Source organism: Auraticoccus cholistanensis (assembly GCF_009742705.1).
GTDB lineage: Bacteria > Actinomycetota > Actinomycetes > Propionibacteriales > Propionibacteriaceae > Auraticoccus > Auraticoccus cholistanensis.
Genome location: NZ_WPCU01000010.1, coordinates 420,391 through 533,635, shown reverse-complemented (window position 1 = coordinate 533,635; position 113,245 = coordinate 420,391). Strand labels below are relative to the sequence as shown.

General features: G+C 74.2%; 93 protein-coding genes, 3 tRNA genes, 1 other RNA gene and 2 pseudogenes. 45 read left to right on the top strand and 54 right to left on the bottom strand.

Translation table 11 applies throughout. The features are described 5' to 3' along the window. A partial coding sequence (locus GC722_RS19040) for a hypothetical protein (protein WP_331714960.1) occupies positions 1 to 11,874 on the bottom strand: 11,874 nt, incomplete at its 3' end. Between the two features lie 166 nt (positions 11,875 to 12,040). Between GC722_RS19040 and dnaG the strand changes: the two genes are divergently transcribed. After that, entirely contained in the window at positions 12,041 to 13,954 is a 1,914-nt protein-coding gene (dnaG, locus tag GC722_RS15980; protein ID WP_331714959.1) for a DNA primase, read from the top strand. Positions 13,955 to 14,096: 142 nt separating this feature from the next. On the opposite strand, the gene GC722_RS15975 is transcribed toward dnaG, so the two are convergent. From GC722_RS15975 to GC722_RS15965, 3 genes are all read right to left on the bottom strand, one after another. Continuing rightward, a complete protein-coding gene (locus tag GC722_RS15975; RefSeq protein WP_156611734.1) occupies positions 14,097 to 15,482 on the bottom strand; it encodes an HNH endonuclease signature motif containing protein in 1,386 nt (461 codons plus the stop codon). 90 nt (positions 15,483 to 15,572) lie between these two features. Continuing rightward, on the bottom strand, positions 15,573 to 16,892 hold the full coding sequence (locus tag GC722_RS15970; RefSeq protein ID WP_156611732.1) for a HAMP domain-containing sensor histidine kinase: 1,320 nt from the start codon (positions 16,890 to 16,892) through the stop codon (positions 15,573 to 15,575). A 1-nt stretch (position 16,893) separates the two neighbouring features. Next, a complete protein-coding gene (locus GC722_RS15965) occupies positions 16,894 to 17,583 on the bottom strand; it encodes a response regulator transcription factor (protein WP_156611730.1) in 690 nt (229 codons plus the stop codon). 134 nt (positions 17,584 to 17,717) lie between these two features. Between GC722_RS15965 and GC722_RS15960 the strand changes: the two genes are divergently transcribed. After that, positions 17,718 to 18,359 (top strand): hypothetical protein, encoded by a 642-nt coding sequence (locus tag GC722_RS15960; RefSeq protein ID WP_156611728.1) that lies wholly within the window; start codon positions 17,718 to 17,720, stop codon positions 18,357 to 18,359. Between the two features lie 35 nt (positions 18,360 to 18,394). Here GC722_RS15960 and GC722_RS19390 read toward each other — a convergent pair whose 3' ends face one another. Genes GC722_RS19390 through GC722_RS15930 form a run of 6 tightly spaced genes read right to left on the bottom strand, consistent with a single transcriptional unit; the run spans position 18,395 to position 26,139 of the window. Then, on the bottom strand, positions 18,395 to 19,543 hold the full coding sequence (locus GC722_RS19390; protein WP_156611727.1) for a phosphotransferase family protein: 1,149 nt from the start codon (positions 19,541 to 19,543) through the stop codon (positions 18,395 to 18,397). After that, positions 19,540 to 20,790: an aminoglycoside phosphotransferase family protein gene (locus tag GC722_RS15950; RefSeq protein ID WP_156611724.1), complete on the bottom strand. Its 1,251-nt coding sequence runs from the start codon at positions 20,788 to 20,790 to the stop codon at positions 19,540 to 19,542. The genes GC722_RS19390 and GC722_RS15950 overlap by 4 nt, the downstream gene beginning before the upstream one ends. Beyond that, positions 20,780 to 22,555 carry an ABC transporter ATP-binding protein gene (locus tag GC722_RS15945; RefSeq protein ID WP_197430211.1) on the bottom strand — a complete coding sequence of 592 codons (1,776 nt, stop codon included), beginning with the start codon at positions 22,553 to 22,555 and terminating at the stop codon, positions 20,780 to 20,782. Before GC722_RS15945 ends, GC722_RS15950 begins: the two co-directional genes overlap by 11 nt. Further along, positions 22,552 to 23,697: a glycosyltransferase family 4 protein gene (locus tag GC722_RS15940; RefSeq protein WP_156611720.1), complete on the bottom strand. Its 1,146-nt coding sequence runs from the start codon at positions 23,695 to 23,697 to the stop codon at positions 22,552 to 22,554. The genes GC722_RS15945 and GC722_RS15940 overlap by 4 nt, the downstream gene beginning before the upstream one ends. Further along, entirely contained in the window at positions 23,694 to 24,968 is a 1,275-nt protein-coding gene (locus tag GC722_RS15935) for a glycosyltransferase family 4 protein (protein WP_331714958.1), read from the bottom strand. Before GC722_RS15935 ends, GC722_RS15940 begins: the two co-directional genes overlap by 4 nt. Next, the gene (locus GC722_RS15930; protein WP_156611718.1) at positions 24,958 to 26,139 is read right to left on the bottom strand and encodes a glycosyltransferase family protein; all 1,182 of its coding nucleotides are present in this window, start codon (positions 26,137 to 26,139) and stop codon (positions 24,958 to 24,960) included. The genes GC722_RS15935 and GC722_RS15930 overlap by 11 nt, the downstream gene beginning before the upstream one ends. Before the next feature lie 196 nt (positions 26,140 to 26,335). Here GC722_RS15930 and GC722_RS15925 point away from each other — a divergent pair, with 196 nt between their 5' ends. Further along, entirely contained in the window at positions 26,336 to 27,208 is an 873-nt protein-coding gene (locus GC722_RS15925; RefSeq protein ID WP_197430275.1) for a sigma-70 family RNA polymerase sigma factor, read from the top strand. A 49-nt stretch (positions 27,209 to 27,257) separates the two neighbouring features. Here GC722_RS15925 and GC722_RS15920 read toward each other — a convergent pair. From GC722_RS15920 to GC722_RS15910, 3 genes are all read right to left on the bottom strand, one after another. Continuing rightward, a tRNA-Asn gene (locus tag GC722_RS15920) sits at positions 27,258 to 27,333 on the bottom strand. A gap of 30 nt (positions 27,334 to 27,363) precedes the next feature. Next, on the bottom strand, positions 27,364 to 27,891 hold the full coding sequence (locus GC722_RS15915; protein WP_156611714.1) for a hypothetical protein: 528 nt from the start codon (positions 27,889 to 27,891) through the stop codon (positions 27,364 to 27,366). 25 nt (positions 27,892 to 27,916) lie between these two features. Continuing rightward, on the bottom strand, positions 27,917 to 29,386 hold the full coding sequence (locus GC722_RS15910; RefSeq protein WP_156611712.1) for an alpha,alpha-trehalose-phosphate synthase (UDP-forming): 1,470 nt from the start codon (positions 29,384 to 29,386) through the stop codon (positions 27,917 to 27,919). A 67-nt stretch (positions 29,387 to 29,453) separates the two neighbouring features. Between GC722_RS15910 and otsB the strand changes: the two genes are divergently transcribed. The 5 genes from otsB (at position 29,454) to GC722_RS15885 (ending at position 33,294) form a co-directional block, all read left to right on the top strand. After that, entirely contained in the window at positions 29,454 to 30,305 is an 852-nt protein-coding gene (gene otsB / locus GC722_RS15905) for a trehalose-phosphatase (protein WP_156611710.1), read from the top strand. A gap of 54 nt (positions 30,306 to 30,359) precedes the next feature. Then, positions 30,360 to 30,433: transfer RNA gene (locus GC722_RS15900), tRNA-Ile, on the top strand. Between the two features lie 149 nt (positions 30,434 to 30,582). Continuing rightward, a complete protein-coding gene (locus GC722_RS15895) occupies positions 30,583 to 32,472 on the top strand; it encodes a chorismate-binding protein (RefSeq protein WP_197430210.1) in 1,890 nt (629 codons plus the stop codon). Beyond that, entirely contained in the window at positions 32,411 to 32,725 is a 315-nt protein-coding gene (locus tag GC722_RS15890; RefSeq protein WP_156611707.1) for a DUF1330 domain-containing protein, read from the top strand. Before GC722_RS15895 ends, GC722_RS15890 begins: the two co-directional genes overlap by 62 nt. Positions 32,726 to 32,727: 2 nt before the next feature. After that, the gene (locus GC722_RS15885; RefSeq protein ID WP_156611706.1) at positions 32,728 to 33,294 is read left to right on the top strand and encodes a protein-L-isoaspartate O-methyltransferase family protein; all 567 of its coding nucleotides are present in this window, start codon (positions 32,728 to 32,730) and stop codon (positions 33,292 to 33,294) included. A 3-nt stretch (positions 33,295 to 33,297) separates the two neighbouring features. Here GC722_RS15885 and GC722_RS15880 read toward each other — a convergent pair whose 3' ends face one another. The 3 genes from GC722_RS15880 to GC722_RS19035 are packed head-to-tail and all read right to left on the bottom strand — an operon-like array spanning position 33,298 to position 36,366. Then, a complete protein-coding gene (locus GC722_RS15880) occupies positions 33,298 to 34,542 on the bottom strand; it encodes a glycosyltransferase 87 family protein (protein ID WP_156611704.1) in 1,245 nt (414 codons plus the stop codon). A 43-nt stretch (positions 34,543 to 34,585) separates the two neighbouring features. Next, the gene (locus GC722_RS15875; protein WP_156611701.1) at positions 34,586 to 35,389 is read right to left on the bottom strand and encodes an HAD-IIB family hydrolase; all 804 of its coding nucleotides are present in this window, start codon (positions 35,387 to 35,389) and stop codon (positions 34,586 to 34,588) included. Beyond that, the gene (locus GC722_RS19035; protein WP_156611699.1) at positions 35,386 to 36,366 is read right to left on the bottom strand and encodes a hypothetical protein; all 981 of its coding nucleotides are present in this window, start codon (positions 36,364 to 36,366) and stop codon (positions 35,386 to 35,388) included. Before GC722_RS19035 ends, GC722_RS15875 begins: the two co-directional genes overlap by 4 nt. 180 nt (positions 36,367 to 36,546) lie before the next feature. On the opposite strand from GC722_RS19035, the gene GC722_RS15865 reads away from it, so the two are divergent. From GC722_RS15865 to GC722_RS15845, 5 genes are all read left to right on the top strand, one after another. Then, the gene (locus GC722_RS15865) at positions 36,547 to 37,596 is read left to right on the top strand and encodes an AAA family ATPase (RefSeq protein ID WP_331714957.1); all 1,050 of its coding nucleotides are present in this window, start codon (positions 36,547 to 36,549) and stop codon (positions 37,594 to 37,596) included. A gap of 119 nt (positions 37,597 to 37,715) precedes the next feature. Beyond that, the gene (locus GC722_RS15860; RefSeq protein ID WP_156612126.1) at positions 37,716 to 38,717 is read left to right on the top strand and encodes a DUF58 domain-containing protein; all 1,002 of its coding nucleotides are present in this window, start codon (positions 37,716 to 37,718) and stop codon (positions 38,715 to 38,717) included. Further along, positions 38,714 to 39,682, top strand: coding sequence for a VWA domain-containing protein (locus GC722_RS15855; protein ID WP_331714956.1), 969 nt, complete (start codon positions 38,714 to 38,716; stop codon positions 39,680 to 39,682). Before GC722_RS15860 ends, GC722_RS15855 begins: the two co-directional genes overlap by 4 nt. Then, entirely contained in the window at positions 39,673 to 40,626 is a 954-nt protein-coding gene (locus tag GC722_RS15850) for a VWA domain-containing protein (RefSeq protein ID WP_331714955.1), read from the top strand. The genes GC722_RS15855 and GC722_RS15850 overlap by 10 nt, the downstream gene beginning before the upstream one ends. After that, positions 40,617 to 41,369 carry a YggS family pyridoxal phosphate-dependent enzyme gene (locus tag GC722_RS15845; protein WP_331714954.1) on the top strand — a complete coding sequence of 251 codons (753 nt, stop codon included), beginning with the start codon at positions 40,617 to 40,619 and terminating at the stop codon, positions 41,367 to 41,369. Before GC722_RS15850 ends, GC722_RS15845 begins: the two co-directional genes overlap by 10 nt. A gap of 13 nt (positions 41,370 to 41,382) precedes the next feature. Here GC722_RS15845 and GC722_RS15840 read toward each other — a convergent pair whose 3' ends face one another. After that, on the bottom strand, positions 41,383 to 42,102 hold the full coding sequence (locus tag GC722_RS15840) for an AAA family ATPase (RefSeq protein ID WP_156611697.1): 720 nt from the start codon (positions 42,100 to 42,102) through the stop codon (positions 41,383 to 41,385). Positions 42,103 to 42,248: 146 nt separating this feature from the next. On the opposite strand from GC722_RS15840, the gene GC722_RS15835 reads away from it, so the two are divergent. Then, entirely contained in the window at positions 42,249 to 42,746 is a 498-nt protein-coding gene (locus GC722_RS15835; protein WP_156611695.1) for a DUF3145 domain-containing protein, read from the top strand. Between the two features lie 170 nt (positions 42,747 to 42,916). After that, positions 42,917 to 43,579 (top strand): 4a-hydroxytetrahydrobiopterin dehydratase, encoded by a 663-nt coding sequence (locus GC722_RS15830; RefSeq protein ID WP_156611693.1) that lies wholly within the window; start codon positions 42,917 to 42,919, stop codon positions 43,577 to 43,579. Between the two features lie 128 nt (positions 43,580 to 43,707). Here the strand turns inward: GC722_RS15830 and GC722_RS15825 are convergent, their stop codons facing one another. The 8 genes from GC722_RS15825 to GC722_RS15790 all read right to left on the bottom strand — a co-directional run bounded on the left by GC722_RS15825 (position 43,708) and on the right by GC722_RS15790 (position 51,882). Continuing rightward, positions 43,708 to 44,463, bottom strand: coding sequence for a phosphotransferase (locus GC722_RS15825; protein ID WP_197430209.1), 756 nt, complete (start codon positions 44,461 to 44,463; stop codon positions 43,708 to 43,710). Positions 44,464 to 44,513: 50 nt separating this feature from the next. After that, entirely contained in the window at positions 44,514 to 45,941 is a 1,428-nt protein-coding gene (locus tag GC722_RS15820; protein ID WP_156611688.1) for an acyl-CoA carboxylase subunit beta, read from the bottom strand. Next, on the bottom strand, positions 45,938 to 47,239 hold the full coding sequence (locus tag GC722_RS15815; RefSeq protein WP_156611686.1) for a beta-ketoacyl-[acyl-carrier-protein] synthase family protein: 1,302 nt from the start codon (positions 47,237 to 47,239) through the stop codon (positions 45,938 to 45,940). Before GC722_RS15815 ends, GC722_RS15820 begins: the two co-directional genes overlap by 4 nt. 98 nt (positions 47,240 to 47,337) lie before the next feature. Continuing rightward, on the bottom strand, positions 47,338 to 47,583 hold the full coding sequence (locus GC722_RS15810) for an acyl carrier protein (protein ID WP_269449894.1): 246 nt from the start codon (positions 47,581 to 47,583) through the stop codon (positions 47,338 to 47,340). A 161-nt stretch (positions 47,584 to 47,744) separates the two neighbouring features. Further along, entirely contained in the window at positions 47,745 to 48,767 is a 1,023-nt protein-coding gene (locus tag GC722_RS15805; protein WP_331714953.1) for a beta-ketoacyl-ACP synthase III, read from the bottom strand. Continuing rightward, positions 48,764 to 49,981, bottom strand: coding sequence for an acyltransferase domain-containing protein (locus GC722_RS15800; protein WP_331714952.1), 1,218 nt, complete (start codon positions 49,979 to 49,981; stop codon positions 48,764 to 48,766). The genes GC722_RS15805 and GC722_RS15800 overlap by 4 nt, the downstream gene beginning before the upstream one ends. Before the next feature lie 91 nt (positions 49,982 to 50,072). Continuing rightward, the gene (locus tag GC722_RS15795; protein WP_331714951.1) at positions 50,073 to 50,549 is read right to left on the bottom strand and encodes an MSMEG_6728 family protein; all 477 of its coding nucleotides are present in this window, start codon (positions 50,547 to 50,549) and stop codon (positions 50,073 to 50,075) included. A 136-nt stretch (positions 50,550 to 50,685) separates the two neighbouring features. Further along, the gene (locus GC722_RS15790; protein ID WP_156611681.1) at positions 50,686 to 51,882 is read right to left on the bottom strand and encodes a PucR family transcriptional regulator; all 1,197 of its coding nucleotides are present in this window, start codon (positions 51,880 to 51,882) and stop codon (positions 50,686 to 50,688) included. A gap of 80 nt (positions 51,883 to 51,962) precedes the next feature. Here GC722_RS15790 and GC722_RS15785 point away from each other — a divergent pair, with 80 nt between their 5' ends. The 3 genes from GC722_RS15785 to GC722_RS15775 are packed head-to-tail and all read left to right on the top strand — an operon-like array spanning position 51,963 to position 54,876. After that, positions 51,963 to 52,643, top strand: coding sequence for a Pr6Pr family membrane protein (locus GC722_RS15785; protein ID WP_156611678.1), 681 nt, complete (start codon positions 51,963 to 51,965; stop codon positions 52,641 to 52,643). Position 52,644: 1 nt separating this feature from the next. Beyond that, positions 52,645 to 53,655 carry a PHP domain-containing protein gene (locus GC722_RS15780; protein ID WP_156611676.1) on the top strand — a complete coding sequence of 337 codons (1,011 nt, stop codon included), beginning with the start codon at positions 52,645 to 52,647 and terminating at the stop codon, positions 53,653 to 53,655. 60 nt (positions 53,656 to 53,715) lie between these two features. Then, the gene (locus GC722_RS15775) at positions 53,716 to 54,876 is read left to right on the top strand and encodes a hypothetical protein (protein WP_156611674.1); all 1,161 of its coding nucleotides are present in this window, start codon (positions 53,716 to 53,718) and stop codon (positions 54,874 to 54,876) included. On the opposite strand, the gene GC722_RS15770 is transcribed toward GC722_RS15775, so the two are convergent. Genes GC722_RS15770 through aceE form a run of 3 tightly spaced genes read right to left on the bottom strand, consistent with a single transcriptional unit; the run spans position 54,873 to position 60,822 of the window. After that, entirely contained in the window at positions 54,873 to 57,056 is a 2,184-nt protein-coding gene (locus GC722_RS15770; protein ID WP_156611672.1) for a hypothetical protein, read from the bottom strand. The two genes, GC722_RS15775 and GC722_RS15770, sit on opposite strands and share 4 nt — an antisense overlap. Before the next feature lie 38 nt (positions 57,057 to 57,094). Continuing rightward, positions 57,095 to 58,069 (bottom strand): GNAT family N-acetyltransferase, encoded by a 975-nt coding sequence (locus GC722_RS19385; RefSeq protein WP_456298121.1) that lies wholly within the window; start codon positions 58,067 to 58,069, stop codon positions 57,095 to 57,097. Further along, the gene (gene aceE / locus GC722_RS15760) at positions 58,066 to 60,822 is read right to left on the bottom strand and encodes a pyruvate dehydrogenase (acetyl-transferring), homodimeric type (protein WP_156611668.1); all 2,757 of its coding nucleotides are present in this window, start codon (positions 60,820 to 60,822) and stop codon (positions 58,066 to 58,068) included. Before aceE ends, GC722_RS19385 begins: the two co-directional genes overlap by 4 nt. 232 nt (positions 60,823 to 61,054) lie before the next feature. On the opposite strand from aceE, the gene GC722_RS18640 reads away from it, so the two are divergent. Beyond that, on the top strand, positions 61,055 to 61,486 hold the full coding sequence (locus tag GC722_RS18640; protein ID WP_408609323.1) for a DUF3052 domain-containing protein: 432 nt from the start codon (positions 61,055 to 61,057) through the stop codon (positions 61,484 to 61,486). A 55-nt stretch (positions 61,487 to 61,541) separates the two neighbouring features. Further along, positions 61,542 to 61,976: pseudogene (locus tag GC722_RS15750) on the top strand (redoxin domain-containing protein); the annotation flags it as partial. Positions 61,977 to 62,030: 54 nt separating this feature from the next. Here the strand turns inward: GC722_RS15750 and GC722_RS15745 are convergent. From GC722_RS15745 to GC722_RS15730, 4 genes are all read right to left on the bottom strand, one after another. Continuing rightward, positions 62,031 to 62,924, bottom strand: coding sequence for a restriction endonuclease (locus GC722_RS15745; protein ID WP_156611661.1), 894 nt, complete (start codon positions 62,922 to 62,924; stop codon positions 62,031 to 62,033). A 93-nt stretch (positions 62,925 to 63,017) separates the two neighbouring features. Further along, positions 63,018 to 64,493, bottom strand: coding sequence for an amino acid permease (locus tag GC722_RS15740; protein ID WP_156611659.1), 1,476 nt, complete (start codon positions 64,491 to 64,493; stop codon positions 63,018 to 63,020). 37 nt (positions 64,494 to 64,530) lie between these two features. Beyond that, positions 64,531 to 64,995: a GatB/YqeY domain-containing protein gene (locus tag GC722_RS15735; protein WP_331714950.1), complete on the bottom strand. Its 465-nt coding sequence runs from the start codon at positions 64,993 to 64,995 to the stop codon at positions 64,531 to 64,533. Between the two features lie 46 nt (positions 64,996 to 65,041). Further along, entirely contained in the window at positions 65,042 to 66,481 is a 1,440-nt protein-coding gene (locus GC722_RS15730) for an MFS transporter (RefSeq protein ID WP_197430206.1), read from the bottom strand. Positions 66,482 to 66,673: 192 nt separating this feature from the next. On the opposite strand from GC722_RS15730, the gene GC722_RS15725 reads away from it, so the two are divergent. Beyond that, positions 66,674 to 68,023, top strand: a complete 1,350-nt coding sequence (locus GC722_RS15725) for a M14 family zinc carboxypeptidase (RefSeq protein ID WP_156611657.1) — start codon at positions 66,674 to 66,676, stop codon at positions 68,021 to 68,023. Between the two features lie 143 nt (positions 68,024 to 68,166). Here GC722_RS15725 and GC722_RS15720 read toward each other — a convergent pair. After that, positions 68,167 to 68,240 (bottom strand) — tRNA-Val (locus tag GC722_RS15720). Continuing rightward, positions 68,231 to 69,292, bottom strand: coding sequence for an ROK family protein (locus GC722_RS15715; RefSeq protein WP_331714949.1), 1,062 nt, complete (start codon positions 69,290 to 69,292; stop codon positions 68,231 to 68,233). Before GC722_RS15715 ends, GC722_RS15720 begins: the two co-directional genes overlap by 10 nt. Before the next feature lie 63 nt (positions 69,293 to 69,355). On the opposite strand from GC722_RS15715, the gene prfB reads away from it, so the two are divergent. The 5 genes from prfB to smpB all read left to right on the top strand — a co-directional run bounded on the left by prfB (position 69,356) and on the right by smpB (position 74,376). Then, on the top strand, positions 69,356 to 70,468 hold the full coding sequence (gene prfB, locus GC722_RS15710) for a peptide chain release factor 2 (RefSeq protein ID WP_331714948.1): 1,113 nt from the start codon (positions 69,356 to 69,358) through the stop codon (positions 70,466 to 70,468). 172 nt (positions 70,469 to 70,640) lie between these two features. Then, positions 70,641 to 71,327 carry a cell division ATP-binding protein FtsE gene (gene ftsE, locus GC722_RS15705; RefSeq protein ID WP_331714947.1) on the top strand — a complete coding sequence of 229 codons (687 nt, stop codon included), beginning with the start codon at positions 70,641 to 70,643 and terminating at the stop codon, positions 71,325 to 71,327. A gap of 51 nt (positions 71,328 to 71,378) precedes the next feature. Then, positions 71,379 to 72,278, top strand: coding sequence for a permease-like cell division protein FtsX (gene ftsX, locus GC722_RS15700; RefSeq protein WP_156611655.1), 900 nt, complete (start codon positions 71,379 to 71,381; stop codon positions 72,276 to 72,278). A gap of 138 nt (positions 72,279 to 72,416) precedes the next feature. Beyond that, positions 72,417 to 73,718: a peptidoglycan DD-metalloendopeptidase family protein gene (locus GC722_RS15695; protein WP_156611653.1), complete on the top strand. Its 1,302-nt coding sequence runs from the start codon at positions 72,417 to 72,419 to the stop codon at positions 73,716 to 73,718. A 160-nt stretch (positions 73,719 to 73,878) separates the two neighbouring features. After that, positions 73,879 to 74,376: an SsrA-binding protein SmpB gene (gene smpB / locus GC722_RS15690; protein WP_156611651.1), complete on the top strand. Its 498-nt coding sequence runs from the start codon at positions 73,879 to 73,881 to the stop codon at positions 74,374 to 74,376. A gap of 13 nt (positions 74,377 to 74,389) precedes the next feature. Here smpB and GC722_RS15685 read toward each other — a convergent pair. Both GC722_RS15685 and GC722_RS15680 read right to left on the bottom strand, forming a co-directional pair. Continuing rightward, positions 74,390 to 75,348: pseudogene (locus GC722_RS15685) on the bottom strand (IS481 family transposase). A 160-nt stretch (positions 75,349 to 75,508) separates the two neighbouring features. Then, positions 75,509 to 75,883 (bottom strand): FKBP-type peptidyl-prolyl cis-trans isomerase, encoded by a 375-nt coding sequence (locus GC722_RS15680; protein ID WP_156611650.1) that lies wholly within the window; start codon positions 75,881 to 75,883, stop codon positions 75,509 to 75,511. A gap of 101 nt (positions 75,884 to 75,984) precedes the next feature. Between GC722_RS15680 and GC722_RS15675 the strand changes: the two genes are divergently transcribed. Then, a complete protein-coding gene (locus tag GC722_RS15675; protein WP_197430205.1) occupies positions 75,985 to 76,596 on the top strand; it encodes a DUF1707 and DUF4870 domain-containing protein in 612 nt (203 codons plus the stop codon). 15 nt (positions 76,597 to 76,611) lie between these two features. Here GC722_RS15675 and GC722_RS15670 read toward each other — a convergent pair whose 3' ends face one another. Further along, positions 76,612 to 78,405, bottom strand: coding sequence for a fibronectin type III domain-containing protein (locus tag GC722_RS15670; protein WP_197430204.1), 1,794 nt, complete (start codon positions 78,403 to 78,405; stop codon positions 76,612 to 76,614). 212 nt (positions 78,406 to 78,617) lie between these two features. On the opposite strand from GC722_RS15670, the gene ssrA reads away from it, so the two are divergent. Beyond that, positions 78,618 to 78,987, top strand: a transfer-messenger RNA (tmRNA) gene (gene ssrA, locus GC722_RS15665). Between the two features lie 97 nt (positions 78,988 to 79,084). Here ssrA and GC722_RS15660 read toward each other — a convergent pair. Further along, positions 79,085 to 79,252, bottom strand: a complete 168-nt coding sequence (locus tag GC722_RS15660; protein WP_156611645.1) for a zinc ribbon-containing protein — start codon at positions 79,250 to 79,252, stop codon at positions 79,085 to 79,087. Further along, a complete protein-coding gene (locus tag GC722_RS15655; protein ID WP_156611643.1) occupies positions 79,252 to 79,533 on the bottom strand; it encodes a hypothetical protein in 282 nt (93 codons plus the stop codon). Before GC722_RS15655 ends, GC722_RS15660 begins: the two co-directional genes overlap by 1 nt. Before the next feature lie 164 nt (positions 79,534 to 79,697). Between GC722_RS15655 and GC722_RS15650 the strand changes: the two genes are divergently transcribed. From GC722_RS15650 to GC722_RS15640, 3 genes are read left to right on the top strand one after another with little or no spacing between them, the layout of a single operon-like run. Further along, positions 79,698 to 81,122, top strand: a complete 1,425-nt coding sequence (locus tag GC722_RS15650) for a Gfo/Idh/MocA family protein (protein WP_331714946.1) — start codon at positions 79,698 to 79,700, stop codon at positions 81,120 to 81,122. Continuing rightward, the gene (locus tag GC722_RS15645; RefSeq protein ID WP_156611641.1) at positions 81,119 to 82,123 is read left to right on the top strand and encodes an NEW3 domain-containing protein; all 1,005 of its coding nucleotides are present in this window, start codon (positions 81,119 to 81,121) and stop codon (positions 82,121 to 82,123) included. Before GC722_RS15650 ends, GC722_RS15645 begins: the two co-directional genes overlap by 4 nt. 57 nt (positions 82,124 to 82,180) lie before the next feature. Further along, positions 82,181 to 82,381, top strand: a complete 201-nt coding sequence (locus GC722_RS15640; protein ID WP_156611639.1) for an antitoxin — start codon at positions 82,181 to 82,183, stop codon at positions 82,379 to 82,381. Between the two features lie 76 nt (positions 82,382 to 82,457). Here the strand turns inward: GC722_RS15640 and nrdF are convergent, their stop codons facing one another. The 4 genes from nrdF to nrdH form a co-directional block, all read right to left on the bottom strand. After that, positions 82,458 to 83,432, bottom strand: a complete 975-nt coding sequence (gene nrdF, locus GC722_RS15635) for a class 1b ribonucleoside-diphosphate reductase subunit beta (protein ID WP_331714945.1) — start codon at positions 83,430 to 83,432, stop codon at positions 82,458 to 82,460. A 102-nt stretch (positions 83,433 to 83,534) separates the two neighbouring features. Beyond that, a complete protein-coding gene (gene nrdE / locus GC722_RS15630) occupies positions 83,535 to 85,682 on the bottom strand; it encodes a class 1b ribonucleoside-diphosphate reductase subunit alpha (RefSeq protein ID WP_156611637.1) in 2,148 nt (715 codons plus the stop codon). Then, the gene (gene nrdI, locus GC722_RS15625; RefSeq protein WP_331714944.1) at positions 85,682 to 86,164 is read right to left on the bottom strand and encodes a class Ib ribonucleoside-diphosphate reductase assembly flavoprotein NrdI; all 483 of its coding nucleotides are present in this window, start codon (positions 86,162 to 86,164) and stop codon (positions 85,682 to 85,684) included. Before nrdI ends, nrdE begins: the two co-directional genes overlap by 1 nt. Positions 86,165 to 86,168: 4 nt before the next feature. Beyond that, entirely contained in the window at positions 86,169 to 86,405 is a 237-nt protein-coding gene (gene nrdH, locus GC722_RS15620) for a glutaredoxin-like protein NrdH (RefSeq protein WP_156611635.1), read from the bottom strand. A 276-nt stretch (positions 86,406 to 86,681) separates the two neighbouring features. Here nrdH and GC722_RS15615 point away from each other — a divergent pair, with 276 nt between their 5' ends. Further along, positions 86,682 to 87,893, top strand: coding sequence for a TolB-like translocation protein (locus GC722_RS15615; protein WP_156611633.1), 1,212 nt, complete (start codon positions 86,682 to 86,684; stop codon positions 87,891 to 87,893). Between the two features lie 22 nt (positions 87,894 to 87,915). On the opposite strand, the gene GC722_RS15610 is transcribed toward GC722_RS15615, so the two are convergent. Then, complete coding sequence (locus GC722_RS15610; RefSeq protein WP_331714943.1) at positions 87,916 to 88,896, bottom strand: pirin family protein; 981 nt, start codon at positions 88,894 to 88,896, stop codon at positions 87,916 to 87,918. A 74-nt stretch (positions 88,897 to 88,970) separates the two neighbouring features. On the opposite strand from GC722_RS15610, the gene folP reads away from it, so the two are divergent. The 7 genes from folP to GC722_RS15575 all read left to right on the top strand — a co-directional run bounded on the left by folP (position 88,971) and on the right by GC722_RS15575 (position 95,821). Beyond that, positions 88,971 to 89,873, top strand: coding sequence for a dihydropteroate synthase (gene folP, locus GC722_RS15605; RefSeq protein ID WP_331714942.1), 903 nt, complete (start codon positions 88,971 to 88,973; stop codon positions 89,871 to 89,873). A 49-nt stretch (positions 89,874 to 89,922) separates the two neighbouring features. Next, positions 89,923 to 90,564 (top strand): Pr6Pr family membrane protein, encoded by a 642-nt coding sequence (locus tag GC722_RS15600; RefSeq protein WP_156611632.1) that lies wholly within the window; start codon positions 89,923 to 89,925, stop codon positions 90,562 to 90,564. Between the two features lie 67 nt (positions 90,565 to 90,631). Further along, entirely contained in the window at positions 90,632 to 92,071 is a 1,440-nt protein-coding gene (locus GC722_RS15595) for an NAD-dependent malic enzyme (RefSeq protein ID WP_331714941.1), read from the top strand. A gap of 9 nt (positions 92,072 to 92,080) precedes the next feature. Continuing rightward, positions 92,081 to 92,644 carry a YqgE/AlgH family protein gene (locus GC722_RS15590; RefSeq protein ID WP_331714940.1) on the top strand — a complete coding sequence of 188 codons (564 nt, stop codon included), beginning with the start codon at positions 92,081 to 92,083 and terminating at the stop codon, positions 92,642 to 92,644. Between the two features lie 89 nt (positions 92,645 to 92,733). After that, positions 92,734 to 93,510 (top strand): hypothetical protein, encoded by a 777-nt coding sequence (locus GC722_RS15585; protein WP_156611630.1) that lies wholly within the window; start codon positions 92,734 to 92,736, stop codon positions 93,508 to 93,510. Between the two features lie 26 nt (positions 93,511 to 93,536). Continuing rightward, positions 93,537 to 94,832 (top strand): hypothetical protein, encoded by a 1,296-nt coding sequence (locus GC722_RS17900; protein WP_197430203.1) that lies wholly within the window; start codon positions 93,537 to 93,539, stop codon positions 94,830 to 94,832. Positions 94,833 to 94,849: 17 nt separating this feature from the next. Continuing rightward, positions 94,850 to 95,821, top strand: coding sequence for a hypothetical protein (locus GC722_RS15575; RefSeq protein WP_156611625.1), 972 nt, complete (start codon positions 94,850 to 94,852; stop codon positions 95,819 to 95,821). A 27-nt stretch (positions 95,822 to 95,848) separates the two neighbouring features. Here the strand turns inward: GC722_RS15575 and GC722_RS15570 are convergent, their stop codons facing one another. The 5 genes from GC722_RS15570 to GC722_RS17890 form a co-directional block, all read right to left on the bottom strand. Next, complete coding sequence (locus tag GC722_RS15570) at positions 95,849 to 97,141, bottom strand: DUF58 domain-containing protein (RefSeq protein ID WP_331714939.1); 1,293 nt, start codon at positions 97,139 to 97,141, stop codon at positions 95,849 to 95,851. A gap of 31 nt (positions 97,142 to 97,172) precedes the next feature. Further along, the gene (locus tag GC722_RS15565; protein ID WP_197430202.1) at positions 97,173 to 98,144 is read right to left on the bottom strand and encodes an AAA family ATPase; all 972 of its coding nucleotides are present in this window, start codon (positions 98,142 to 98,144) and stop codon (positions 97,173 to 97,175) included. Between the two features lie 88 nt (positions 98,145 to 98,232). Then, positions 98,233 to 99,342 carry a DUF4350 domain-containing protein gene (locus GC722_RS15560; protein ID WP_156611621.1) on the bottom strand — a complete coding sequence of 370 codons (1,110 nt, stop codon included), beginning with the start codon at positions 99,340 to 99,342 and terminating at the stop codon, positions 98,233 to 98,235. Continuing rightward, on the bottom strand, positions 99,339 to 100,031 hold the full coding sequence (locus tag GC722_RS19380; RefSeq protein ID WP_197430201.1) for a DUF4129 domain-containing protein: 693 nt from the start codon (positions 100,029 to 100,031) through the stop codon (positions 99,339 to 99,341). Before GC722_RS19380 ends, GC722_RS15560 begins: the two co-directional genes overlap by 4 nt. Further along, positions 100,028 to 101,101, bottom strand: coding sequence for a hypothetical protein (locus GC722_RS17890; RefSeq protein ID WP_197430200.1), 1,074 nt, complete (start codon positions 101,099 to 101,101; stop codon positions 100,028 to 100,030). Before GC722_RS17890 ends, GC722_RS19380 begins: the two co-directional genes overlap by 4 nt. 137 nt (positions 101,102 to 101,238) lie before the next feature. Between GC722_RS17890 and mtrA the strand changes: the two genes are divergently transcribed. From mtrA to GC722_RS15535, 4 genes are all read left to right on the top strand, one after another. Next, a complete protein-coding gene (gene mtrA / locus GC722_RS15550; RefSeq protein ID WP_331714938.1) occupies positions 101,239 to 101,955 on the top strand; it encodes an MtrAB system response regulator MtrA in 717 nt (238 codons plus the stop codon). Further along, positions 101,933 to 103,600: an MtrAB system histidine kinase MtrB gene (gene mtrB, locus GC722_RS15545; RefSeq protein WP_331714937.1), complete on the top strand. Its 1,668-nt coding sequence runs from the start codon at positions 101,933 to 101,935 to the stop codon at positions 103,598 to 103,600. Before mtrA ends, mtrB begins: the two co-directional genes overlap by 23 nt. Next, entirely contained in the window at positions 103,597 to 105,354 is a 1,758-nt protein-coding gene (locus GC722_RS15540) for a GerMN domain-containing protein (protein ID WP_156611617.1), read from the top strand. Before mtrB ends, GC722_RS15540 begins: the two co-directional genes overlap by 4 nt. A 67-nt stretch (positions 105,355 to 105,421) precedes the next feature. Beyond that, entirely contained in the window at positions 105,422 to 106,114 is a 693-nt protein-coding gene (locus GC722_RS15535; protein ID WP_197430199.1) for a ComF family protein, read from the top strand. Here GC722_RS15535 and GC722_RS15530 read toward each other — a convergent pair. Genes GC722_RS15530 through GC722_RS15520 form a run of 3 tightly spaced genes read right to left on the bottom strand, consistent with a single transcriptional unit; the run spans position 106,034 to position 109,509 of the window. Further along, a complete protein-coding gene (locus GC722_RS15530) occupies positions 106,034 to 107,782 on the bottom strand; it encodes a [protein-PII] uridylyltransferase family protein (RefSeq protein ID WP_156611615.1) in 1,749 nt (582 codons plus the stop codon). The genes GC722_RS15535 and GC722_RS15530 overlap by 81 nt on opposite strands. 9 nt (positions 107,783 to 107,791) lie before the next feature. Next, on the bottom strand, positions 107,792 to 108,130 hold the full coding sequence (locus tag GC722_RS15525; protein ID WP_156611612.1) for a P-II family nitrogen regulator: 339 nt from the start codon (positions 108,128 to 108,130) through the stop codon (positions 107,792 to 107,794). Further along, positions 108,127 to 109,509 (bottom strand): ammonium transporter, encoded by a 1,383-nt coding sequence (locus tag GC722_RS15520; protein ID WP_197430198.1) that lies wholly within the window; start codon positions 109,507 to 109,509, stop codon positions 108,127 to 108,129. The genes GC722_RS15525 and GC722_RS15520 overlap by 4 nt, the downstream gene beginning before the upstream one ends. 323 nt (positions 109,510 to 109,832) lie before the next feature. Here GC722_RS15520 and hpf point away from each other — a divergent pair, with 323 nt between their 5' ends. After that, the gene (gene hpf / locus GC722_RS15515) at positions 109,833 to 110,450 is read left to right on the top strand and encodes a ribosome hibernation-promoting factor, HPF/YfiA family (RefSeq protein ID WP_331714936.1); all 618 of its coding nucleotides are present in this window, start codon (positions 109,833 to 109,835) and stop codon (positions 110,448 to 110,450) included. A gap of 41 nt (positions 110,451 to 110,491) precedes the next feature. On the opposite strand, the gene GC722_RS15510 is transcribed toward hpf, so the two are convergent. After that, entirely contained in the window at positions 110,492 to 110,983 is a 492-nt protein-coding gene (locus GC722_RS15510; RefSeq protein WP_156611607.1) for a methylated-DNA--[protein]-cysteine S-methyltransferase, read from the bottom strand. 57 nt (positions 110,984 to 111,040) lie between these two features. Next, the gene (locus GC722_RS19375; RefSeq protein ID WP_331714935.1) at positions 111,041 to 111,934 is read right to left on the bottom strand and encodes an NYN domain-containing protein; all 894 of its coding nucleotides are present in this window, start codon (positions 111,932 to 111,934) and stop codon (positions 111,041 to 111,043) included. Between the two features lie 56 nt (positions 111,935 to 111,990). On the opposite strand from GC722_RS19375, the gene GC722_RS15500 reads away from it, so the two are divergent. After that, entirely contained in the window at positions 111,991 to 113,220 is a 1,230-nt protein-coding gene (locus tag GC722_RS15500) for a winged helix-turn-helix domain-containing protein (protein WP_331714934.1), read from the top strand. The last annotated feature ends 25 nt before the right edge of the window (positions 113,221 to 113,245 follow it).

The following is a 113,245-nucleotide window of genomic DNA, read 5'->3' as shown; positions in this document are numbered from 1 at the left end:
GGTGGCGCCGGTGCCGGTGATCGAGACCAGGGTGACGCCGGGGGGCAGCACCTCCGAGAGGGTGGTGCCGCGGGCCAGGGCCGGCCCGTCGTTGCGGACCGTGAGCTCCCAGCGCACCTCGGTGCCGGGCACGGCGACCTCGGACAGCGGGGTGGTGGCCACCGACAGGTCGGCCTGCGCGGCGGCGTCGCCGGTCACGGTGCCGGTGTCGTCGGTCGGGTCCGGGTCGTCGGTGGAGGCGGCGACCGTGGCGGCGTTGGTGAACGTGGTCGGCGCGTAGTCGGCCGGGACGTCGACGTCGACGGTGATGACCACCGGGTCGGCGTCGGGGGCGAGGTCGCCGAGGGCGCAGGCCACGGTGCCGTCGGTGACGGTGCAGTCGGCGCCCTCGACGGCGGTGACCTCGAGGGCCGGGTCGACCGGGTCGGTGACGGTGACGTCGCGGGCCACCGAGGGGCCGGCGTTGTCGACGGTGAGGGTGAAGGTGGCCGGCTCACCCGGGGACAGGGTCCCGGGGTCGACGGTCTTGACCAGCGACAGGTCGGCCGAGCCGACCACCGCGACGGTGCTCGGGGCCACGTTGTCGGTGTCGTCGGGGTCGAGCGTGGTGGCGGCGACGCTGGCGGTGCTGGTCACCGTCGGCTCGTCGTAGTCGGCCTCGACCGCGGCCACCACCGTGATGGTGCGGCTGTCGCCGGGGGCGAGGTCACCAAGGGCGCAGCTGCCGGTGGTGGCGTCGCAGGTGGCGCCGGTGCCGTCGAGGGAGACCAGCGTGACGCCGGCGGGGACGACGTCGGTCAGGGTGACGCCGCGGGCCAGCGCCGGTCCGGTGTTGCTGACCACGACCGTCCAGGTGACCTGGCTGCCGGGCACCGCCGCCCCGGAGACCGGGGTGTTGGTGACGGTCAGGTCGGCCCGCGGGGCGGCGTCGCCGGACACGGTGCCGGTGTTGTCGCCAGCGTCGGGGTCGGCCGTGGCGGCGGAGACCACCGCGCTGTTGGAGAAGGTGTCGGTCGCGTGGTCGGCCGGGACGTCGACGTCGATGGTGACGACGACCGGCTCGGCGTCGGGGGCCAGGTCACCGAGGTCGCAGCTGACGACGCCGGCGTCGCTCACCGTGCACTCCGCGTCGGCCCCGCTCACCTCGGTGCCGGTGACCTCGAGGTCGGGGTCGACGGGGTCGACGACGCGGACGTCGCGGGCGAGCGAGGGGCCGGCGTTGTCGACGGTGAGGGTGAAGGTGGCCGGCTCGCCGGGGGACAGCACCTCGGGGTCGACGGTCTTGACCAGCGACAGGTCGGCCGAGGCGGCCGAGCCGAGGGTGCTGGAGGCGACGTCGTCGGCGGGGACCGGGTCGGGGGTGGTCGAGGTGACCGAGACGGTGCTGGTCACCGTCGGGGCCTGGTAGCCCTCGTCGACCTCCGCCACCACGGTGAGGGTGCGGGTGCCGCCCGGCTCGAGGTCGCCGAGGGTGCACAGGCCGGTGGCGGTGTCGCACTCGACGCCGTCACCGGTGGCCGAGACCAGGCTGACCCCGGCGGGCAGCAGCTGCTGCAGGGTCACGCCGCGGGCCAGCGCCGGCCCGTCGTTGCTGACCACCACCTCCCAGGTGGCCCGGGTGCCGGGGACGGCCGCGCCGGAGACGGGCGTGTTGGTCACCGAGAGGTCGGCGAGCGGGGCCGCCGGGCCGGAGACGGTGCCCGTGTTGTCGCCGGGCTCCGGGTCCGTGGTGACCGAGGTGACCGTCGCGGAGTTGGAGAAGGTGTCGGTCGAGTAGTCGGCGGGGACGTCGACCACGACCGTGATGACCACCGGCGGAGCGTCCGGGGCCACGTCGCCGAGGTCGCAGGTGACCACGCCGGCGTCGCTGGTCGTGCACTCCGCACCGGTCACCGAGGTGACGTCCAGGGCGGGGTCGACCGGATCGGTGACGGTGACGTCGCGGGCCACCGAGGGACCGGCGTTGTCCACGGTGAGGGTGAAGGTGGCCGGCTCGCCGGGGGACAGGGTGCCGGGGTCGACGGTCTTGACCAGCGACAGGTCGGCCGAGGTGGCGACCGGCCCGGCGACGGTGGAGGAGTTGTCGACCTCGTCCGGGTCGGTGGTCCCAGAGTCGACGGTGGCGGTGTTGCTGAAGGTCGCCGCCGCGTAGTCGGCCGGGACGTCCACGCCCACCTCGACCACGACCGGGGTGCCGTCGGCGGGCAGGTCGCCCAGCGCGCAGCTGATGAGACCGTCGACGGTGGTGCAGGCGTCGGCGGGGCCGGACACCCCGGTGACGACCAGGGCCGGGTCGACGGCGTCGGTGAGGGTGACCTGACGGGCGGTGGAGGGTCCGTCGTTGGCCACGGTCAGGGTGAAGGTGGTCGGCTGGCCCGCCACCGGGACCACCGGGTCGACGGTCTTGGTGACCGACACGTCGGCGGAACCGGTCAGGGTGGTCACCTGGGTGTCGCTGTTGTCCGCGGTGTCGACCTCGGCGGTGGCGGAGGTGACCACGGCGGTGTTGCTCACCGTGCCGGTGGCGTCGGGGGCGACGGTGCCGACGAGGGTGACCGTGAACGGCGACGCCCCGGGGGCGAGGTCGCCGACGGTGCAGCTGACCAGGTTCCCGGTGACGGTGCAGCCGCTGCCCTCGTCCTCGACCTGGACGCCGGTGACCGAGGCGGGGACGGCGTCGGTGAGCTGGACCGCGCGGGCGGTGGAGGGTCCGTCGTTGCCGACCTCGAGGGTCCAGCGGATGGTCTCCCCCGGGGTGCCGCGGTCGGGTCCGGTCTTGGTGACGGCGAGGTCGGCCTTCGTCGTCACCACGCTGGTGAAGCTGTCGGCGTTGTCGTCCTGGTCGGCGTCGGGGGTGGTCGAGGTGACCGAGGCGGTGTTGGTCAGCTCGGTGCCGGTGAAGCCGCGGTCCACGGTCGCGGTGACCGTGATCTCGGTCGAGGCACCGGGGTCGAGGGTGCCCACGGTGCAGGACACGCCGTCGTCGGTGCTGCAGTCCACCGCGTCGGGGGCGTCCACGGCGACGTCGGTGAGGCCGTCGGCCAGCGGGTCGAGGAGGACCACGTCACGGGCCACCGAGGGGCCGGCGTTGCCCACGGTCAGCGTCCAGCTGATCTGCTCCCCGGCCACGACCGTGGTGTCCTCCGTCTCCTTCGTGACCGACACCCCCGCCGCGGTGAGCACGGTCGTGGAGGAGGTCACCTCGTCGTCGCCGGGGTTGGGGTCGGTGGTCGTGGTGGTGACCAGGGCCTGGTTCGCCAGCGAGTCGGCAGTCACGTCGGCCGGCAGCTGGCCGGTCGCGGTGATGACCACGGCGGCCTCCCGGCCGGGGCGCAGGTCGTCGAGGGAGCAGACGAGCCCGTCGCACTCGACGCCGCCCGGACCGGTGAGGGTGAGACCGGTGACACCGCCGGGGGCCACGTCGGTGAGCTCGACGTCGCGGGCGGTCGAGGGTCCGGCGTTGGACACGGTGATGGTCCAGGACACCTCGCCCCCGGCGGTGAAGGAGCCGGTGGTGGCCTGCTTGGAGACGTTGAGGTCCGCGCGGGCGACGACCTCGGTGTCGACGGAGTCGGTGCGGCCGTCGGGGCTGCCGTCGTCGGAGGCGGAGTCGTCGGTGGGGGAGGTGGCGGTGGCGGTGTTGGTGAGAGTGCCGGTGGCGTAGCCCGCCGGCAGACCGCCCACGACCGCGAGGTCGATGGTGGCCTCGGTGCCCGGGGCCAGGGCGCCGAGCTCGCAGCGGACGGTGTCACCGTCGCGGACGCAGGTGCCCAGGGTGCTGAGCACGCTGACCTCGCCGAGGCCGGAGGGGAGCTCGTCGGTGACGACGACGCCCTCGGCCGAGGACGGGCCGTCGTTGCGGACGGTCACCTGCCAGCCGAGCGCCTCGCCGGCGGTGACGCTCTCGGGTCCGGTCTTGGTGACGGTCAGGTCCGCCTGGCGGGCCACCGGCGAGCTGAGGGTGGTGGTGTCGTTGCCGGCGGCCGGGTCGGGGGTGGCGGTGGCGACGGTGGCGGTGGTGGAGAGACGGGTGCCGGTGAAGCTGCTGACCAGGGTCACCGGGAGCCGCACCTGGACCGAGTCCCCGGCCGCGATCGTGCCCAGGGCGCAGTCGACCTCGTCCCCGGCCACGGTGCAGCTGCCCTGGTCGGCGTCCGGGTCACCGGTCAGGACCAGCCCTGCCGGGAGCACGTCGCGCAGGGTCACCAGCCGGGCGTCGGAGGGGCCGTCGTTGCGGACGGTGACCAGGTAGCTGCCGCTGCGTCCGGCGGTGAACGTCGTGGGGTCGGCGGAGACCGTGACGGCGACGTCGGCGGAGGTCGCGACGGCGGACTCCGCCACGGAGGTGTCGTCGGTGGAGTCGGCGTCGGGGGTGCCGGAGGTCACCGTCGCGGTCGTGCTGATCGTGGTCGCGGTGGAGGAGGCCGGGAGGGTGGCCCGGACCCGGACCTGCACCGAGGTGCCGCTGGGCAGGTCGCCCAGCTGGCAGGTGACGGTGCTGTCGTCGACGTCGCACTCCTGGTCCCCGGCGGTGGCGGTGACGCCGGTCAGGCCGGCGGGGAGCAGGTGCGTCAGCTGGACGGCGGTGGCGTCGGAGGGGCCGTCGTTGGTGACGGTGACCACCCACTCGACCTCCTCACCGGCGACCACGACGTCCGGGCCGTCGTTGACCACCGAGAGCTCCGCGTCGGCATCCGGGTGGACGGTGACCGAGGTGGTGTCGCTGCCCGCCTGGGGGTCGGAGGTGTCTGCGCCGACGGCCCCGAGGTTGGTCAGGTCGCCGGTCGAGCCGGCGTCCAGGGCGCCGGTGACGGTGGCCACGGCGGTCGCGCCGTCGGCCAGCGGACCGTCCAGGGTGCAGGTGGCGACCTGGCCCTCGACGGTGCAGGTGCCGCCGGGCAGGGTGGCTCCGGTCGGGGTGATCTCGTCGGGGAGGGTGTCGGTGAGCACGACCCCGGTGGCCTGCGAGGGGCCGTCGTTGGTGGCGACCACCTCGAAGGTGATGGCCTCGCCGGCCACGGCGTCGCCGACCAGGCGCTTGGCGACCCGTAGGTCGGCGCTGGTCACCACGTCGGTGGTGCTGGGCGCGTTGTTGTCGTCCGGCACCGGGTCGGTGGTGGTGCTGCGGACGGTGGCCAGGGTGGTCGCGACGTCTCCGGTGTAGTCCGCACCGAGCAGCGCCGAGACGGTCACCACGGCGGAGGACCCGGCCCCGAGGTCACCGAGCTCGCAGAGGACGTCGGTGTCGGAGAGCACCAGGCAGGGCACCCCGTCGACGGTGGCGGTGACGCCGGTGAGGCCGGCGCCGAGGACGTCGGTGAGGGACACCGCACGGGCGGTGGACGGTCCGACGTTGCGGACCTCGACCAGCCAGGACACCCGCTCACCGGCGGTGAAGGTGGGGGTGGCGGCGGTGTTGGTGATCCGGAGGTCGGCCGCGCTGGTGACCGCGGTGGTGGTGGTGCTGGTGTTGTTGGCCGTGACCGGGTCGGTGGTGCTGCCGCGGACGGCAGCGGTGGCCGAGACCTGCGCGGCGGTGGTGTCGGCCTCGACCACGCCGGTCACGGTGACGGTGACCCTCTCGCCGGCGGGCAGGGTGCCGAGCGGGCAGCTCACGGTGGTGCCCTGCACCACGCAGTCCTGGCCGTCGAGGGTGGCGCGCAGTGAGCCGACGGCGTCGGAGGTCACCTCGGTGACCAGGATGCCGCGGGCGTCGGAGGGGCCGTTGTTGGTGACCTGGAGGTCCCAGCTGATCGGGGCACCGGCCACCACGGTGGCGGGGGCCTGCTGGACGACGACCAGGTCGGCCGAGGTGGTCACGGCGGTGGAGACAGTGGTGGTGTCGTCGGAGCGGTCGGGGTCCTCGGTGTCGGACTGGACCGAGGCGCGGTTGGTCAGGTCGGCGGCGGTGAGGTCCGCGGTCACCGTGCCGGTGACGGTCACGGTGGCGGTGGCGCCGTCGGCGAGCGAGGCGACGGTGCAGGTCACCTCCGAGCCGTCCAGCTCGCACCCGCCCAGCCCCGGGTCGGTCAGGGTCGCCGTGGCGGCGGTGAAGCCGGCGGGCAGGGTGTCGGTGATGGTGACGCCCCGGGCGGTGGAGGGCCCGGCGTTGGTGGTGACCACGGTGTAGGTGAGCGGGCTGCCCGCGGTGGCGGTGGCCGGGTCGGCGGTCTTGGTGACGCCGAGGTCGGCGGCGGCGGTGACCGGGGAGGTGGCGGTGTCGGAGTTGTCGGCCGGGTCGGCGTCGTCCACCTCGGAGTCCACGGTGGCGGTGTTGCTCAGCTCCGCACCGGTGAAGCCGGGGTCGAGCGCCCCGACCAGGGTGACGGCGAGGCTGTCCTGGGAGGCGACGGTGCCGAGGGAGCAGCTGATCTCCCCGGCCGTAACCGTGCACGCGCCGCGGGGGGTCTGGGCCTCGGTGAACGTCACGCCGGCGGGGGCGGTGTCGACCAGGGTGACGCCGGTGGCGTCGGAGGGTCCGGCGTTGGCCACCGTGACCTGCCAGCGGACGTCCTCACCGGCCACGGGCGCCTCGAGCAGGCTCTTGTCGGCCGACAGGTCCGCGGAGGCGCCGACGGTGGAGGTGACGGTGGCCGGGGCGGGGGTCGGGTCGGGGTTGGCCGAGGTTGCGGCTGCGGTGTTGGTCAGCGCGGTCCCCGGCGCGGTGGCCGAGGGCACGGCCACGGTGACGGTGGCCGTCAGGGGGTCGGCTCCCACGGCGAGGGCCGACCAGGTGCAGACCACGGTGCCGCGGACGGGGGAGCAGTCGCCGCCGCCGGCGGCGGTGGCTGAGACGTAGGTGACCCCGGCGGGGAGCGTGTCGACCAGGCGCACGTCGCGGGTGGAGGAGGGGCCGGCGTTGGTCACCGACAGGGCGTAGGTGACCTGGCCGCCGGCGACCACCGCCCCGGAGGTGACGGTCTTGCTGACCCCGAGGTCGCTGCGCCCGCCCACCACGCTGGTCTGCTCGTCGGTGTCGTCGTCGGCGTCGGGGTCGGGCGTGGCCGTGCTCACCGAGGCGCTGTTGGTCAGGGTGCGTCCGGCCAGGTCGGCGCCCAGGTCCACCTCGAGCAGCACGGTGAGGATCTCGCCGGGGGCCATGGTGCCCAGCTCGCAGGTGACGGTCCGGCCGTCGGCGGAGCAGTCCCCGGCGCCGTCGGCGGTGCGGAGGCTGGTGCCCTCGGGCAGCTGGTCGGTGACCACCACGCGCCTCGCGTCGGAGGGGCCGTTGTTGGTCACGGTCAGCTGGTAGCGCTGGCCCTCACCCGCGGTCGGCTCGGTCAGGCTGGCCGCCTTGACCAGGCTGACGTCGGCGCTGGTGGCGACGGTGGTGCTGGCCTCGTCGGTGCGGTCGTCCGGGGTCTGGTCCGGGGTGGGCGAGGTGACCTCGGCGCGGTTGGCGAGCTCGGTGCCGTCGGTGAGCGAGCTGGCGACCAGGGCGCTGAAGCTGACCGTGGTGGAGGCGCCGGCCGGGAGGTCGGCCAGCGAGCAGCTGATGCTGGTGGAGGTGGAGGCCGAGCAGTCAGCGGCCCCGCCGTCCAGACCGGGCAGCACGGTGAGGCCCGCGGGCAGCGGGTCGGTGATCTCCAGGTCGACGGCGTCGGAGGGGCCGGCGTTGACCACGGTGAGGGTGTAGGGGGTGGAGGTGCCGGCGACGACGCTGTCGGAGCCGACGGCCTTGATCATCCGCAGGTCGGCGGACTGGACGACCGGGGCGCTCACCGAGGCCGAGGTGTCGCCGGGTTCGGGGTCGGTGGTGCCGGAGGTCAGGGAGGCGGTGTTGGTGAGGCTGCCGGTGGCGGCCGGGTCCACCAGGACCTGGACCATCACCGACGCCTGCGCGCCGGCGGCGAGCCGGTCCACGTCGCAGGTGACGCTCTGGCCGTCCACCGCGCAGGTCCCCAGGGTGGAGGAGACCGACTGCAGGAGCAGCCCGGCGGGGAGGTCGTCGGTGAGGACCAGGCCGACGGCGTCCGACGGGCCGTCGTTGTCCAGGGTCAGCTCGTACATCGCCGGCGCCCCGGCCACCAGCGTGTCGGGGGTGACGTCCTTGGCCAGGCCGACGTCGGCCCGGGTCACCACCTCCAGCTCGGAGGTGGACTCGTCGTTCGCGGGGTTGGGGTCGGTGGCGCTGGAGCCGATGAAGGCGCTGCCGGGGATGCTGCCTTCGGGGGTGCCGCTGGGCACCCGGGCCTGGAGCGGCACGGTGGTGTCCGCACCGGCGGCCAGGGTGCCGAGCGCGCAGCGCACCGTCTCCCCGATCACCTCGCAGGCGCCGCCGCTGGAGCCGGGGACGGGGACGAGCCCCGGCGGCACCTGCCCGGTGACGATGGTGTTGCGGGCCACCGAGGGCCCGGCGTTGGTGATCCGCAGCTGGTAGGTCGCCACCTCACCGGCGGCGACCGGACCGGCGGGCGGGGACAGCACCACGCCCAGGTCGGCCTGGGTGAGCACCGTGGTGCTCGAGGTGGAGCTGTTGTTGGACGCCGTGGGGTCGCCCGGGGTCTCCGCGGTCACCGAGGCGGTGTTGGAGCTGGCGCCCAGGGCGGTGCTGGCCACCGCGCCGGTGATCTCGACGGTGACGACCTCGTCGTCGTCGACCGAGGGCAGCGCGCAGCTGACGCGGCCGGCCGTGACGGTGCAGGGGCTGCCGTCGCTGGCGGTCGCGCCGGTGAAGGTGACCCCGGTCGGGGCGGTGTCGGTGACGACCACGCCCTGCGCGGTCGAGGGGCCGGTGTTGGTGACGCGCAGCGTGTAGGTGACCGGACGCCCGGCCACCAGCGGGGTGGGGGAGGTGGTCTTGGTCAGGGACAGGTCGGCGCTGGCACCGGTGGTGGAGGTGAAGGAGGCCTCGTTGTTGGCGGCGCTCGGGTCGGGGCTGGTGGCGCTGACGGTGGCGTCGTTGCTGATGCCACCGACGGGGAGGGACGGGTCGGTGTCGACGACCACGGTGCGGGTGACGGTCTGGCCCACGTCCAGGCTGCCGACCGGGCAGGTCACCTCCTGCCCGGACGCGGTGCAGTCCGCGCTGCTGCGGAAGGTGGTGCCGGCGGGCAGGACGTCGCTGATGGTGACGCCGGTGGCCCGCGACGGGCCGTTGTTGCCGACGGTGAGGGTGTAGGTGAGCGCCTCCCCGGCCACGACCGGGTTCGGGGTGGCGGTCTTGGTCAGGAAGACGTCGGCGCTGACGGTCACCTGCGCGGTGCCGGTGGCCGAGTCGTTGCCGGTGTTGCCCTGCGGGGTGGACGTGGTCACCGAGGCGGTGTTGGCCAGCGGGCCGGCCGCGCGGGCGGGGGAGACGTCGCCCACCAGCTGGACCGTGGCGCTGGCTCCCGGACCGATCCGGCCCAGCTCGCAGCGGAGGTTGCCGTCGGTGAGGGTGCAGGTGCCCTGGCTGGCGTTGGCCCCGGTGACGGTGTAGCCCGCCACGGCCGGGTCGGTGAGGACCACGCCGTTGGCGTCGCTGGGCCCGGAGTTGGTGACGACCACGGTGAAGCGGGCCCGCGAACCGGCGGCGACGGAGGCCGCCGACGGCGTCTTGGTCAGGCTCAGCTCGGCCCGCTGGGTGACCGACGTGGTGGCCGTGGCGGTGTTGTTGGCGGGGACCGGGTCGCTCGTGCTCGAGGAGGCGGTGGCGGTGTTCAGCACCGAGCCGGTGGGCGCTCCGGCGTCGAGGCGTCCCACCACGGTGACGGTGCGGGTGGCGCCGGGGGCGAGGTCGCCGAAGGTGCAGGTGACCTGGTTGTTGGCGTTGGTGCAGGTGCCCCCGTCGGAGGCGGTGGCGCGGACGAAGGTGGCGCCGTCGGGCAGCAGGTCGGTGAGGGAGGCGCCGAGGGCGGACGAGGGCCCGTTGTTGGTCAGGGTGGCGGTCCAGGTCACCTCCTCACCGGCGGACGCGTTGGTCGGGCCGCTGACGGTGGCGGCCACGTCGGCTGACCGCGTGACCGTGGTAGACACGGTGGTGCTGTTGTTCGCGGGCACGTCGTCGCCGGTGGTGGTCGTCACGGAGGCGCGGTTGACCAGGGTGCCGACGGCCGCGCCGGGGGCGACCTCGACCACCACCGGGATGGTGACGGTGGCGCCGGGGGCCAGGGTGCCGAGCTGGCAGGTGACGGTGCCGCCGCTCTGGCCGCAGGTGCCGGTGGAGGGGTCGGCCGAGACGAAGGTGGTGCCGGCCGGAAGGGTGTCGGTGACCACGGTGCTCGCGGCGGCGTTCGGGCCGTTGTTGGTGACGGTGAGGTTGTAGCTGACCCGGCCGCCGGCGTCCTGGGTGGGCGGGGTGGAGGTGCTGGTGATGCCGACGTCGGCGATCTGGCCCACGGGGGTGCTCACGGTGTTGCCGGTGAAGGTGTGGTCCTGGCCCAGCGTGACGGCGCGGTAGTCCAGCAGCGCGGTGTTGGCCAGCGTGGTGCCGGCGGCGGCGCGGTCCACGGTCACCCGGAAGCGGAACGTGCTGGTGGTCCCGGGGGCGATGGTGCCGCCGGCCGTGGCCGTGGCGCCGGTGCCCACCCGCACCCGGACGGTGCGGGCCGCGGCGTCGTACTCGGCCTGGTCGTCCCCGGCGGCGTCGGTCTTGGGGCCGGTGCCCGTGCCCGCGGTGACGACGAGGCTGCCCGGCACGTACGTGGCGCCGGCGGGGAGCGCGTCGCGCACCACCGAGCTGGCGGCGGCGTCGCCTCCGGTGTTGGAGAAGCTGACGGTGTACTCCAGGGTGTCACCGGCCTGGGCGGTGCTGCTGCCGCTGAGGTTGACCACCGACTTGGTCACCTCGGGGAAGCGCGGGGAGTAGAGGTCGATCGCGGTGGTGATGACACCGGGGTAGTAGAAGTCTCCGGTGGTGGTGGCCTGCAGGGTCGTCGAGGTCTGGTTGTTCGCGAGCAACCCGCTGGCGCTGCTCGTGCCCATGTCGACGCCGAGGTTGTTGAGGTGGCTGGGGTTGCGGGTGGTCACCGTGGAGCCCAGGTTCGTGATGCGGGAGGTGAAGTAGTTGTTCGCCGGGCGGGCGGCGTCGGAGAGGGTGGCGCCGTTGAAGCGCAGGGCGTCCCCGGTGCTGCCCTGGTCGCCCTCCCAGGCCACGAAGCCGACCGAGGCGTTGACCGTGCCGCTGGCCGGGGTGCGGAACCCCGAGACGGGGATGTCCACGGTGGAGTTGGCGGTGCTGGAGGTGGTGACGTCGGCGAAGCCCTGGAAGATCGTGAGGTTGCGCAGCGGCAGCGAGGGGTTGCGGTAGGCGACCACCAGCGACCAGCCGGCGTAGCGGTCCTGGCCGGTGGCGGCGCGGATGTTGCCCACCCAGTAGGTGCCCGAGCCGGCGGCCTGCACCTGGGAGGTGACGTCGACCGCGGCCTGGTAGACGCCGGCGTCGGTGGTGGTCAGGCCGGTGGGTGCGTACACCTGGTCCGCCGGTGCGGTGAGGGTCGTGTAGGCGGCCTGGCCGGGGGTGCGGAAGCCGACCTGGGCGATGTTGCCGTTGGCGGCGACCCCGCCGGTGCCGGCCTGCTGGCGGCCGCTCCAGACCAGGCGGGCGTGCAGGACCGTGGAACCGGCGGGCAGGGCCAGCTCGCTGGAGGTGGAGTTGGTGGTGGCGGCGACGTTGTCGGTGTCGAGGAAGGCCATGGTGTGGCCGTTGTTGGTGTTCAGCGCGGCGGTGGAGGCGGTGCCGTTGCGGGCGGCGGCGCACTCGATGCCACCGGTGGGGCAGCTCATCTGGGCGTTGCCCACGATGGTGATCGTGCCGTTCTCATTGCTCTGGTACACCGCGCTGAACGGGTTGCGGACCGCCGCCGGTGCGGGCGCGACGGGGGAGAGGACCAGAGCGAGGCTCGCGGTGAGCAGGGTGCACACCAGCAGCACGAGGGGACGACGCAGCGACACGGTGGTCCTTCAGCTCGCGGCGTCCCCTGAAACCCGTCTACGACGGTCGCCGGAGGGCAGGCTAGATTGCGGGCCGGTCGAGCGGCAAGATCTCCCGGCGTGTCGCTGGACGAGGGGCCGGCGGACGTGGTTATGGGGGTGCGGGGCGGGTCGTAGACTCCGCTGCGTGGCGGGGAGGATCAACGACGAGGACGTGGCGGAGGTCCGCAGCAGGGCCCGGATCGACGAGGTCGTCGGCTCCCACGTCGCCCTCCGCAACGCCGGCAGCGGCTCGCTCAAGGGGCTGTGCCCCTTCCACGACGAGAAGACGCCCAGCTTCCAGGTGACGCCGGCGCGGGGGTTCTACTACTGCTTCGGCTGCGGCGAGGGCGGTGACGTGATCACCTTCGTGCAGAAGGTGGACAACCTGTCCTTCGCCGAGGCGGTGCAGCAGCTCGCCGACCGGGTGGGGGTGCAGCTGCGCTGGACCGACGGCGACGGCCCCGGCCACGCCCCCGGCCTGCGGCTGCGGCTGCTGGCGGCGAACAAGGCCGCCGAGGAGTTCTACGCCGAGCAGCTGATGGGTCCCGAGGCTGTCGTCGGGCGGCGGTTCCTGTCCGAGCGGGGCTTCGACCGGGCCGCCGCCGAGCGCTTCGGGGTCGGCTACGCGCCCCGGGCCGGACGCGCGCTCGGCCAGCACCTCAAGGCGCGCGGGTTCACCGAGGCCGAGCTGGTGCGCGCCGGGCTGGTGCGCGAGCGCGGCGGCTTCGACTTCTTCCAGGGACGGCTGCTGTGGCCGATCCGCGACGCCGGGTCGCAGGTGCTGGGGTTCGGGGCGCGGCGGCTGCACGACGACGACCGGATGCCGGCCAAGTACCTCAACACCCCCGAGTCGCCGGTCTACAAGAAGTCCTCGGTGCTGTACGGGCTGGACCTGGCCCGGACTCAGATCGGCAAGAAGGGTCAGGCGGTGGTGGTCGAGGGCTACACCGACGTGATGGCCGCCCACCTGTCCGGGGTGGACACCGCGGTCGCCTCCTGCGGAACCGCCTTCGGCGACGACCACGCCCGGACGCTGCAGCGGCTGATGGGTCACTCCGACGCGTTCTCCGGCGAGGTCGTGTTCACCTTCGACGGCGACGCCGCCGGCCAGGCCGCGGCGCTGAAGGTGTTCAGCGGCGACCAGAACTTCATCTCCCAGACCTACGTGGCCGTCGAGCCGTCGGGGCTGGATCCCTGCGACCTGCGGCTGCAGCACGGCGAGGCCGCGGTCCGCGAGCTGGTGGCCCGGCGGGTGCCGCTGTACCGGTTCGTGATGGGGAACGTGCTGTCCCAGTACGACCTGGACCGTGCCGACGGCCGGTTGCGGGCGCTGCGGGCGGCGGCCCCCCTGGTGTCCAGCATCCGCGACACCTCGCTGGTGGCCGGCTACGCCCGCGAGCTGGCCGGGATGCTCGGCATGGACGTGGAGGAGGTGCGCGCCGAGCTGGCGCGGGCCCAGCGGCGCGGCGACCCGCGCGGTGGTGAGGTGCGCGGTGGCGACCGGCGGGCCCGGGGTGAGCAGGCCGAGCGCGAGCCGGAGCCGGATGCGGAGGCGCCGCGGACCCGCCCCCAGGGCACCCCGGTGCCGCTGGCGGACGACCCCCGGCTGGACGTGGAGCGCGAGACCTGCCAGCTCATCGTGCAGCGCCCCGACCTCTTCGACGCCACCCTCGGCGGCCTCGTGCCCGAGCACTTCACGCACCCCGCCTACGCCGGCCTGGTGCGGGCCATGCACACCGCGCTGGCCGCCGACGGCTCGGCCGACTGGGTCTCCGACGTGCGCGACGCCACCGAGGACCCGGTGGTGCAGCAGCTGGCGGTGGCGCTGGCGGTGGAGCCGCTGCGCCGCCCCGACCCCGACCAGTCCTACGCCGACGTCCACGTGGCCCGGATCCAGCTGCTGGCGGTCACCCGGCAGATCACCGACCTCAAGTCGCGGCTGCAGCGCACCAACCCGGTGGAGCAGACCACCCGCTACAACCAGATGTTCACGACGCTGCTCGGCCTGGAGGCCAGCCGCAAGGAGCTCCAGGTCCGCAGCATCGGCGCCCGGGACTGATCCCGTCGGGCGGGCGCCGCGAACTCACCACCAGCGGGGGGCAGCATCGCCCAGTCCGTGGCGTGGGAGTCGGCGATGCAGGGGCGCGGTTCACCCGAGCGGCATCGGCGCGCGCGGCTGTGCCGGCCGGCCGGGACGGACCTCACCCGGTGGGTGGACGAGCTCTGTCCGGAGGTCGGCTGGGCTCAGGCGGAGGTGCACCCGGTGGCGACGCGCTGTCGCTGGTGCCGTCGGGACCGCGGGTGAAGTGCAGCCCGTGGGGGCTGGCCCACAGGTACTTCCCGGGTGCGGTGCGTCGGTAGCGCCAGCCGTGCAAGGTCTTGAGCCGGTGGTGGCGTCGGCACAGCGGGGCGAGGTTGTCGGTGGCGGTCGGTCCGCCGGCGGCGAAGGGCACGATGTGGTCCGCGTCGGTCGACCACGCCGGCTCCCCGTCCGCCCGGTGGGTGCGTCGTGGGTGGGGGTGGGCGGGTCGGCTGCACCAGGGGAAGACGCAGGTCCGGTCGCGCAGGGCGATGTGCTCCCGGATCCGCTCGGGCACCTCGTACCCCGCCACGGTGACCGTCTCGTTGAGGTCGACGACCGGTCGGACGGTGATCCGGGTCCCGGGGCGTCCGCACCAGTCGCGGATCTGCCCGGCGGTGACCGGGGTGCCGGTGTTGCCCACCCACCCCGGGGCGGTGCCTGACGCGAGGGACTCCGCCGGCAGGTGGAGGTAGAGCGTCACGGGCACCCGCGGTCGGGGCGCCGGGGCAGCCTCAGCCGTCTGGCTGTCGGACGTCGTGGCGAGGTCGAGGGCGGGTTGGTGGCGGGCCAGCTCACCGACGGCCATCGAGCGGCGCACGTCCAACGAGGCCTGGCAGCCAGCGTCGGCGAGGGCGCGGGCGCCGTCGGTGACGGCGGCGTCGAGGTCGAGGGCGTCGGGCAGGTCAAGCCAACCGCTCACCTCGGCGAGGCCGGAGCTCGACCCGTCGCGGTCGTGGTGGATGTCGAACCGGCGGCCGTCGGCGGCGGCCAGGCGCTGCTGTTCGGCCTCGGCGGGCATGAACCGCAGGGTCGCGGCGGTGATGAGCCGGTCGAGCTGGGCGGGGCCGATCCGGCCGGCCACGGCGGCGACCTGGGCGTCGACGAACCGGGCCGCCTCGACGGTGAGGCTCATGGTCCGGGCGGCGACCCGGCGGGCCTGCCACGCCGCCACCCCACCGCGGTGGACGAGCGACCAGAGACGGGGGAGCCGGTGCCGCAGCTCGAGCGCCTGCCCGACCAGCGCGCTGCCGGCGTCGGTGGAGCAGCGCAGCGCTGCGGCGAGCTCGGCCACGCAGGCACCGTCCACGGCCGGGGTCCCGGGACCAGCCAGCGGCACCCCGGTGGGACGGCCCTGCCAGGTGGCCTCAGCGACGTCCTCGACCGGCGGGTGCAGATCCGCCCACTCCGCGGCACGGCGCAGGACGGCCGCGGCGGCGGCGTCCTCGGCGGCACGGTCGGCGCGCAGCTCGGCCAGCACGGTGGCGGCGTCCCTGCTGGTCGACATGCTCCGAATCTACGGCGCGGGACCGACAGTTTTCGCCACGGTGTTCGAATCTGTGGACAGCTTCTCGAGACGTAGTGGGACGCCCGGGCCTCAGACCTCGGGCCGGGCGGGCGGCAGCCGCAGCCGGATCATCGCCCCGCCGCCGGGCCGGCTGCCGACCTCCACCTCGCCACCGGCCCCGACGACCACCCGGTGCACGATGGACAGACCCAGACCGGTGGACCCGCCACCCGACACCCCTCGCTCCAGCGCCACCTCGGGAGAGGGGATGCCCGGCCCCTCGTCGGCGACGGTCAGCCGGACCAGGTCGTCCTCGGCCACCGCGCGCGAGAGGGCGACGTGCAGCCCGGTGCCCTCGGGGGTGTGGGAGAGGACGTTGTCGAGCAGCACGTCCAGCACGTCGGCCAGGTCCCGCTCGGCCAGCGGCACCCAGACAGAGGTGTGGGGCAGCGTCAGCTGGACCTGGCGGCCCTCCTCGTGGGCCAGCGCGGTCCAGAACTCCACCCGCTCGGCGACCACCTCGCGGGCGTCCACCACCCGGCTCGACCCGCTGCCCGGGTCGCGGGAGGTGGTGATCACCGCGTCGACCTCGTGGGCCAGGTTGGCCAGCAGGGTGGACAGCCGCTGACGCTCCTGCTCGTCGCCGACGCCCTCGACCCCGAGCTGCACCGCGGTCAGCGGGGTCCGCAGCCGGTGCGCCACCTCGGCGGCGCGCTCCCGCTCCGCGGCCAGCAGCTCCCGGATCCGCTCGGCCAGCGCGTTGAGGCCCTCGGCCACGTCCACCAGCTCCCGGGGTCCGCCCGGGACGGCACGGCGGTCGAGGTCGCCGCCGGCGAGCGCCCGTGAGACGACGGCCAGCTCGCGGACCGGGGCCAGGAACCAGCCACCCAGCCGCGCGAAGGCGAGCGTGGCCAGCCCGACGAGCGTCACCCCCAGGAGGCCGAGCACCAGGTAGGCGCGCAGCAGGCCGCGGTGCAGCCGCTCGTCGGGCACGGTCACCTGCAGCACCTCGGTGCCCGCGCCCGTGTAGAAGGGGGCCGCCAGCAGCCGGCCGCCGTCGGCCTCCAGCACCACCGTCTGCCCGCGCTCGCGGGCCGCCTGGACGGCCGACGAGGACGGGGTGCTCCCGCTGGCCAGGGCCGCCGAGCCCAGCACCACGGCGTCGTCGGGGGCGACGACGAGGGCCTGCACCCCGCCGACGGACTCCTCGCTGGCGCTGAGGCTGCGGCTGCGCCCGGCCGGGTCGGTGTCGTCGCCCAGCACGGTGACCAGGTTCTGCGCCTCCACGCTGACCCGCACCATCACCTGCTCCTCGCCGCGCTCCCGCAGCCCCACCCCGAGGGCGAGCAGCAGGGCCACCACCACGCTGGTGGTGGTCGCCGCGGACAGCAGGACGAGGCTGCGACGCACGTCAGTCGCTGCTGGTGGGGTCCACCAGACGGACCCCGACGCCCCGGGCGGTGAGCAGGTACCGGGGCTCGCCGGCGCTCTCGCCCAGCCGTCGGCGCAGCCAGGAGAGGTGGACGTCGACCGTCTTGTCGGTGCCCCCGTAGGGCTGGTTCCACACCTCGGTCGCCATCTCGCGCTTGGTGACCACCTCGCCCGCCCGGCTGGCCAGCAGGCTGAGCAGGTCGAACAGCTTGGGGGTGAGCTCCACGACCCGGCCGTCCAGGGTGGCCTCGCGCCGGCGGCGGTCGACCACCAGCCCGCCGACGGTGATCGGGGCCTCCCGGGTCCCGGTGGCCACCCGGCGCAGCACGGCGCGGATCCGGGCGTCGAGCTGGGTGCTGCTGAACGGCTTGCTGACGTAGTCGTCGGCGCCGGCGTCCAGGGCCTGCACCAGCGGCCCCTCGCCGTCGCGGGCGGTGATCACGACGACCGGGGTCTGGCTGACCGCGCGGAGCATCCGCAGCACCTCCAGCCCGTCTACGTCGGGCAGCCCCAGGTCGAGCACCACCATGTCGGGCCGCTCGTCGATGCACTGCTGCAGCCCCGGGATGCCGGCGGAGGCGGTCGATACGGCGTAGCCGCGCTCACCCAGGGCGCGCACCAGGTTGGTGCGGATCCCGGGGTCGTCCTCGATCAGCAGCACGTGCGGCATGGCTCGAACACTACTGTCGCGACCGTGCCCCGGCGGGCTCCGAGAGGGCCTCTCACCGCCGGCGGTGCGAGTCCTATCGGGCCCTTAGGGCTCCGTTATGGCTGCCCGGCCGCGGCCTGGAGTTCACTGGGGGCATGACCTCCCCGACCCCCCGTCGCCGCCTCGGCGGGCGCCAGCTCGCCCTGGGCCTGTCCTGGATCGCCTTCACCGCCGTGGCCGCCGTGGTGGGCGTGGGCGCGGTGCAGCTGGCCGGCGACTCGGCGGTCCGGTCCTCTGCGGAGCTGCTGCCCGACAGCGGGCTGCCCGCCGGTCCGCCGCCGGCACCCGCCGGGTCGCCGTCCGCCTCGTCCTCGGCGTCGCCCTCGCCGTCCCCGTCATCGTCCGCGCCACCTCCGCCGTCCCCGACCCCGGAGCCCGCTCCGTCCTCGCCGACGCCCTCCGCCGCGCCCTCGTCGGAGGAGGGGCGCGAGCCGGCTGGCGACGCGTCCCGGCGCCCCAGCCCGAGCGAGCCGGCCGGGACGTCGCGCACCTTCCGATCCGCGGGTGGGTCCATCACGGTGGAGTGCTCCCGAGGCGTGCCCTCGTTGCGCACCCACGCGCCGGCCGGCGGCTACCAGGTGGGGCAGGTCGAGCGCGACGACGACGAGCTGAGCGTGGAGTTCGTCGCCGGCGCCCGGACGGCGACGATCGAGGCCAGCTGCTCCGCCGACGGCCGCCCCGTGGCGACGACCGCGGTCGAGGTCGACGACGACGACAGCGGCGACGACGACGGCTGAGCCCGGGCGACCGTCGCCCGGGCACGCGAGCCGGGTCACGCCGGCGTCGGCGCCTCCTCCCGCGCCGCGGCCAGCAGCGCCGGGCCCAGGTGGCGCCAGCGTGGGCGCCACACGTACAGCCCGGCCAGCCGGAGCAGGGTCAGCCGCTGGTGCAGCCGCAGCGACTCCTCGCCGCTGCCGCCGGTGACGGCTCCCAGGGCCGCGGCCGCCGTCGCCGCCCGGTCCGGGCGCAGCAGACCCTGCAGCACGCGCAGCCGCAGGTGGGCCAGCAGGTTGCCCGGGTCCAGGGCCGGGTCGCCGGCGACGGCCGTGTCGCAGTCCAGCAGCCCGAGCCTGGGCGCCCGGCCCGCCTCGGCGTCGACCAGCACCTGCTGGTCGTGCAGGTCGCGGTGCAGCGGGACCACCCGGTCCGGTGCGCCGAGGCGGTGCAGACGACCGGCCACCTGCTCGACCAGCTCCACCGCACCCGCGTCCAGCAGCCCGGCGGCCACCGCCGGCTCCACCAGCCGGCGCGTCGCCGACTCCTCCTGCTGCGAGCTCCACGTCGCCGACCCGGGGTCGCCCGCCTGCAACGCGGCCAGCAGCTCCGCCGTCGCCCGCCAGGCCGCCAGCACGACGGCGTCGTCGGCGCGGCGCCCGAGCTCCAGCAGGCTCATCCCCGCCAGCGGCTCCAGCACCACCACGGATCCCGCCTCGACCGTGCGCACCCGCGCCACCTCGACGGTGCGCAGCCGCGTCGGGGCGGCGAGGCCCGCCAGCGCCGCGGCCGCCGCCTCCAGCCCGCCGACCACCGCCGGCACCGACCGCGCCCGCACGTGCTTGGCGTAGCTGCCGTCGGGCCGGGCCACCACCGCACGCCGGCCGACGCGGTGCCCGAGCAGCCGCCCGCCGGCGACGAGGTCGTCGGCCAGCCGGGGGAGCCGGGGGTCGTCGCCGCCGGGGTGCAGCACCGCGGTGCCTCCGTCGGCCGGCACCGTCAGCCCTGCCGGGGACGCCGGCACGTCGACCCCGTGCGGCACCCAGCGGCCGCCGGTCAGCTGCCCGTGCTCCTCGTCCACCACCTCCACCAGCACGGTCCGGTCCGGGCGGGGCCAGGCCCGCTCCACCCGCCACCGCGCCGCTGCGGAGGTCAGCACGTCCGGCGGCGCCAGCCGGGCGGCCGCGCCGGGAGGCGCGGTGCTCACCGTGCCGCCAGCTCGAGGGCGCGCCGGAGCCGCCGCCGGGTCTCCTGGGGCCAGTGCGGGTGTCGGTGGCGGAACGGTTCCACCGCCCGCTGCAGCACGGCGACCGCGGTCAGCAGACCCAGCGCGGACAGGTCGCCCACCGGGGCGCCACCGGCCTCCAGACCGGCCGCCAGCGGCTCGGCCCGGTCCAGGTCGCCGCCGTCGGCGGCGGTCCAGCTGGCCAGGTCGGTGAGCGGGTCGTCGGGCCGGCTGCGGTCCAGGTCGAGCAGCACCGCCCCGCCCGAGGTGAAGAGCACCTGGTCGGCGTGCAGGTCGCCGTGCACCCGCACCGGCCGGGTGGTGGGGCGGGTCAGCGACCCGGCCGCGGCGCCCACCGCCCGCCGCACCCGGTCCAGCAGCGCCCCGTCGTCGGGCAGCAGCCGGGTCAGCGCGCGCAGCGCCTGGTCGGCCCGGCGCAGCGGCGCCTCGCGCCGGTCGAGCACCGCGTCGGCGTCGACGGGCGCCGTGTGCAGCGGAGCCAGCGCGCGTCCCAGCTGCTCCACGTCGGCGGCGTAGGCCGAGACCGTCCACGAGCAGGGCCGGCCCTCCACCCACCGGGTGGCCACCAGACCGTGGCGGACGTCCGTGCCTGCCAGCGGGCTCACCGGGACCCCGGCGGCGTGGGCCCGTCGAAGCGCCGCGGTCACCGGGCCGACGGCGTCGGCCGTCAGCGCCTTCACCGCGGCGCGGGGGGTGCCCGTGGCGTCGTCGAGACGGCCCACCCAGCGCCGCCCCGGCCGGTACCGCAGCGGCACCGTCGGCCACCCCGGCTCGCCCTCGGGGTGCAGCCGCCAGCCCCGCGTCCGGGCCCGCTGCACCTGCAGCCGGCGCTCGGCCTCGGCCGGGGCCAGCACCAGCTGCAGCCCGGGCAGCTCGACCGCCGGCCAGCGGTCGTGGCGGCGCAGCCGGGACGGGCCCCGCCGCGACGACCAGGCCCGCAGCAGCGCCGGCTCGGCGCCGTCGGGGGTGAGCAGCTGGGCCGAGGCCATCAGGCTCGTGCCCGGCTTGTAGCGCAGGTAGTCCACGGTCACGGCCCGGGCGGGGACCCCGGCCGCCGCGAGCGCCGGCAGCAGCGTCTCGCCGAGCCGGTCGGGGTCCAGCACCACGGCCAGCGCCGGCAGCTGCGGGTCCGACCCCGCCAGCCGCCGGTCGGCGGCGCGGGTCGTCCCGGCTGCGGCGCTGGTCTCGAGCAGGCGGTCAGCGCACACCGGCCCGGCTCCTCCCCGCCGCGGTGCCGACGGCGGCCGGCAGCGGCCCCTCGTGCTGCACCACCGTGCCGTCGGCGACCACCACGGTGGTGTCCACCTCGGCGACGGCGTGGGCGTCGTGCGAGATCACCACCACCGTCCGGCCGACGGTGAGCCGGTCGAGGGCGGCGCGGACCCCGGCCTCCGTGCTGGCGTCCAGGCCCGTGGTGGCCTCGTCCAGCACGACCACGGGGCTGTCGCGCAGCAGGGCGCGGGCGATGGCCACCCGCTGCCGCTGCCCGCCGGAGAGGGTGGCGCCCCGCTCGCCGAGCTCGGTGGCGTAGCCCTGCGGCAGCTGCTGGGCCACCTCCTCCACGCCGGCCTCCCGGGCGGCCCGGAGGACCTCGGCGTCGCTCGCGTCGGGACGCCCGGCCCGGATGTTCTCCAGCAGCGACATCCGGAACAGCACCGTGTCCTGCGGGACGACGCTCACCTGGGTCCGCAGCCAGGCCAGGTCGAGCTCGCGCAGGTCGTGGCCGTCGAGCAGCACCCGGCCGCCGGCCGGGTCCTGCAGCCGGCTCAGCAGGCTGACCAGGGTGGACTTGCCCGCTCCGGACCGTCCCACCAGACCCACCCGGCTGCCGGCGGGCAGGTGCAGGTCCACGTCGCGGAGCACGGTGCGCCGGCCGTCCCAGGACACCGACACCCCCTCCATCCGGATCTCGCCCCGGACCCCGTCCAGCCGCCGTGCCCCCGTGCGGCTGACCACGTCGGGCCGGGTCTCGGTGAGCTCGACGATCCGCTCCCCGGAGGCGGCCGCCTTGGCGATCCGGCCGGTGTACTTGGCGGTGTCCCGCAGCGGCTTGAAGGCGCTCTTGAGGTAGGACAGCACCACCACCAGGTCGCCGGGCTCCATCGCGCCGGCGATCAGCCGGGAGCCGCCGGCCACCAGCACCACGGCGGTGGCCAGGCCGATCAGCACGTCGGTGCGCCGCTCGAGGGCGGCGGCCATCCGGCTGGCCCGCACGCCGTCGCGCAGGTCGCCCTCGCCGGCCGCGGCGAACCGCTGCCCGAGCAGGCGCTCCAGCCCGAACACCTTCACGACGTGGATCGCGCCGAGGGTCTCCCCGGCGGTTCCGGCCAGGTCGCCCTCGCGCCGGCGCTGCAGCCGGGCGGCGCCGGTGATCCGCTGCGAGGAGCGACGGCTGGTGACCAGGAAGACCGGCAGGGTGGCCAGCAGCACCAGACCCAGCAGCGGGTCCAGCACCATCATGACCACAGCCATCCCGACCAGCGTCACGGTGTTGGCCAGCAGCGGCAGCGCGGCCGTGGTCGCGACGTCGCGGACCTTGCCGACGTCGCCGACCAGCCGGTTCACCAGGTCGCCGGTGCGGGAGGAGTGGTGGAAGCCCATGCCGAGCCCGAGCACGTGGCTGAAGACGTCGGAGCGGACGGCGGTCATCGCGCGGGTGCCCACGCTGGTGAGGGCGACCGCGGCCAGGTAGGCGAACAGCGCGCGGCCGGCGGCGAAGACGAGCACCGCCAGCCCGCACCACAGCACCAGCTCGACCAGCTCCTCGGTGCTGCGGTCGCGGGCGGCGACGGCGTTGATGACCCAGGCCAGCGGCCACGGCTCGACCAGCCGGAAGCCGACGTCGGCGAGCAGCGCCAGCGTCGCCAGCACCAGCCGGCCCCGGTAGGGCCGCAGGTAGGGCCGCAGGAAGCGGGCGGTGCGGCGGACCTGGCCGCCACCGGGCGCGGCGGCGGGAGCTCCGGACGCGCTCACCGGGCTGCTCCGAGCGGCAGCGCCTGCTGCAGCCGGGACCAGACGCCGTCCCAGCTGTGCCGCTCGACGGCGAGCTGGCGTCCGCGGACACCCCACGCCGCCGCCTGCCGCCGGGCCAGCTCGCAGCCGCGGACCAGGGCGTCGACGTCGCCGGGTGCCGTGAGGCAGCCGGCCGGGCGTCCGCCGGGGGTCAGCAGCTCGCGCAGCTGGCCCACGTCGGAGGCGACCACCGGCAGCCCGGCGGCCAGGTACTCGAAGACCTTGAGCGGGGAGAAGTAGTCCTGGCCGGGGTCGTCGTAGGGCGCCACCGCCACGTCCATCCGTCCCAGGCTGGCCACCACCTCCTCGTGCGGCAGGGCACCGGTGAGCTCGACCCGCGGCTCCAGCCCGAGCTCGGCCACGCGCTGGCGGACGGCCGGCAGCTGCGGTCCGTCGCCCACCATCAGCAGCCGGACGCCTGCGTCGCGGCGGGCCAGCACGGCGAAGGCCTCCACCAGCGTGCCGGTGCCGTGCCAGGGCCGGAAGGTGCCGGTGAAGCCGAGGGTCCACCCCGGACCCGCACGGCGCACCACCGGACGGATCCGGTGGACGTCCACGCCGTTGGGCACGGTGAGCACGGCCTGCGGAGCCGCGCCGCTGCGCCGGCACCAGTCGGCCACCGGGTCCGAGACCGCGCTCACCACGTCCGCGCCGGCCAGCGCCGCCCGGGTGACGGCCTCGGCCTGCTCGCGCTGGACCAGGCCGCGGTGCCGGGCCGCCTCCTCGGGCAGCGGCGCGTTGACCTCCAGCACGGAGGGGGGTCCGTCGGGGCCGCGGTCCGCCGCCCCGGCCGACCACAGCGCGTACCGCTCGTGCACGAGGTCCCAGGGGCCGTCGGCCACCACCCGCTGCTGCAGCTGGCGGACCCGGTCGCGGATCGCGAGCTCCCGCTCCAGCCCGGCGGCGGTGCGGGGCAGCGGCAGCTCGGTGACGGCCACGTCGGCCAGGTCGGGCGGTGCCTCGCCGCCACGGCGCAGGCAGTACAGCACCACTTCGTGGCCGTGCCGGCGCATGGTGCGCACCAGCTCGCGGACGTGCACCGACGAGCCTTTGGTGCCGAAGACCGGGACACCGGGGTCGGGGCAGACGTAGGCGATCCTCACCGGGCACCTCCGACCGGCGCCGGGACGGTGAGCCGGGCCACCTCCGCGGCCTGGCGGCGGACGTCGAAGCCCTCCTCGACCCGCTGCCGGGCCCGGACGGCCAGGCTCCGGCGCAGCAGCGGCTGCTCCAGCAGCCGGCGCAGCGCGGCGGCCAGCGCCACGGCGTCGTCCGGCTCGACCAGCAGACCGGTGACCTCGTCCTGCACCGCCTCCGGGATCCCGGTGACGGGGGTGGCCACGCAGGGGGTGCCGAGGGCCATCGCCTCCAGCAGCACCGTGGGCAGGCCGTCGCGGTTGCCGTCCGAGCCGACCCGGCAGGGCGCGGCGAAGACGGCCGCGCCGGCCACCAGCCGCCTGACCTCGTGCTGGGGCATCGGCCCGAGCAGCTGCACCCCGACCAGTCCGAGCCGCTGCCGCTGCTCGGCCAGCGCCGGCGCCAGCGGACCGGCGCCGACCAGGGTCAGCGGCGCCTGCACCCCCTCGGCGCGCAGCAGGGCGACGGCGTCCAGCAGGGTGTCGAAGCCCTTCTTCTCCACCAGCCGACCGACGGCGACCACGCCGGCCGGCCGTCCGGCCGGGTCGCTGTAGCCGAAGGACTCCAGGTCGATCCCGTTGTGCACCCGGTGCAGCCGGGTCGCGGCCTCGGGGAAGCGGTCGCGGAGGTGGTGGTGGTTGTGGTCGGAGATGGTGACCACGGCGGCGGCGTCGGCCAGCTTGCGCGCCAGGTCGTCGTCGGCCACCTCCTCGTGGAAGATGTCCTTGGCGTGCGCGGTGAAGGTGAACGGCACCCCGGTGAGCAGGGACGCCAGCCGGGCCACCGAGGTCGACACCGAGGCGAAGTGGGCGTGCAGCGAGGTGATGCCGCGGCGCCGGACCTCCCGCGCCAGGGCCAGCGCCTGGGTGGCGACGCCGGCCTCCTCGCCGAGCAGCGCCTGGACACCGGGGTGGTGGGGGCCCATCAGCCCGTCGGCCAGGGCGCCGCGGACGGCCTCCCACACCTCGCCGGCGCTGCGGCCGACCGGCAGGTAGGTGACGGGGGCGCGCAGCCGGGACAGCTCGGCGTGGAAGTGCCCGTCGACGGGGAGCCGGAGGGAGAACACCTCCAGCTGCTCGCCGTCGGCCTCGCGGGCCAGCATCTCGTGCAGCACGAAGGTCTCGGAGAAGCGCGGGTACATCTTCAGCACGTAGCCGGTGCGGGGGACCGCCGGCGTCGGGGCCACGGAGGTGGCCGGCAGCAGCGCCTCTGGCGCGGTGGTGGTGTCAGACAGCACGGACGGTCCTCCCGGTCGCGGTGCGGAGCAGGTCGTCGGCGAGCTCGCCGACCCGGGCCAGGCCGTCGGTGGCGAGACCGGGGGCGGAGGTGGCCGGGCGGGTCACGGCGTCCGCCATCCAGCGGGTGAGGGCGGCGGGGGTGGCCTCGGCGGGGTGGAGCAGGTCCAGTGCGCCGTGGCGGCTGAAGGCCTCGGCCCTGACCAGCTGCTCCAGCCGCGGCTCGACCCGCGGCACGACCAGCGCCGGACGGGCGGTGGCGAGCACCTCGCAGACGGAGTTGTAGCCACCCATGGTGATGGTGGCGGCGGCCCCGGCCACCAGGGCGCGGGTGTCGGTCCGCAGGCCGTGGACCTCGACGCCGGGGGCGGCGGCGGCGCGGAGGCCGGTCAGGACGTCCGCGGGCAGGTCCGGGCCGCCCACCAGCACCAGCCGGTGGCCGGCCGGGGCCTGGGCGCGGACGAGCGCGCCCAGCAGGGCGCCGCCGTCACCGCCCGCGCCGACGGCGGCCAGCAGGTAGGGCGTCCCGGCGGCCGGCGCCGGCAGCGGGGGGACCAGGTAGCCCGTCTGGTGCCAGGGCAGCCGGGGCACGCGTGTGCCGTGCAGCACCCGGGTCAGGTCGTGGACCCGCTCGTCCCCGTAGACCCAGACCTGGTCGTACCAGCGGTCGAGGGCCTCGTCGTGGCCGGCGGCCTGCCACTCGGCGCGGGCGCGGGACGGCTCGTCGAGCACGTCGCGCAGCCCGAGCACCGTGCGGGTGCCGGTGGCGCGCAGCGCCGTCAGGGTGCGGACGAGCTCGCCGTTGAGACCGGTCGGGTGCTTGTCCACCACGAGCAGGTCGGGGCGGAAGGCGGTCAGCAGGCCGTGCAGGGCCTCGCCGCGCACCCGGGCCACGTCCTGCGGGGGCATCGACCAGAACCGGGCGCCGTAGCCGTCGGAGGTCTTGGTCATCGCGGGCAGCACGACGACGTCGCAGCCCTCGGGGCGTCCCAGCAGCGGGGCGCTCGGGCAGCCGGTCACCAGCAGCACGTCGGTGCCGCTGCCACCCAGCGCCCCGGCCAGGGCCAGGTTGCGGCGGGTGTGGCCGAGGCCGACCGCGTCGTGGGAGTAGAGCGCGACCCGGCGTCGGGCGGGGGGCCGGGGGAGCCGGGTCACCGAGGAGCTGGAGGACATGTCAGCAACCCTGGCGGCAGCCGGGTTAACGCAGGGATAACGAGCGGCAAGGCCTGCGGGCAGGGGTGTGACGTGGACCATGGGTCGTCCGAGGGAGACCATGAGCCGTCCCCCAGAACCGGTGTTGTCCGTGCCGGTCGCGGTCGCTGCCTGTGGACGGCCGCTCCGCGGGCCCGGGCGTGACGAGGGTGGGGACATGGCACCGACGACGCGACCCAGGACCGACGAACCGCTGCTCGACGCCGCCGAGGAGGTGGCGCTGGCCCGCGCGATGGAGGCCGGGGTGCTGGCCGCCGAGGCGTTGCGCACCACCCGCGGCCCCGGCGGGGAGCCGGTGCCCGAGGCCTGCCGTGCCGACCTGGTGCGGCTGCGCGAGGAGGGGGAGCGGGCCCGCCGGCGGTTCCTGCTGGCCAACGTCCGGCTGGTGGCCTCCGAGGTCCGGCAGGCGGCGGCCCGGACGTCGCTGGGCGAGGACGACCTCTTCCAGGAGGGCGTGCTGGCGCTGGCCGAGTGCCTGCTGCGGTGGGACCACGCCCGGGGGACCCGGTTCGTGGCCTACGCGCTGCCCTGGGTGCGCAACCGGGTGCGGGCGGCGGGCGCGGCCCGGATCGGGGAGCTGGAGAGCCCGGGCCGCGTCGGCCAGGTCCGGCTGGTGCGCCAGGAGCACCTGCGGCTGACCCAGCAGCTGCGCCGCGAGCCCACCCGGGTCGAGCTGGCCCAGCGGCTGGAGCGCAGCCCCCGCTGGGTGGCCGAGGCGCTGCGCGCCGGCAGGTCGGCCTCGCTGGACGACCCCTCCGGTCGGGAGCTGCAGCTGGTGGACCCGACGGCGGAGCGCTCGTTGGCCGAGGTGCTGGAGCAGCGGTGGCCGGCCGCGGACGAGCTGCGCCGGCTGCCCGAGCCCGCCGCCACGGTGGTCAGGGCCCGGTACGGCTTCCTGGGCGAGCCGATGAGCTGGGTGGCGGTGGCCGCGCTGGTGGGGCTGACCGTGCGGCAGGTTCAGCGGCTGGAGCGCGAGGCCCTGGAGCGGCTGCGGGAGGTGTGCCCGGCGGCGCTGCGGCCGGCCGCGTGAGGACGACGAAGGCCGCTGAGGTGGAGTCGCCTCCTGCTCAGCGGCCTGCTGGCTCCCCCGACTGGACTCGAACCAGTAACCCTTCGATTAACAGTCGAATGCTCTGCCAATTGAGCTACAGGGGATCGCTCGCGCGGTTGCCAACCCTAGCAGCCTCACGCGGGAAAGTCGTACTCGGCCCGCAGGGCCCGCATCGCGCGCTCGACGGCCTCGCGCACCCCGGGCGTCCGCCAGGTGGTGCCCCGGACCAGGGTGGTGTGCCAGGCCAGCCCCGCGCCAGGGTCGTCGAGGCGGCGGCGGGCGCTGAGGGTGAACTGGGCGCCGGTGGCGTCGTCGGTGACCTCGCGGCGGACGACGATGGTGGCCTCCACCCGCTCGCGGAACACCTCGGGCAGCCGGCCGGGCTCCCGCAGCCGCATCCGGCCGCGGCGCCCGTCCACCAGCACCCAGGAGAGCTCGGAGTCCGGTGCGCTCCAGCCGCCGCTCTCGACCTCGTGCCAGCCGACCAGCCACCAGCCGTCGACGCGGCGGACGGCGAGCGTGGCGGGGAGGGCGGCGACCACGCCGGTGTCGCCCTCGGCCCAGGCCAGCACCCGGGGCCGGCCCGGCAGCAGCTCGGCCAGCTCCGCGGCCAGCTCGGCCGGCAGCGCCGGGCGCCGCCAGGGCAGCCGCAGCCCGCTCACCGCGAGGCGGCCGGCCGGCCGGGCATCAGCCGGTCACCTTCTGGTCGAGGTCGCTGAGGAAGGTGTCGGCCCAGCGGGTGATGTCGTTGTCGAAGACCTGCTTGCGCAGCGCCCGGAGCCGGCGGGCCTTGTTGGTGGGGGCGTCGCGGCAGGCCAGCTCGAGGGTCGCCTTGATGTCGTTGATGTCGTAGGGGTTGATCTTGTAGGCCTGCTTGAGCTCGTAGGCGGCGCCGGCGAACTCGCTGAGCACCAGCGCCCCCTCGTCGCCCTCGTGGCAGGCCACGTACTCCTTCGCCACCAGGTTCATCCCGTCGCGCAGCGGGGTCACCACCATGACGTCCGCGGTCGAGTACAGCGCGGCCATCTCCTCGCGCGGGAAGGAGCTGTGCAGGTAGACCACCGGCGGGCGTCCGATCCGGCCGACCTCGCCGTTGATCCGCCCGACCAGCATGTCGATCTCGTCGCGCAGGTGGCGGTACTGGTCGACCCGCTCCCGCGACGGGGTGGCCACCTGGACGAAGACGACCTTGTCGGGGTCCAGCCGGCCCTCGGCCACCAGCTCGCCGTAGGCCCGCAGCCGCTGCTTGATCCCCTTGGTGTAGTCGAGCCGGTCCACGCCGAGGAACATCACCTCCGGGTCGCCCAGGTCGCGGCGGATCTCGCGGGCCCGCTCGCGGACCGGGGCGCTGCGGGCCAGCTCGCGGAAGCCGCGGGAGTCGATGGAGATGGGGTAGGCCTTGGCCCGGGCGACGTGGCCGTCGGGCAGGGTCACCAGGTCGCGGCGGACCTCGGCCGAGACCCGCTGGCGGACCAGCCGGGTGAAGTTCTGCACCGCCCCGGGCAGCTGGAAGCCGATGAGGTCCGAGCCCAGCAGGCCCTCGGTGATCTCGCGGCGCCAGGGCAGCTGCTGGAACAGCTCGACCGGCGGGAACGGGATGTGGAGGAAGAAGCCGATCCGCAGGTCCGGCCGCATGGTGCGCAGCATCTGCGGCACCAGCTGCAGCTGGTAGTCCTGCACCCAGACGGTGGCGCCCTCGTCGGAGACCGCGGCGGCGCGCTCGGCGAAGCGGCGGTTGACCCGGACGTAGGCGTCCCACCACTCGCGGTGGAACTCCGGCGGCGCCACCACGTCGTGGTAGAGCGGCCACAGCGTCGCGTTGGAGAAGCCCTCGTAGTACTCCGCGACCTCCTGGCTGGACAGCGGCACCGGGACGATGGTGATGCCGTCCTCCTCGAAGGGGTCGAGGACCTCGTCCGGGGCGCCGTGCCAGCCGACCCAGGCGCCCTCGTTCTTGCGCATCACCGGCTCCAGCGCGGTCACCAGGCCGCCGGGGGAGGTCCGCCAGTCCACGGTGCCGTCGGGGTGCTGCACGCGGTCGACCGGCAGCCGGTTGGCGACCACGACGAAGGAGGCGCTGACGTCGGCGGGCGCGGTGCCCGAGCCGGCCGCGGCGTCGGAGGTGGACGTGGTCTGGGCCTTCTTCGGTGCAGCCATGATGCCCCGACCTTACCGGCCCGGACCGCGGTTGGCGGGCCCGGTCCCGCCCTGACAGGCTGAGCCCATGACCGAGACGAGCGCGGCCGAGCTGGCCCGCACCGACGAGGGCCGGGCCTGCCTGGAGGCCCTGCTGGCCGACCCGGCGACCGCCCTCGTGGCCTTCGACTTCGACGGCACGCTGTCCCCGATCGTGGCCGACCCGGCCAGCGCGGTGGCCGACCCCGAGGCGGTCGCGGCGCTGGGACGGCTGGGCCACCTCGTCGGCACGGTGGCCGTCATCACCGGACGCCCCGCGCGGACGGCGGTCGAGCTCGGCGGTCTGGACCGGGTCGCCGGGCTGGAGGGCATGGTGGTGCTCGGCCAGTACGGCATCGAGCGCTGGGACGCCGAGACCGGCGAGTTCCGCATCCCGCCGCCGCCGGCCGAGATCGACGACGTCGAGGCGGCGCTGCCCGCGCTGCTGGCCGAGCTGGGGCTGACCGGCGTCCAGCTGGAGCACAAGCAGCGCGCGATCGGGCTCCACACCCGCCGGTGCGCCGACCCGGCGGGGGCCTTCCGCACGCTGGCCGAGCCGGTGCGCCAGCTCGCCGAGCAGCACGGCCTGGGCGTCGAGCCCGGCCGCAACGTGCTCGAGATCCGCCCGCCGGGGGTCGACAAGGGCGACGCCCTGCGCGCCCTGGTCGAGGAGCGCGGCAGCCGCAGCGTCGTCTTCGGAGGCGACGACCTGGGCGACCTGCCCGCCTTCCACACCGCGCGGGCGCTGCGCGAGGAGGGCCTCACCTCGCTGCTGGTGGTCTCCGCCTCGGCCGAGGAGGACGCGCTGGTGCAGCTGGCCGACGTGGTGGTCGACGGTCCTCCCGGGGTCGCCGGCTGGTGCTCCGCGGTGGCCGACCTGCTGGAGGGACGCCCCGCCTAGACTGGTCCCCGACGGAGCCCCCGCGGGCCGGTACAGTGTCGGCGATCCGACGCCGGGGCGATAGCTCAGCCGGTCAGAGCAGGGGACTCATAATCCCTGGGTCGCGGGTTCGAGCCCCGCTCGCCCCACCGAGGTCAGGAGCCGCCGTGCCCGAGCCCCACCGCCAGGACGGCTTCTCGACCTCCTCCCGGATCGACCACCACCGACGGCACACGGCCCTGCACGAGCAGCGCCGCGTCGCCGGCTGAGCCGACCCGGACCCGGCAGGACGACCCCCGTGCTCGCCCGCTTCGACGACCTCGTCGCCGGCACCGCCCTCGTCTTCCCGCGGGCCTCCCGGCTGCTGCGGGCCGACCGCGCCGACCAGGTGCTGCCGCTGCTGGCCGAGCTCGAGCGGGCCACCGGGTCCGGGCACTGGGCCGTCGGCTACCTGGGCTACGAGGCGGCAGCCGGGCTGGACCCGCAGCTGGCCGTCCACCCGGGCCCCGCCGACCCGGAGCTGCCGCTGGCCTGGTTCGCCCTCACCGAGGCACCGCTGCGCGAGCCGGCGCTGGCCTCCGTGCCGCCCGGCCGCTGGCAGGCGGAGGAGTGGCGGCTGGACTGGGGCCCGGACGAGCACGCCTCCCGGGTGGCGGCGGTCCGCCGGGCGATCGCCGCCGGCGACACCTACCAGGTCAACCTCACCACCAGCGCCCGCAGCCGGGTCGAGGGCGACCTGCTGGCCTTCTACGCCGACCTGGCCCGCCGCCAGCGGGGCGCCCACCACGCCTACCTCGACCTGGGCGGGTGCGTGGTGGCCAGCGCCAGTCCCGAGCGGTTCCTGCGCTGGCAGGGGAGCACGCTGCTGAGCAGCCCGATGAAGGGCACCGCCGCCCGGCACCCCGACCCCGGACGGGACGAGGCCGCCCGGCTGGCCCTGCTGGCCAGCACCAAGGACCGGGCCGAGAACCTGATGATCGTCGACATGGTCCGCAACGACCTCTCCCGGGTGGCGGAGCCCGGCACCGTGGCGGTCCCGGCGCTGTTCCGGCCCGAGCGCTACGAGTCGGTGTGGCAGCTCACCTCCGACGTCACCGGCCGGCTCCCGGCGGGGACCGGGCTGACCGACGTGCTGGCCGCGCTGTTCCCCTGCGCCTCCATCACCGGGGCGCCGCGGCGCTCCACCATGGCCCTCGTCCGCGACCTGGAGGACGGCCCGCGAGGTGTCTACACCGGCGCGATCGGCGTGCTGGCCCCGCCGGACGCCCCGGTGCGGGCGGACCTCAGCGTGGCCATCCGCACCGTGGTGGTGGAGCGGGGCGGCGGCACCGCCCGCTACGGGGTCGGCAGCGGCATCACCTGGTCGTCGGAGCCGGCGGCGGAGTACGCCGAGCTGGTGGCCAAGACCCGGGTGCTGGCCACCGGCCCGTCCCGGTCCCGTCGGCCGGCCGCGGCGGCTGCCGCCAGCGCGCCGCTGCAGCTGCTGGAGACCCTCGGCCTGCGCCCGGTGGACGGCGACCTGGTGCTCCTCGACCTCGACCGGCACCTGGCCCGGCTGGCCGCCTCCGCCGAGCAGCTCGGCTTCGCGCTCGACCCGGCGGCGCTGCGACGGCGGCTGGCCGCGCTGCCCGACGAGCCGGCGCGGGTGCGGGTCGCGCTCTCCCGCGACGGCACGGTGCAGGTCACCACGGCGCCGCTGCCGCCGGACCCGGACCGGCCGGTGCGGCTGGCCCTCGACCTCGAGCCGGTCCGCAGCGACGACCCGCTGCTGCGGCACAAGACCAGCCGGCGGGCCGTCTACGAGGTCCGGGCCGCCCGGCACCCCGAGGCCGACGACGTGCTGCTGGTCAACGAGCACGGGCACGTCACCGAGTCGACCGTGGCCAACCTGGCCGTCCGGCTGGACGGAGGCTGGGTCACCCCGCCACCGGCCGACGGCCTGCTGCCCGGGGTGCGGCGGGGCCGGCTGGTGGCCGAGGGCGTGCTGGTCGAGCGGCCGGTGCCGGTGGCCGAGCTGCACCGCGCCGAGGCCCTGGCGCTGGTCAGCTCGTTGCGGGGCTGGCGGGCGGCCGAGCTGGGGCCGCAGGCACTCCCCGCCGACCCGGCCACGGGGCTACCGTTGCCCCATGGCGGAGGAGACCCCGGGGCTCACCCTGACCGTGCTGCTGTGGGCGGTCCCCGGCCGTGAGGACGAGCTGGCCCGCTACGAGGACGCCGTGCTGGCCCTGCTGCCCCGCTACGGCGGACGGGTCCGCGAGCGCGTCCGCCGGCGCGAGGCCGACCCCGACCAGCCGCTGGAGGTGCAGGTGATCGACCTCCCCGACACCGACGCGCTGGAGGGCTTCCTGGTCGACCCGGAGCGGGTGTCGATGACGGCGGTCCGCGACCGCTGCGTGGCCCGCACCCAGATGTTCGAGGTCACCCGGGCGGCTGCGGGCTGACCATGGCCACGGCGCAGCAGCGGGTGGACGAGGCGCTGGCGGCGGTGCCCCGCTCCCGGTTCCTGCCCGAGGCCGTCCGCGAGGCAGCCGCCGAGGACCGTCCGCTGCCGATCGGGCACGGCGCCACCTGCTCCCAGCCGACCACCGTGCGGCACATGCTGGTGCTGCTGGACGTGCACCCGGGCCAGCGGGTGCTGGACGTGGGCAGCGGCTCGGGCTGGACCACCGCTCTGCTGGCCCACCTCGTCGGCCCCGCCGGTGAGGTGCTCGGCGTCGAGCTCGAGCCCGAGCTGGTCGAGACCGCCCGGCCGCGGCTGACCGACCCGTGGTCGCAGGTCGTGGTCGCCCGGCCCGGCGTCCTCGGTGCCCCCGACCGTGGCCCCTGGGACCGGGTGCTGGTCTCGGCGGAGGGCACCGTCGCAACCGCCGACGTGCTGGCCGCCCAGCTCGCCGACGGCGGACGGCTGATCTGCCCGGTGGGGGACCAGCTGCTGGAGCTGGAGCGCCACGGCGACCAGGTCACCCGCCGCGACACCGGCGGCAGCTGGCGGTTCGTCCCGCTGCGCTGAGCCTCAGCCCACGCTGCCGCGGGGCCGGGCCGGCACGCGGGCCAGCACCACGGCGACCAGCAGCAGCGCCACGCCGAGCAGCGGCGTCCAGGAGTCCAGCAGCAGCTGGCTCCAGTCGTAGGTCAGCTCCACGTCGTCCCCGCCCTGCAGCCGGTCGAAGGGGGTGGCGGCGCTGTAGCCGGCGAAGACGAAGCCGAGCACCCGCAGCGGCACCGGCAGCTCCTCGTCCAGCATCACCAGCGCCAGCGGCACCACCCAGACAAAGTGGTGGCTCCACGACACCGGCGAGGCGAGCAGGCTGGCCACCCCGAGCAGGCTCACCGCCAGCGCGACCTTGCCGCGGCGGTGCCACAGCACCGCGGCCCAGATCCCGAGCGCGGCCACCAGGGCCGACAGCGCCAGCGCCACCAGCTCGCTGCCGGGCGCCAGCCGGGTGAGTCGCAGCCAGGTGCCCAGCACCGACTGGTTGGTGAAGTAGATGACGCTGCCGCCCAGGCCGGAGTCGCCGGCGGCCAGCCGGCCCCAGTAGGTCAGCGAGGTGCCGGGCAGCACCAGCGCCGCCAGCACACCCAGCCCGACGAAGGTGCCCAGCGCGGTCGCCGCGGCCCGCCGGTGCCCGGCCAGGAAGAGGTAGGGGATGGTGATCCCCGGGGTGAGCTTGAGCGCCGCGCCGAAGCCGCTGGCCCATCCGGTGGGGAGCCGGCGGGTGAGCCCCACCCGGTCCAGCAGCCGGGGCCCGGGGACGAGGTCCAGCACCACCAGCGCGACCAGGATGATCCCCAGCTGGCCGAAGGCGAAGGTCTGCGCGACCGGCTCCACCAGCAGCACCACCGCCCCCGCGCCCAGGCTGAGCCGCCAGCCGTGGACGCCGAGGCGGTGCATCGTGGCCATCAGCAGGGCCACGTTGAGCCCGACCCAGCCGACCTGCACCAGCGTCAGCGGCACCAGCGTCATCGGGACCGCCAGCAGCGCGGCCACCGGCGGGTAGAGGAAGGGCAGCGTGGAGCCCTCGTCGTAGATGGGGGTGCCGGCCAGCAGCTGCCGGGCCGCCCGCAGGTAGACGTCGAGGTCGACCATCACCGGGTCCCACGGCTGGAAGGAGCCGCCGCCGAAGGTGGTGGCACCGACCCACAGCCCGCACAGCATCGGGAGCGCGAACAACCAGCAGGCGCGCACCCAGCCGGCGACCCGCAGGCCGGGGTCGGCCGCGGGGCCGGGGGTCGTCAGCTCGTCACGGAGGTCCACCACGACGTGCAGCGTACGCAGCGGCGCCCGCAGCGGCGTGCACGGCTCACAGCCAGCTGCGGATGGTCCGCCCGACCGCGGACTCCAGGTTGGAGCCGACGACGGTCGCCCGCAGGTCGGCCAGCGAGGGGTGGGCGTGGGCCATCACGTGCGGACGTCCGACCCACTCCAGCATCGCGCGGTCGTTCGGCATGTCGCCGAAGGCGGCCACCTCGTCGGCGGCGATGCCGCGCTCGTCGCACCAGGCGGCCAGGGTCGAGGCCTTGGTCACCCCGGGGCCGCTCATCTCCAGCAGCCCCCAGCCGTCGATGGCCGAGTGGGTCACGGTCAGCCGGTCGCCCACCACCGGCGCCACCACGGCCGCCAGCTCGTCGGGCGCCAGCTCCTCGTGCTGGGCCAGCAGCTTGACCGCCTCCTGCTGGCCCACCAGCTCCTCGCGCCCGACCCGGCGCACCCGGTCGGCGTTCCCGGCCCGGAAGACGTAGTCGGGGGTGCAGCGGAAGGTGAAGCCGTCCTCCACCCCGAACCGCAGCCCCGGCAGCGCCTCGACCAGGTCGGCCACCACGGTCTCGAGCGAGCGCTGCGGGATGCTGCGGCGCCTCAGCACGCGCTCGCTGGCCACGTCGTAGACCAGCGCGCCGTTGCTGGCGATGACGACCGTGCTGGACAGCCCCAGGTCGGCGATCACCCCCAGCCAGCCGGGCGGACGACCGGTGGCGAACAGCACCTCGATCCCGGCCGCGAGCGCGTCGGCCACCGCGGCGGCGTTCACGTCGCTGACCGTGCCGTCGGGGGAGAGGAAGGTGCCGTCGAGGTCGGAGACCACGAGCCGGGGACGCCAGCCGCTCACAGCCGCGACCTCGGCGAGGGGGACCCGGGCGGGCCGGAGTCCGACGGCTCGCCGCCCCCGGACTCGGTGCCGCTGGGCGAGGGCGAGCCCGACATCGACGGGGTCTGGCTGGGCGAGCCCTCGGTCGGGCTGGGCGAGGCCGAGTCCGGCGACGGGGAGCCCGAGGAGGGGGACGCCGAGGAGGGCGACGCCGACTCCGGCGACGGGGACGCCGAGTCCGGGGAGGGGGAGCCGGAGTCCGGCGGCGGGGAGCCCGACTGCGGCGAGCTGGTCTGCCCGCTCGGCGGCGGCGGCGCCTGCGGCGGGTCGTCGTGGAAGATCCAGATCGCGATCAGCACCGCCAGCGCCGCCAGCAGCATCATCAGCAGCCAGGAGACCAGGATGCTGACCCAGCCCGCCCGCGTGTGGCGGCCCGGCCAGGGCAGCGGCCACAGCCGCGTCAGCCCGGGGCGGACCCGGTCGATCCAGTAGTGGCGGTAGTCCGGGCCCGAGGGGGTGCCCTGCGGCGGCACCATGGCCAGCTGCACGTCGTCGAGGATTTCCCCGGTGCGCCGCACCGACTCCGGCCCGTCGTGGGCGAGCGCGGCCCACGGCGCGGTGGCGGCCTGGCCGGGGACCGGGGGGACGTCGCCCTCGGGGCGGAACCGGCGGGCCAGCCGGCCCTCGTCCTGGCCCTTGCCGCCGCGGGCGACCACGTCGTCGATGTGGAGGGCGTTGATGCGCCCGGCGAACCGCTCCCGGGCGGCCAGGTCGTCCGCGGCGCCCTCCGACAGCAGCACCAGCAGCACCGGGCGGTCCCGGCCGTCGTGGGCGAGGTAGGTGACGCCGCTGGGCTGGGCCAGCAGCCGGGCGTCCAGCCAGAACTCGTCGACCCGCGGCGGGTCGGCCTCGGTCAGCGGGTAGGCGAGCACGTCCTCGGCGGTGCCCTCGGACGGAGGAGGACCGTCGGGAGGTCCCGGGGGCTGCGGCGTCGACATCGGTCCTCATCTCATCACAGGTGTCGGCTGGCACCGGACGAGCCGAGCGCTGCCCGCCGTGATCGGGGCCCATTGTGCCCAACCGGGCCGAGCCCGCCCACGTTGACCGGTCTGCCAGAATGGGCCGAGCCGTCGCTCCGGAGGAGCCTCGAGCCTCGACAGCCGCACCAGGAGACGTGAGTGAGCAACCCGACGAGCACCGACCAGCTGACCAACCAGCAGGCCTCCCGACTGCTCGGCGACGCGATCGCCCAGGTGCAGCGGGTCATCGTCGGCCAGGAGCACATGGTGGAGCAGCTCATGGTCGGGCTGCTGGCCAAGGGCCACATCCTGCTCGAGGGCGTCCCCGGGGTGGCCAAGACCCTGGCGGTGCGCAGCTTCGCCACCGTGGTCGGCGGGGAGTTCTCCCGGGTGCAGTTCACCCCCGACCTGGTGCCCTCCGACATCGTCGGCACCCGCATCTACAAGGCCAGCCAGGAGGGCTTCGACGTCGAGCTCGGCCCGGTCTTCGTCAACTTCGTGCTGGCCGACGAGATCAACCGGGCGCCGGCCAAGGTGCAGTCGGCGATGCTGGAGCTGATGGCGGAGAAGCAGGTCTCCATCGGTGGCCGCACCTACCCGGCGCCGAAGCCGTTCATCGTCATCGCGACGCAGAACCCCGTCGAGTCCGAGGGCGTCTACCCGCTGCCGGAGGCCCAGCGCGACCGCTTCCTGCTCAAGGTGGACGTCCCCTACCCGCGGGGCAACGAGGAGTTCGAGATCCTGCGGCGGATGAGCGTCACCCCGCCGGAGGCCCGCCCGGTGCTCAACCCCCAGCTGGTGCTGGCGCTGCAGGAGCGCGCCTCGAACGTCTTCGTGCACAACCTGGTGGCCGAGTACATCGTCCGGCTGGTGCTGGCCACCCGCACCCCGGCCGAGTTCGGGATGCCGGACCTGACCTCGGTGATCCAGATCGGCTGCAGCCCCCGCGCCACCCTCGGCCTGGTCGCCGCCTCCCGCGCGCTGGCGCTGATCCACGGCCGCGACTACGTGCTGCCCACCGACGTGCAGGCCGTGGCCCGCGACGTGATGGCCCACCGGCTGGTGCTCGGCTTCGACGCCGTCGCCGACAACATCGACCCCTCCCAGGTGGTGGAGCGGGTGGTGGCGATGGTCCCGCCGCCCACCCCGGTGTGGAACGGCCAGCGCCACCCCGAGCAGGGTCGCGCGCCGCAGCCCGACTTCTCCTGACCGGCGCCGTGTCCGTCCCCAGCTTGCCCCCGCCCGCCGGACCGCCGGCCGGGTTCCCCCCGCCCGCGGGCACGCCCCCGCAGGCCTTCCCCCCGCCCGCCGCGTCCGCCCCGGCGGCGCTGTCCTCGGTGGTGGGCGAGCCCACGGTCCCGACCATCCCGCTCAACAAGCTGGCCCCCGAGGCGGCCCTGCGCCGTCTCGAGCTGGCCATCGTGCGGCGGCTGGAGGGGTTCCTGCAGGGCGACCACCTGGGTCTGCTCCCCGGGCCGGGCAGCGAGTCCAACGACGCCCGACCCTACCGTGCCGGCGAGGACGACGTCCGTCGCATCGACTGGGCGGTGACCGCCCGCACCACCGAGGCGCACGTCCGCGACACCGTCGCCGACCGCGAGCTGGAGGTGTGGGCGCTGCTCGACGTCACCCCGTCGATGAACTGGGGCACCGAGGGCGTCACCAAGCGCGACCTCGGCATCGCCGCCGTGGCCACCATCGGCTTCCTCAGCCAGAAGATGGGTGACCGGTTCGGCGGGCTGGTGATGCGCCCCGACGAGATGCGCCGGCTGCCGGCGCGCTCGGGCCGCAGCGCGCTCTACGGGCTGCTGCGCCGGATGCTGACCGAGCCGATCGTGCCCGACCACGAGACGGGCAGCCTGTCGCTGGCCGCCGGCATCGAGGAGCTGGCCCGCACCCAGCGCCGCCGCGGGCTGCGGGTGGTGGTCTCGGACTTCCTCACCCCCGGCGACCACGAGCTCGACCCCAACGTCGAGCCCGAGTGGGAGCGGGCCATGCGCCGGCTGTCGGTGCGCAACCAGGTGCTTGCGGTCGAGGTCGTGGACCGGCGCGAGATCGAGTTCCCCGACGTCGGCGACATGCTGATCCGCGACCCCGAGACCGACTTCGAGCGCTACGTGAACACCGCCGACGAGGCCACCCGGCAGCGGATGGACGCCGCCGCGGCCGCGCAGCGGGAACGGATCCGGATCGCCCTTCGTCGAGCAGGTGTGGGTCACATCCAGCTGCGCACCGACCGCGACTGGGTGCAGGACATCGCCCGCTTCGTGCTGGCCTACCGTCGGGTGGCCAGCATGCTGCACGCGCCGCCGCAGGGGGTGAGCCGGTGATCTTCCCGCCCGACGGGTTCGAGGTGCCGTCCCGGCTGCTCCTGCTGCTCGTCATCCCGGTGCTGGTGGTGCTCTACGTGCTGGCCAGCCGGATGAAGAACCGGCGCGGCATGCGCTACACCAACACCTCCATGCTGGAGTCGGTGATCGGCAAGCAGTCGCAGTGGCGCCGGCACCTGGCGGTGGCGCTGTCGCTGCTCAGCCTGATCACGCTGACCATGGCCTTCGCCCGCCCGGTCGCCCAGGCCGACGAGCCGCTGCCACGCTCGACCATCGTGGTGGTGATCGACGTGTCGCTGTCGATGGAGGCCACCGACATCGAGCCGTCGAGGCTCGAGGCGGCCAAGGTGGCGGCGAGCGAGTTCATCGGCACCATCCCGGCCGAGTACAACGTCTCCGTGGTCAGCATGTCGGGCTCGCCGGCCGTGGTGATCCCGCCGACCACCGACCACGCCGCCGCCGCCCGCGCGGTGTCCACGCTGCAGCCGCAGGAGTCGACGGCCATCGGGGAGAGCCTGGTGACGGCGCTGCGTGCGCTGGAGCAGGCCCCCCAGGACCCCGACGACCCCGACGGCATCGCGCCGGGCTCGATCGTGATGCTGTCGGACGGGGAGAACACCAGCGGCCGGGCGCCGATGCAGGCCGCCGCCGAGGTGGCCCGGGCCGAGGTGCGCACGTTCACGATCGCCTACGGCACCGAGAACGGCTACGTCGACCTGGACGGGGTGCGCGAGCCCGTCCCGCCGGACCCGGTCACGATGCGCCAGATCGCCGAGGCCACCGGCGGCTCCTTCTACGAGGCGGACTCCGCCGGCGACCTGCGCGAGGTCTACGCTGACGTGGCGGTGGAGTCCGGGACCCGCAAGGTGCTGCAGCAGGTCACCGCCCAGTACGCGGGGTTCGGGCTGGTGTTCGCGGTGCTGGCCGCGCTCGGGGCGATCTCGCTGGGGGTGAAGTGGCCGTGATCGAGTTCGCCTTCCCGGCCCGGCTGTGGGCGCTGGCCGCCATCCCGGTGCTGGTCGTGCTCTACCTGGTGATGGCCCGGCGGGTCGCCCGCCGCCGCGGCGGGCGCAGCTCGCTGCAGCTGGTCGTGCCCCGGGACCGCACCTGGCTGCGGCACCTGGCCGTCGCGCTGGCGCTGCTCTCGCTGGTCACCCTCACCCTGGCCTGGGCCAAGCCCACCCAGGACGTCGAGGTGCCCAGCGAGCGGGGCACGATCGTGGTGACCATCGACGTCTCGCTGTCGATGGAGGCCACCGACGTCGAGCCCAACCGGCTCGAGGCCGCCAAGCAGGCGGCCAGCGAGTTCGTCGAGGGGATCCCGCCCCGCTACAACGTCTCGGTGGTGTCGTTCGCGCAGACGGCGGCGATCCTGGTGCCGCCCACCACCGACCACGGCGCCGCGGTGGCGGCCATCCAGAACCTGCAGCTGGCGCCGTCGACGGCGATCGGCGAGGGCATCTACACCTCGCTCAACGCGCTGCTGCAGGTGCCCCCGGACCCGGAGAACCCCGACGAGCCGCCGCCGGCGCGGATCGTGCTGCTCAGCGACGGCAAGACCACGATCGGGCGTCCCGCCGCGCTGGCCGCGGAGCAGGCCGCCGCCCAGGAGGTGCCGATCTACACCATCGCCTACGGCACCGAGAACGGCTACGTCGAGATCAACGGCCAGCGCGAGCCCGTGCCGGTGGACAAGCTGGAGCTGCAGAACGTGGCCGACATCTCCGGCGGCGAGGCCTACGAGGCCCAGTCGGCCCAGCAGCTCAACGAGGTCTACGAGGACATCCAGAGCTCGGTCGGCACCGAGGAGGTGCCGATGGAGACCACCTCCCGCTACGCCGGCGCCGGGCTGGTGTTCGCCGTGCTGGCCTCCCTCGGCCTCGTCTCGCTGGCGGCCCGGTGGCCGTGAGCAGCGGGGTGGTGGCCCGCTACCGGGCCGTGCGGGAGCGGGTGGACGCCGCCTGCCGGCAGGCCGGCCGCGACCCCTCGGAGGTGGAGCTGCTGCCGGTGAGCAAGACCAAGCCGGTGGAGCTGGTGCGCGAGCTGCACGCCGCCGGGGTGCGGACCTTCGGCGAGAACAAGGTGCAGGAGGCGGTGGCCAAGCACCAGCAGACCGCCGACCTGCCCGACCTGCGGTGGTCGGTGATCGGGCACCTGCAGACCAACAAGGCCCGTGACGTCGCCCGCGTGGCGGCGGAGTTCCAGGCGCTGGACTCGGTGAAGGTGGCCGCGGCCCTGGAGCGGCGGCTGCAGGCCGAGGGACGCGGGCTCGACGTGTACCTGCAGGTGAACTCCTCCGGCGAGGAGTCCAAGTTCGGGCTGCCGCCCGAGGAGGTGCCCGCGCTGGCCCGCGAGCTGGCCGCCTTCTCCTCGCTGCGGGTGGTGGGGCTGATGACGCTGGCCGCCCCGAGCCCGGAGGAGGCCGTGGTGCGGGCCTGCTTCGAGCGGGTCCGGGCGGTGCAGCAGGTGCTCCGCGACGACGACCGCGCCGCCGGCAGCTACGACCGGCTGTCGATGGGCATGTCGGGGGACTACGAGCTGGCCATCGCCTGCGGCTCGACCTGCGTGCGGGTCGGCACGGCCATCTTCGGCGAGCGGCCGCCGCAGAACGACTACGCGCACTACTGGCCGGAGGGGCCGAGCACGTCCTGACGGACCCCCGGGCTCAGCGGAGGTGGCGCAGGTAGGCCTGCGGGCCGGCCAGGAAGCGGCGGTAGTGCTCCACCACCGCCAGCTCCTCCCACGTCCGGGGCTCCAGCCCGTCGGCGGTCAGCTCGAGCAGGGTGGCGCCGGGCAGGGCGGCCAGCACGGGGGAGTGGGTGGCCAGCAGCACCTGGCTGCTGCCCGCGGCGAGGATCTCGCCGAGGGAGGCGATCAGCGTCAGCTGGGCGGTGAAGGAGAGCCCGGACTCGGGTTCGTCCATCACGAAGAAGCCCGGGGTCTCGAAACGGCGGGTGCCCAGCAGGTCGAGGAAGCCCTCGCCGTGGCTGCGGTCGTGGAAGCCGGCGTCCTGGCCGCCCGGGTGCTGCTGCAGGTAGCTGTTGAGGCCGTGCAGCGTCTCGGCCCGCACGAAGTAGCCCCAGCGGGAGGCGCCGGCGCCGCGGAGCAGGTGCAGGTGCTCGTGCAGCGGGGACTCCGTGGGGGTGGTGCTGTGGCGGGAGCCGGTGGAACCGCCCTCGGGGGAGAGCCCGTAGGCCATCGCGACCGCCTCCACCAGGGTGGACTTGCCGGTCCCGTTCTCACCCACCAGCACGGTCAGCGGGCCAAGGTCGAGGCCCTCGCGCAGCACCTGGGCCACCGGGGGCAGGTCGTAGGGCCAGCCGGTCGTCGGGGCACCCTCGAAGGCCTGCACCCGCCGCACCGGCAGCTCGGACATCCAGCTCATGGGCCCTGTCTACCGGGTCGCTCCGACAGCCCGGGGCTTCCGCAGACGGGGCCCCTGTTGCACCGAGCCGGATCTGGGGCACAATGGGCGGCGTTCCGCCGGGACGAGGCTGCTGGGGAAGGCAAACCTCGAGGCCTGGAGGAACGATGAGCACGACCAGGGGTGTCCTGTACATCCACTCCGCGCCGTCGGCGCTGTGCCCGCACGTCGAGTGGGCCGTCGGCGGCGTCCTCGGCCTGCCCACGTCCCTGACGTGGTCGGCCCAGCCGGCCGAGCGCGGCAGCTACCGCTCCGAGCTGTCCTGGACCGGCGCCCCGGGCACCGCCGCCCAGCTCACCAGCGCGCTGCGCGGCTGGCAGCGGCTGCGTTTCGAGGTGACCGAGGAGGCCACCGGCAACACCGAGGCCGAGCGCTACTCCTACACGCCCACGCTGGGGGTCTTCCACGCCCTCACCGGGCTGCACGGCGACATCCTGGTGCCCGAGGACCGCATCAAGCACGCCGTCGTCACCGAGGCCCTGGGCGGCAAGCCGCTGCTGCAGTCGCTGGACGAGCTGCTCGGCCGTCCCTGGGACGACGAGCTCGAGGTGTTCCGCCACGCCGGCGACGGCGCCCCCGTCCGCTGGCTCCACCAGGTGGTCTGACCCCACCCCTTCCCCTCCCCATCCCGCCCGCCCACCCGCCCGCCCCTGCCCGCGTGTATGTCGTTCCGGTCTCGCCCGGCGCGCCGCGGCGTGTCGCGGTGTAGCGCGCCGACGGCGTACACGTCCTCAGGGGTCTCGACGACGACACCGGCAGGGAGCAGGATCGGGGCATGAGCGAGAAGCTGACCGGACAGCAGGTCGCCGACGCGGGCCTGGACGACTGGCGCCAGCTCTGGACCCGGCTGCACGCCCGGTTCGAGACCGGCGACTTCGCCACCGGGCTGGCCCTGGTGGACGCGATCGGCGCCGCCGCCGAGGAGCTCGGCCACCACCCCGACGTGGACCTGCGCTACGGCCACGTGGACGTCCGGCTGCTCAGCCACGACGTGCAGGGCCTGACCGGGCGGGACGTCCGGCTGGCGCGCAGGATCTCCGAGCTGGCCGCGGACGCCGGTGTGCGGGCGGCGCCGCAGGACCTCACCTTCGTCGAGATCGGTCTCGACACCGCCGACGCCGCGCAGGTGCGGCCGTTCTGGCAGGCCGTCCTCGGGATCGCCGACACCACCTGGGACGGCGAGGTGGCTGACGACCTGGTCGACCTCGGTGACTCGGTGCCGAACCTGTGGTTCCAGGGCACGGAGCCCCACGAGCCGCCGCGCCAGCGGTTCCACTACGACGTGCACGTGCCCCACGACCAGGTGCAGGCCCGGCTGCAGGCCGCGCTGGCCGCCGGCGGGACCTTGGTCGACGACGGCTCCGCCCCCGCCTTCTGGGTGCTGGCCGACCCCCAGGGCAACCACGCCTGCCTCTGCACCTGGCAGAACCGCGACTGACTGGCTGCCCGCGCCGCCCCCCGGAGGCCCCCGGAGAAGAAGTGGTCGGAGACGACACCGGACAGGGCCCGCAAGGCCGTCGAAGCCGTCGTTCCCGACCACTTCCGACCGGAGGCGACCTCAGGGGGTCAGGGGGAGGTGGGGTCGCCGGCCTGCCAGAGGCGGGTGTAGTAGTCGAGGCGGTCGGCGTCGAGGTCGATGCCGTAGCCCTCGAGCAGCAGCGAGCGGCGCCGGTCGGCGTCGGCCACCTCGGCGAAGTTCCAGCCCGCGCTGAGCACCGCGGGGGCCAGGTCGGCCCAGCGGTCGGCCAGGCCCAGGTTGGACAGGTCGACGTAGCCGCTGCCGCGCGGACGTCCGTCCGGCCCGGCCACCATCAAGAAGTTGGGGTTGCAGGCGTCGCCGTGGCAGACCACCTCGAGGTCGTCCTCGGGCACGTCGCGGACCCCGGCCAGGTCGGCGCCGGGGGAGTGCTCGGCGATGGTGGCCAGCCGGTCCTCCGCCCGCCAGGACCAGGCGCACTCGCGCACCGGCAGGGTGTCGTGCAGCCGGCGCAGCACCCGGCCGAGCTCGACCAGGGTGGCCTCGCACTGCCACTCCGGGGCGATGGCCATGGTGCCGGGCAGCGCCCGGGTGTGCAGCCAGCTGCCCGGCCCGAGCACGGGGTCGTGCCCGGCGCCCACGGCCAACACACGCGGTGCGGGCAGCCACCGCGAGACCCACGCCGACTTCTCCGCCTCCCGGCCCAGGTCGATCTCCCAGTGCTCGGGCGACCACTTGACGTACTCCCCGGCGCCCTCGACGAGGAAGGTCAGCCCGCCGAGGTCGTTGCGCCAGACGCCGCGCAGCGGACGTCCGGCGGCCAGCTCCCGCACCACCTGCGGCACGGGTACCTCCGCCACCTCCATCACGCCCACGTCGGCCGCCCCGCCGCCGGCTACAGCGGGATGTTGGTGTGCTCGCCGCGCTGGCCGTGGTCGGCCTCGCGGAGGGCGGCGGCCAGCGCCGTGCGGGTGCGGTCGGGGGTGACGATCTCGTCCACCACGCCGATCTCGACGGCCTTCTCCACCCCGCCGGCGATGCGCTCGTGCTCGGCGGCCAGCTCCGCCTCGACCTGCGGGCGGACGTCCTCGGGCACCTGGGCCAGCTTGCGCCGGTGCAGCACCCGGATGGCGGCCACCGGACCCATCACCGCGATCTCCGCACCCGGCCAGGCGAGCACCTTGGTGGCGCCGAGGGAGCGGGCGTTCATGGCGATGTAGGCGCCGCCGTAGGCCTTGCGGGTGACCAGGGTGATCCGGGGCACCACCGACTCGGAGAAGGCGTGCAGCAGCTTGGCGCCACGGCGGACCACGCCGTCCCACTCCTGGCCGACCCCGGGCAGGTAGCCCGGCACGTCGACGAGCACCAGCAGCGGCACCCCGAAGGTGTCGCACATCCGCACGAAGCGGGCCGCCTTCTCCGCGCTGAGGGAGTCCAGGCAGCCGCCCAGCCGCAGCGGGTTGTTCGCCACCACCCCGACGGTGCGTCCGCCGAAGCGGCCCAGCACCACCGACACGTTGGGCGCCCACCGGGCGTGCAGCTCGATCGAGGAGCCCTCGTCCAGCAGCCCGTCCACCAGCGGGTGCACGTCGTAGGCGCGGCGGGCGGAGTCGGGCATGAACTCGGCCAGGTCGACGTCGGCCACCTCGCCGACCGTGCCCTGGCTGGCGAACAGCGTGGTCAGCAGCCGGCCGCGGGCCATGGCGTCGGCCTCGTCGTCGGCCACCACGTGCACCACCCCGGAGCGGCGGCCGTGCGCGTCGGGACCGCCGAGGCGGAGCATGTCGACGTCCTCGCCGGTGACCGAGCGGACCACGTCGGGACCGGTGACGAAGATGCGGCCCTCGGGAGCCAGGATCACCACGTCGGTCAGCGCCGGGCCGTAGGCGGCGCCGCCGGCGGCGAAGCCGAGCACGATCGAGATCTGCGGGATCTTGCCCGAGGCGGTGGTCATGGCGTGGAAGATCCGGCCCACCGCGTGCAGGCTGAGGACGCCCTCGGCCAGCCGGGCGCCGCCGGAGTGCCAGATGCCGATGACCGGGACGCGGTCCGCCATCGCGCGCTCGTAGGCGCGCACGACCACGTCGCAGCCGTCCATGCCCATGGCCCCGCCCATCACGGTGGGGTCGGAGCAGAAGGCGACCACCCGGCAGCCGTTGATGGTGCCGGTGGCGGCCAGCATGCCCGAGTCGTCGTCGGGGGTGATGAGCTCCACCGAGCCCTCGTCCAGCAGGTTCGCCAGCCGGAAGTTGGGGTTGCGGGGGTCCTCCTCGCGGGGGAGCTTCGCCTTGGCGGCCGGTGCGGGTGCGGCGGTGGTGCTCATGCCTGGTCTCCTGCCTGGGTCGGACGCGGGGCGTCGGCGTGCTCGTTGGTGAACAGGACCGACACGTTGGCCCCGCCGAAGCCGAAGGAGTTGTTGATCGCGGCCAGGTCGCCGGCGGGCAGCTCCCGGACGGTGGTGGCGACGTCGATGCCCAGGTCGGGTTCGATGGTGTCGACGTTGATGGTGGCGGGCACCGTGCGGTGCTGCAGGGCCAGCAGCGTGGCCAGCGACTCCAGCGCCCCCGCGCCGCCCAGCAGGTGACCGGTCATCGACTTGGTGCCGGTCACCACCACCTGGTCGGTGGCCTCGCCGAGGGCCTTGCGGATCGAGAGCGCCTCGGTGACGTCGCCCTGCGGGGTGGAGGTGGCGTGGGCGTTGACGTGCACGACGTCGCGGGCGGTCAGCCCGGCGTCGGCGAGGGCGTGCGTCAGCGCCGCGCTCTGCCCGACGCCGCGGGGGTCGGGCTGCACCATGTCGTGGGCGTCGTTGGAGTAGCCGGCCCCGGCCAGGGTGGCGTAGATGTGGGCCCCGCGGGCGCGGGCGTGCTCGAGGGTCTCCAGCACCAGCATCACCGCGCCCTCGCCGAGGACGAAGCCGTCGCGGTCGACGTCCCAGGGCCGGGAGGCCCGCTCGGGCTCGTCGTTGCGCTTGCTGAGGGCCTGCATCTGGGCGAAGGTCGCCAGCGGCAGCGGGTGCACGACGCCCTCGGTCCCGCCGACGAGGGCGATGTCGGCGCGGCCGAGGCGGATCATGTCCAGCCCCTGGGCGATCGACTCGTTGCTGGAGGCGCAGGCGGCCACCGGGGTGTGCACGCCGGCGCGGGCGCCGAGACGCAGACCGACGCTGCCGGCGGAGGCGTTGGCCATCAGCATGGGGATGGCGAAGGGGCTGACCCGTCGGTGGCCCTTCTCCTTCTGCACGTCCCAGGTGTTGAGCAGGGTGTGCAGGCCGCCGATGCCGGTGGCGATGGAGACGCCGAAGCGGTCGGGGTCGACGCGCTCGTCCTTGACCTCCAGGCCGGCGTCGGCCCACGCCTCGAGGGCGGCCACGGTGGCCAGCTGGGTGTTGCGGTCCATCCGCCGGGCCTCGACCCGCTCGAGCACGGTCTCGGGCTCGACGGCGACCTCGGCGGCGATCCGGACGGGCAGCGGCTGGGCCCACTCCTGGGTCAGCAGGTGCACGCCGGAGCGGCCGGCGAGCAGACCGGCCCAGGTGCTGGGGACGTCGCCGCCCAGCGGTGTGGTGGCGCCGAGACCGGTGACGACGACGGTGCGACCGGAGACGGAACGGCTGCTCATGGCTGTGCTCCTGCGGTGGTGGGAGGGACGGCGGGTGGTGCGGGGAGGTGGTGCGGCCGGCAGCCGGCCGCCCGGTGACCGGGCGGCCGGCGAGGGGCTCAGGCGCGGGCGCGCTCGATGTAGGCCACGGCGTCGCCGACGGTGCGGAGGTTCTTGGCCTCCTCGTCGGGCACCTCGACGTCGAACTCGTCCTCGACGGCCACGATGATCTCGACCATCGACAGCGAGTCGACGTCCAGGTCGTCGGTGAAGGACTTGTCCAGCTGCACGTCGTCGGCGGACACGCCGGCGACCTGGTTGACGATCTCGGCCAGCTTGGCGCGGATCTCTTCGGTGGTGGCCATCAGCTCTCCTTCGTAGTCGCCCGCGGACGGGCGCTGTGGGTGCGCACCCGGGACGGGCGCTCGGTGGTTCCGTGGTCAGCCGCGGTGACGGCCGACCCTCGGGGGTGTGTCGGGTGACACGCCGTCGCAAGCTCGACGGTGGATCTGGGTGGGGGTGGGGCTCACGGCAGCACCACGACCTGGCCGGCGTAGACCAGCCCGGCGCCGAAGCCGATGATCAGCGCCGTCTGGCCGGAGCGGACCGCCCCCTCCTCGTAGAGGGCCTCGATGGCCAGCGGGATGGAGGCCGCCGAGGTGTTGCCCTGGTGGACGATGTCGCGCCCCACGACCACGTCGTCGGGCAGGCCCAGGGTACGGGTCATGGCGGTGGTGATGCGGTCGTTGGCCTGGTGCGGGATGAAGGCGTCCAGCTCCTCGGGGGCGATGCCGGAGCGCTGCAGCGCCTCGCGGGCCTTCTCGGCCACGGTGTAGGAGGCCCACTTGAACACGTCCCGCCCGGCCATCCGCAGGGTGGGGAAGCGGGGTTCGCCCTCGCGGGCCTCGCCGTGCGGGCCGACGACCTCGTCCCAGCCCTGGGTCTGGTAGATGGTGGGCGCCTTCTCGCCGTCGGAGCCCCACACCACCGGCCCGATCGCGGGCACGTCGCTGGGGCCGATCACGGCGGCCCCGGCGCCGTCGGCGAAGATGAACGCCGTGCCGCGGTCGGATCGGTCGGTGAGGTCGCTCAGCCGTTCGACGCCGATGGCGAGCACGTAGGTCGCCGCGCCGCTGCGGATCATCGCGTCGGCCATCGCCGTGGCGTAGCAGAACCCGGCGCAGGCGGCCGAGATGTCGAAGGCGGCTGCGCTGGCGGCGCCGACGTCGTAGGCGATCAGCGGGGCGACCGCCGGGGTCTGGTGCAGGTGGCTGACGGTGGAGACGATCACGCAGTCGATCTGGCCGGCCTCGACCCCCGAGCGCTGGATGGCCTTGCGCGCGGCCTCGCCGGCCATCATCGCCACCGTCTCGTCGGGGGCGGCCCAGCGGCGCTCGACGATGCCCGAGCGGGTGCGGATCCACTCGTCGGTGGAGTCGATCATGGTGCAGATCTCGGCGTTGTCGACCACCCTGCGCGGGCGGTACCCGCCGACCCCGAGGATGCGCGCGTAGGGCGCGCCGCTGGACGCCTGGAGGGTCCCCGTCACCGGTTGACCTCGGCCGCCGACACGGTCTCCACGACCGGGTGCAGCCGCAGCAGCGGCTGACCGGGGGAGACCGGGTCGCCGTCCTCGACCAGCCACTCGACCACCACGCCGCCGTGCGGGGCGCTGACCGGGATCTCCTCGCGGAGGTTGGCCACGGTGCCCACGGTGGCGGCCGGCGGCAGCACCTCGTCGACGTCCACGCCCTCGGTGCGGACGAACTCACCCTTGCCGGGAGCCACCACCAGGCGCCAGGTGGGGTTGGCGTGCTGGCCGTTGGAGACCTGGTCGGCGCCGTGCTTGCGGACGAAGTCCAGGGCGTCGGGGATCTGGTCGGGGGTGTTGAGGGCGAACACCTCGACCCCCTTGAGGTTGCGCTTGGCGATGCCGGTCAGCGTGCCGGCCGGCGGCACCTCGAGCAGCCCGGTGACGCCCAGGTCGGCCATGGTCTGCAGGCAGAGGTCCCAGCGGACCGGGTTGGCGACCTGGCGGACGATGCGGTCGAGCACCTCGCGGCCGTGCTGGACGACCTGGCCGTCGGCGTTGGAGAGCAGCCGGATGCGCGGGTCGTAGGTGGTGATGGCCTTGGACAGCTTCTCCAGGTGGGCCACCGCCGGCGCCATGTGCACGGTGTGGAAGGCCCCGGCCACGCTCAGCGGCACCAGCCGGGCGCCCTTGGGCGGGTCGGCGGCCAGGGCGGCGAGCTGCTCGGTCGTCCCGGCGGCCACCACCTGCCCGGTGCCGTTGTGGTTCGCCGCGGTCAGCCCGTGCCGCTCGAGGGTCGCGAGCACCTCCTCCGGCTCGCCCCGCAGCACGGCGGTCATCGAGGTGGGACGGGCGGCGCTGGCCTCGGCCATCGCCCGGCCGCGCTCGCGCACCAGCACCATCGCCTGCTCGGCGCGGATGACGCCGACCCCGGCCGCGGCGGTCAGCTCACCCACCGAGTGCCCGGCGGCCACGCCGGTGAAGCCGAACGCGTCGGCGGGGTGGGGGAACAGCTCGAGGGACGCGAGCAGCCCGGCGGCCACCAGCAGCGGCTGCGCCACGGCGGTGTCGCGGATGGTCTCGGCGTCGGCCTCGGTGCCGTAGTGCACGAGGTCCAGCCCGGCCACCGCCGACAGCCACGTCAGCCGGTCGGCGAAGGAGGACTCCGTCAGCCAGGGCTTGAGGAATCCGGGGGTCTGGGCGCCCTGTCCGGGCGCGACGATGGCGAGCACAGGTCCACTCTCCCCGTTCGGCCCCCCGCCCGCGCGGAGGGACATCACCAAGATGGCCGGGGGATCTTGTGGAGACCCTACAAACGCCTCGTCACAGCGGACGGACGTCCGGGCCCGGCCAGACGTAGTCGAGGTCGTCGGGGGTGCCGGGGAACAGCGGGCCGTAGTGGGCCGGGTCCTTCTGCAGCAGCTTGGACCGGTGCGAGCGGTGCACGGCCTCCTGGCCCAGCCACCACGGCGGCCGGTGCTCGCCGCGGCGCCACTGCGCCAGCTCGTCGGTCTCGGGGTCGACCAGCGACGGCAGCGCCAGCTCGGCCAGCGTCGACTCCAGGCAGGTGTCGCCGAACCCGCGCGAGACCCACTCCGCGCACACCGCCACCTGGTAGTCCATCAGCGAGCCGCGGTGCCCGCGCCACATCTTGGCCACCGGGTGGTGCCGCCAGCCGTAGCCGGCGACGGTGAGCGCCCGCATCACCTGCAGCGTCTCCACCCGCTGCTTGCCCAGCCGGCGCTGGTCCAGCACCCGGGCGCTGGCCGCGAAGTCGGCGTAGGGCAGGAAGGTCTGCACGCCGCCACGCTACGCGCCCCGCCTCAGCCCCTCGTGCCCCGCCTCAGCCCCTCGTGCCCCGCCTCAGCCCTCGCGCCCCGCCTCAGCCCTCGCGCCCCGCCTCAGCCCCCCGTGCCCCGCCTCAGCGCTCGTGTCCTCAGCGCTGCAGGCGTCCCAGGGTCAGCGCGACCCGCAGCACGTAGGACTCGCGGGGGTCGGTGGGGCTGAAGCCGGTCACCTGGTGGATCCGCCTCAGCCGGTAGCGGACCGTGTTGGGGTGCACGAACAGCGCGCGGGCGGTGGCCTCCATGGAGGAGCCGCAGTCCAGGAAGGTGGTCAGCGTGTCCAGCAGGTCGCCGTTGACGGCCGCCAGCGGGCCGTAGACGTCGGTGGCCAGCGCCCGGCGCGCGTGCCCGTCGCCGGAGAGCGCCCGCTCCGGCAGCAGGTCGTCGGTGCCCACCGGGCGGGGTGCGGTGGGCCAGGCCACCGCGGCACGGAGTCCGGACACGGCCGCCCGGGCCGACCGGGCGGCGTCGACGAGGTGCTCCACCACGGGACCCACCACGATGGGTCCGGGGCCGAAGGCGGCGACCAGGTGGGTGGCCTCGGTCACCGCGGCGTCGCCGTCGGCCAGCGCCTCACCGCCCAGCACCACCACCAGCCGGTCGCCCTGCACGGCCGCCAGCACGTCGAGGTGGCGCTGCCGGGCCAGGCGGCGGACGTCGTCGAGGGCGTTGTCGCGGTCGGGGTCGGCGCCGATCACCACCACCACGGACTGGGTGGAGCGCCAGCCCAGCGTGGACGCCCGCGACAGCACGGTCTCGTCGGTCTCCCCGCGCAGCACCGAGTCGACGACCAGCGCCTCCAGCCGGGCGTCCCAGGCGCCGCGCATCTCCGCCGCCCGGGCGTACACCTCGGCGGCGGCGAAGGCGACCTCGCGGCTGTAGCGGGTGATCGCCACCTGCAGGTGCGCCCGGTCGTTGCGGGGCATCACCTCGTGCAGCTGGGTCTCCACCGCGTCGATGGTGGTCCGCACCAGCTCCACCGTCTGCTGCAGCGAGATCGCCCGGGCCAGCGCCCGCGGCGCGGTGCCGAAGACGTCGGCTCCGGTGGTGGCGGAGGCGTCGGGGTCGCTGAACCAGCGCACGAACCCGTCGATGCCGGCCTGGGCCACCAGCGTGATCCAGGACCGCTTCTCGGCGTCGAGGGCGGAGAACCAGGGGTGGCGGGCGTCCATCTCGGCCACCGCGGCGGTGGTCATCCGGCCCGAGGCGGCGGCCAGCCGCCGGGCGATGGCGGCGCGGGTGCGCGGCGACGGACCCGCGCCCCGCTCGCTGCTCCTGCCCCCGGCCATGCTGGCGACCCTATCGGCCCGGGCGGGGTGGGAGGATGGTCACCGGCGCCGCAGGGAGCGCCGGACGAGCGAGGAGCCGGATGCCGACCACGACCGTGCGGGTCCCCACGCGGGTCGAGGGCCCCAGCCTGGCGGCGGTCACCCTGTGGCGGATGCTGCTGGCCGGCTGCGGCTGGCTCGGGGTGGGGATGGGTCTGCTGGACGACGGCCGGGTGCAGTGGGCGAACCTGGCCTACTTCACCCAGGTGTCCACGCTGGCCGTGGCGCTGACGGCCACCGGCTCGCTGCTCGCCCCGCTGGTGCTGGGCGGGGCGCTGGAGACCCGCTGGGGCGTCGCCCGCGGGGCCGCCACGACCTACGCCACCGTCACCCTGGTGGTCTACGCCCTGCTGCTCGGCGGCGACTACAGCCAACCGGTCAGCCTCCTCACCCACGTCGTGGTGCCCTGCCTGGCCGCGCTCGACTGGCTGCTGGTGGGACGCAACCAGCTGCTGGCCTGGTGGTGGCCGCTGGCCTGGCTCGCCGTCCCGGTCCTGTACCTGGTCACCTACGTCGCCGGCGGCGAGGCGCTCTACCCCTTCCTCGACCCCGCCTCACCGGGCTTCGCCGACTACGTGCTCTACCTGAGCGTGGGCTTCCTCGCCGTGGGCTACGGGTGGTGGGGTGTGGGACGGCTGCGTGCCCTGCGCTGGCCGCCGCAGACCGTCCCGGCCGCCGAGGCCCTCACCGGACGCCCCCGACCCCGAACCAGGAGGAGCTGACATGGATCCCGTCGAGGCCCTGCACGAGATCGGCTTCCTGCTCGAGCGGAGCCGGGCCGACACCCACCGGGTCAAGGCCTACCGCCGGGCCGCCGCCACGGTGGCCGCCATGACGGCCGCCGAACGCGAGGACCGGCAGCGTCGCCGCAGCTGGGCGGAGGTCCCCGGCCTGGGCCCCAAGACGGTGGCGGTGATCAGCCAGGCCCTCGACGGCCGGGTGCCGGACTACCTGGCCGGGCTGCGCGAGCAGAAGGCGCCCCTGGTCGAGGGAGGTGACCGGGTCCGGGCCGCGCTGCGCGGCGACCTGCACTGCCACTCCGACTGGTCCGACGGCGGCAGCCCGCTGACGGAGATGATGACCACCGCCCGCTCCCTCGGCCACCAGTACTGCGCCATCACCGACCACTCGCCACGGCTCACCGTGGCCCGCGGGCTCACCCCGGCCCGGCTCCGTCAGCAGCTGGCGGCGGTGGCCGAGCTGAACGAGGAGCTCGCGCCGTTCCGGGTGCTGCGCGGCATCGAGGTCGACATCAACGAGGACGGCACCCTGGACCAGGAGGCGGACCTGCTCGACGAGCTCGACGTGGTGGTGGCCAGCGTGCACTCCAAGCTGCGCTCGGACTCCGAGACCATGACGATGCGGATGGTGACCGCGATCGCGAACCGGCGCACCGACGTGCTGGGTCACTGCACCGGGCGGCTGGTCGAGGGGGAGCGGGGCACCCGCCCGCCCTCGCAGTTCGACGCCGAGGTGGTCTTCGAGGCCTGCCGGCAGTTCGACGTGGCGGTCGAGATCAACTCCCGGCCCGAGCGCTGCGACCCGCCCGACGAGCTGCTGGCGCTGGCCGTGGACACCGGCTGCCTGTTCAGCATCAACACCGACGCCCACGCCCCCGGCCAGCTCGACTTCCAGGCCTACGGGGCGGCCCGGGCCGAGGCGGCCGGGATCCCGCCGGAACGGATCGTCAACACCTGGCCGGTCGAGGAGCTGCTGGCCTGGACCACCCGCTGACGGCGGGGGCCGGCGGGCCGTCCGGGCGCCGGGTCGGGGGCCCGCGCGCATACTGGGGGAGTGGACGTCATCGACGACGACCGCGACGTCCTCGAGGCCGGACGTTCGCCGTGGGGGGCACGGCTGCTGACCGTGGTGGTGGCGGTCGTCGCCGTGGTGCTGGGTCTGGGCCGCACCGGCGATCCCGCGCCCCCACCACCACCGGCTCCCCGCGTCTCGACGCCTCCCGCTCCGCCCGTGCCGATGCCCAGCGCCCCGCCGCCGGCCGAGGCCGACCCCCGGCCCGTCGAGCTCGCCGGGGCGGGCCCGGTGCTGCCGGGCGGCCGCGGTGAGGTGGCCTGGCTACGCACCGCCCGCGCCGTGCTGGCGGTCGACCTCGGCACCGGACGGGTGCTGCGCACCCCGGTGCGGCTGCCGGTGCCGGGCGGGTCGTCGGCGCTGATCGCCGGCCCCGACGGCGTGCTGGTGCTCGACGCCGACCCGCGCCGGGCGGGGGCGGCCGCGCTGGTGTGGGGCGAGCTCCCCGCCGGGCCCGCCTGGCGCTTCGGACGCTCCCGCACGGTGCTGCCCGGGCCCGGGTCCTCGCTGTACCTGGCCGACCAGCCGGGCGAGGACCGGACCCGCTTCTTCCGGGTGCTGTTCAACGGTGCCGACCTGCCCGGGACGGTCCCCGCCGAGGGGGGACGGGTGACCTCGGACGGTCGTGGCGGGCTGCTGCAGGAGGACCGTCGCGGGCTCTGGCGGCTCGGCGAGGACGGCCGGACGCAGCTCAGCACGGGACGGCTGCTGGCCGTCGGACCGAACCACCTGCTCATCAGCGAGTGCGGCCCGTGGCACTACTGCGTGCAGGTGCTCCTCGACCAGCGCACCGGTGAGCGGCGGGCGGTGCCGGGCTGGCCCCGCGACGCCGCCGACCCCGGGCGCATCTCGCCCGACGGGCGCCGGGTGGCGGTGGTGGTCCGCGGCCGGGACCGGGCGCAGCTGCAGCTGGTGGCCACCGACCGCTCCTGGCCGGTGGCGGTCTGGGACGAGCAGAGCGCGCTCGCGGTCGAGCCGGCCAGCACCTTCGCGTTCAGCGCGGACGGCAGCTCGCTGCTGGCCGTGCACGGTGGCCGGCTGCTGGTGGTGGACGCCCTCACCGGCCGGTCCCGGCCGGCGGACCTGGGGCAGGCCGAGGGGGAGCGGCTGCTGCAGCTGAGCCTGGCCCCCGCCCAGGACTAGCTGCGGGCCAGCCGTCCGGGCAGGTCGGGCTCCAGCGCGCCGTAGGCCGTCGACGCCCACGGCTCGGCGCCCGAGTCGTGGTAGCGCACCGGGCCGTCCGGGCCGGGCAGCGCCAGCACCTCGGGCTCCTGGCCGGCGTCCACCGAGGCGGCGCAGGCCCGGCAGCAGGGCACCGCGCGTCCGGCGATCGTCCGCTCCTCGGTCGCGGCCGGGTGCAGCGGCGAGGACCAGCACCCGGGCGCGGCCTCCCACGCCCGTCCCGCGGTCGCGGCGGCGGCCGCGGCGGCACCCCGTCGAGCCAGCACCAGGGCGCCCAGGTGGTCGGCGGGGTTGTCGGAGCCGACCAGGGTCTGCGCCGCCTCGGCGTGGCGCCGGGCGGCCGTGGCGGCCTCGGTGGCGGCGGCCGTCGGGTTGAGGAAGCGCAGGGTGCGTTCCAGGTTCCCCACCTCGAACTCCGCCGAGCGTCGCCAGCCGGACACCTCCCAGGAGCTCACCTCGGCCAGCGGCCGCGGGCGCAGCCCCCCTGCCCCCGCGGCGGGTGCGCCCGCCGCCGCCGTCGCTGCTGCCGCTGCTGCCGCCGCCGCTGCACCCGCCGCCGCACCCGCCGCCGCGGCGGCCGCCGGAGGAGCCAGTGGCTCAGCGGCGACCGGCTGCTCCCGGTCGGTCTGCTGCTCGCGGACCGGGCGCTCGGGGACGGGCCGCCCGCGGTCGGCCGGACGCCCGGGGACCGGGCGCTCCGGAACGGGCCGCCTGCGGGCCTCGGGCCGGTCGCCCGGCCGGCCGGTCGGGCGGCGGGACACCGGCGCCGGCTCCGGCAGCCACTGGGACGGCTCGACCTGCGGCCCCTTGCGCTTCAGCCGGCGCACGGTCGGCGAGGCCAGCACCAGCCCCAGCACCAGCCCGACCGGGACGACGAGCAGCCCGGTCACCGGCACCACCGCCAGCACCGCACCGAGCGAACCGCCGTAGTAGTCGCTGCGGGGGAACGGGCGGACCTCCCGCGGCCCCTCCTCGTCGCTGTCGCGGATGAGCTCGGACACCATGAAGGTGATGCGGTCCGAGCCCGCCTCGGCGTCCAGCGAGTCGGCCCAGTGGTAGGTGTCCCCGGACAGCCGGAAGTCGAAGGCGTCCACCTCGTCGGGGCTGGCCGAGACCCACAGCCCCGGCTGGCCGGTCGTCCACGCCACCTCCAGCAGGCCGTCCCCGTCCTGCGTGGGGTACCAGACCGCCACCCGGGTCGGCACCACCGCGTCCTCGGCGAGCGCCTCCAGGCGGGCCTGGCGCTCCGGCGTCATCCACCCCTGCAGGTCGGGGCTCACCCACACCCGCGCCCCCGCCTCGAAGGCCTCGGCCGCCGCCAGCGACTGGTCGCCGGCGACGGGCGGCGGAGGGATGCGCTGGCTCATCAGCACCCAGGTGGCGGTCGCCGTCCCCGTGGTCAGCGCCAGGGCCGCGGCCGTGGCCAGCAGCCGGCGCGGCAGCGGCTGGCTCACCCCGGCCCGGCGCCGCGCCCGCGAGGTGCGCAGCCGTGAGCCGGCGGCCGCGCTGAGCGTGCCCAGGGCGACCACGCCGGTGAAGATGAGCCGTTCGTCGACGGCCTCGAGGTGCTCGCCGAGGTCGGTCTCGACCAGCCAGCCCGAGCTGCGCACGGCGTCGGTGTCCACCTCGTCCACCCCGCCGTCGGCCACCGAGAGCACCGCAAGGTAGGTCTGCATCGCCGTCGTGGGGTACCCGGGATCGGCCAGCTCACGGGCCAGCGACCTGCCCTGGTAGGCGTTGCTGAGGACCTCGGTCTCGTCCTGGCCGACCACCGCCAGCTCCTGCGAGCCGATGATCGACTCGGCGGTGGAGCCCAGCTCCACCAGGTACAGCCCCTCACCGAGCTCGGCCGAGAGCAGCGGGACCAGGTCCTCGGCCGGCTGCTCGCGGCCCTCGAGCTCGTCGGGGGCCAGGTCCAGCACGACGTAGACCGGCAGCGGGGCGCGGGCGGCGGCCTCGGTGATCAGGGCGTCCACCTCGGCGGTGCGACCCGCGCCCATCATGGTGTTCACCTGCACCGGGTCCTGCCGGAGCCGCTCCACCAGCTCGGCCACCGTGTCCGGCGGGGGGTAGGCGCCCGCGGGGAGGGCGGACCACCAGCACGCGAGTACTCCGGCCAGCAGCACCAGGGCGCGTCGCATCGGGACCTTTCGTCGAGGAGGGCTCGGGCCGAAGCCTCTCAGCCGCGAGGGCCACCCGTCGGCGCCGTCTCGTCCAGGGACCAGTAGCGGTAGCGGTGGTGCTCCTCGAAGCCGAGCCGGCGGTAGAGGGCCAGTGCGGGGGTGTTGTCGGGCAGCACCTGCAGGTGCAGGGCGGCGCAGCCGAGCTCGACCGCGCGGACCGCCAGGTCGGCGGTGAGGGCCGTACCGAGACCGCGGCCGCGGGAGGCCGGCTCCACCCACAACCCGGTCAGCCCCGCCCAGGGCGGCTCGGTCGTCAGCCGTCCCACCGCCACGATGCGCCCGTCCTGCTCGATCCGGGCGAAGCGGGCGCCGCTGCCGGCCAGCACCGTGGCGGCCGCGGGGGTGTCGACCGGACGCTGGCGCGCGAAGGCAGCCAGCCACTCCGGCTCCAGGTGGTCCGACCACCGGGTGAGGCCGGGGGCGTCGCGCGCCACGTCGGCCGCGGTCGCGGTGAGGAAGCACGTCTCCTCCGCCGGCGTGAACCCCTGGGCCACCAGCTCCGGCTCCAGCACCGGGGCCAGGGCGCCGTCGGAGAGCTGCAGCAGGGCGGGTCGGCCGCGGTCGCGGTACCAGCGGCGGACCTGGTGCAGGGCGCCGGCCAGCGAGCGGCCCGGCCCGCCGGTGGCCAGCACCGAGTTGGCCCGCCGGGTCCAGCCGTCGGCCCAGCGCAGCCGCCAGTCGCCGAGCGCCTCCTCCTCGACCGCCGGCCAGCCGCGGGCGGCCAGCCGGGACAGCTCCTCGGCGTCGGCACGGCGGTGCAGGGCGGGGACGCCCGGAGGTGGCGGCACGCGGCGCCAGGCCACCACCGCCGACCGCTCGACGCGCACCTCGCCGCGACGGGTCCGGACCAGCAGCCCGGACCCGTCCACGGCGAGCACGTCGCCGACCGCGTCGGTCAGACCCGGCCCCGGACCGGTGATCCGGTACCGCAGCGAGACCCGTTCACCGACCGCGGGGAGGTCGCCGCTCAGGCGCCCGCACCCTCCTGGGTGACGCCGTAGGTGGCGGTGGGGTCGCCGAGGGCGAACCGCTCGTAGGCCTCCGCCGCCGCACCCGCACGGTAGGCGCCCTGCTTCTCCAGCGCGGCCAGCGTGGCCACCACGATGGACTGGGCGTCGACCTGGAAGAACCGGCGGGCGGCCGCGCGGGTGTCGGCGAAGCCGAACCCGTCGGTGCCCAGCGAGTGCCAGGGGGCGTCCACGAACTGCTGGATCTGGTCCGGCACGGCCCGCATGTAGTCGCTGACCGCCACCAGCGGGCCCTCGGCACCGGCCAGCTTGGCCGTCACCCACGGGGTCCGCGGCTCCTCGCCCGGGTGGTCGAAGTTCCAGGACTCGACCGCCAGCGCCTCACGGCGCAGCTCGTTCCACGACGTCACCGACCACACGTCGGCGTCCACGGCGTACTCCTCGGCGAGGATCCGCTGGGCGTCCAGCGCCGCCGGCACCGCCACACCGGAGGCCAGCAGCTGGGCACGGGCCCGGTCGCCGCTCGCCTCGGAGCCCCGGTAGAGGTGCATGCCGCGGAGGATGCCCTCCACGTCGACGTCCTCCTCCGGGCCCGGCTGGGGGACCGGCTCGTTGTACACCGTGAGGTAGTAGATGACGTCCTCGCCACCGGGGTGCTCGCTCGACTCGTAGTCGTACATGCGGCGCAGGCCGTCACGGACGATGTGGGCGATCTCGAAGGCGAACGCCGGGTCGTAGTGCACGACGGCCGGGTTGGTGCTGGCCAGCAGCGGGGAGTGCCCGTCGGCGTGCTGCAGCCCCTCGCCGGTCAGCGTGGTGCGGCCGGCGGTGGCGCCGATCAGGAAGCCGCGGCCGAGCTGGTCGGCCATCGCCCAGATGAAGTCGCCCACCCGCTGGAAGCCGAACATCGAGTAGAAGATGAACACCGGCACCATCGGCTCGCCGTGGGTGGCGTAGGCCGAGCCCGCGGCGGTCGTCGAGCACAGCGCACCGGCCTCGGAGATGCCCTCGTGCAGCAGCTGGCCCTCCGAGGACTCCTTCCACGACAGCAGCAGCTTGCGGTCCACCGACTCGTAGTTCTGCCCGTGCGGGTTGTAGATCTTCGCCGTCGGGAACATCGAGTCCATGCCGAAGGTGCGGAACTCGTCGGGGGCGATGGGCACGATGCGACGGCCGATCTCGGGGTCGCGCATCAGGTCGCGGAGCAGCCGGACGAAGGCCTGGGTGGTGGCCACCTTGGCGTTGACCGGCTCCATCAGCGGCGCGTACACCTTGTCGCCGGGCAGCTGCACGGTGCGCGGCCGCACCCGGCGCTCGGGCAGGAAGCCGCCGAGCTTGCGGCGCCGCTCGAGCATGTACTGGATCTCGTCGGAGTCCGCGCCCGGGTGGAAGTACGGCGGGTTGTAGGCGTCCTCCAGGGCGGAGTCCGGGATCGGCAGGTAGAGCCGGTCGCGGAACGTCTTGAGGTCCTTGGTGGTCAGCTTCTTCATCTGGTGGGTGGCGTTCTTGGCCTCGAGGGCGTCGATCGTCCAGCCCTTGACCGTCTGGGCCAGGATCACCGTGGGCTGCCCGACGTGCTCGCTGGCGGCCTTGAAGGCGGCGTAGACCTTGCGGTAGTCGTGCCCGCCACGCGAGAGCTTCTTGATCTCGTCGTCGGACATGTGCTGCACCATCTTCTGCAGCCGCGGGTCGTCGAAGAAGTGCTGACGGGCGTAGGCGCCGTCCTCGACCGAGTAGGTCTGGAACTGCCCGTCCGGCGTGGTGTTCATCTTGTTGACGAGCACGCCGTCGGAGTCGGCGGCCAGCAGCGGGTCCCAGTCACGGCCCCACAGCACCTTGATGACGTGCCAGCCGGCGCCGCGGAACTGGGCCTCCAGCTCCTGCACGATCTTGCCGTTGCCGCGGACCGGGCCGTCGAGCTGCTGCAGGTTGCAGTTGATGACGAAGGTGAGGTTGTCCAGCCCCTCGCGCGCGGCCACGCCGATCGCACCCAGGGACTCCGGCTCGCCCATCTCGCCGTCGCCGAGGAAGGCCCACACGTGCTGGTCGGAGGTGTCCTTGATGCCGCGGTGGTGCATGTAGCGGTTGAAGCGCGCCTGGTAGATCGCGTTCATCGGGCCGATGCCCATCGAGACCGTCGGGAACTCCCAGAACTCCGGCATCGAGCGCGGGTGCGGGTAGGACGACAACCCGTTGCCGCGGCCGCGCGAGACCTCCTGGCGGAAGGAGTCGAGGTGGTCGCTGGTGAGCCGGCCCTCGAGGAAGGCGCGGGAGTAGATGCCGGGGGAGGCGTGGCCCTGGATCAGGACGTGGTCGCCGCCGCCGGGGTGGTCCTTGCCGCGGAAGAAGTGGTTGAAGCCGACCTCGTACAGGCTGGCCGCGCTCTGGTAGGAGGCGATGTGGCCGCCGACCTCGAGGCCCTTGCGGTTGGCCTTGGAGACCATCACCGCGGCGTTCCAGCGGATGAAGGCCCGGATCCGGCGCTCGATGTGCTCGTCACCGGGGAACCACGGCTCGTCCTCGGGCGGGATCGTGTTGATGTAGTCGCTGCTGCGCAGGGCCGGCAGGCCCACCTGGCGCTCGCGGGCGTGCTCGAGGAGCTTCAGCATGATGTACCGGGCGCGCTGCTTGCCCTTCTCGTCCAGCATGCCGTCCAGGGAGTCGAGCCACTCCTGGGTCTCTTCCGGGTCGATGTCCGGGAGCTGGCTGGGAATTCCTTCGGCGGTGATGCCGGGGCGCTCGCCAGGGCGTGCCATGAGGCTCCTATCGCTGTGTCGATCGTGTCCCCTAGGGAGGACGAGGCGTCCCAGGTCATGGCACGCGTCCACCCGCCAGTCTGTCACTTCCCGCCAACGTTCCGTAATCCTGTCCGTCACCCGAGGGTGCCCCTGTGCGCGCGGCGCGCCCGCGCGGGGGAGGGGGTGTTCCCAACCACGGTCCACCTCTGGCACGCTGTGGGCACAGGCAGGAGACGCAGGGGGAGGCCGGGTGAGCACCAACGCAGGACCCTCCGGGAGGAAGACCCTCCCGGTGGCGGAGAGGCTGCACGTCACGAGGGGGATGGTCGTCCAGGAGCTCGGCTGGGACGACGACGTGGACGACGACCTGCGGATCGCGCTCGAGGACGCGGTCGACGGCGAGCTCGTGGAGGAGGCCGTCGAGGCCGTGGACGTCGTGCTGCTGTGGTGGCGCGACAGCGACGGTGACGTCGTCGACGGTCTGGTCGAGGCGCTCACCGACCTCGGCTCCAACGGTTTCATCTGGCTGATGACCCCGAAGGTCGGCCGCGAGGGCTACGTCGACCCGGCCGACATCGCCGAGGGGGCGCTGACGGCGGGGCTCAGCCTGACCAGCACCGCGACGCTGTCGGAGGACTGGGCCGCCAGCAAGCTGGTGCGCCCCAAGGGCACCCGTCGTTGAGCCACGGGTCGCGGGACGGGTCGCCGACTCTGGTTCGTCGGAGCGCGTTCCCCACGCAGGTGTGCTGACCAACCAGCACGGCGAGCCGGTCGAGCTCGACCCGCTGACCGCGGACTGGACCCTGCTGGTCTTCTTCCCCTGGGCCGGCACACCCGTCTGCGGCCACGAGCTGAGCGCCCTGTCCGAGCGCGCGGACGCCTTCGCCGCCCGGGGCTGCCGGGTGCTGGCGGTCTCCTGCGACTCCACCTACACCCAGCGCGCCTGGGCCGACCAGCTCGGGCTGCGGCTCGAGCTCGTCTCCGACCACTGGCCGCACGGCGAGCTGGCGCGCGCCCACGACGCCTTCGACGCCGAGCAGGGCTGCGCGCACCGGGTCAGCGTGCTGCTGGACGCCGCCGGCCGCCCGGTCTGGCGCGACCGGACGGACCCCGGCACGGCCCGCGACCCCCAGGCGCCGCTCGCCGCGCTGGACCGGCTGTCCGGCGGCTGATCCAGGACCAGGGTTCACCGCATTCCCGCCAACGGATGGCGGCCCTGGCAATCACTACTCGAAGAAGTCCTCGTCGATCTCCACGATGTGCACGGTCTGCTTGGCCTGCACACCCACTGCGTAGCGGATCATCAGGGCGGCCAGTCGCTGCCCGTCGATCAGAACGATCCGAGTCGGAACACTGGACGCGTACTCGCGAGCCCCTGCACTGAACCTGCCCGTGGTGATGAATACTCCACCGTCGGCCTTCCCACTCAGAGCACCGACGAAGGCCTGCAGTTCCGGGCGACCCACAGAGCTGTCGACGGCATATCGTTTGGCCTGCACGTACACGCGGTTGAGACCGAGTGTGTCCTGGTCGATGATCCCGTCGATGCCCCCGTCGTTGGACTGCTGTGTGACGGTCGCCTGTCCATCCGCACCTCCGTACCCCATGGCAACGAGGAGCCGAACTACTGCGTCCTCGAAGAAGGCCGGGCTCTTCGCGTGCAGACGAGCCAGCAATTCTGACGCCACCTCGGCGTTGATCTGCTTGATTCCCTGGTCGATGAGTTCCCGGGGGTCGAGTGCTTCCACCACTGTCTCGCCGACGTCGCTGTCGGTACCGGTCGTGAGTGTGCGCACCCGCCGGTAGCCGGTCACCATCGCAACATCTGCGCGGGAGACGCCGGGATGGGTTGCCAACAGCTGCCGTCCCACATCGCTGATCACGTAGGTGCCGCGCTCGGGGCGAGCAAGCGCACCGGCCTTCGTCAGGTGGGATATGGCCCAGCCGACACGGTTGGCGTGCATCGGCTGCCCTGTGGTCAGGGTGACTCGTCGTTCTTCTGGCGTCACTCCCGCGAGGTCGGCCGCCAGCTCGGTGATCTGGCTGCGATCTCGCACCTGCCCATCAGACATCACCTTCAAGATCGGTGCCATGAACTCGTGCCACTTCGGCATCGCCATCACGAACCCTCCTCGGTTGCCATCAGGGTCTGGCCCGTGGTCCCGGGGGTGACACGGCGAGCCGTCCGCCTCATACGCGAGTTCTTGCGCCCATCAAGCCTTGTTGAGCCGGCTGTGACGGCGGGACCAGCCGAAGTACACGACCACGCCGATCAGCAGCCACACCACGAAGCGGATCCAGGTGTCGAGGTTGAGGTTGAGCATCAGGTAGAAGCAGATGACCGCGGCCAGCACCGGCACCACCGGCACCCACGGCACCCGGAACGAGCGCGGCAGGTCCGGCCGGGTGCGGCGCAGCACGACCACCCCGATCGAGACGAGGATGAAGGCGGCCAGCGTGCCGATGTTGACCAGCTCGGCCAGCGTGGACAGCGGCACCAGGGCGGCCACCACGGCGATCACCAGGCCCGCCACCAGGGTGAAGCGGTAGGGGGTCCCGAACCGCGGGTGGGTGCGGGCCAGCCAGCCCGGCAGCAGGCCGTCGCGGGCCATCGAGAAGCCCACCCGGGTCTGGCCGAGGAAGAGGATCATGCACACCACGATCAGCCCGATGCAGGCGCCGATCGCGATCAGGTCGGCCATGATCGGCCAGCCGGCGGCGACGAAGGCGTTGGCCAACGGGGCCCCGTCGTCGGGGTCGATGTCGCGGAAGCTCTGCATGCCGGTGATCACCAGCGACACCGCCATGTAGAGCAGGGTGACGATGGCCAGCGAGCCCAGGATGCCGATCGGCAGGTCGCGCTGCGGGTTGCGGGCCTCCTCGGCGGTGGTGGCCACCACGTCGAAGCCGATGAAGGCGAAGAACACCATGGCCGCGGCGGCGAAGACCCCGCCGATGCCGAAGACGCTGGGCTCCAGGCCGAAGAGGAACTGCACCAGCGGCAGGTGCAGGGCGCCGCCCTCGGTGGGGGCGGGGGTCTCGGCCGGCGGGATGAACGGGCTCCAGTTCGACACCTTGACCAGGAACGCACCCACCACGACCACCGCCAGCACCACCAGCAGCTTGATGGCGGTGACCACCTGGTTGATCCGGCTCGACAGCCGCACCCCCGTCACCAGCACGACCGTCAGGCCGACCACCAGCAGGCCCGCCGGCAGGTTGAGCACGCCGTCCTCGGCCGAGGCCAGCGCGTGCGGCACCGCGAACGGCGTGCCGGCCAGCAGGACCTGCAGGTACTGGCTGAAGGAGGTGGCCAGGGCGGCGGCGCCCACCGTGAACTCCAGGATGAGGTCCCAGCCGATCATCCAGGCCAGGAACTCGCCCATAGTGGCGAAGGTGAAGGTGTAGGCGCTCCCGGCCACCGGCACGGTGGAGGCCAGCTCGGCGTAGCAGAGTGCGGCGAGGGCGCAGCCCAGCCCGGCGATCAGGAACGACAGCGCGATGGCCGGACCGGCGTTGCTCGCCGCCGCCTGGCCGGTGAGCACGAAGATCCCGGCGCCGATGCAGACGCCGATGCCGAAGACGACGAGGTCCAGGGCACCGAGGTTCTTGCGGAGCTGGTGCTCCGGCTCCTCGGTGTCGCGGATGCTCTGCTCGATCGACTTCGTGCGGAACAGGCCGGTGGCCATCGGTCCTCCTCGACTGGTGCGGGCGGCCCACACCGTACTAACCCTGCAGCTGCCGCTTCACCTCGGCCGCCACCTGCGCTCCGTCGGCGCGCCCCTTGGTCTGCGGTGTCAGCACGCCCATCACCTTGCCCATGGCGCGCATGCCCTGCTCGGCGGCCCCCGTCTGGGCGATGGCCGCACGCACGAGCTCGGTGATCTCCTGCTCGCTCAGCGCTGCGGGGAGGTACCCGGCGAGCACCTCGGCCTCCTCGCGCTCCTGGGCGGCGAGCTCCTCGCGCCCCGACGCCTCGTAGGCCTCGATCGACTCCGCCCGCTTCTTGGCCTCGTGGACGATCACGTCCAGCACCTGCTCGTCGCTGAGCTCCACGGCCTCCTCGCCGGCGGTCTCGGCCTGGGAGATGCCGGCCAGCACCGACCGCAGGGTGCGGGTGCGGGTGGTCTGGCGGGCCTTCATGGCCGCGGTCATGTCGGCGCGGATGCGGGACTTCAGGGAATCGCTCACCCGTCCATCCTCTCACCGGCGACCGGGTCGCGCCCGACCCGGCGGGTCAGTCGCTGCCGACCCGGCGCCGAAGATCCAGCAGCGCCAGCAGCAGCGCCACCAGCACCAGCCCGATCGTGGTGCGCAGGCTGACCGACAGCGCCTCGGCCAGGTCCCCGCCGCTGGCGGTGGCGGCGTCGAAGAAGATCGCCAGCACCACCGCCACCCCGATCGCCGAGCCGACCCGCTGCGCGGTCTGCAGCAGCCCGCCGCCGGCGCCGGCCCGGGCCACGTCCACCTCCTCCAGGGAGAGGGTGACGTTGGGGGAGATGACCAGCCCGCCGCCGAGCCCGGCCAGCAGCAGGGCCGGGGCCAGCTTGAGCCCCTCCATCCCCTCCAGCCGCGGGGTCATCAGGTCCACCGCCAGCAGGCCGGCCAGCACCGCGACCAGCCCGATCACGACCAGCCGGCGCCCGTAGCGGCTGACCAGCCGGCCGGCGCCGAACGCCGAGACCGCCGATCCGACGGCGAAGGGCAGCTGGGTCAGCCCGGCCTCCAGCGCGGTGTAGCCCAGCCCCTCCTGCAGGTAGAGCGTGAGGACGATGAACAGCGCGGTGAACCCGGCGAAGTAGAAGGTGCCCAGACCGAGCCCGTTCATGAAGGAGCGGACGCGCAGCAGGCTGAGGTCGACCAGCGTCTCCCGGCCGCGGGCGGTCCAGTGCCGCTCCCACCACCAGAACAGCACGAGCAGGCCGAGCGCCACCCCCGTCAGCCACCACGGCCGCCGGCTCAGCGGGGTGCCCTGCTCGCCCTGCACCACCGGCCACAGCAGCAGCAGCATCGACGTGGTGAACAGCACCACGCCGACCGGGTCCAGCGACTGCCGCTGCCCGCTCGAGCCGCGGGGGAGGAAGCGCAGCGCCAGCAGCACCAGCACGACGCCGACCGGCACGTTGACGTAGAACACCAGCCGCCAGCCGAGGTCGGGGCCCCCGGCGTTGACCAGGACGCCGCCCAGCAGCGGCCCGATCGCGGTGGACACGCCGACCGTCGCGCCGAACAGCCCGAAGGCCCGACCCCGCTCGGCGCCGCGGAACATGGTCTGGATGAATCCCGAGACCTGGGGCGAGATCAGCCCGCCGCCCAGGCCCTGCAGCACCCGGGCCACCGCCAGCCAGACCGGGTCCTGCGCCGCTCCGCAGAGCGCGCTGGAGACGGTGAACAGCACCACGCCGGCGACGAACACGCCACGGCGGCTGCGGGCGTCGCCCAGACGTCCCGCCGGGACCAGCAGCACGCCGAAGGCGAGGGCGTAGCCGGCCACCACCCAGCTGATGGCGCTCGGGCCGGCGCCCAGACCCTCCCGGATGGCCGGCAGGGCCACGTTGACGATGCTGACGTCGAGCAGCGTCATCGCCCCCGCCACCAGGCACACCACCAGCGCCCGCCACCGCTGCTGCTCGTCAGGGGCGCTGTCGACATCGGGAGCCGGTCCTCGGCGCTGCACCCGCTCACGCTAACCGCCGGCTACCGCAGCGGGTGCTCCAGCCCCTCCGGGCCGGCGTTCTGACCAGCCGCTGGCTCTTGACACCCCGGGTGGCAGCAACTTCCCTGGACGGACAACCGAACACCCCTCCCGGCCGTCGCAGGCCGATCGACGCGTCTGCCCGGCCCCCACCCACCCCCCAGGGAGAACACGATGAGACGTGGTCGTTCCGCGCTCGCCGCCGCCGCGGCGGTGGCGCTCAGCTGCTCGCTGCTGTCGGGCAGTCCCGCCGAGGCCGAGCCGACGGCGGATTCCCAGCTCCGGGCGGCGCTGGCCGCCGCCCCCGAGGACCTCCAGACCCCCTTCGAGCAGTCCGACGGGGCCGAGTGGACCACCCACCCCGAGTCGCTGCGCTACTACCGCCAGCTCGACGCCGCCAGTGACCGCGTCCGGGTCACCAACGTCGGCCGCACCGTGCAGGACCGGCCGCTGCAGCTGGTGGCGGTGGGCGCCCCGACGCCGGACAGCCGGCCCGCGGCCGCGGAGGGGTCGGTGGCGATGTTCGTCTGCTCCGTCCACGGCGACGAGCCGTCGGGCCGCGAGGCGTGCATGACGCTGGCCCGCGAGCTCGCCTTCACCACCGACGCCGCGCTCACCCGGTTCCTGGAGCGGACGACCGTGCTGTTCATCAACGCCAACCCCGACGGCTGGGTGGCAGACACCCGCGAGAACGCCGACGACGTCGACGTCAACCGGGACTACATGGCCCTGGAGACGCCGGAGGCGCGGGCCGTCACCAAGGTGATCCGGGACTGGAACCCCGACGTCCTCAACGACCTGCACGAGTACGGGCCGCGGGAGTACTACGACACCGACCTGCTGCACCTGTGGCCGCGCAACCGCAACGTGGACGACCAGATCCACCAGCTCGCCCAGGAGATGAGCAACGACTACTCCGCCGCCCAGGTCACCTCGACCGGGCGCACCGCCGGCATCTACGGGCAGCTGGTCAAGGACGGCGAGCCCTTCCTGCAGGTGGCCGGCGACGAGCAGGCCCGTATCCTGCGCAACTACGCGGGTCTGGTCAACGTGGTGGGCATGCTCAGCGAGACCGCCAACGCCCCGCTGGACGAGGCGGAGGAGGAGGACGAGTCGCTGCTCAACCGGCGCCGCGTCGAGGTGAACCACGACAGCGCCGTGGGCACCCTGCAGATGGTGATGGAGAACCGCGACCTGCTGGCCGAGCAGACCGCGGCCGCGGCCGAGCGGCACACCGAGGCCGGTGCCGAGCAGTCCGGGGTCATCTACTTCGCCGGGCAGGACGACATGCTGCCGACCGACTCCGACGAGGTGGAGCCGGAGCCGATGTGCGGCTACCAGCTGACCGGCGAGCAGTTCACCGAGCTGCGCAGCACGCTGAACCTGCACGGCATCACCACCCGCCGCCACGAGGACGGCCGGCTGGTGCCGCTCGCGCAGCCCACCCGCGGGCTCATCCCGCTGCTGCTCGACGAGCGCTCGGAGTACCGGATCGCCGAGGCGACCCCGCTGCAGGAGTGCTGAGCGGGGGAGCGGACGCTCCGCAGGCAGATCCCCGGCCGGTGCGCGCACCCGCCGGGGGTCTGCCGCGTGGTCCCGCGGCCGTGCCCGCCGGGCGGACCCGTCGGAGCGCCGCCTGCACCACGGAGCCGCCTGCACCACGGAGGTGGGCGCAGAGGGACTTGAACCCCCGACCTACTGCTTGTAAGGCAGTTGCTCTGACCAGCTGAGCTATGCGCCCGCGACCGCTCGGTCGGCGGCCCGATCGTAGCGCGGCTCCAGCCGGTCCCAGGCCGGGGCCTGACGCAGCGGACCGTGTCCGGACAGGGCCAGCGCCACCGCCGCGGCGCCCAGCAGACCGGCGTTCTCGAGCTCGGCGGGCCGGATCTCGACGTCGGACACGTAGTGCATCACCGCGAAGTCGCGCAGGTGCCGGCGCAGCGGCTCGAAGACCACCTCGCCGGCCTTGGAGACCCCGCCGCCCACCACGAACGTCGTGACATCGAGGTTGGCGGCCAGCTCGGCCACGCCGGCCGCCAGCGCCCGCATCCCGGTCTCGATCGCCTGCACCGCCACCGGGTGCCCGGCCCGGGCGTCGGCGGTCAGCTGCTCGGCGTCCTCACCGACCCAGCCCTGGGACTGCGCGGCCGCGACCATGGCCGGCCCGCGGGCGTACATCTCGACGCAGCCGTGCGCGCCGCACGGGCAGCGCTCGCCCAGGAAGTTCACGCTGGTGTGGCCGATGTGCAGGGCGTTGCCGCTGCGCCCGGCGAAGAGCCGGTCGTCGATCACCGCGCCCCCGCCGATGCCGGTGGAGATGACCATGCCGACCATCGTGGTGACGTCGCGGCCCGCCCCCAGCCAGCGCTCCCCGACGGCGATGCAGTGCCCGTCGCCCACCAGCACGCCGACGGCCGGGCGGCCGGTGGCGGCCACCGCGGCGGCGAGCACCCGGTCGCGCAGCGGGTAGCGGCGCCAGGCCGCCACGTTCACCGGGCTGACCTGCCCCTCCGGGCCGTGCACCGGGCCGGCGGAGCCGATCCCGACCCGCACCTCGTCGCCGAGCGGGGCGTCGGTGCCCCGCAGCAGCCGGTCCACCATCGCCCCGACCGGGGCCCAGATCGCCTCGGGGTCGGCGTCGCGCCCGGTGGGGACGACGTCCTCGGCCAGCACCGTGCCGTCGGGGGCGACCACCGCAGCGGCCACCTTGGTCCCGCCGACGTCGACGGCCAGCACCGCGGCGTCGTCGCCGGCCGCCACCGGGGGCGTCGGGTCGGTTGGTGTGCCGCTCACGGTTCTCCTCTCACCGGGTCGCCCAGATCCTAGGGCCCGCGGGGGCGCGTAGACTTATCGGTCGTGCCAGCCGATTTCCCCACCGCCATCGCCGAGCTCGACCGCGCCCTGTCCTCGATCGAGGCCGTGCTCGACCCCGAACGCAAGAAGGCGGAGATCGCCGAGCTGCAGGAGCAGGTCTCCGCACCCGACCTGTGGGACGACCAGGCCAACGCCCAGCGGGTGACCTCCCGGCTCTCGGCCCTGCAGGCCGAGCAGGAGCGGCTGACGTCGCTCCGCTCGCGGCTGGACGACCTGGGCGTGCTGGTGGAGCTGGCCCAGGAGGAGGGTGACGCCGCCTCGCTGGCCGAGGCCGAGGCCGAGCTCGCCTCGCTGCGGCGCTCCATCGACGCCCTCGAGGTGCGCACCCTGCTGTCGGGGGAGTACGACGAGCGCGAGGCCGTGGTCACCATCCGGGCCGAGGCCGGCGGCGTGGACGCCGCCGACTTCGCCTCGATGCTGCTGCGGATGTACCTGCGCTGGGCCGAGCGGCACGGCTACCCCACCGAGGTCTACGACGTCTCCTACGCCGAGGAGGCGGGCATCAAGTCCGCCACCTTCGCCGTCAAGGTCCCCTTCGCCTACGGCACGCTGTCGGTGGAGCAGGGCACCCACCGGCTGGTGCGGATCTCCCCGTTCGACAACCAGGGACGCCGCCAGACCTCCTTCGCGGGGGTGGAGGTGCTGCCCGTGACGGCCGAGGCCGACCACATCGACATCCCCGAGGGCGACCTGCGCATCGACGTCTTCCGCTCCTCCGGACCCGGCGGGCAGAGCGTCAACACCACCGACTCCGCCGTCCGGATCACCCACCTGCCCACCGGCATCGTCGTCTCCTGCCAGAACGAGAAGTCCCAGCTGCAGAACAAGGCCGCCGCGCTGCGGGTGCTGCAGTCGCGGCTGCTCGAGAAGGCCCGCCAGGACCGCGAGGCCGAGCTCAACGCGCTCAAGGGCGACGGCGGCAACTCCTGGGGCTCGCAGATGCGCTCCTACGTGCTGCACCCGTACCAGATGGTCAAGGACCTGCGCACCGACCACGAGGTCAGCAACCCCGACGGCGTCTTCGACGGCGAGATCGACGGCTTCCTCGACAGCGGCATCCGCTGGCGCCGCAGCGCCGAGCTCGCCGAGGCCTGAGCCGCGGCTGAGACACGGCCGGCGGGTACCTGAGAATCCTCAACCCGCCGAGCCGGTCTCAATGTGGGGGAGGGCCCGTGGGCAGACCTAGACTCCGGCGTGGACCGATCACCCGGGCCGGGTCCCGCACCCGTTCCCACTTCCCTGCGTCTACCACCGGTCCGACCACGCCGTGATCCGATTTGATGATGTCAGCAAGACCTACGAGGGCCAGCGCCGCGCCGCGCTGAGCAACGTCGACCTCGAGATCGACAAGGGCGAGTTCGTCTTCCTCGTCGGCCAGTCCGGCTCGGGGAAGTCGACCTTCCTGCGGCTGGTGCTGCGCGAGTACCGGCCCAGCCGGGGACGGGTCTTCGTGGCCGGCCGCGAGCTGAACCGGCTGCACAACTGGAAGATCCCCGGCCTGCGCCGCCAGATCGGCACCGTGTTCCAGGACTTCCGGCTGCTGCCGGGCAAGACCGTCTACGAGAACGTCGCCTTCGCCCTGCAGGTGATCGGCAAGCCCCGCCGCGAGATCCGCCAGGTGGTCCCCGAGACGCTGGAGCTCGTCGGCCTCGACGGCAAGGGCGACCGGCTGCCCGAGGAGCTGTCCGGGGGAGAGCAGCAGCGGGTGGCGGTGGCGCGCGCCTTCGTCAACCGGCCGCGGATCCTGATCGCCGACGAGCCCACCGGCAACCTCGACCCCGCCACCAGCGTCGGGATCATGAAGCTGCTGGACCGGATCAACCGCACCGGGACCACCGTGGTGATGGCCACCCACGACTCGACCATCGTCGACCAGATGCGCAAGCGGGTGGTCCAGCTCGTCGACGGCCGGGTCGTCCGCGACCAGGCCAGGGGGGTGTACGGCCAGCAGTGAATACGCCGACCCCCGCCCCCCGCCGCACGACCTCCGAGGACGCCTGAACCGATGCGCCACATCTTCTCCGAGACCTGGTCCGGCCTCCGCCGCCACATCAGCATGGTGGTGGCCGTCGTCGTGACCGCCTTCGTCTCGCTCACCCTCTTCGGCGCCGGGCTGCTGGTCTACCAGTACGCCGACGCGCTCAAGGGCAACTGGTACGACCGGGTCGAGATCTCGGTCTTCCTCTGCACCGAGGCCACGCTGGGTGACAACTGCACCCCCGGCGCGGGCGTCACCGACGCCGAGCGCAGCCTCATCGAGGAGACCCTGACCACCAACCCGGAGGTCGCCTCGGTCGAGTTCGAGACCAAGGAGGAGGCCTACCGGGAGTTCCAGGAGGCCTTCGAGGGCAGCCCGATCCAGGACTCCCTGACCGTCGAGCAGATGCAGGAGTCCTTCCGGGTCAAGCTGGTGGACCCGCAGCAGTTCGAGGGCGTGGTCAGCTCGGTCGCCGGGCTGCCCGGCGTGCAGGCCGTGCAGGACATGCGCGAGATCCTCCGGCCGCTGATCAACGCGCTGCAGGCCGCCCAGGTCGCCGCGCTGGTCACCAGCGGGCTGCTGCTGCTCGCCGCGGCCCTGCAGATCGGCAACACCATCCGGATGGCGGCGGTCGCCCGGCGCCGCGAGATCGGCATCATGCGGCTGGTCGGCGCCAGCTACGCCTACATCATGGCGCCGTTCCTGCTGGAATCGCTGATCGCCGGCGTGCTGGGCGTCGTGCTCGCCTGCGGGACCATCGCCGGACTGGTCGCCTGGCTGACCCAGAACCCTCAACTCTCGATCCAGGCTGGAGGCTGGATCGGCTGGCAGGAGGCGGGAATTGCCATGGCGGGGGTTGCGGCCGTCGGGATCGTGCTGTCTATAGTGCCCACGCTCATCGCCACGAGACGTTATCTTCGGGTTTAGGTGAAAATGCCTGCTCCGGGAGCGTCGAAATACGATTGGGGTCTGCTCATCGTGACACGGGAACTTCCCCACGCCCCCCGGGGCGTCCCCGGAGACCGAGCTGCCACCGGCCGCCCCCGGCTGCGTCGCCTCCTCGGCGTGCTGGCCGTCGGCGCCCTCGGTCTGTCGCTCTGCCTGGGCACCGCCCACGCCGACGAGCTGACCGACCGCCGCGACCAGCTGGAGCGGGCCGCGCAGCAGACCAAGCGCGACCTGAGCGAGTCCACCAAGGGGCTGCAGGACGCGGTCGTGGCGCTGCAGGCGGCCGAGGCCGAGCTGCGTGACGCCGAGACCCGGCTGGCCGCCACCCAGGAGCAGCTGGCCGCCGCGCAGGCGCTGGACGAGAAGATGCAGAAGAAGCTGGCGAAGGCCCAGGAGGAGCTGGAGGCGGCCCGCGTCGCGGTGGCCGACAACCAGCTCGAGCTGGACAACCAGCTGGCGATGGTGGGCGAGGTCGTCCGCACCGAGTACCAGCAGCGGACCAACCTGATGGGCGTGGCGGTGCTGCTGCAGACCCACAGCCAGGCCGACCTGCAGACCAAGATGCAGTGGTCGACCACCATGTTCGACACCGCCGAGGCCTCGATGGACCGGCTCCGCGAGCTGCAGCAGAAGCTGGAGGCCGCCGAGGCCCGCCGGGCCAAGATCGAGGCCCAGGTGGCCGAGGACCGCCAGGCCGCCGCGGAGAACCTGGAGCGCAAGGAGCAGCTGGAGGCCCAGGCCGAGGCCGAGACCGCCCAGGTGCAGGCCCTGGTGCAGAAGTCCGACTCCGCCCGCGCCGCCGCCGAGAAGGAGGTCGAGGCCGACGAGAAGCGGTACCAGGAGCTGACCGCCGAGCGCAGCGCCGTGGAGCAGCGGATCGCGGACCGGATCGCAGAGGCCAAGGCCAAGGCCGCCGCCGAGGAGCGGGCCCGCAAGGCGCGCGAGGAGGCCGCCAAGGCCAAGCGCGGGGGCTCTTCGTCGAAGGGCTCCTCCGGCGGCTCCTCGGGCTCCTCCCCGTCGCGTGACACCAGCTTCTCGATGCCGGTGAACGCGCCCATCACCTCCAAGTACGGCATGCGGCTGCACCCGGTCACCGGGATCTACAAGCTGCACGACGGCACCGACTTCGGCGCCGGCTGCGGGGTGCCGATCCGGGCGCCCTACTCCGGGACGGTGACCGAGCGCTACTACAACGCCGGGTACGGCAACCGCCTGCTGATCGACCACGGCAAGGTGCGCGGCAGCTACATCACGACCTCCTACAACCACGCCACCTCCTACTCCGTGGGCGTGGGGGACCGGGTCAGCAAGGGACAGGTGATCGGCTACGTCGGCACCACCGGCTACTCCACCGGCTGCCACCTGCACCTGATGGTGTGGAAGAACGGGAGCATGATCAACCCGATGAGCTGGTTCTGAGCCTGCTGCGCCGCGGCCCGCACCTCGCCAGGGGTGCGGGCCGCGGTGCGTCCACGGGCGCGGTGCCCGCGCGGGACGGGTAGGCTCACCGGACTCGGGCGCGGACGCCGTCGCGGCAGGACGACGACGTGCCGCCGACGGTGCGGGAGAGGATGAGCAGATGCCGAAGGAGAAGGGTCGCGTAACCGTGGCCCAGAACAAGCGGGCCCGCTACGACTACCACATCGGCGACACCTACGAGGCCGGCGTCGTGCTGGCCGGCACCGAGGTCAAGTCGCTGCGGGCCGGTCGGGCGTCCCTGGGCGACGCCTTCGTCACCATCGACGACGGCGAGGCCTGGCTGCGCAACGCCCACGTGCCGGAGTACAGCCACGGCTCCTGGACGAACCACACCGCCCGCCGGACCCGCAAGCTGCTGCTCCACCGTCGCGAGATCGACAAGATCGAGCGGGCGCTGCAGCGCTCGGGGGCGACCGTCGTGCCGCTCAGCCTCTACTTCTCCGACGGCTACGCCAAGGTGGAGATCGCCGTGGCCACCGGCAAGAAGGAGTACGACAAGCGCCAGTCGATCGCCGAGCGGGACTCGCGGCGCGAGGCCGAGCGTGCGCTGGCCTCCCGCAACAAGATCACCGCCCGCAGCAAGGGGCTGAAGGTCTAGCTGTACTCGGCCGTCAGGTTGGTGACAGTCGGCTGGTCGGGGGAAGGCCGCCGAGTGCGGTGTGGCGGCGTCGAGTGTTGTAGGTCTCCAGCCAGGGTGCAAGGGCGGCTGCGCGGTCGGCGTTGCTGAGGAAGACCTGCCGGTAGGCCCACTCGGTCTGCAGGGTGCGGTTGAACCGTTCGACCTTGCCGTTCTGCCAGGGGCAGTGGGGCCTGATGAACTTGTGCTGCGCGCCGAGGTCGGCGACGGCTGCCGCGACGTCGACGGAGCGTCGGTGCTGACGTGGTTGTCGGTGATGACTCGCTCGATGTGTGTGATGCCGTGGTCGGCGAAGTAGGTGGCTGCGCGGGAGAGGAAGCCGGCGCAGGTCGGGCCTTTCTCGTCGGGCAGGATCTCGGAGTAGGCCAGTCTGGAGTGGTCGTCGACCAGGGAGTGCACGAAGTCGTAGCCGATCCCGCGGCCCCGCACCTCCTCGGAGCGACCGTGGGCTCGCCAACCGCCTCCGTCGGGGATCCGGCCCACTTTCTTGACGTCCATGTGGACCAGTTCGCCCGGGCGGTCGCGTTCGTAGCGGACCGCGGTCGTCTTCGAAGAGCGGATCAGCTGCCCGGTCAACGGGTCGCACTCACGCAGATAGGGCACCTGGTAGCGGCGCAGGATCCGGCTGACGGTGCGGGCCGGCAGACCGAGCTCGGGGCCGAGCCAGTCCTGTCCCCGGCGCTGTTGTCGGCGCATCGTCAGCACCGCCTGCTCGACCTCGGGCGCGGTCTTGGTCGGGCAGCTGTGGGGGCGGGAGGACCGGTCGTGCAGTCCTGCTTCGCCCTCTGCGGCGAATCGGGTCACCCAGCGGTGGGCGCACTGCCGCGAGATCCCCATCGCCTTGGCGACATGAGCGACGGGCATGCCGGACCTGACCCGAGCGACCAGCAACCGCCGGCCATGGACCGTCAGCCGAGCATTACTGTGGGACACGAAGACCTCCGGACGGTAGGCGACTTAGACATCACCCACCGCACCCGGAGGTCTTCCTCCCGTCAACGACCCCGACGGAGTGTCACCAACGTCCTGGCCGAGTACATCTAGCCCTCAGCCCCTCGCCCAGAGTCAGCCACCCGTGCGGTGCGGTGATCGGTCAGCGGACGCCGACGAGGTCGCAGACGAAGATCAGCGTCTCGCCGGGCTTGATGACGCCGCCGGCCCCGCGGTCGCCGTAGCCCAGGTGCGGCGGGATCACCAGCTGGCGGCGGCCGCCGACCTTCATGCCGGCCACGCCGTCGTCCCAGCCCTTGATGACCATGCCGGAGCCGAGCGGGAAGTCCAGCGGCGCACCCCGGTTGTAGCTGGCGTCGAACTCCTCGCCGGAGCTGTAGGCGACGCCGACGTAGTGCACGCTGACCGTGCGTCCGGGAGTGGCCTCGGGGCCGTCGCCGACCACCAGGTCGGTGATCTGCAGCTCGGTGGGCGGCGGGCCCTCGGGGAAGTCGATCTCTGGCTTCTCAGCAGTCATGGTCCCGACACTACCGACCGGCTCCGACGGCCGACGCGGACAGGGTCGGTTCGGGGGAAGACCGGATGGTGCGGTGCGGCGGCCCGACGCACAGTAGGAGCATGAACAACACGTACGAGCACCCGAGCCTGAACCAGCCGGTCACCGAGGAGCAGCGCGACCGTGCCGAGGCATGGCTGCAGGGCGCCTACGCCGAGGGCCGGATCAGCGAGGACGAGTTCGACCGCCGGATCGGGCAGGTCATCTCCGCCGTCACCCGTCGCGACCTCAACCTGGCCTTCTACGGCCTGGTGGACGTGACCCGCGGCTCGCAGGCCCTCGGGACCCACCCGGCCTACCAGCCGACCAACGCCACGCTGGCCCGCACCGGGCAGCAGATCGGCAAGGGCGCCGGCGCGGTGGCCCACTTCTCGGGCCTGTTCACCAGCTTCTTCGGCCCGGGGCTGTTCTTCCTGCTCTCCCCGGAGGGCGGCTACGCCCGCAAGGAGGCCGCCAAGGCCTTCAACTTCCAGGTGCTCAGCATGCTCACGCTGATCGTCACCGGCATCGCCTCCGGGCTGCTGCCCGACTTCCTGGACGGCATCCTGTTCCCGGTCATCTTCGTGGGCTGGCTGGTGGGCACCATCGTGGGCGGCGCCCGCGCCGCCCAGGGCGACGACTGGCAGAACCCGCTGACCAAGGCCGCGAAGCTGCAGATCCTGCGCGAGAGGTGAGGCCCGGGCCGGGCGTCAGCGCAGCACCCGCCCGCGGGCGTCCAGCTCGATCGTGACCACGTCGCCGTAGACGCGCCGCTCGGTGCGGACGAGCTGGCGGTCGGCGTCGAGCACCGGGAAGACGTGCACCGGGGTGAGCGTCATGGTCGCCTTGGTGCGGCCCCGGCCCTGGCGGGTCAGGTCGACCTGCAGGTGGCCGTAGTGCTTGCCGCCCGAGACGAGCTGGCGGACCCCGTCGACGTCGCGCCAGACCTCGCGCTCGTCCTGGTCGGCGGTCCACCGCCGGAACTCGTTGTAGCGCAGCAGCGGGTCGGCCAGCGTGGGGCCGTCGCGGCGCTCGCCGCGCAGGCCGTCGCCGGCGACGCCCACGTCGTAGTAGTGCACCCCCACCCCGTCGCCGTCGCTGTCGACGAAGCTGCGCTCGAACATCTCGCTGTGGCCGGAGAGGACGGCGCTGACCCCGTACTCCTCGAACAGCGGGTGGTACTGGCGCATCGGGGTGCCGCCCTGGCCGGAGGTGTCGGCGTGGTACATCGGCAGGCCGTGCTCGCCGGAGCTGTAGGCGCTGTGGTGGAACTGCACCACGACGACCTGGCCCTGCCGGCGGGCGCTGGCCAGCTGGCGCTCGGCCCAGGCGTACTGGGTGGAGCCGGGGTTGAAGTCCGACAGGTCCGTGCCGCCGGCCGCCTCGTACTCGGCCCGGGTGAAGTTGCTCTGGGTGTCGGTGCCGGGGCCGCGGTACTCCCGTCCGGTGGCCTTCTCCGCCGCCGGGGTGTCGGCGGGGACGGCGTCGGGCTCGCCGTTGTTGGGGTCGAGGGTGATGACGGTGACCGGGCCGTAGTCGAGGCGGTAGTAGTTGTCGGTGTGGGCCGGGGTGCCGTTGGCGGGGGAGTCGAAGTAGGCGTGGTACTTGGCCCGTGAGCGGACCACGGCGGAGCGGTCCTCGGGGGTGCCGTACCCGCCGTTGAGGGCGCCGAAGCTCTCCCAGTTCCCCAGCGCGGGCAGCACCGGGGTGCTCGACAGGCCGCTGCCGGTCTCGCCGGCGTTGTGCCGGAAGAACTCGTCCCAGCCGGGCTGGTAGCCCCCGCCCTGCACCAGGTCGCCGGGGTACATCACGAAGTCCGGCTGCTGGCTGTGCAGCGTGGCCAGGTTGCGCCGGTAGCCCTCGTCCTCGGTCAGCGGGTAGCGCAGCACCCGGGTGCCGGAGAGGGTGGTGGTGCCGAAGGTCTGGTCCCACTCGCTGCCGGCCGCCGCGGAGGGGCGGTCCTCCGCGCCCAGCCCGGGTGCCCACTCGCGGCGCTGGACGCGTCCCAGCGGCTCGGTCTCGGAGTCGGACATGGCCATGAAGCGGATGTGGTCCCAGTCCTTGCGGTTCGGCGCGGTGGTGAACTGCGCGCTGCGGCTGCTGCCGCCCTGGTTGACCTGGTAGCGGTAGGTCTGGCCCGGCTCCAGCCCGTCCACCTGGACCACGTGCTTGACGTTGCCTCCGGGCTGCAGCCACGAGCCCTGCTCCAGACCGGGGATCTGCTGCTGCCGCTCCAGCTCGGTGTAGTCCAGCACGGGCTGCGGCTCGGGGTCGGAGGCGAGCCGGGTGCCGTCGTGCCCGGGGCCGGAGAGCACCAGCTCGCCAGGGGCGTCCTCGCGGGAGAACCAGGTGACCGTCATCGAGGTGCTGGTCGGGTTCTGCAGGTACGGGTTGACGCGGAAGGCGTCGCCCTCGGCCTGCGCCGGGCTGGTGAGGCCGGCGAGCAGCAGGGCGCCGGTGACGGCGGCTGCGGCCAGCGGGCGGGTCGGGATCCGGTTCGGCACGGCGGGCACCTCGATCGGGGCGGTGGGTGTGGTTCTGCCGACCCTGGCACAGCCGCACCCGGCAGCGGAAGAGGGGCACGGGGAATGCCCGGCACTGCGGCGGGGTTGCACCCGGTGGCACCACTGGAACCGACCTGCGCCGCCAGTCGCGCAGGGCGTATAGTGGGCTGTCGCAGGACCCGCCCCGGTGGGAGCTGCGGTACAACTTCACAGGGGGTGATCGGTTTCGACTTGGAACAGTAGTTCCAGGGGAAGCGGGCCGAGAATCCAAGGTCATCTCGTAAACGTTCCTTGGAAACCAACAAGTGCCGATTCTAAGCGCACTGACTTCGCTCTCGCTGCCTGAGCAGTGACCGAAGCGTCAGTCCGGGTGCCGTCTCCGACCCGGGTACTGGCGTCATCTAGGAGACTTGCTCGTCACGCTACGCCTTAGGGCGCGACGGGGACTTCACTAGGGCTGGGCCTGTCCACGACGTGCTGGTGCGAGCGTGGGGGCCGAGAAATGCGACATCACCAGCTGCGCCCGGAGAAGCCCTGGTCCACTTTCCGAGGACGCGGGTTCGATTCCCGCCACCTCCACCCGCACGGCGCAGCAGCGCCCAGGCAGAGCCTGGGCGCTGCTGCTGTCGTCGGCCCCGTGGGTCCGTGCCCCGCTCGTACGTCCGCCAGCCGGCTGCGCTCAGCCCGAGCTCTTGTTCCCGGGCTCGTTGCGGCGGGTGGCGAACTGGGTGTGGCCGTTGGGGCACCTCGGTATCTCCTGGCCCTGGGTGGCGTGCACCTTCTCGTCGCAGCTGGCGCAGTAGAAGTCGCCGGTCTTCTGCGCCTTGTCCCCGGCCTTGGCCGTCATCAGCGGCTGACCAGCTTGAAGAAGGTGCTGTCGCTGCCGTCGGCCTTCTTCGCCTGGTAGAGGAAGGCCAGCTCCGACTCCTCGAAGGCGGCGAACCACTCGTCCCACTCGACGTGCTCCAGGGCGTCCTCGCCGGCGCCGCCGGGGAAGTCGATGCGCAGCACGCCCGCTCCGCTGCCCGAGTCCTCGGTGCCCCGGACCAGCGCCGGCTTGCCGTCGTGCTCCTCGACCCAGCTGCGGATCTCGTCGTGGTCGGTGGTGGTGTGGCTCTCTGATGCCATCGCGGTGGCTCCTCTCCGGGTCCTGTGGACGGCGACTGCCGCCGTCCTCCGACCCCTACCCGGAGCGAGGTCGGCCATGCGCGGACCCTTGACAGCCGCGGAGCCGCGGGCAGAGGGTGCTCGGTAACCCTGACCCACCCCCACCCTCAGGAGCGTGATCGGCCGTGTCCGATTCCTTCCACCCGTCCCGACGACTCGTGATCGGCGGTGCCGTGGCCGCCGGTGCCGTCACCGCCGCCGCCGTCGCCGCTCCCGGCCAGGCCGCCGCGACACCGCGGGCGAGCCGGGCTCCGCGTCGCGCACGCGGGCAGAAGACCATGATCGACGTCCCCTTCGAGGCCCGCGACGTCGTGCGCATCGGGCTGATCGGCCTCGGCAACCGCGGCATGGGCATGCTCGACTCCTGGGTCGCCGTGCCCGGCGCCTCCGTGGTGGCCGTCTGCGACATCCGCGCCGAGCGGGCCACCACCGCCGCCGACCGCGTCGAGGCCCAGGGCCTGCCCCGCCCGCGCGAGTACGGCGGGCGCGGCGAGTCCACCTACCGGCAGATGCTGGCCCGCGAGGAGCTCGACCTCGTCTACATCGCCACCCCCTGGGAGTTCCACTACGAGCAGGGCAAGGCCGCCCTGCGCACCGGCGCCCACGTCGGCGTCGAGCTGCCCATCGCCACCGAGCTCGACGAGCTGTGGGACCTGGTCGACACCTCCGAGCGGACCCGCCGGCACCTGTTCCTGATGGAGAACTGCAGCTACGGGCGCAACGAGCTCGCCATGCTGAAGATGGCCCACTACGGGCTCTTCGGCGACATCACCAACGGTCACGGCGGGTACCTGCACGACCTGCGCGAGCTGCTGTTCGCCGACGGCTACTACACCGACGACTGGCGCCGGCTCTGGCACACCCGCAGCCGCGCCAGCTTCTACCCGATGCACGGCCTGGCGCCGATCGCCGCCGCCATGGACATCAACCGCGGCGACCGGATGACCACCCTGCAGGCCACCGACACCGAGCCCAAGGGTCTCTACGACTACCGGGAGCGCCACGTCCCCCGCGACCACCGGTCCTGGGACGAGACCTACGTCAACGGCGACCTGGTCACCTGCCTGATCGGCACCGCCAAGGGCCGCGTCATCCGGGCCGAGCACGACGTCAGCTCGCCGCGGCCCTACAGCCGCATCAACTCCCTCGCCGGGTCGCGGGGGATCATGGAGGACTACGCCGGCACCGACTCCACCGGCGCCCGCATCTACGTCGAGCCCGAGCACGGCGGGCACAGCTGGCGGGGCTTCTCCGAGCTGCGTCCCGACTTCGACCACTGGCTGTGGAAGAAGCTGGGCGATGAGGCGGCCAACGGCGGCCACGGCGGGATGGACTACATCCTGCAGTGGCGGGTCGTGCAGAGCATCCGCGCCGGGCTGGTGCCCGACATCGACGTCTACGACTCCGCGGCCTGGTGCTCGCCGGTGCCGCTGAGCGTGGCCTCCCTCGAGGCCGGCGGCGCACCGGTGGAGGTGCCGGACTTCACCCGTGGCGACTGGGAGACCCCGCGGCTCGGGCTGGACTCGCGCGAGACGGAGATGCCGGCATGAGCCCCACCCGTCGCACGGCGGCCCGCAGCACCGCCGTGCTGGCCGCCGTCCTCACCCTCCTCACCGGTCTGCTCGCAGCGGCTCCGGCGCCGGCCCGCGCGGCGGTGGCCGAGTCCGCGGTCACGGTGTCCATCGGCGACGTCGACCTGTCCGACGGTCCCAGCATCGAGCAGGTCGTGGTGACCGTCGCCAACGGCAGCGACCGCCCGCTGCGCGACGTCACGGTCGCCCTGAGCGGGCCGCGCGGGTGGAACCTGGCGCCGTCCTCGGTGACGCTGCGCGGCCGGGTCCGGCCGGGGGAGAGCGGCACGGCCACCTTCACCGTGCTGGTGCCGCAGGCCCAGCCCGGGTTCGTGGTCCGCAGCTTCACCGCCACCGTCCGCTACACCGGCGGGGACGGCGCTGGCACGGCCTCGGCCACGGTGAGCCAGACCCTGGGCGAGGCCGCCGGCAGCCTGGCCGAGCTCTACGACAACGTCGGGGTGACCAGCCTGGCCACCCGCGCGGCCGGGAACCTCGACGGCGGGGGCAACAGCCTGTCCGGCGAGCGGCTGGCCGAGGTGGGCATCACCCCCGGGGCCACCGTGTCCGCGCTGGGTGCCCAGCTGACCTGGCCCACCGGGGAGCTCGGCACCCCCGACAACGTCTCCGCCGGCGGTCAGGCGGTCAGCCTGAGCGGCAGCGGCGAGCGGCTCGTCGTGGTGGGGACCGGTATCGGCACCTCGGCCACCGGCACGCTGCGGGTGATCTACACCGACGGCACCTCCAGCAGCGGCACCGTCGGCTTCCCGAACTGGTGCTGCCAGGCCCAGGACGCCCACGGCGCCACCCTGGTCGCGTCCGTGCGCGGCCGCAACACCCCGGCCGGCTACGCCAACGCCGACTACACCTACGGGGTGTTCGCCCACTCGGTCGAGCTCGACCCGGCCAAGGAGGTGCAGTTCGTGGTGCTGCCCAGCCACAGCGGGATCCACGTCTTCACCCTCGGCCTCGCCGGCTGAGGTTGGACGCCCCCAGGAGGGGTACGGGTGGAGGACCAACGTCGAGAGGAGTACCGCATGGGGATCTTCGACAAGGCCAAGGACGCCGTCTCCGGGCACCAGGACCAGGTGGACCGGGGCGTGGACAAGGCCGGTGACGCGGTGGACCAGCGCACCGGCGGTCAGCACGCCGAGCAGGTCGACAAGGGTCAGGACGCGGTCCGGGACCGCCTGGGTGCCGGGGGCGACCCCGCCACCGAGAACACGCCGCCGGGCTGATCGACCCGACGGGAACCACCGACAAGCACGAGGCCCCCGCACCGAGAGGGTGCGGGGGCCTCGTCGTGCGCCGGGCTCAGAAGTCCCAGTCCTCGTCCTCGGTGCTGACGGCCTTGCCGATCACGTAGGAGGAGCCGGAGCCGGAGAAGAAGTCGTGGTTCTCGTCGGCGTTGGGGCTCAGCGCGGACAGGATGGCCGGGTTCACGTCGGTCACCTGCTTGGGGAACATCGCCTCGAAGCCCAGGTTCATCAGCGCCTTGTTGGCGTTGTAGTGCAGGAACTTCTTGACGTCCTCGGTCAGCCCGACCGAGTCGTAGAGGTCGCGGGTGTACTGCACCTCGTTGTCGTAGAGCTCGTACAGCAGCGAGAACGTGTAGTCCTTGATGTCGTCGCGCTCGGCCTGGCTGATCAGCTCCATGCCCCGCTGGAACTTGTAGCCGATGTAGTAGCCGTGGACTGCCTCGTCGCGGATGATGAGGCGCACCAGGTCGGCGGTGTTGGTCAGCTTGGCCCGGCTGGACCAGTACATCGGCAGGTAGAAGCCGGAGTAGAACAGGAACGACTCCAGCAGGGTGGAGGCCACCTTGCGCTTGAGCGGGGAGTCGCCCTGGTAGTACTCCATGACGATGGCGGCCTTCTTCTGCAGGTTCGGGTTCTCGACCGACCAGCGGAAGGCCTCGTCGATCTCGCGCGTGGAGCACAGCGTGGAGAAGATCGAGGAGTAGCTCTTGGCGTGCACCGACTCCATGAAGGCGATGTTGGTGTACACCGCCTCCTCGTGCGGGGTCAGCGCGTCGGGGATCAGCGACACCGCCCCCACCGTGCCCTGGATGGTGTCCAGCAGGGTCAGCCCGGTGAACACCCGCATGGTGAGCTGCTGCTCGTGGGGGGTCAGCGTGCTCCAGGACTGGACGTCGTTGGACAGCGGCACCTTCTCGGGCAGCCAGAAGTTGTTGACGAGACGGTTCCAGACCTCGACGTCCTTGTCGTCGGCGATCCGGTTCCAGTTGATGGCCTGGACCCGGTCGAGCAGCTTGAGTGATTCAACCACGGTGTTCGTCGTCCTCGGTGGTGTCGGGTGGGGAGCCCTGCGCGGTGTCAGGTGTGCCCTGCGGGTGGCGCAGGACGTGGGTGGGGTGCGGCGCCGGCGGCGTCACAGCATGCAGCTGACGCAGCCCTCCACCTCGGTGCCCTCGAGGGCCAGCTGGCGCAGGCGGATGTAGTAGATCGTCTTGATCCCCTTGCGCCAGGCGTAGATCTGGGCCCGGTTTATGTCGCGGGTGGTCGCGGTGTCCTTGAAGAACAGGGTCAGCGACAGCCCCTGGTCCACGTGCTGGGTGGCCGCGGCGTAGGTGTCGATGATCTTCTCGTAGCCGATCTCGTAGGCGTCGGCGTAGTACTCCAGGTTGTCGTTCGTCATGAACGGCGCCGGGTAGTAGACGCGGCCGAGCTTGCCCTCCTTGCGGATCTCGATCTTCGAGGCGATCGGGTGGATCGAGGAGGTCGAGTGGTTGATGTAGGAGATCGACCCGGTCGGCGGCACCGCCTGCAGGTTCTGGTTGTAGATGCCGTGCTCCATCACCGACGCCTTCAGAGCGGCCCAGTCGGCCCGGGTGGGGACCTGGACGCCGGCCTTGTCGAACAGCTCCTGGGCCCGCTCGGTCTGGCAGGTCCACTCGCGCTCGGTGTAGGTGTCGAAGAACTCGCCGCTGGCGTACTTGGAGTCCTCGAAGCCCACGAAGGTGCGTCCCCGCTCGATCGCCAGCTTGTTCGAGGCCCGCAGGCAGTGGAACAGCACGGTGGCGAAGTAGACGCTGGTGAAGTCGATGGCCTCGGGCGAGCCGTAGTGCACCCGCTCACGGGCCAGGTAGCCGTGCAGGTTCATCTGCCCGAGCCCGATGGCGTGGGACTTGTCGTTGCCGTCCTCCACCGAGCGCACCGAGCGGATGTGGCTGGCCTCCGAGACCGCGGTCAGCCCGCGGATCGCCGTCTCCACCGTCTTGCCCAGGTCGGGGCCGTCCATGGCCAGGGCGATGTTCATCGACCCCAGGTTGCAGGAGATGTCCTTGCCGATCTGGTCGTAGGACAGGTCCTCGTGGTAGGTCGTGGGGGTGTTGACCTGCAGGATCTCCGAGCACAGGTTGGACATGTTGATCCGGCCCTTGATCGGGTTCGCCTTGTTCACCGTGTCCTCGAACACGATGTAGGGGTAGCCGGACTCGAACTGGATCTCGGCCAGCGTCTGGAAGAAGTGGCGGGCGTTCAGCTTGGTCTTCTTGATCCGGGGGTCGTCGACCATCTCGGCGTACTTCTCGGTGATGGAGATGTCGCCGAAGGGGACCCCGTAAACCCGCTCCACGTCGTAGGGGGAGAACAGGTACATGTCGTCGTTGTTCTTCGCCAGCTGGAAGGTGATGTCGGGGATCACCACGCCGAGGGAGAGCGTCTTGATGCGGATCTTCTCGTCGGCGTTCTCGCGCTTGGTGTCGAGGAACTTCATGATGTCGGGGTGGTGGGCGCTGAGGTAGACCGCGCCCGCGCCCTGACGGGCACCCAGCTGGTTGGCGTAGCTGAAGCTGTCCTCGAGCAGCTTCATCACCGGGATGATGCCGCTGGACTGGTTCTCGATGTGCTTGATCGGGGCGCCGGCCTCGCGGATGTTGCTCAGCAGCAGCGCCACGCCGCCGCCGCGCTTGGACAGCTGCAGCGCGGAGTTGATGCCGCGGGCGATGGACTCCATGTTGTCCTCCATCCGCAGCAGGAAGCAGGACACGAGCTCGCCGCGCTGGGCCTTGCCGGCGTTGAGGAAGGTCGGCGTCGCGGGCTGGAACCGGCCGGCGATGATCTCCTCCACCAGCTCGGTGGCCAGCTGCTCGTCGCCGTCGGCCAGGGTCAGCGCCGTCATCACCACCCGGTCCTCGAACCGCTCCAGGTAGCGCTTCCCGTCGAAGGTCTTCAGCGTGTACGAGGTGTAGTACTTGAAGGCGCCCAGGAAGGAGGCGAAGCGGAACTTCTTGGAGTAGGCCAGGTCGTTGAGGCGCTGGATGAAGTCGAAGTCGTAGCGCTGCAGCACCGCGGCCTCGTAGTAGCCCTTCTCGACCAGGTAGTCGAGGCGCTCCTTGAGGGAGTGGAAGAACACGGTGTTCTGGTTGACGTGCTGCAGGAAGTACTCCCGCGCCGCCTCCCGGTCCTTCTCGAACTGGATGCGGCCGTCGCGGTCGTACAGGTTGAGCATCGCGTTCAGCGCGTGGTAGTCCATCGCGCCGTTGACCTGGCTGGTCCCCTGGGTGGGGACCTCCATCACTGCTGCGTCCAAAACTGGTCCAATCCCTCTGCGACGACGCGGACGTCGTCGGCTGTTCCGAAGACTTCGAAGCGGTACAGGTGGGGGACCCCGCACTTGCGGGCGACGACGTCGCCCGCGCGGCAGTAGGCCTCACCGAAGTTCGTGTTCCCGGCCCCGATCACCCCGCGGATCAGAGACCGGTTGTGCGGGTCGTTCAGGAAGCGGACGACCTGCGGGGGCACCGACCCCCTCCCGTCGCCCCCGCCGTAGCTCGGGACGACCAGGACGTAGGGCCGGGTGACCCGCAGCGGGGGCTCCCGGTCGGGGTGGATCGGGATGCGGAGCGCCGGACGGCCCAGCTTCTGCACGAAGCGGTGGGTGTTGCCCGAGACGCTGGAGAAGTAGACCAGGTCGGCGGTGCCGGTGTCCGGCTGCCCGTCGACGGACCTCGCGGTCGTGGTGTCCGACCTCGCGAGGACCGCGCTGCGCGAGGTCACGGCGTCAGCCGACCAGTCGGGCGGCGAGCTCGTCGATCTTGTCCGGGCGGAAGCCCGACCAGTGCTCGTCACCGGCCACCACGACGGGGGCCTGCAGGTAGCCCAGCGAACGCACCATCTGCAGCGCCTCGTCGTCGGTCTCGAGGTTCAGCGCCTCGAACTCGATGCCCTTGGCGTCGAGGGCGCGGTAGGTCGCGTTGCACTGCACGCAGCGGTCCTTGGTGTACACCGTGACGGTCATGTCGTGTCCTCCTGAGGAGTGGTGGCCGAGGTCTCGCCGGCGTAGGCCTAGTTTACACCCGGGAGCCTGTATCTAGTGGTGCCACGTCCGTGTCACCACCACATACTGTAATGACACGGCTGTGATTCCGCCATCCCCGAGGGCGACGAATCTGTCCCGGCCGCGTCGTTGCTGGCCTCTCCCGGCGTGTCGCGGACACCCTCCGGCGTGTCGCGCCGACCGGCCCTGCGGAGCCCGCCCCCGGACAGGGGGCGCCCATGGTGTCAGACTGCGGAGGTGGCCGCCTACGGCGCGGACCCCGACGACGACGACGGGGTCGACGTCCTCGACGACGGGCCCCCGGCGAGCGGGTCGGGGACCCGGTTGCTGCTGCTCACCGCCGTCGTGCTGCTGGCCGCGCTGATGACGGTGGTCGTGGTCGCCCGCACGGGCGAGCGGGCCCGGCCGGCGCCCGCACCCGAGCCCACCGCCACGCAGGACGTGCGTCCCAGCCGGTCCCCGAGCCCTTCCCCCAGCCCGGACCGCCCGCGGCCCGAGCGGGTGCACGACCGGCTCGCCACCGCGCCGATGCCGGACGCCGCCCCCACCTGGGAGCTGTTCGTGCAGGACGCGACCTACGTGCACCGCATCAACCTGGCCAGCGGGGAGCGCACCCGCACCCGCATCGAGGTCGCACCGCAGTTCGCCACCGGCGGCGCCTTCGTCCCCGCCCCCGGCGGCGTCCTCACGTACCCGGGTGACTCCGCGCACGCCAGCTGGGTGCCCGACGACGGCCCGGCCCGGGTGGTCCCGCTGACCGGGCCGGGGGAGCGCGGGCTGTGGACGCGGGTGCTCCCCGGTCCGCCCGGGAGGGTCTGGGTGGTGCGGCACGACTACCAGCCGGCCGCCTACGAGCTCGCCTCGGTCGGCGTGACGGGGTGGGACGGGGACCCCGTGCGGCGGCTGGACGCACCGGGCGGCGGCGGCTGGAGCGGTGCGGTGAGCGACGGCTCCGACGGTGTGCTGGTGCCGGCGGCGGGCGGGACCTGGGAGGTCACCCCCGAGGGTCCGCGACGCATCAGCCGCGGCGAGGTGGTGGCGGTCGGCCCTCGCGTCCAGGTGCTGCTCGACTGCGACGACACCCTGGTCTGCAGCGACCACGTCCGCGACCGGGCCACCGGGCAGCAGCGACGGCTGGCGCCCGCCCGCCGCGACGCCGGCCCCGGCGCGCTGGGCACCACCTCCCCCGACGGCCGGTGGTGGGCGTACTGGTCGGTGCTGCCCGAGACGCGGCTGGTGGTGGTGGACCTGGTCACGGGGGAGGCGGTGGTGCAGAGCGGGGCGGACGCGTCGGTGGACCTGACCTCCACGCTGGCCTGGACCCCGGACAGCTCGCGGCTGCTGGCCCTGGACGGCGACGGGCTGCGGTCGGTGGACCCGGCCCGCGGCGAGGAGCGGTGGGTGGAGCTGCCCGTCCCGGGCGCGGTGCGGCTGGCGCTGCGGGGCTGAGCGGCCCGGGCAGGGGCCCGGCTCAGCCGCGGGGACGCAGCCGCAGCGGCGGCAGCACCGGGGCCGGCAGGCTGCCCGGCCACGCCGGGGGGAAGCTGCCGAACCGCTCGCCGCCGGCGACCTCCCGCTCGGCCTGCCAGTCCTCGCGGGCCCGGGCGACCTCGTCGTGGTCGACGCCGACGAAGTTCCACCACATCACCACCTGCTCGCCCAGCGGCTCCCCGCCGAGCAGCAGCAGCCGGACGGGGGCGTCCCCGGCGCCGAGGCGCACCTGCTCGGCGCCGAGCGGGACGTGCACCATCTCGCCCGGCTCGGCGGCCAGCTCGTCCACGCTCAGCGCGCCGGTGTCGACGAGCAGCCCGTGCTCGAAGTCGACCGCCAGCGGGAGCGTCAGGACCGCGCCGGCGGGGAGCGTCAGCTCCGCACCCACCAGCCGGGTGAAGGTGCGCACCGGCGAGCGCCGGCCCAGCAGCTCGCCGAGGAACACGCTGATCCGCACGTCGCCCGAGCCGTCGGCGGGGACGGTGAAGGGCTCGGGGACGTGGTGCTCGAAGGCGGGCGCGGTGCGCCGGTGCGCCGCGGGCAGCGCCAGCCAGAGCTGCACGCCGTGCAGCACGGAGGTCTCCGGCGTGGAGTGCTCGGAGTGGGCGATGCCCCGCCCGGCCGTCATCAGGTTCATCTCGCCGGGGTGCACCAGGGCGTGCGTGCCCAGGGTGTCGCGGTGCTCGATGCTGCCGCTGAACAGCCACGACACGGTCTGCAGACCCGTGTGCGGGTGCGCAGGCACCGCCATGCCGCCGGTGGTGGCCACGTCGTCGGGACCGTAGTGGTCGGCGAAGCACCAGGCGCCGATCAGCGACTGCTCCCGCTGCGGCAGGGTGCGCCGCACCGACATCGCCCGCGGCCCGCCCAGCGGCACGTCCCGCGGCGTCAGCCGCCGCAGGGCGGTCCGGGGAGCGGCCGCCGCGGGGGCCGGGGGCAGTGGCTGGTCGGAGTCGCGCACCTCTGCACGGTGCCACCCCGCGCGCCCCGCGGCAAGGACCGGCGGGTGCCGGCCGGCTGTGGTGGGATGGCGCCGTGCCCATCCACCTGGTCGAGCCCGTCAGCGTGGCGCCGGTCCGCAGGATCGGACGGCGCACCTTCGACTTCAACGCCCGGGTGGCGGTGATGGCCATCGTCAACCGCACCCGGGACTCCTTCTTCGACCGCGGCCGGACCTTCCCCCTGCAGGCGGCGGTGGAGGCCTGCCTGGCCGCGGCCGAGGCGGGGGCCGACATGGTCGACGTCGGCGGGGTGCCCTTCTCGCCCGACGCGGAGCCGGTCAGCGCGGCCGAGGAGCTGGACCGCGTGCTGCCGCTGGTGACCGAGGTCGTCCGCCACAGCGACGTGGTGCTCTCGGTCGACACCACCCGGGCGGCGGTGGCCGAGGCGGTGGTGGGCGCCGGGGCGGGCATCATCAACGACACCTCCGGGCTGCACGACCCACGGACCGCCGAGGTGGCCGCCGCGACCGGCGCGCAGCTGGTGGTGACCCACTCCCTGGCCGCCCCGGGACGCCACCTCGCCGCGCCGCCGACCTACGTCGACGTGGTGGCGGAGGTGGCCGACCACCTCACCACGGTGGCCGACCGGGCCCGGGCGGCGGGGGTGCCGGACGGTCAGCTGCTGCTCGACCCCGGGCCCGACCTGAACAAGAACACCCGGCACACCCTGCAGCTGGTGGCCGGCTTCGACCGGTTCACCCGGGCCGGTCTGCCGACCCTGGTCGCGGTGTCCAACAAGGACTTCGTGGGGGAGGTGCTCGACCGCGAGAAGAGCGGGCGGCTGGCCGGGACGCTGGCCGCCACGGTGGCCTGCGTGCTCGCGGGAGGACGGGTGGTGCGCGCCCACGACGTCGCGGCCACGGTGGACGCGGTCCGCATGACCGAGGCCGTGATGGGGCTGCGCGAACCCGTCCGGATGGTCCACAACGCCGGCTGAGGCCACGCGCCGTCCGGTGCGGCCGTCCCGGCTGCGCTAGCCTCCGCGCATGAGGATCGCGGTCGCCGTCGTGCGGCTGGCCGTCGTGGCGGCCGTGGCCGCGGCGGTCGCGGCGACGCTGGTCGTCTCGGCAGCCCGCGGGCCGGTCAACCCCTTCAACTTCTTCGGCTACTTCACCGTGCAGAGCAACCTCCTGCTGGCGGCGGTCTACCTGGCCACCGCCCTGCTGGCTCTGCGCGACCGGCCGGTGCCACGGTGGCTGGTGGTCGCGCGTGCGGCGGCGACCACGTACATCGTGGTCGTCGGCGTGGTCTACAACACCCTGCTGGCCGGACTCGCCGGTGGGGTGGAGCTGGCCTGGGCCAACGCGGTGCTGCACCTCGTCACCCCCGTGCACGCCCTGCTGGACTGGGTGCTCGTCGCCGACCGTGGCCGGCTGCCGTGGCGGGTGTGGGGCTACCTGGCGGTCTACCCCGTGGTGTGGCTGGTGGTGGTGCTCCTCCGCGGTGCCGGCGACGGCTGGGTCCCGTACCCCTTCCTCGACCCCGACCGGGGCTACCTCACCGTGGCCGCGTACGCGCTGGCCATCGCGGTGGTGGTCATGGCGGCAGGTGCCGGCGTCATCGCGCTCAGCCGCCTCGCCGTGGGAGCCGCCGGCGGTGCCGGGAGCGCCGGCCGCGAGCCGGGCTGATCCGGGCCGGTCCTGCTCCCGTGGTGTCCCCTTAGGTGAGGGGGACGGGACGTGCAAGAGTACGCGGGTGACCACTCCTGCGCGTGCGAAGACCCCGTCGGTGGCCTACTCGATCACCGTCCGCATCCTCGCGCCGGCGGGCGGCGCGGCGGTCAGCCAGCTGACCCGCACCGTCGAGGCCGCCGGCGGTGCGATCACGGCCCTCGACGTCTCCGACTCGGGGCAGAACCAGGTCCAGATCGACGTCACCATCGGCGCCAGCTCGACCGAGCACTCCGCCGAGGTGGTGGAGGCGCTGGGGCAGATCCCCGGGGTCAAGGTCGGCCGGGTCTCGGACCGGACCTTCCTGATGCACCTCGGCGGCAAGCTGGAGACCGCCCCCCGGCACCAGATCCGCACCCGTGACGACCTGTCGATGATCTACACCCCCGGTGTCGCGCGGGTCTCGATGGCCATCGCGGAGAACCCCGAGGACGCCCGCCGGCTGAGCATCAAGCGGAACTCCGTCGCGGTGGTCACCGACGGCACCGCGGTGCTGGGGCTCGGCGACATCGGCCCGCTGGCGGCGATGCCGGTGATGGAGGGCAAGGCCGTGCTGTTCAAGCGGTTCGCCGACATCGACGCCTGGCCGCTCTGCCTGGACACCACCGACGTGGACGAGATCGTCCGCGTGGTGCGCGCCGTGGCGCCCGGGTTCGCCGGCATCAACCTGGAGGACATCTCCGCCCCCCGCTGCTTCGAGATCGAGGCCCGGCTGCGCCAGCTGCTCGACATCCCCGTCTTCCACGACGACCAGCACGGCACCGCCATCGTGGTGCTCGCTGCCCTCTACAACGCCCTGCGGGTGGTGGAGAAGGAGCTGCCGACCGCCCGGATCGTGATGTCGGGGGCCGGTGCGGCCGGCACGGCCATCCTCAAGGTGCTGATCAGCGCCGGCGCCCGCCACGTGGTCGTGGCCGACATCGAGGGGGTCGTCCACCGCGACCGTGCCGGCATGAACGACAACCTGCGCTGGATCGCCGAGCACACCAACCCCGAGGGGTTCACCGGCACCCTGCGCGAGGCGCTGGCCGGCTCCGACGTCTTCATCGGGGTCTCCGCCCCCGGGGTGATCGACGCCGCCGACGTCGCCACCATGGCCGAGCGGTCGGTGGTGTTCGCGCTGGCCAACCCCACGCCGGAGATCGACCCGGCCGAGGCGGCCCTGCACGCGGAGGTGGTGGCCACCGGCCGGTCGGACTTCCCGAACCAGATCAACAACGTGCTGGCCTTCCCGGGGGTGTTCCGGGGGCTGCTGGACGCCCGCAGCCACGACATCTCGATGGGGCTGCTGATCGCGGCCGCCCGGGCGCTGGCCTCGGTGGTGGGCGACGAGCAGCTCAACGCCAGCTACATCATGCCCAGCGTCTTCCACCCCGAGGTGCACGACCGCGTGGCCGCCGCCGTCCGGGAGGCGGCCGGCGGTTCGGCCGAGCTGCCCGAGGTGGCGACCGACCCCCTCCTCTGAGGACCGCCCGTGACGCCGACCCGACCCAAGCCCGGAGACCTGCTGGTCGCCAGCCCCGGCCTCAGCGGCGGCGAGTTCGACCACAGCGTCGTGCTCGTGCTCGACGCCGACGAGGACGGCGCCCTGGGCGTGATGGTGAACAAGCTCTCCGAGCTGTCGCTGGCCTCGGTGCTGCCGGACTGGGTGGACCGGGTCAGCCACCCGCGGGTGCTCTTCCACGGCGGTCCGGTCTCGCCCAACGGCGCCATCTGCGTGGCCGCGGTCGCGCACGTGGGGGAGGAGCCGCCGGGCTGGCGCCGGCTCTACGACAACGTCGGGCTGCTGCACCTGGACACCCCGCTGGAGATCGTCGCCGGGGCCTACGACGACCTGCGCATCTTCGCCGGGTACGCCGGCTGGGAGCCCGGCCAGCTGGAGGGCGAGCTGGCCGAGGGGTACTGGCACGTGGTGCCCTCGCGCTACGACGACGTCTTCGGCCCCGACCCGGTGCCGATGTGGCGGCGGGTGCTGCGTCGCCAGCCCGGACGGCTGGCCTGGTTGAGCACCTGGACCGACACCCCCGAGCTGAACTGAGCCCCGCGCGGGGGCGCTGCACCGGGGCCGGGTTGACCTCCCCGGCTGCCAGACTGGACGACGTCCGCCGCACCCCAGGGAGTTCTGCGATGAGCATCTGGACCGACCAGTCCCTCGAGGACGACCCGCTGGACCCCACCCGCGACCTCCCGTCCGCCGCCGCGCCCGGTCCCGGCCCCGTCGGGCCCGCCGCGGCCCCGGTCGACGTCCTGCCGGACCCGGCGGACGGCGAGGACGGCCTGATCTCGGACCCCAGCGGCGCGGTCTCCGTCCGCCTGGACGAGGACCGGTTCCGGGTGCTCGAGCTGCGTGTCTCCACCCGCTGGCGCGAGCGGCTGAAGCGGGCCGGTGTCGAGCTCGGGGCGGCGGTCGTGGTCGCCTGCCGGCGCGGCCAGCTCGGCCCGCCCCGCGGCCCGGTGGCAGCGGGGTTCGCCGCCCTGGAGCTGCCGTCCGGGCCCCGCCGCGCACCCGGGGACCGGTCGATCGACTGGGCCGCCTTCAACACCCTGCTGGACACCACGCTGGCGCTGTCGGAGGAGAGCGCCCGGCTCCGCGCCCGGCCGCCGGAGGAGGTGGAGCGGGCGACCCTGAGCAGCCCGCTCGCCGAGGGCCGCAGCGCCAACGGCCGCGTCCGGGTGGTGCTCGCCGCCGCCGGCCCGGTGCAGCGCGTCGAGGTCGACCGGCAGTGGGCACACGAGCACGCCCGGGTGAGCGAGCTGACCGCCGCCCTCGAGCAGGCCATGACCGCCGCCTACGACGCCTGGCAGCCGCCGCGGTACGAGCCGGGCGAGCTCGACCGGCTGGTGGAGCGCCGCCTGGAGCACCGCCGGGAGCTGCTGTCGCTGCTCAGCGGCCGCCTGCCCTGAACCGTCCCCACACCTGCGGAGGAAGCATGAGCGAGCACGAGCCCCAGCGGGTCACCCGATCCGGTTTCGCCGGCATCGGCGGTGACGACGAGCTCGAGGACGTCGACCTCTACGAGGGTCTGATCAACCCCCACGAGCAGGACGGCGCCGGGTCCCGCTCCGGCGGCGGGGCCAGCCCGATGATGATGCCGCCGATGGGTGCCATGGGCGGCACCCGGGGCGGCGGTCCGGCGGGCGCACAGAACGCCCAGGCGGCCGGCCTCGGCGGAGCCGCCGTGGCGGGCTCCCCGGTGGCCGGCCCGGGTGGACCCGGATCGGCCGGCGCCGGTCTCGGCGTCCCCGGTGGCGGGGTGCCGGGCGGCGGCCCCGGCGTGGGCGGTCTACCGGGCGGCGGCGGTGGCATCCCCTCCGGCGCGGGTGGCATCGGCGGCGTCCCCGGCGGTGGTGCGGGCGGCTCGGCGCTGAGCGCCGGCGCCGGCACCAGCGCAGCCGGCGTCGGCGGCGCCGGGGGCGGCACCGACACCTCCTTCGGCGGCGGCGACGCCGACGGCGACGGCATCCCCGACGACATCGACGCCGACCACGGCACCGGCTCCGACTACGGCGCCGGCTCCGGACCCTCGGGCTACCAGCCGTGGACGCCCGGCCGCCCCGACGGCCAGCCCTGGACGCCCGGCGGCTCCACCACGCCGCCCACCCCGGACACCTCCGTGCCCGAGCAGGACTTCAGCCCCTACACCCCGGGCACCCGGCCCGGCCCCGGTGCGGTCGACCCGGGCGGTCTGGACCCCGACTCCCTCGGCGACCGGCCGGGGTCCGGCCCGGCCATGCCGGACCTCGGCGGCCCCGGAGGCGGCGCCCCCGGCGGAGGCGGCGGCCTGCCCGGCGGAGGCGGCATGCCCGGTGGTGGCGGTGGCGGTGGTGCCGGCGGCGGTGGCCTCGGCGCGGTGGACCGCCAGGTGGCCGTGGACGACCTGCGGGCCGAGGCCAAGACCTGGCACGAGGCCAGCCAGGCCTACAAGGAGGCCAAGAGCCAGCACGAGTCCGGCACCGAGGTCACCTACACCGACTTCGCCTTCGTCCACACCCTGTCGACCAGCTACACCAACCTGCGCTCGGACGTGCTGCGCTACCTGGAGAAGGGCGCCGCCGAGTTCGAGGGCATGGCCAACGCGCTGACCAAGGCCGCCGACAAGTACGACGAGACCGAGCGCAGCAACGAGCAGGACGCCGGCGCCAGCACCGGGGACGACGCCCCGCCGCCGGCCGCCGACCCGACGCCGCAGACCCGGCCCCGCAGCCGCACCCCGTACGCCGTCTGAGCCCCGAGGAGCACACGATGAGCACCCCTGACTTCTCCAGCTGGTCGGCCATGCCGGGCAAGCTGACCGAGGCCTGGCAGGCCCTCAAGGAGATGACGGCCACCGCCGAGCAGCGCGACCGCGACGAGATGGACGCGGTGATGGACAAGCTCGACGAGGAGTACAACGGCTGGTTCACCACCTCCGGCGACGAGGAGGACGCCGTCTGGGCCCGCTTCGACGAGCTGGTCGCGGAGATGAACACCGCCTGGGACGAGCTGCACGGCTACTGGACCGACGAGTTCGCCGGGCACGTCAGCAAGGCCAAGCTGGTCTACGACGCCGCCGTGGTCTGGAAGGACGACGTGACCGCCAAGCTCGGCGACCACGAGAACACCATCGCCACCAGCCAGGCCCGGATGCACTGGACCGGACCGGGGGCCGAGGCCTACGGCAAGAAGCTCCCCGACCAGGTGCAGGCCATGGCCGACCTGAAGGGGCACGTCGCCACCGCCGCCTACGGGGTCGAGCAGGCCGCGGCCGTGCTGGGCGGGGTCTACACCGCCATCCTCAACGACGTGGAGGGGCTCACCGACGCCGTCGACGCGCTCCCCGGCGACGACTCGGGCACCACCTTCGGCAACCGCGTCTACAACACCCGCTACTACCTCGAGGGATACCTGGAGACGCTGAAGAGCTACCACAGCGGGGACGGCGTGTGGAGCGACCCCGCGGGGGACGCCCGCACGGCGATGGAGACCACCGTGCCGGAGGCGAAGGTGCTGAGCACCCCCAGCTGGCCGGTGGCCAGCAGCGAGTCGATGCAGGACATGCGGCCCGGGGCCCCCACCGCGCCGCCGGCGCCGATCACCCCGCCGGCGCCCGACCCCGAGCAGCAGACCCAGCAGCCGCAGCAGCTGCCGCAGACCGGTCACACCCCCGAGAGCGTCGACCGCTCCAACCAGGAGCGCACCGACACCGTCGAGGTCGGCGACGAGGGCAACGACTGAGCCGCGGTCCCCGCCGGCGGTCGGGCGCTAGACCCGGCCGGCCTGCCGCAGGGCGAGGTAGTGGTCGGCCAGGTCCGGGGCGAACCGCTCCGGCGGCGCCTGCACCACGGTGAGCCCGGCCTGCTGCAGCGCCCGCGCGGTACGGGCCCGGCGCTCGCCGTCCACCTCGGCGGCCGCGGCGGCGTAGGCGTCGGCGGGGGAGTCCCGGCGGGTCAGCAGCTCCTCGACCCGCGGGTCGGCGACGGCGCCGACCACCAGCCGGTGGCGTCGCAGCAGCGGGGCCAGCGCGGGCAGCAGGCCCTCGGTGACCGCGGCCTCGTCCAGCGCGGTCAGCACGACGACCAGCGAGCGCTGCCCGACCCGGGAGGTGATCTCGCCCACCAGGCTGCGGTGGTGGGTCTCGACCAGGAACGGCTCGACCGGGGCCATCGCCTGCACCATGGCCGAGAGCAGCTCCGGGGCACCCACCCGCTGCACGCTGGCCCGGACCTGGCGGTCGGCGACCAGCAGGTCCACCCGGTCACCGGCCCGGCTGGCCAGCGCGGCGAGCAGCAGGGCGGCGTCCATGGCCAGGTCCAGCCGTGGCTGGTCGCCCACCCGGCCGGCGGAGGCGCGGCCGCTGTCGACGACGACCAGCACGTGGCGGTCCCGCTCGGGGCGCCAGGTGCGGACCACCACGGTGGTCGAGCGGGCGGTGCCGCGCCAGTCGATGGAGCGGACGTCGTCGCCGGGGACGTATTCGCGCAGGCTGTCGAACTCCGTCCCCTCCCCGCGCTGCAGCAGCAGGGTGCGTCCCTCGAGCTCGCGGAGCCGGTTGAGCCGGCTGGGCAGGTGCTTGCGGCTGGTGAACGGCGGCAGCACCCGCACCGTCCAGGGAGCGGGGTGGTCGGCCTGGCGTCCCGCGAAGCCGAGCGGGCCGAGCACCCGGACGGTGACCGGTCCGCTGCGCCGGTCGCCCCGGCGGGTGGGGTGCAGCGTGGTGGTGTGCCGGCGCCGCTGACCGGGAGGCAGCACCATCGTCCCCACCCCGCCCCGGGCCGCGGCCGAGGGCACCCAGGCGTCGCGGACCCGGCACCGGGCCGTCCGCCGGCCGGGGTGGGCGACGGTGACGTGGACCTGCGCCTGCTCGCCGAGGCGGACCGAGGTGTCGCCGCTGCGGCGCACCTGCAGCCGGCGGGCCGACGGGGCCAGCAGCAGGTCCGCGACCACCACGGCCGCGGTCGCACCGACGGTCACCAGCGGGGCCCAGCCGGTGCGGAGCCACACCACCAGCGGCAGGGTGAGCAGCAGCAGCGCCAGCGGCCGCCAGGTCAGCACCACGGCCGGGCTCCGGCGGGGCGTGGGGTGGCGGTCACCGCGGCACCGGGACCGTGGCCAGCACCGACTCCACCACGGCGTCGGCGGTGAGCCCGTCGAGCTCGGCCTCGGGGCGGAGGCTGATCCGGTGACGCAGCGTGGGGAAGGCCAGCGCCTTGACGTCGTCGGGGGCGACGTACTCCCGCCCCGACAGCCACGCCCAGGCCCGGGCCGCGTTCAGCAGCGCCGTGGCGCCGCGGGGGGAGACACCCATCCGCAGCGACGGCGACTGGCGGGTGGCGCGGACCACGTCGACCACGTAGGCCAGCACCGCGGGGTGGACCACCACCCGCCGCACCTCCTCGCGGGCCCGCAGCAGGTCCTCGGGCCCGGCCACCGCGCGCACCCCGGCCGCCGCCAGGTCGGAGGGGTCGAAGCCGCGGGAGTGGCGGGTCAGCACCTCCAGCTCGGCCTCGCGCGGCGGCAGGTCGATGGTCACCTTCATCAGGAACCGGTCCAGCTGGGCCTCCGGCAGCGGGTAGGTGCCCTCGTACTCCACCGGGTTCTGGGTGGCGGCCACCATGAACGGCTCCGGCAGCCGGCGCGGCCGCCCGTCCAGGGTGACCTGGCGCTCCTCCATCGCCTCCAGCAGGGCGGCCTGGGTCTTCGGCGGGGTGCGGTTCACCTCGTCGGCCAGCAGCAGCGAGGTGAACAGCGGCCCCTCGCGGAAGGCGAACTCGGCGGTCCGGCTGTCGTAGACCAGGGAGCCGGTGATGTCCCCGGGCATCAGGTCGGGGGTGAACTGCACCCGCTTGGTGTCCACCTGCAGAGCGGCGGCGAAGCTGCGCACCAGCAGCGTCTTGGCCGTCCCCGGCACGCCCTCGAAGAGGATGTGGCCCCGGCAGAGCAGGCAGATCAGCAGCGAGGTCACCGCCGTCTCCTGGCCGACGACGGCCTTGGCGACCTCGGTGCGGATCTCGCCGAGCGCCCGTCGTGCGGTGGACGGCTGGTGGTCGGTCTGGGTCATGGCGGCCCTTCCTGGCTGCGGCGTGGCGGGCATGGGGGGAGACGGCGTGTCGGAGGGGAGGTGGGGGGTCGGTCGTCGGCTGGTGCGGTCACGGGGCGCGGGTCGCCTCCTCGAGCTCGCGCAGCTCCCGGGCGAGGCGGGCCAGCTCGTCGTCGTCGGCGGGCGGCGGTCCGGCCAGCACGCGACGCACCCGGTCGCGGTCGGCGCCGGTGGTGGTGCTCACCACCTCGACCAGGGCCAGCGGGTCGCTGGGGCCCAGGCGGCGGGTCAGCCGGGCGCGGGTGGCGCGGCGCAGCACCTCGGCGGCGTGCTCACGGGCCCCGATCCGGTGGTACAGCCGGCCGTGGCCCTCGACCGCCTCACCGGCCGGCACCACCACGGGCAGCCCCTCGGTGACGACCGGTCCGAGCCGGCGGCCCCGCCACAGCAGCAGCGCGACGAAGGCGGCCAGCAGCTGCAGCACCGCCAGCTGCCACCACGGCGGCAGCAGCGAGGGGGACGCCGCCGGCTCCGCCTCCGGCTCCGGACGGGGCTCGGGGGCGGGCAGCCAGACCAGCTCCGCGTGCCGGCCCAGCGACTGCAGCGCGTAGGAGGCGTTGCCCTCGTCCAGCAGCTCGGCGTTGGCCCAGCCCGTCCCCAGCAGGTGGACGCCGGTGGCGCCGACGGGCAGCCGCAGCGAGCCCCAGCCGCTGCGGCCGTAGCCGTAGCAGCCGGCGGTCCGGTCGGCGGCGGCGTAGGCCAGGTCGGCGGCCGCGGAGCGGGTGCTGCCGGCGCGGGCGGCGGCCGGGTCGTCGCAGCCGGGGTCCGCCACCTGGGGCGCGAGCAGCGGCGTCACCCGTACCGGCAGGTCGAGCCGCGCGACGCTGTCCGCGCCGGGGGAGAGCAGCACGAGCTCGCTGGGGCCCGCGGCCAGCAGCCGCTGCCACTCGTCGGCCCGCAGGTCGTCGGGGTGGCTGACCACGAGCGTCCACGGCGACCGGGCGCCGCGGGCGGCGGAGGCCACGGAGCCGGCCACCCGGACGTCCACGCCCTGCCCGGCCAGCACCGCGACCAGCACCGCGGTGCCGTCGGGACGGGTGGAGCGGGGGTCGCCGCTGCGGCGCTCGCCGCGCCCCAGCAGCCCGGCCACCACCACCAGCACCAGCGCCGCCGCCAGCAGCAGGGCCACCGGCCGCAGCCACGCACGGTGCCGCCTCACGCCGGCACCTCGCCGAGGTCGACCTGCCGGGCGGCGGCGAGGACCCGGGCCGAGGTGGCGCGCAGCTCCTCCCACTGCCCGGCCCCGGCGGGCCGGCCGCCGTAGACGGCGTCGTTGAACGCCGCCGCCGCCCGGCGCAGGTCCGCCTCCGCCTCCGGCACCACGACCGACGCCCGCCACGCCACCTCGGTGGCGGTGCGGCTCGGCCGCGGGTCGATCACCGTCAGCTGCTCGAGCTCGCGCACCAGGGCGCGGAACTCCTCCACGACGGCACGGGTCCAGTCGCCGGCGGCGGCGGCCTGCTCGGCCAGCGTCCGGTAGTCCTGCGGGGAGACCTCGACGTGGGTGCCGACCCGGGCGTCGCGGCTGCTGCGGTTGAGCTGCGGCAGCCCGACCCGCCACAGCAGCAGGGCCAGCGCCAGCACCAGCACGACCACGCCGGCCACCAGCCAGCCGCCGGAGTCGCCGCCGCCGCTCCGCCCGCCGCCGTCGGGGAACAGCTCCACCAGCCACTCGACCAGGTCCCCGACCCGGCGCAGCAGCGACTCCAGCAGCTCGACCGCCCGCTGCAGCAGCCGGTCCAGCCAGGCGGGCCGCTCGATGTCGTAGCGGGCCCGCGCCAGCTCCTCGGCCACCAGCCGGCGGGCCTCCTCGCGGGCCGTCTCGACCGGGACGTCGAGGGGGATCACGGCCGCACCATGCCGGGAGCCGCGGTCGGCTGGGGGACCTGCACGCAGTCGAAGCGCATCGCCACGTCCAGCCCCTCGCGGCGCATCCGCAGGTCCAGGTAGAACACCGTCTGGGTGGAGGCGGCGAAGGGCAGCACGCAGCCCAGCAGCACGGTGAGCAGGCTGCCGGCCACGAACCACGTCCCGGGACGGTCGGCCAGCGCCCCGACGTCCGCCGCCGACACCGGCAGCACCGGGCCGTAGACCGCCACGGCCACCAGCGCCGCCAGCACCACCGCCCAGAACGCGGCCGAGACCATGCCGATCACCGCGCCGGTCAGCACCAGCGCCCGCAGCACCTGCCGTCCGCCGACCAGCACGAGAGCCCGGACGAAGGCCACCGGCATCCACGTCTCGCGGCGCGGCCGGCCGATCCAGCTGGGCGCCGACGCCGACTCGAGGGCGTAGACCGGGACGGCCAGCAGCAGGTAGCTGTAGCCCCAGCAGGCCACGCCGGCCATCAGCACGAGCGCGAGCAGCGACCCGGCGGCCGCGAGCACCGGGTCACCGGTGACGGTGAGCGGGAGCGCCAGCACGCTGACGAAGGAGCTGAGCCACGACACCACCGCCAGCAGCACCGTGGCCAGCACGGCGAACCCCGTCATCGGCCCCAGCAGCCGGAGGTTCTGCCGCCAGCCGATCGAGGTGGTGGTGGGGGCGAAGCCGGGACCCAGCACCGTCCGCAGGCTGAACCGGGAGAGCACGGCGGTCAGCCAGACCAGCAGCACGCCTCCGGCCAGCAGCCCCAGCAGGGCCACCAGCACGACGACGACCCCGGCGACCAGCTGCGAGGTGTGCTGGCCGAGCAGACGCCACAGCCAGAGCAGGGTGAGCACGAACAGCCCCTGCAGCACCGCCACCCCGAGCGGCAGCCCCACCATGGCGCGGGCGTTGCGCACCACCACCCAGAAGCCGGCGTCGAGGATCTCGCCCAGGGTCAGCGGCCGCAGCGGCAGCAGCGCCTGCTCCGCCGCCCGGGCCACCTCCGGGCGCGCCCGCGACGCTCCCGGCGGGGGTGGCAGGGCGGTCACGGGCGCAGTCTCCCACGGCGGGGGCCAGCGCGGCGGGCCTCGCGCGCACGCCTGCCCCGTCCGGGCGCGCGTAGGATGCCGAGCGGGAGCGCCGCCGCACCGCGTCCGGTGAGGCGGCCGAGCGAAACGGAGGGCACGTGTCGGAGACCAGGTCCCCGAGCCAGCGCAGCCGCATCCTGGTCGTCGACGACGACGCCGCCCTGGCCGAGATGCTGCAGATCGTGCTGCGCCAGGAGGGCTTCGACCCGGTCTGGGTGTGCCACGGCGACGAGGCCCTGGACGCCTTCCGCACCCACCAGCCCGACCTCGTGCTGCTCGACCTGATGCTCCCCGGCCGGGACGGGGTCGACGTCTGCCGCGACCTGCGGGCCGAGTCCGGGGTGCCGGTGGTGATGCTGACCGCCCGCTCCGACACCATCGACGTGGTCGCCGGGCTGGAGGCCGGCGCCGACGACTACGTGGCCAAGCCGTTCAAGGCCAAGGAGCTGGTGGCCCGGATCCGCACCCGGCTGCGGCGGCTGCCGTCGGCCCCGGGCGACGACGAGCTGCGCGTCGGCGACCTGACCATCAGCGTCGAGGGGCACTCGGTGCGCCGGGCCGGGCGCGAGATCTCGCTCACCCCGCTGGAGTTCGACCTGCTGCTCGCGCTGGCCAAGAACCCCCGCCGCGTCTTCAGCCGGGAGGTCCTGCTCGAGCAGGTGTGGGGCTACCGGCACGCCGCCGACACCCGGCTGGTCAACGTCCACGTGCAGCGGCTGCGCTCCAAGATCGAGCGCGACCCCGAGCGGCCCGAGATCGTGGTGACCGTGCGCGGCATCGGGTACAAGGCCGGTGACGGCACCAGCCGGGGCTGAGCCGTCCCGGGTCGAGCCACCCCGGGCCGAGCCGGCGACCCCCTCCCGGTGGGCGCGGCTGCAGGGCGCGCCGGTGCGGCTGTGGTGGAGCTCGCTGCCGCTGCGGGTGATCGCCTCCACGCTGGCCGCCTCGACGGTGGTGATGCTGCTCGGCGGCTTCCTGCTGATGCAGCAGGCCACCGAGGGGATCCTCAGCAGCAAGCAGGAGTCGGCGCTGGCCGAGGCGGCGGTGGCCATGGACACCGCCCAGCGCTCGCTGCAGGCCGCCGACCTCGCCACCTCCAACGTCAACGAGGTGCTGACCCGGCTCACCGTCGAGGTGGCCAACCGGGGAGCCACCAGCGGCCAGTACGAGGTGGTCGTGCAGGGCCCGGTGTCCGACATCCGCTCCCCGCGGGTCTCGGCGGCCAGCGTCCCCGAGACGCTGCGGCTGCAGGTGGCCGAGGAGGAGGGCACCTGGGTCACCCCCACCCGCATCACCTGGACCGACGGCTCGGAGGCGGTCCCCGGCGTCGCCGTCGGCGGGTCCCTGCTGGCCCCCGGGGCCGGCCGCTACGCCATCTACTTCCTGTTCCCGCTGACCGACGAGCTGGCCACCCTGGAGGTCGTCCAGCGCGCGGTGGCCACCACCGGGACGTTGCTGGTGCTCGCCCTCACCGTGGTCGCGGCCCTGGTCGCCCGGCAGGTGGTCGACCCGGTGCGCGAGGCCCGGCTGACCGCCGAGCGGCTGGCCGCCGGCCACCTCGACGACCGGCTCGAAGTGCGGGGCACCGACGACCTGGCCAGCCTGGCGGTCTCGATGAACCACATGGCCTCGGAGCTGCAGCAGCAGATCGTGCGGCTGGAGGAGCTCTCGCGGGTGCAGCAGCAGTTCGTCTCCGACGTCAGCCACGAGCTCCGCACCCCGCTGACCACGGTGCGGATGGCGGCGGAGGTGCTGCACGAGGCGCGGGAGGACTTCGCCCCGGTGGAGGCGCGCTCGGCCGAGCTGCTGTACCACGAGGTGGACCGCTTCGAGCAGCTGCTGGGCGACCTGCTGGAGATCTCCCGCTTCGACGCGGGCGCCGCCGTGCTGGCGCTGGAGGAGCACGACCTGGTCGACCTGGTGGAGCGGGAGATGGCCGCCCAGCAGTCCTTCGCCGCCCGGGCCCGGACGCCGCTGCGGCTGCTCCGCCCGGCCGGTCCCTGCACCGCCGAGGTCGACCCGCGGCGCATCGCGCGGATCCTGCGCAACCTCATCACCAACGCCATCGAGCACGGCGAGCGCCGCCCGATCGACATCTCGGTGGCCGCCGACGAGCACGCGGTGGCGGTGGCCGTCCGCGACCACGGCGTCGGCTTCGCCGCCGAGCAGGCCGAGCAGGTCTTCCACCGGTTCTGGCGCGCCGACCCCTCGCGGGCGCGCACCGTGGGCGGCACCGGGCTCGGCCTGGCCATCTCGCTGGAGGACGCCCGGCTGCACGACGGCTGGCTGCACGCCTGGGGACGTCCGGGCCGCGGGGCGCAGTTCCGGCTCACCGTGCCCCGCAGCCGGGGCCAGGCGCTGCACCGCTCGCCGCTGCCGCTGGCCCCGGTGGACCTGCCGCTGCCCGCGCTGGAGCCGGCCCGGCCCGCCTCCGAGGTGCAGCAGCAGGGGGCCCGGTGAGCGGCGCGTCCCGCGGCCGGTGGTGGCTGGTCGCCCTCCCGGTGCTCGCGGCCCTGCTGAGCTCCTGCCTCAGCGTGCCCACCGACGGGCCGGTCGAGGCCGGTCAGCCGCCGAGCTCGGCGCCGAGCGGTCCGGTCGAGATCGAGCCGGAGCCGCCGGCCGCCGGCGCCTCCCCGCAGCTGGTCGTCGAGGGGTTCCTGCACGCGATGGCCGACTACCGCACCGAGTACTCGGTGGCCCGGGAGTACCTCAGCGAGGACGTCCGCGACCAGTGGCGGCCCGAGCAGGCGGTGCTGGTCTACGGCGAGGCCTCGCCGGTCGGCAACGGCACCAGCGTGGTGCTGGACGCCCCGCTGGTCGGCGTGGTGGGCCCCGACGGCGCCTACACCCACTCCGACAGCCGCTACCGCATCGACTTCGAGATGGAGCAGGACGCGCAGGGGCAGTGGCGGATCGGCAACCCGCCGCCCGGGCTGCTGGTGTCGCAGTACCTGTTCGAGCGGTTCTACAACGGCTTCGACGTCTTCTTCTTCGACCCCACCTTCACCACCGTGGTGCCCGACCCGATCTACGTCGCGCGGGGCCAGCAGTCGGCCACCACCCTGGTGGAGGCGCTGCTCGACGGCCCCACCGAGTGGCTCGAGCCGGCGGTCGTGTCGGCGCTGCCCGCCCAGACCCAGCTCGGGCTGTCCATCCCCACCACCGCCGAGGGGGTCGCCGAGGTCTCGCTCAACGACGCGGTGAACCAGCTCACCGCCGAGCAGCGCAGCCGGATGGCCGCCCAGGTGGTGTGGACGCTGCGCCAGCTGCCGCAGACCACCGCCGTGCGGTTCCTGGTCGACGGTGCCCCCTACGTGGTGCCGGGCCAGCGCGCCGACGGGACGGTCTCGGTCGACGCCTACGAGCACCTGGCGCCGGTGCCGGCCGGGCTCAGCAGCCAGCTGTACCTGGCACGGGCCGAGGGCGTCAGCCGGCTGGTGGAGGTGCAGGGCTCGCTGCAGCCGGTGCCGGTCGAGGGTCCGCTGGGGACGCTGGGACGGGGCGTGGCCTCGATGGCCGTCGCCCCCACCCCCGGGGGCGAGGTCGCCGTGGTGAGCGAGGACCGGACCCGCGTCGACGTCGCCGAGACCCTGCCCGGTGCGCCGCTGACCACCGTGCTGTCCGGGGCGGAGGGGCTGCTCACCCCGCAGTTCAGCCGCGACCACGACCTGTGGCTGGTGGAGCGGCGCCGGGGCAGCTCGCAGCTGCACGTGGTCGTCGACGGGGAGCTGCGCCCGGTGCGCGCCCCGGAGCTGGAGGACTCGGAGGTGGTGGCCTTCCGCATCTCGCCCGACGGCACCCGGATGGCCGTGGTCCGCCGGGTCGACGGCGGCACCGAGCTGGGGCTGGCCCTGGTCCGCCGGGGGGAGGAGGTCGGCGTGGACTCCTACCGCAGCATCCCGCTGGTCTCGGCCACCGGCCGCGAGCTCACCGTGGTGCAGGACGTCGAGTGGGCCGACGCCACCACCTTCATGCTGCTGGCCCGCAGCGACGCCGACCGCCAGTCGCTGCCGTGGCTGGTCGACCAGGACGGCGCCGAGATGCAGCAGGTGGGCTCCGGCGGGTGGAGCCCGGACTCGCTGCAGGTCTCGCCCAGCCCCACCAACCCGCGGGCGGCCGCGGTCGGCCCCGACGGGCAGCTGTGGCTGCACCAGGGGGACTACCGCTGGCCCGAGGTGCTCTCGGAGGTGACCGCGGCCGCCTACCCCGGCTGAGCGCCGCCGTCCACAGATCCCGCCGCGACCCCTGCCGGCGGCGGCTGGGCCGGGGGAGGCTGTCGGGGTGGGGGAGTGGGTGGACGCGGCCGCCGACCTGCTGGTCGGCGCGCGCTGCCCCGGCTGCGGCCGTCCGGGGCTCGGGTGCTGCCCGGGCTGCGAGGCCGAGCTGGCGGCCGGGCGGCTGCACCGGTGGCGCCCCCTCCACGGGCTCTCGCCGCTGGCCGTGCACGCCGCCGGGGTCTACCAGGGCACCACCCGGGAGCTGGTGACCGCCTACAAGGAGCGCCAGGCCTGGTGGCTGGCCCCGGCGCTGGGTCGCCGGCTCGGGCTGGCGGTGGCGGCGGCGCTGGACGCCTCGGGGTGGGCCGGACCGGTGCTGCTCGTCCCGGTGCCCTCGACCCCGGCCGCGGTCCGCGCCCGGGGGCTAGACACCACCGCCCGGCTGGGCGTGGAGGCGGCCCGCTGGCTGCGGCGGCAGGGCCTCGACGTCCGCACCGGGCGCCGGCTGGTGCACCGTCGCCGGGTCGCCGACCAGGCCGGGCTCGGCGCCGTCGAGCGGCGGGCGAACCTGGCCGGGGCGCTGACCACCCGGCGCGCCGCGCTGGCGGGGGAGGCCTGGCTGCTGGTCGACGACGTGGTCAGCACCGGAGCCAGCCTGGCCGAGGCGGCGCGGGCGTCAGCCCTGGCCGGCGCCGTGCGGGCCGGGGCCGCCGTCGTCGCCGCGAGCCAGGGACGCGCGCAGGTGGGCGGTCAGTGAGTGCAGCAGGGTCGCCCGCCAGGGCGTCCACACCGTGCCGCCCACGGCCCGGGCGTCGGCCTCGGTCAGCGCCGCCAGCAGGTCCACCACCTCGACCCGTCCGTCCACCGCCGCCGCGGCCTCGGTCAGCGTCTGGGGGTCGGTGGGGTCGCGGCTGGTGGCCAGCCCGATCAGCGTCAGGTGCTCGCGCACCAGCCGGGCCACCAGGTCGGCGTCGGCGGCGCAGAAGCCGAGGTCGAGGGCGGCGGCTCGGGCGAGCGGCTCGCCGCTGCGGCTGTGGTCCTGCGCGCCCCGGACCTTGCCGATGTCGTGCAGCAGCGCGGCCACCAGCAGCAGGTCGCGCCGCGACCTCGGCGAGGGTCCGCGGGAGGCCTGCAGCACCGTCTCCAGCAGGTGCCGGTCGACGGTGTGGCGGTGGACGCCGTTGCGCTGCGGGCGGCTGCGGACGGCCGTCCAGGCGGGCAGCCAGCGCTGCACCACGCCGGCCTGGTCCAGGGCCTCCCAGACCTCGAGCAGGCCGTCGCCGGTGTCGAGCAGGGCCACGAGCAGCTCACGCGCCGCAGGCGGCCACGGGTGGCTCAGCTGGGCGCCCTGGGTGGCGAGGTTGGTCACCGTGGCCGGGCCGAGGGGCAGCCCCCGGGAGGCGGCGGCCACCGCCGCCCGCAGCACCAGCAGCGGGTCGTCCAGGTCGCTGCCCCGGCCCAGCACGACCTCGCCCTCGTGCAGGTAGAGGCCGTGGCCCAGCGGCTCGAGCTGGGGGCGTCGCGGCCCGATCCGGCGGGCGCGGGCCTGCTGGGACTGCCGGGCGCTGCGCATCGTGGTGTACAGCGCCTGGTGCACCACCCGGGCCGCGCTGGAGACGACGGTCAGCAGCTCGTCGGCGTCCTCCAGACCCAGCAGCTCGGCCACCGGCTGCTGGTCCTCCCTGGCCAGGATGGTGCGGCTGCGCCCGGTGACCACGTGCAGGGCGTCGCGGACGTCCAGCAGCTGGGCGTAGGCCCGGTCCGGGGCCCCGTGGGGGCGGTCGGCCAGCCAGGAGCGGGTGAGCGCCTGCAGCACCACCATGTCGCGCAGGCCGCCGCGGGCCTCCTTCAGGTCCGGCTGCAGGGACTGCGAGAGGTCGCCGGCGCCGCGGTGGCGCTCGGCCACGGCCTCGACCAGCTCGGGCAGCCGCTTGCGCGACTGGGCCCGCCAGTCCTCGGCCAGCTGCCTGCTCACGCTGGTGACCAGCTTCTCGTCACCGGCCACCGGTCGCAGGTCGAGCATGGCGGCCGCCACGGCCAGGTCGCCGGAGGCCACCTGGCGGCACTGCGCCGCGGAGCGGACCGAGTGGTCCAGCCCGACGCCGGAGTCCCACAGCGGGTACCAGAGCCGGTCGGCGACCTCGGCCAGGTCGGTCGGGCTCATCGCCCGGCCGTCGTGCAGCAGCACGAGGTCGAGGTCGCTGAGCGGGCCGCCGTCCCCGCGGGCCAGGCTGCCGGTGCAGGCCAGGGCGACCCCGGAGCCGACGGAGATCGGCTGCTCGTGGCCCTCGGTGGCCGACGTCCACAGCTCCTGCAGCCAGCTGAGGGTGCGGTCGGCGGTGGTGGTCCTCAGCACAGAGCCAGCGCCCGGGGTCGACAGACCCAGGGCGCTGGCCAGGTGCAGTCGGAGGTCGCGCAGACCCATCGACCAGCCTCAGAGGGCTTCGGGACCGCGGTCGCCGGTGCGGACCCGGACGACCTCGTCGACCGGCACGGCCCAGACCTTGCCGTCGCCGATCCGGCCCGTCCGCGCCTGCTGGACGATCAGGTTGATGACGTTGGCGGCGTCCGGCTCGTCCACCAGCACCTCCAGGCGGATCTTGGGGATGAAGTCGACGGTGTACTCCGCACCGCGGTAGACCTCGCTGTGCCCCCGCTGGCGGCCGTAGCCGCTGGCCTCGCTGACGGTCATCCCGGAGATGCCGAACCGCTCCAGGGCGTCGCGGACGGACTCCAGCTGGTGGGGCTTGATGATGGCGGTGATCAGCTTCATGCCAGTTCCTCACTCTTGGTCGGGGCGGCCTCGGCGGAGGTGGCGCGGGTGCTCCCCGCGGCGGTCGCCGTGGCGATCATCCCGCTGCCGCCGCGGAGCGGGTGCAGGTCGTACCCGGACTCGGCGTGCTGGTCGCCGTCGATGCCGTCGCTCTCGGCCTCGGCCGGCACCCGCCAGCCCATCACGGCCTTGAGCAGCAGCGCGATCAGCAGCGTGACCACGAAGGAGTAGACGAGGACCGCGAAGGCGCCGATCGCCTGCCGGCCCAGCTGGTCGAACCCGCCGCCGTAGAACAGCCCGGCCACCTCGGCCGGGGACTGCGGGTGGGCCAGGAAGCCGATCAGCAGGGTGCCGACCAGACCACCGACCAGGTGGACGCCCACCACGTCGAGGCTGTCGTCGTAGCCGAAGCGGTACTTCAGCCCGACCGCGGCGGCGCAGGCCACGCCGGCGACCAGCCCGATGACCAGGGCGCCGACGGGGGAGACCGAGTTGGCGGCCGGGGTGATGGCGACCAGACCGGCCACCACGCCGGAGGCGGCGCCGAGGCTGGTCGGGTGGCCGTCGCGGAGACGCTCCAGCAGCAGCCAGCCCAGGATGGCGGCGGAGGTCGCCACGATGGTGTTGACGAAGGCCACCGAGGCCAGCGTGTTGGCACCCAGTGCGGAGCCGGCGTTGAAGCCGAACCAGCCGAACCACAGCAGGCCCGCGCCCAGCATGACCAGGGGCAGGTTGTGCGGCCGCATAGGCTCCTTGGCGAAGCCGATCCGCTTGCCGACCACCAGCGCCAGGGCCAGGGCGGCCGCACCGGCGTTGATGTGGATGGCGGTGCCACCGGCGAAGTCGAGGGCCTGCACCGAGTTGGCGATCCAGCCGCCGTAGGTGGTCACGGCGCCGGCGTCGTCGGTCGCGTCGAAGGCGAAGACCCAGTGCGCCACCGGGAAGTAGACCAGGGTGGCCCACACCACGGTGAAGACGATCCAGGTGCCGAACTTCGCCCGGTCGGCGATCGCGCCCGAGATCAGCGCGACGGCGATGATGGCGAAGACCGCCTGGAAGGAGACGAAGGCGAGGGCGGGGACCGTCCCGGCCACCGCGTCGGGGCTCATCAGCCCCTCCAGACCCAGGTACTCCAGCGGGTTGCCCACGATCCGGGCGTTCCCCACCGAGCTGCCGAAGGTCATGCTGTAGCCGAAGAGGACCCACAGGACCCCGATCACGCCGAGGCTCGCGAAGCTCATCAGCATCATGTTCAGAACGCTCTTGGACCGGACCATGCCGCCGTAGAACAGTGCGAGACCGGGGGTCATCAGCAGAACCAGCGCGGCAGAGACCAGGACCCAGGCGGTGTCACCGGTATCAATTTCCATGTCGAGCATCGTTGGGCAGCCGTGTTTCGAACGGAGCGCCCGTCTGTTACGGCCGTGTTGCCAAGCGGTGCCCGGTGTAAGCGTTGGGTGACGCGGGGCCCCGCGACCAGCACGTGGTCACCCGACCGCCCCGCCCTTCCCGGCTCCTGGGGGCTGCACTAACGTTGCTGCATGGCGCCCCTGTTCCGGCTGTCGACGCACCTCCCGGTCCCGGGACGTGCCAGGCCGGGCGGGGCGTCGTCGTCGTCTCCGTCGGTCCCAGGGCGCGGGATGCGTCCTGGCCGCCGCCGGAGCATCCCCCACCCACACCGGAGGTCACCATGGATGTTGTCGTGTCAGGTCGCCACTGCTCCCTGACGGAGGACTTCCGCTCCCACGTCCAGGAGCGGATCACCCGCATCGAACGACTTCGCGAGCGTGTCATCCGCGTCGAGGTCGAGGTCTCCGCCGACAAGGCGCACAGGCCGGAGCAGGACACCTGCGTGCAGATCACCCTGATCAGCAAGGGCCCGGCGGTGCGCGCCGAGGCCTGCGCGCACGACAAGACGGCCGCCTTCGAGCGCGCCCTGGACAAGCTCACCGCCCAGCTCCGCAGGGCCCACGACCGCCGCGCCGTGCAGCACCGCAACGGCCGCCGCCCGCTCCGCGAGGTGGCCATGCTGCACCAGATGCCGAGCGAGACGCCGGCGGCGGAGGAGAGCGACGTGCGCACCGTGGCCGGCATGGAGGTGCAGGGCGACGGGCCGCTGGTGGTGCGGGAGAAGACCCACACCGCCGCCCCGATGACCCTCGACCAGGCCCTGGACCAGATGGAGCTGGTCGGCCACGACTTCTACCTCTTCGTCGACGCCGCCAGCGGCCTGCCCAGCGTGGTCTACCGCCGCCACGGCTACGACTACGGCGTCATCCACCTCGAGACCGAGCAGGTGGGAGCCGCCGCGACCGCCTGAGCCGGGAACGGGCGCCTGACCTCTGAGCAGGCGCCCGGGCCTCAGAACAGGGTCTCGCCGAAGCGGGCGGGGTTCTCCAGGTGCAGCAGCGCACGCTTGCGCTCCAGGCCACCGGCGTAACCGGTCAGCGACCCGTCGGCGCCCACCACCCGGTGGCAGGGCACCACGACGGCGAGCGGGTTGCGGCCGTTGGCCCGGCCCACCGCCTGGGAGAACCCCGCCCCGCCCAGCTCACGGGCGAGGTCGCCGTAGCTGCGGGTCTCGCCGTAGGGGATGCGGCGCAGCAGGGCCCACACCCGCTGGTCGAAGGGCGGCCCCGCCGGGGCCAGCGGCAGCTCGAACTCCCGCCGCTCGCCGGCGAAGTACTCCCCGAGCTGGCGTACCGCGGCCACGAAGTCGGCGTCCCGGCGCTCCCCGGGCAGCAGCCGGGACTGGCGGTGCTCGCTCATCAGCACAGCGCAGAGCGCCCCGTCACGGGCCACCAGCGTGAGCGGTCCCAGGGGCGAGTCGAGCACGGTGTGGGTGGTGGTCATCATCTCCTCCTCACCCCGAGGACGCCGGCGCGGGCGCCGACGTGAGGTCGCGGCTGCTCAGCGGGCGCGCTCGGGCCGCAGCCGCACCAGCCGGGTCTGGTCGCGCTCCTCCAGGTCGGCGACGGAGTTGCGGGAGCGCAGGAAGTCGGAGAAGGAGCGGTAGCCCAGCGCCTTCTCGCTGAAGGAGGGGTCCATCCGCTTCATCTGCGTCTTGACCTCCGAGGCGTGCAGCCACTCCTCGTCGTTCTTCTCGTGACCCAGCCGCAGCGCCCGCTCCAGCAGCGCGGTGGCCGCCCGCCGGCCCAGCGCCGCGTCCGAGCCGGCCTCGGACGGCTGGCTGTCCTCGGCCGGCTCCTGCTCCGGCTCCTCGGGCTGGGCGCTGATCCCCGGCAGGGCGTCGTAGGTGACCAGCTCGTCGCAGGCGGCGCCGAGGGACTTGCTGGTGGAGCCGGCCACGCCGACCCCCACGACGTAGCGGCCCAGCCGCTTGCAGCGCTGGGCCAGCGGCACGTAGTCGGAGTCGCCGGCCACGATCACCACGTGGGTCAGGTCCGGCAGCCGGAACATGTCCTCGACCACGTCGACGGCCAGCCGGATGTCGGCGCCGTTCTTGGCGTAGGCGGCGGCAGGGAAGAGCTGCACGAGGTCGACCGCCCGGCCCACCAGCTGGCGCTGGTAGCGGGCGTTCACCGGGGCCGACCAGTCGGCGTAGGCCCGCGTCAGCACGATGGTGCCGTAGGAGGAGGCGAAGTCGATGATGGCGCCCACGTCGACGACCGCCTGGTCCAGCCGCTCGGCCATCTCCGGGCCGGGCTCCAGCGCGCCGCTCTCCCGCTGGCGGGAGCGGTCGCGCGAGAAGGCGTTGCGGCCGTGCTCGTGGTCGTAGCGCGAGATGACGATGTTGTCGAAGTCGATGTAGACGGCCACCCGGGTGGCGTCGGCGTCGGTCACGGGGTCCTCCTCCTGTCGACGCCAGTCTGCCGCACCCGCTCGCTACCCTGCTGGTCGTGACGCCAGCTCCGGACCGACCGCGGGTGACGCTGGGTGCCGGTCAGGCCCGCCGTGCGGCGCTGGCCGCGCAGGGGCTGACCGGGCGGCCCGACCGGGCGCCCGGCACGCGGGACCTGCAGCGGCTGGTCGACCGGCTCGCGCTGCTGCAGATCGACTCGGTCAACGTGGTGGCCCGCGCGCACCGGCTGCCCGCCTTCTCCCGGCTGGGGCCCTACGACGACGAGCTGCTGACCCGGGCGTCCTCGCGGCGGCCGCGCCGGCTCTTCGAGTACTGGGCGCACGAGGCGTCGCTGGTCGACGTCCGGCTGCAGCCGGCGCTGCGGCCGCGGATGGCGGCGGCCGCCGAGGAGGCCTGGGGCCGGGTCCGCCGGGTCGAGGCCGAGCACCCGCAGCTGCTGGACCGGGTGCGGGCCGAGGTGGCCGAGCGGGGGCCCCTCACCGCCCGGCAGATCCAGCACGAGGAGGAGCGCTCCCGCGAGCACTGGGGCTGGAACTGGTCCTCGGTCAAGGTCTGCCTGGAGTGGCTCTTCTGGTCGGGCGAGATCACCGCCGCCCGCCGCAACGACCAGTTCGAGCGGGTCTACGACCTGCCGTCGCGCGTGCTCCCGCCGACGGTGCTCGCCGCACCCACGCCGACCCCCGAGGAGGCGGTGCGCGAGCTGGTCCGCCGCTCCGCCGCCGCGCTGGGGGTGGCCGACGAGCGGGCGCTGGCCGACTACTTCCGGCTCAAGCGGGCCGTGGTCCGCCCGGCGGTGGCCGACCTGGTGGAGACCGGCGAGCTCGTCCCCGTGGCCGTCCGGGGGCTGGAGCGCCCGCACTGGCTGTGGCACGCCGCCCGGGTGCCCCGCCGGGTGGAGGGACGGGCGCTGCTGAGCCCCTTCGACTCCATGGTCTTCGAGCGGGGACGGCTGCTGGACCTGTTCGGGTTCCACTACCGGATCGAGATCTACGTCCCCGAGCACCTGCGCCGCTACGGCTACTACGTCTACCCGTTCCTGCTGGGCGAGGAGCTGGTGGCCCGCGTCGACCTCAAGGCCGACCGGGCCGAGGGCGTGCTGCGGGTCCAGTCGGCCTGGCTGGAGGAGAGCGCCGCCGGGCGCCGTGCCGAGGTGGTCGCGGAGCTGACCGCCGAGCTGCGGCTGCTGGCGGGGTGGCTCGGGCTCTCGGGTGTCGGGGTCCGCCCGCGGGGCGACCTGGCCGCCGACCTGGCCCGGGCCGCCGGCTGAGCCCGCGGCTCAGCGGACCCCCGAG

What these genes read in the sequence shown, in the direction of transcription:
- GC722_RS15975 (WP_156611734.1), bottom strand. Translation starts at nt 15,482, where the DNA reads ATGTCGACCAGCAGGGACGCCGCCACCGTGCTGGCCGAGCTGCGCGCC.
- GC722_RS15965 (WP_156611730.1), bottom strand. Translation starts at nt 17,583, where the DNA reads ATGCCGCACGTGCTGCTGATCGAGGACGACCCCGGGATCCGCACCAAC.
- GC722_RS15960 (WP_156611728.1), top strand. Translation starts at nt 17,718, where the DNA reads ATGACCTCCCCGACCCCCCGTCGCCGCCTCGGCGGGCGCCAGCTCGCC.
- GC722_RS15930 (WP_156611718.1), bottom strand. Translation starts at nt 26,139, where the DNA reads ATGTCCTCCAGCTCCTCGGTGACCCGGCTCCCCCGGCCCCCCGCCCGA.
- GC722_RS15925 (WP_197430275.1), top strand. Translation starts at nt 26,336, where the DNA reads ATGGCACCGACGACGCGACCCAGGACCGACGAACCGCTGCTCGACGCC.
- GC722_RS15910 (WP_156611712.1), bottom strand. Translation starts at nt 29,386, where the DNA reads ATGGCTGCACCGAAGAAGGCCCAGACCACGTCCACCTCCGACGCCGCG.
- otsB (WP_156611710.1), top strand. Translation starts at nt 29,454, where the DNA reads ATGACCGAGACGAGCGCGGCCGAGCTGGCCCGCACCGACGAGGGCCGG.
- GC722_RS15890 (WP_156611707.1), top strand. Translation starts at nt 32,411, where the DNA reads ATGGCGGAGGAGACCCCGGGGCTCACCCTGACCGTGCTGCTGTGGGCG.
- GC722_RS15885 (WP_156611706.1), top strand. Translation starts at nt 32,728, where the DNA reads ATGGCCACGGCGCAGCAGCGGGTGGACGAGGCGCTGGCGGCGGTGCCC.
- GC722_RS19035 (WP_156611699.1), bottom strand. Translation starts at nt 36,366, where the DNA reads ATGTCGACGCCGCAGCCCCCGGGACCTCCCGACGGTCCTCCTCCGTCC.
- GC722_RS15840 (WP_156611697.1), bottom strand. Translation starts at nt 42,102, where the DNA reads ATGAGCTGGATGTCCGAGCTGCCGGTGCGGCGGGTGCAGGCCTTCGAG.
- GC722_RS15835 (WP_156611695.1), top strand. Translation starts at nt 42,249, where the DNA reads ATGAGCACGACCAGGGGTGTCCTGTACATCCACTCCGCGCCGTCGGCG.
- GC722_RS15830 (WP_156611693.1), top strand. Translation starts at nt 42,917, where the DNA reads ATGAGCGAGAAGCTGACCGGACAGCAGGTCGCCGACGCGGGCCTGGAC.
- GC722_RS15820 (WP_156611688.1), bottom strand. Translation starts at nt 45,941, where the DNA reads ATGAGCACCACCGCCGCACCCGCACCGGCCGCCAAGGCGAAGCTCCCC.
- GC722_RS15815 (WP_156611686.1), bottom strand. Translation starts at nt 47,239, where the DNA reads ATGAGCAGCCGTTCCGTCTCCGGTCGCACCGTCGTCGTCACCGGTCTC.
- GC722_RS15810 (WP_269449894.1), bottom strand. Translation starts at nt 47,583, where the DNA reads ATGGCCACCACCGAAGAGATCCGCGCCAAGCTGGCCGAGATCGTCAAC.
- GC722_RS15790 (WP_156611681.1), bottom strand. Translation starts at nt 51,882, where the DNA reads ATGGCCGGGGGCAGGAGCAGCGAGCGGGGCGCGGGTCCGTCGCCGCGC.
- GC722_RS15785 (WP_156611678.1), top strand. Translation starts at nt 51,963, where the DNA reads ATGCCGACCACGACCGTGCGGGTCCCCACGCGGGTCGAGGGCCCCAGC.
- GC722_RS15780 (WP_156611676.1), top strand. Translation starts at nt 52,645, where the DNA reads ATGGATCCCGTCGAGGCCCTGCACGAGATCGGCTTCCTGCTCGAGCGG.
- GC722_RS15770 (WP_156611672.1), bottom strand. Translation starts at nt 57,056, where the DNA reads ATGCGACGCGCCCTGGTGCTGCTGGCCGGAGTACTCGCGTGCTGGTGG.
- aceE (WP_156611668.1), bottom strand. Translation starts at nt 60,822, where the DNA reads ATGGCACGCCCTGGCGAGCGCCCCGGCATCACCGCCGAAGGAATTCCC.
- GC722_RS15745 (WP_156611661.1), bottom strand. Translation starts at nt 62,924, where the DNA reads ATGGCGATGCCGAAGTGGCACGAGTTCATGGCACCGATCTTGAAGGTG.
- GC722_RS15740 (WP_156611659.1), bottom strand. Translation starts at nt 64,493, where the DNA reads ATGGCCACCGGCCTGTTCCGCACGAAGTCGATCGAGCAGAGCATCCGC.
- GC722_RS15725 (WP_156611657.1), top strand. Translation starts at nt 66,674, where the DNA reads ATGAGACGTGGTCGTTCCGCGCTCGCCGCCGCCGCGGCGGTGGCGCTC.
- ftsX (WP_156611655.1), top strand. Translation starts at nt 71,379, where the DNA reads ATGCGCCACATCTTCTCCGAGACCTGGTCCGGCCTCCGCCGCCACATC.
- smpB (WP_156611651.1), top strand. Translation starts at nt 73,879, where the DNA reads ATGCCGAAGGAGAAGGGTCGCGTAACCGTGGCCCAGAACAAGCGGGCC.
- GC722_RS15680 (WP_156611650.1), bottom strand. Translation starts at nt 75,883, where the DNA reads ATGACTGCTGAGAAGCCAGAGATCGACTTCCCCGAGGGCCCGCCGCCC.
- GC722_RS15675 (WP_197430205.1), top strand. Translation starts at nt 75,985, where the DNA reads ATGAACAACACGTACGAGCACCCGAGCCTGAACCAGCCGGTCACCGAG.
- GC722_RS15660 (WP_156611645.1), bottom strand. Translation starts at nt 79,252, where the DNA reads ATGACGGCCAAGGCCGGGGACAAGGCGCAGAAGACCGGCGACTTCTAC.
- GC722_RS15655 (WP_156611643.1), bottom strand. Translation starts at nt 79,533, where the DNA reads ATGGCATCAGAGAGCCACACCACCACCGACCACGACGAGATCCGCAGC.
- GC722_RS15645 (WP_156611641.1), top strand. Translation starts at nt 81,119, where the DNA reads ATGAGCCCCACCCGTCGCACGGCGGCCCGCAGCACCGCCGTGCTGGCC.
- GC722_RS15640 (WP_156611639.1), top strand. Translation starts at nt 82,181, where the DNA reads ATGGGGATCTTCGACAAGGCCAAGGACGCCGTCTCCGGGCACCAGGAC.
- nrdE (WP_156611637.1), bottom strand. Translation starts at nt 85,682, where the DNA reads ATGGAGGTCCCCACCCAGGGGACCAGCCAGGTCAACGGCGCGATGGAC.
- nrdH (WP_156611635.1), bottom strand. Translation starts at nt 86,405, where the DNA reads ATGACCGTCACGGTGTACACCAAGGACCGCTGCGTGCAGTGCAACGCG.
- GC722_RS15600 (WP_156611632.1), top strand. Translation starts at nt 89,923, where the DNA reads ATGAGGATCGCGGTCGCCGTCGTGCGGCTGGCCGTCGTGGCGGCCGTG.
- GC722_RS15585 (WP_156611630.1), top strand. Translation starts at nt 92,734, where the DNA reads ATGAGCATCTGGACCGACCAGTCCCTCGAGGACGACCCGCTGGACCCC.
- GC722_RS17900 (WP_197430203.1), top strand. Translation starts at nt 93,537, where the DNA reads ATGAGCGAGCACGAGCCCCAGCGGGTCACCCGATCCGGTTTCGCCGGC.
- GC722_RS15575 (WP_156611625.1), top strand. Translation starts at nt 94,850, where the DNA reads ATGAGCACCCCTGACTTCTCCAGCTGGTCGGCCATGCCGGGCAAGCTG.
- GC722_RS15565 (WP_197430202.1), bottom strand. Translation starts at nt 98,144, where the DNA reads ATGACCCAGACCGACCACCAGCCGTCCACCGCACGACGGGCGCTCGGC.
- GC722_RS15530 (WP_156611615.1), bottom strand. Translation starts at nt 107,782, where the DNA reads ATGGGTCTGCGCGACCTCCGACTGCACCTGGCCAGCGCCCTGGGTCTG.
- GC722_RS15525 (WP_156611612.1), bottom strand. Translation starts at nt 108,130, where the DNA reads ATGAAGCTGATCACCGCCATCATCAAGCCCCACCAGCTGGAGTCCGTC.
- GC722_RS15520 (WP_197430198.1), bottom strand. Translation starts at nt 109,509, where the DNA reads ATGCTCGACATGGAAATTGATACCGGTGACACCGCCTGGGTCCTGGTC.
- GC722_RS15510 (WP_156611607.1), bottom strand. Translation starts at nt 110,983, where the DNA reads ATGACCACCACCCACACCGTGCTCGACTCGCCCCTGGGACCGCTCACG.